At 46.7% G+C, this 115,343-nt stretch carries 79 protein-coding genes and 1 tRNA gene (2 of these 80 cut by a window edge); 47 read left to right on the top strand and 33 right to left on the bottom strand.

Annotated features, from left to right (window positions below):
• The 5 genes in view from EK374_RS18800 to EK374_RS18780 are tightly spaced (at most 32 nt apart) and all read right to left on the bottom strand, a layout consistent with a single transcriptional unit that may run on beyond the window.
• Positions 1-267, bottom strand: partial view of a transglycosylase SLT domain-containing protein gene (locus EK374_RS18800; RefSeq protein WP_127026066.1) — the start only. 909 nt of this gene lie to the left of the window's left edge; 267 of the gene's 1,176 nt are visible here — the first part of the coding sequence; the start codon lies at positions 265-267; the stop codon falls past the left edge of the window.
• A complete protein-coding gene (locus EK374_RS18795; protein WP_127026065.1) occupies positions 264-839 on the bottom strand; it encodes an LPP20 family lipoprotein in 576 nt (191 codons plus the stop codon). Before EK374_RS18795 ends, EK374_RS18800 begins: the two co-directional genes overlap by 4 nt.
• 11 nt (positions 840-850) lie before the next feature.
• The gene (locus EK374_RS18790; RefSeq protein ID WP_127026064.1) at positions 851-1,885 is read right to left on the bottom strand and encodes a hypothetical protein; all 1,035 of its coding nucleotides are present in this window, start codon (positions 1,883-1,885) and stop codon (positions 851-853) included.
• A gap of 32 nt (positions 1,886-1,917) precedes the next feature.
• Complete coding sequence (locus EK374_RS18785; RefSeq protein ID WP_127026063.1) at positions 1,918-2,844, bottom strand: LPP20 family lipoprotein; 927 nt, start codon at positions 2,842-2,844, stop codon at positions 1,918-1,920.
• Positions 2,844-3,599 carry an ETEC_3214 domain-containing protein gene (locus EK374_RS18780; RefSeq protein ID WP_127026062.1) on the bottom strand — a complete coding sequence of 252 codons (756 nt, stop codon included), beginning with the start codon at positions 3,597-3,599 and terminating at the stop codon, positions 2,844-2,846. The genes EK374_RS18785 and EK374_RS18780 overlap by 1 nt, the downstream gene beginning before the upstream one ends.
• Before the next feature lie 223 nt (positions 3,600-3,822).
• On the opposite strand from EK374_RS18780, the gene EK374_RS18775 reads away from it, so the two are divergent.
• Positions 3,823-4,908: a glycerol-3-phosphate dehydrogenase/oxidase gene (locus EK374_RS18775; RefSeq protein WP_127026061.1), complete on the top strand. Its 1,086-nt coding sequence runs from the start codon at positions 3,823-3,825 to the stop codon at positions 4,906-4,908.
• On the opposite strand, the gene argA is transcribed toward EK374_RS18775, so the two are convergent.
• Both argA and EK374_RS18765 read right to left on the bottom strand, forming a co-directional pair.
• Positions 4,903-6,222 (bottom strand): amino-acid N-acetyltransferase, encoded by a 1,320-nt coding sequence (argA, locus tag EK374_RS18770; protein WP_127026589.1) that lies wholly within the window; start codon positions 6,220-6,222, stop codon positions 4,903-4,905. The genes EK374_RS18775 and argA overlap by 6 nt on opposite strands.
• A gap of 294 nt (positions 6,223-6,516) precedes the next feature.
• Positions 6,517-7,338 (bottom strand): hypothetical protein, encoded by an 822-nt coding sequence (locus EK374_RS18765; RefSeq protein WP_127026060.1) that lies wholly within the window; start codon positions 7,336-7,338, stop codon positions 6,517-6,519.
• Between the two features lie 474 nt (positions 7,339-7,812).
• Here EK374_RS18765 and EK374_RS18760 point away from each other — a divergent pair, with 474 nt between their 5' ends.
• The 6 genes from EK374_RS18760 to EK374_RS18735 all read left to right on the top strand — a co-directional run bounded on the left by EK374_RS18760 (position 7,813) and on the right by EK374_RS18735 (position 35,123).
• Complete coding sequence (locus EK374_RS18760; protein ID WP_127026059.1) at positions 7,813-9,375, top strand: TolC family protein; 1,563 nt, start codon at positions 7,813-7,815, stop codon at positions 9,373-9,375.
• A gap of 7 nt (positions 9,376-9,382) precedes the next feature.
• Positions 9,383-10,099, top strand: coding sequence for an efflux RND transporter periplasmic adaptor subunit (locus tag EK374_RS18755; protein WP_164731914.1), 717 nt, complete (start codon positions 9,383-9,385; stop codon positions 10,097-10,099).
• 84 nt (positions 10,100-10,183) lie between these two features.
• A complete protein-coding gene (locus tag EK374_RS18750) occupies positions 10,184-30,835 on the top strand; it encodes a cadherin domain-containing protein (RefSeq protein ID WP_127026057.1) in 20,652 nt (6,883 codons plus the stop codon).
• Positions 30,836-30,838: 3 nt separating this feature from the next.
• Positions 30,839-32,176, top strand: coding sequence for an HlyD family efflux transporter periplasmic adaptor subunit (locus EK374_RS18745; RefSeq protein ID WP_127026056.1), 1,338 nt, complete (start codon positions 30,839-30,841; stop codon positions 32,174-32,176).
• On the top strand, positions 32,177-34,294 hold the full coding sequence (locus tag EK374_RS18740; protein ID WP_127026055.1) for a site-2 protease family protein: 2,118 nt from the start codon (positions 32,177-32,179) through the stop codon (positions 34,292-34,294).
• A gap of 4 nt (positions 34,295-34,298) precedes the next feature.
• The gene (locus tag EK374_RS18735; RefSeq protein WP_127026054.1) at positions 34,299-35,123 is read left to right on the top strand and encodes a hypothetical protein; all 825 of its coding nucleotides are present in this window, start codon (positions 34,299-34,301) and stop codon (positions 35,121-35,123) included.
• Between the two features lie 35 nt (positions 35,124-35,158).
• On the opposite strand, the gene EK374_RS18730 is transcribed toward EK374_RS18735, so the two are convergent.
• The 3 genes from EK374_RS18730 to EK374_RS18720 are packed head-to-tail and all read right to left on the bottom strand — an operon-like array spanning position 35,159 to position 37,372.
• On the bottom strand, positions 35,159-36,310 hold the full coding sequence (locus tag EK374_RS18730) for a glutathionylspermidine synthase family protein (RefSeq protein ID WP_127026053.1): 1,152 nt from the start codon (positions 36,308-36,310) through the stop codon (positions 35,159-35,161).
• Between the two features lie 6 nt (positions 36,311-36,316).
• The gene (locus EK374_RS18725) at positions 36,317-36,931 is read right to left on the bottom strand and encodes a DUF1190 domain-containing protein (RefSeq protein WP_127026052.1); all 615 of its coding nucleotides are present in this window, start codon (positions 36,929-36,931) and stop codon (positions 36,317-36,319) included.
• Between the two features lie 27 nt (positions 36,932-36,958).
• Positions 36,959-37,372, bottom strand: a complete 414-nt coding sequence (locus tag EK374_RS18720; RefSeq protein WP_127026051.1) for a DUF350 domain-containing protein — start codon at positions 37,370-37,372, stop codon at positions 36,959-36,961.
• A gap of 178 nt (positions 37,373-37,550) precedes the next feature.
• On the opposite strand from EK374_RS18720, the gene EK374_RS18715 reads away from it, so the two are divergent.
• From EK374_RS18715 to EK374_RS18705, 3 genes are all read left to right on the top strand, one after another.
• On the top strand, positions 37,551-39,176 hold the full coding sequence (locus EK374_RS18715) for a methyl-accepting chemotaxis protein (RefSeq protein WP_127026050.1): 1,626 nt from the start codon (positions 37,551-37,553) through the stop codon (positions 39,174-39,176).
• A gap of 146 nt (positions 39,177-39,322) precedes the next feature.
• Positions 39,323-39,730: a hypothetical protein gene (locus tag EK374_RS18710; RefSeq protein ID WP_127026049.1), complete on the top strand. Its 408-nt coding sequence runs from the start codon at positions 39,323-39,325 to the stop codon at positions 39,728-39,730.
• A 6-nt stretch (positions 39,731-39,736) separates the two neighbouring features.
• On the top strand, positions 39,737-40,105 hold the full coding sequence (locus tag EK374_RS18705) for a hypothetical protein (RefSeq protein ID WP_127026048.1): 369 nt from the start codon (positions 39,737-39,739) through the stop codon (positions 40,103-40,105).
• Between the two features lie 88 nt (positions 40,106-40,193).
• Here the strand turns inward: EK374_RS18705 and EK374_RS18700 are convergent, their stop codons facing one another.
• Together EK374_RS18700 and EK374_RS18695 are read right to left on the bottom strand one after the other, a co-directional pair.
• Positions 40,194-41,696 (bottom strand): tryptophan halogenase family protein, encoded by a 1,503-nt coding sequence (locus EK374_RS18700; RefSeq protein WP_127026047.1) that lies wholly within the window; start codon positions 41,694-41,696, stop codon positions 40,194-40,196.
• 76 nt (positions 41,697-41,772) lie between these two features.
• Entirely contained in the window at positions 41,773-44,520 is a 2,748-nt protein-coding gene (locus EK374_RS18695) for a TonB-dependent receptor (RefSeq protein ID WP_127026046.1), read from the bottom strand.
• Positions 44,521-44,959: 439 nt separating this feature from the next.
• On the opposite strand from EK374_RS18695, the gene EK374_RS18690 reads away from it, so the two are divergent.
• Together EK374_RS18690 and EK374_RS18685 are read left to right on the top strand one after the other, a co-directional pair.
• Positions 44,960-47,389 carry a glycoside hydrolase family 31 protein gene (locus EK374_RS18690; protein ID WP_127026045.1) on the top strand — a complete coding sequence of 810 codons (2,430 nt, stop codon included), beginning with the start codon at positions 44,960-44,962 and terminating at the stop codon, positions 47,387-47,389.
• Positions 47,389-49,242 carry a glycoside hydrolase family 13 protein gene (locus EK374_RS18685; protein ID WP_164731913.1) on the top strand — a complete coding sequence of 618 codons (1,854 nt, stop codon included), beginning with the start codon at positions 47,389-47,391 and terminating at the stop codon, positions 49,240-49,242. Before EK374_RS18690 ends, EK374_RS18685 begins: the two co-directional genes overlap by 1 nt.
• On the opposite strand, the gene EK374_RS18680 is transcribed toward EK374_RS18685, so the two are convergent.
• Entirely contained in the window at positions 49,236-49,619 is a 384-nt protein-coding gene (locus EK374_RS18680) for a DCC1-like thiol-disulfide oxidoreductase family protein (RefSeq protein ID WP_127026044.1), read from the bottom strand. The genes EK374_RS18685 and EK374_RS18680 overlap by 7 nt on opposite strands.
• A gap of 155 nt (positions 49,620-49,774) precedes the next feature.
• On the opposite strand from EK374_RS18680, the gene EK374_RS18675 reads away from it, so the two are divergent.
• The 4 genes from EK374_RS18675 to EK374_RS18660 all read left to right on the top strand — a co-directional run bounded on the left by EK374_RS18675 (position 49,775) and on the right by EK374_RS18660 (position 55,258).
• Positions 49,775-50,635 carry a hypothetical protein gene (locus EK374_RS18675; RefSeq protein WP_127026043.1) on the top strand — a complete coding sequence of 287 codons (861 nt, stop codon included), beginning with the start codon at positions 49,775-49,777 and terminating at the stop codon, positions 50,633-50,635.
• A gap of 9 nt (positions 50,636-50,644) precedes the next feature.
• On the top strand, positions 50,645-50,986 hold the full coding sequence (locus tag EK374_RS18670) for a flagellar biosynthesis regulator FlaF (protein WP_127026042.1): 342 nt from the start codon (positions 50,645-50,647) through the stop codon (positions 50,984-50,986).
• Between the two features lie 249 nt (positions 50,987-51,235).
• Positions 51,236-53,305: a M13 family metallopeptidase gene (locus EK374_RS18665; protein WP_127026041.1), complete on the top strand. Its 2,070-nt coding sequence runs from the start codon at positions 51,236-51,238 to the stop codon at positions 53,303-53,305.
• A gap of 441 nt (positions 53,306-53,746) precedes the next feature.
• Positions 53,747-55,258: an MFS transporter gene (locus EK374_RS18660; protein WP_127026040.1), complete on the top strand. Its 1,512-nt coding sequence runs from the start codon at positions 53,747-53,749 to the stop codon at positions 55,256-55,258.
• A gap of 70 nt (positions 55,259-55,328) precedes the next feature.
• On the opposite strand, the gene rlmF is transcribed toward EK374_RS18660, so the two are convergent.
• Both rlmF and EK374_RS18650 read right to left on the bottom strand, forming a co-directional pair.
• The gene (gene rlmF / locus EK374_RS18655) at positions 55,329-56,264 is read right to left on the bottom strand and encodes a 23S rRNA (adenine(1618)-N(6))-methyltransferase RlmF (protein ID WP_127026039.1); all 936 of its coding nucleotides are present in this window, start codon (positions 56,262-56,264) and stop codon (positions 55,329-55,331) included.
• Positions 56,265-56,285: 21 nt separating this feature from the next.
• Positions 56,286-57,326, bottom strand: a complete 1,041-nt coding sequence (locus tag EK374_RS18650; RefSeq protein ID WP_206099239.1) for a LacI family DNA-binding transcriptional regulator — start codon at positions 57,324-57,326, stop codon at positions 56,286-56,288.
• 725 nt (positions 57,327-58,051) lie between these two features.
• On the opposite strand from EK374_RS18650, the gene EK374_RS18645 reads away from it, so the two are divergent.
• The 4 genes from EK374_RS18645 (at position 58,052) to EK374_RS18630 (ending at position 61,389) form a co-directional block, all read left to right on the top strand.
• Positions 58,052-58,933: a MipA/OmpV family protein gene (locus EK374_RS18645; protein WP_127026038.1), complete on the top strand. Its 882-nt coding sequence runs from the start codon at positions 58,052-58,054 to the stop codon at positions 58,931-58,933.
• A gap of 14 nt (positions 58,934-58,947) precedes the next feature.
• Positions 58,948-59,322, top strand: a complete 375-nt coding sequence (locus EK374_RS18640) for a DUF3019 domain-containing protein (RefSeq protein WP_127026037.1) — start codon at positions 58,948-58,950, stop codon at positions 59,320-59,322.
• The gene (locus EK374_RS18635; protein ID WP_127026036.1) at positions 59,322-60,017 is read left to right on the top strand and encodes a response regulator; all 696 of its coding nucleotides are present in this window, start codon (positions 59,322-59,324) and stop codon (positions 60,015-60,017) included. Before EK374_RS18640 ends, EK374_RS18635 begins: the two co-directional genes overlap by 1 nt.
• Before the next feature lie 142 nt (positions 60,018-60,159).
• Positions 60,160-61,389 (top strand): ATP-binding protein, encoded by a 1,230-nt coding sequence (locus EK374_RS18630; RefSeq protein WP_127026035.1) that lies wholly within the window; start codon positions 60,160-60,162, stop codon positions 61,387-61,389.
• Here EK374_RS18630 and EK374_RS18625 read toward each other — a convergent pair.
• Positions 61,386-62,060: a DUF3334 family protein gene (locus tag EK374_RS18625; protein ID WP_127026034.1), complete on the bottom strand. Its 675-nt coding sequence runs from the start codon at positions 62,058-62,060 to the stop codon at positions 61,386-61,388. The genes EK374_RS18630 and EK374_RS18625 overlap by 4 nt on opposite strands.
• 130 nt (positions 62,061-62,190) lie before the next feature.
• Between EK374_RS18625 and EK374_RS18620 the strand changes: the two genes are divergently transcribed.
• Complete coding sequence (locus tag EK374_RS18620) at positions 62,191-62,742, top strand: sugar O-acetyltransferase (RefSeq protein ID WP_127026033.1); 552 nt, start codon at positions 62,191-62,193, stop codon at positions 62,740-62,742.
• Here EK374_RS18620 and EK374_RS18615 read toward each other — a convergent pair.
• On the bottom strand, positions 62,739-63,443 hold the full coding sequence (locus EK374_RS18615) for a substrate-binding periplasmic protein (protein WP_127026032.1): 705 nt from the start codon (positions 63,441-63,443) through the stop codon (positions 62,739-62,741). The genes EK374_RS18620 and EK374_RS18615 overlap by 4 nt on opposite strands.
• 144 nt (positions 63,444-63,587) lie before the next feature.
• Here EK374_RS18615 and EK374_RS18610 point away from each other — a divergent pair, with 144 nt between their 5' ends.
• The gene (locus EK374_RS18610) at positions 63,588-64,772 is read left to right on the top strand and encodes a multidrug effflux MFS transporter (RefSeq protein ID WP_127026031.1); all 1,185 of its coding nucleotides are present in this window, start codon (positions 63,588-63,590) and stop codon (positions 64,770-64,772) included.
• Here the strand turns inward: EK374_RS18610 and EK374_RS18605 are convergent.
• Positions 64,769-66,268 (bottom strand): YifB family Mg chelatase-like AAA ATPase, encoded by a 1,500-nt coding sequence (locus tag EK374_RS18605; protein ID WP_127026030.1) that lies wholly within the window; start codon positions 66,266-66,268, stop codon positions 64,769-64,771. The genes EK374_RS18610 and EK374_RS18605 overlap by 4 nt on opposite strands.
• A gap of 272 nt (positions 66,269-66,540) precedes the next feature.
• Between EK374_RS18605 and EK374_RS18600 the strand changes: the two genes are divergently transcribed.
• The 7 genes from EK374_RS18600 (at position 66,541) to EK374_RS18570 (ending at position 80,946) form a co-directional block, all read left to right on the top strand.
• Positions 66,541-67,893: a hypothetical protein gene (locus tag EK374_RS18600; protein WP_127026029.1), complete on the top strand. Its 1,353-nt coding sequence runs from the start codon at positions 66,541-66,543 to the stop codon at positions 67,891-67,893.
• Positions 67,883-69,043 carry a FecR family protein gene (locus tag EK374_RS18595; RefSeq protein ID WP_127026028.1) on the top strand — a complete coding sequence of 387 codons (1,161 nt, stop codon included), beginning with the start codon at positions 67,883-67,885 and terminating at the stop codon, positions 69,041-69,043. Before EK374_RS18600 ends, EK374_RS18595 begins: the two co-directional genes overlap by 11 nt.
• 23 nt (positions 69,044-69,066) lie before the next feature.
• Positions 69,067-75,405 carry an Ig-like domain-containing protein gene (locus EK374_RS18590; protein WP_164731912.1) on the top strand — a complete coding sequence of 2,113 codons (6,339 nt, stop codon included), beginning with the start codon at positions 69,067-69,069 and terminating at the stop codon, positions 75,403-75,405.
• 9 nt (positions 75,406-75,414) lie between these two features.
• Positions 75,415-76,230: an MBL fold metallo-hydrolase gene (locus tag EK374_RS18585; RefSeq protein ID WP_127026026.1), complete on the top strand. Its 816-nt coding sequence runs from the start codon at positions 75,415-75,417 to the stop codon at positions 76,228-76,230.
• Positions 76,224-78,434: a CHASE2 domain-containing protein gene (locus EK374_RS18580; protein ID WP_233280282.1), complete on the top strand. Its 2,211-nt coding sequence runs from the start codon at positions 76,224-76,226 to the stop codon at positions 78,432-78,434. The genes EK374_RS18585 and EK374_RS18580 overlap by 7 nt, the downstream gene beginning before the upstream one ends.
• Before the next feature lie 15 nt (positions 78,435-78,449).
• Complete coding sequence (locus EK374_RS18575) at positions 78,450-80,078, top strand: HD family phosphohydrolase (protein ID WP_127026024.1); 1,629 nt, start codon at positions 78,450-78,452, stop codon at positions 80,076-80,078.
• A gap of 109 nt (positions 80,079-80,187) precedes the next feature.
• A complete protein-coding gene (locus tag EK374_RS18570; RefSeq protein WP_127026023.1) occupies positions 80,188-80,946 on the top strand; it encodes a TerC family protein in 759 nt (252 codons plus the stop codon).
• Between the two features lie 49 nt (positions 80,947-80,995).
• Here the strand turns inward: EK374_RS18570 and EK374_RS18565 are convergent, their stop codons facing one another.
• The 4 genes from EK374_RS18565 to EK374_RS18550 all read right to left on the bottom strand — a co-directional run bounded on the left by EK374_RS18565 (position 80,996) and on the right by EK374_RS18550 (position 84,290).
• Positions 80,996-82,000 carry a DUF2955 domain-containing protein gene (locus EK374_RS18565; RefSeq protein ID WP_127026022.1) on the bottom strand — a complete coding sequence of 335 codons (1,005 nt, stop codon included), beginning with the start codon at positions 81,998-82,000 and terminating at the stop codon, positions 80,996-80,998.
• 17 nt (positions 82,001-82,017) lie between these two features.
• Positions 82,018-83,082 carry an HlyD family secretion protein gene (locus tag EK374_RS18560; RefSeq protein WP_127026021.1) on the bottom strand — a complete coding sequence of 355 codons (1,065 nt, stop codon included), beginning with the start codon at positions 83,080-83,082 and terminating at the stop codon, positions 82,018-82,020.
• Positions 83,079-83,531, bottom strand: a complete 453-nt coding sequence (locus tag EK374_RS18555) for a MarR family winged helix-turn-helix transcriptional regulator (protein ID WP_127026020.1) — start codon at positions 83,529-83,531, stop codon at positions 83,079-83,081. The genes EK374_RS18560 and EK374_RS18555 overlap by 4 nt, the downstream gene beginning before the upstream one ends.
• Before the next feature lie 132 nt (positions 83,532-83,663).
• A complete protein-coding gene (locus tag EK374_RS18550; RefSeq protein ID WP_127026019.1) occupies positions 83,664-84,290 on the bottom strand; it encodes a trimeric intracellular cation channel family protein in 627 nt (208 codons plus the stop codon).
• A gap of 131 nt (positions 84,291-84,421) precedes the next feature.
• On the opposite strand from EK374_RS18550, the gene EK374_RS18545 reads away from it, so the two are divergent.
• Positions 84,422-85,387, top strand: a complete 966-nt coding sequence (locus EK374_RS18545) for a hypothetical protein (protein ID WP_127026018.1) — start codon at positions 84,422-84,424, stop codon at positions 85,385-85,387.
• Between the two features lie 129 nt (positions 85,388-85,516).
• On the opposite strand, the gene EK374_RS18540 is transcribed toward EK374_RS18545, so the two are convergent.
• The 5 genes from EK374_RS18540 to leuA all read right to left on the bottom strand — a co-directional run bounded on the left by EK374_RS18540 (position 85,517) and on the right by leuA (position 90,873).
• Positions 85,517-85,888: a DUF3718 domain-containing protein gene (locus EK374_RS18540; protein WP_127026017.1), complete on the bottom strand. Its 372-nt coding sequence runs from the start codon at positions 85,886-85,888 to the stop codon at positions 85,517-85,519.
• 304 nt (positions 85,889-86,192) lie between these two features.
• A complete protein-coding gene (gene leuD / locus EK374_RS18535; RefSeq protein WP_127026016.1) occupies positions 86,193-86,795 on the bottom strand; it encodes a 3-isopropylmalate dehydratase small subunit in 603 nt (200 codons plus the stop codon).
• A complete protein-coding gene (gene leuC / locus EK374_RS18530; RefSeq protein ID WP_127026015.1) occupies positions 86,795-88,213 on the bottom strand; it encodes a 3-isopropylmalate dehydratase large subunit in 1,419 nt (472 codons plus the stop codon). The genes leuD and leuC overlap by 1 nt, the downstream gene beginning before the upstream one ends.
• A gap of 2 nt (positions 88,214-88,215) precedes the next feature.
• Positions 88,216-89,298, bottom strand: coding sequence for a 3-isopropylmalate dehydrogenase (gene leuB / locus EK374_RS18525; protein WP_127026014.1), 1,083 nt, complete (start codon positions 89,296-89,298; stop codon positions 88,216-88,218).
• 3 nt (positions 89,299-89,301) lie between these two features.
• Complete coding sequence (gene leuA / locus EK374_RS18520) at positions 89,302-90,873, bottom strand: 2-isopropylmalate synthase (protein ID WP_127026013.1); 1,572 nt, start codon at positions 90,871-90,873, stop codon at positions 89,302-89,304.
• 577 nt (positions 90,874-91,450) lie between these two features.
• On the opposite strand from leuA, the gene EK374_RS18515 reads away from it, so the two are divergent.
• The 4 genes from EK374_RS18515 (at position 91,451) to EK374_RS18500 (ending at position 97,424) form a co-directional block, all read left to right on the top strand.
• A complete protein-coding gene (locus EK374_RS18515) occupies positions 91,451-92,491 on the top strand; it encodes an IS630 family transposase (RefSeq protein WP_127026012.1) in 1,041 nt (346 codons plus the stop codon).
• A 466-nt stretch (positions 92,492-92,957) separates the two neighbouring features.
• Positions 92,958-94,883: a carbamoyltransferase C-terminal domain-containing protein gene (locus EK374_RS18510; RefSeq protein ID WP_127026011.1), complete on the top strand. Its 1,926-nt coding sequence runs from the start codon at positions 92,958-92,960 to the stop codon at positions 94,881-94,883.
• Positions 94,884-95,064: 181 nt separating this feature from the next.
• The gene (locus EK374_RS18505) at positions 95,065-96,390 is read left to right on the top strand and encodes an MBOAT family O-acyltransferase (RefSeq protein ID WP_127026010.1); all 1,326 of its coding nucleotides are present in this window, start codon (positions 95,065-95,067) and stop codon (positions 96,388-96,390) included.
• 5 nt (positions 96,391-96,395) lie between these two features.
• Complete coding sequence (locus EK374_RS18500) at positions 96,396-97,424, top strand: SGNH/GDSL hydrolase family protein (protein ID WP_127026009.1); 1,029 nt, start codon at positions 96,396-96,398, stop codon at positions 97,422-97,424.
• Positions 97,425-97,493: 69 nt separating this feature from the next.
• On the opposite strand, the gene EK374_RS18495 is transcribed toward EK374_RS18500, so the two are convergent.
• Positions 97,494-98,780, bottom strand: coding sequence for a cytochrome P450 (locus EK374_RS18495; RefSeq protein ID WP_127026008.1), 1,287 nt, complete (start codon positions 98,778-98,780; stop codon positions 97,494-97,496).
• Entirely contained in the window at positions 98,777-99,925 is a 1,149-nt protein-coding gene (locus EK374_RS18490) for a hypothetical protein (RefSeq protein WP_127026007.1), read from the bottom strand. Before EK374_RS18490 ends, EK374_RS18495 begins: the two co-directional genes overlap by 4 nt.
• A gap of 521 nt (positions 99,926-100,446) precedes the next feature.
• Here EK374_RS18490 and EK374_RS18485 point away from each other — a divergent pair.
• The 8 genes from EK374_RS18485 to EK374_RS18450 all read left to right on the top strand — a co-directional run bounded on the left by EK374_RS18485 (position 100,447) and on the right by EK374_RS18450 (position 107,239).
• Positions 100,447-100,533, top strand: a tRNA-Leu gene (locus EK374_RS18485).
• Positions 100,534-100,635: 102 nt separating this feature from the next.
• Positions 100,636-101,865, top strand: coding sequence for an adenosine deaminase family protein (locus EK374_RS18480; RefSeq protein ID WP_127026006.1), 1,230 nt, complete (start codon positions 100,636-100,638; stop codon positions 101,863-101,865).
• A gap of 482 nt (positions 101,866-102,347) precedes the next feature.
• A complete protein-coding gene (locus tag EK374_RS18475; RefSeq protein ID WP_127026005.1) occupies positions 102,348-102,548 on the top strand; it encodes a hypothetical protein in 201 nt (66 codons plus the stop codon).
• A gap of 210 nt (positions 102,549-102,758) precedes the next feature.
• On the top strand, positions 102,759-104,177 hold the full coding sequence (locus EK374_RS18470; protein ID WP_127026004.1) for a sensor histidine kinase: 1,419 nt from the start codon (positions 102,759-102,761) through the stop codon (positions 104,175-104,177).
• Positions 104,174-104,749 (top strand): hypothetical protein, encoded by a 576-nt coding sequence (locus tag EK374_RS18465; protein ID WP_127026003.1) that lies wholly within the window; start codon positions 104,174-104,176, stop codon positions 104,747-104,749. Before EK374_RS18470 ends, EK374_RS18465 begins: the two co-directional genes overlap by 4 nt.
• 2 nt (positions 104,750-104,751) lie before the next feature.
• Entirely contained in the window at positions 104,752-106,101 is a 1,350-nt protein-coding gene (locus EK374_RS18460) for a sigma 54-interacting transcriptional regulator (protein ID WP_127026002.1), read from the top strand.
• 36 nt (positions 106,102-106,137) lie between these two features.
• Positions 106,138-106,464: a DUF2288 domain-containing protein gene (locus EK374_RS18455; RefSeq protein WP_127026001.1), complete on the top strand. Its 327-nt coding sequence runs from the start codon at positions 106,138-106,140 to the stop codon at positions 106,462-106,464.
• 19 nt (positions 106,465-106,483) lie between these two features.
• Positions 106,484-107,239 carry an arylamine N-acetyltransferase family protein gene (locus EK374_RS18450; protein WP_127026000.1) on the top strand — a complete coding sequence of 252 codons (756 nt, stop codon included), beginning with the start codon at positions 106,484-106,486 and terminating at the stop codon, positions 107,237-107,239.
• A gap of 114 nt (positions 107,240-107,353) precedes the next feature.
• Here EK374_RS18450 and ggt read toward each other — a convergent pair whose 3' ends face one another.
• Entirely contained in the window at positions 107,354-109,066 is a 1,713-nt protein-coding gene (ggt, locus tag EK374_RS18445) for a gamma-glutamyltransferase (protein ID WP_127025999.1), read from the bottom strand.
• 84 nt (positions 109,067-109,150) lie between these two features.
• On the bottom strand, positions 109,151-109,549 hold the full coding sequence (locus tag EK374_RS18440; protein ID WP_127025998.1) for an acyl-CoA thioesterase: 399 nt from the start codon (positions 109,547-109,549) through the stop codon (positions 109,151-109,153).
• A gap of 18 nt (positions 109,550-109,567) precedes the next feature.
• Here EK374_RS18440 and EK374_RS18435 point away from each other — a divergent pair, with 18 nt between their 5' ends.
• Positions 109,568-110,269 carry a 2OG-Fe(II) oxygenase gene (locus EK374_RS18435; RefSeq protein ID WP_127025997.1) on the top strand — a complete coding sequence of 234 codons (702 nt, stop codon included), beginning with the start codon at positions 109,568-109,570 and terminating at the stop codon, positions 110,267-110,269.
• 3 nt (positions 110,270-110,272) lie between these two features.
• Here the strand turns inward: EK374_RS18435 and EK374_RS18430 are convergent, their stop codons facing one another.
• Positions 110,273-110,740, bottom strand: coding sequence for a GNAT family N-acetyltransferase (locus tag EK374_RS18430; protein WP_127025996.1), 468 nt, complete (start codon positions 110,738-110,740; stop codon positions 110,273-110,275).
• Positions 110,741-110,909: 169 nt separating this feature from the next.
• Between EK374_RS18430 and EK374_RS18425 the strand changes: the two genes are divergently transcribed.
• Complete coding sequence (locus EK374_RS18425; protein ID WP_127025995.1) at positions 110,910-112,718, top strand: EAL domain-containing protein; 1,809 nt, start codon at positions 110,910-110,912, stop codon at positions 112,716-112,718.
• A 9-nt stretch (positions 112,719-112,727) separates the two neighbouring features.
• On the opposite strand, the gene EK374_RS18420 is transcribed toward EK374_RS18425, so the two are convergent.
• Entirely contained in the window at positions 112,728-113,642 is a 915-nt protein-coding gene (locus EK374_RS18420; protein ID WP_127025994.1) for a 1-aminocyclopropane-1-carboxylate deaminase/D-cysteine desulfhydrase, read from the bottom strand.
• Between the two features lie 104 nt (positions 113,643-113,746).
• Here EK374_RS18420 and EK374_RS18415 point away from each other — a divergent pair, with 104 nt between their 5' ends.
• The 3 genes in view from EK374_RS18415 to EK374_RS18405 are tightly spaced (each overlapping or abutting the next) and all read left to right on the top strand, a layout consistent with a single transcriptional unit that may run on beyond the window.
• Positions 113,747-114,709 carry a hypothetical protein gene (locus EK374_RS18415; RefSeq protein WP_127025993.1) on the top strand — a complete coding sequence of 321 codons (963 nt, stop codon included), beginning with the start codon at positions 113,747-113,749 and terminating at the stop codon, positions 114,707-114,709.
• Positions 114,693-115,307, top strand: coding sequence for a PilN domain-containing protein (locus EK374_RS18410; RefSeq protein WP_127025992.1), 615 nt, complete (start codon positions 114,693-114,695; stop codon positions 115,305-115,307). Before EK374_RS18415 ends, EK374_RS18410 begins: the two co-directional genes overlap by 17 nt.
• Positions 115,304-115,343, top strand: the 5' portion of a protein-coding gene (locus tag EK374_RS18405; protein ID WP_127025991.1) for a hypothetical protein. The gene runs 611 nt beyond the window's last position; the window shows 40 of its 651 coding nt (coding positions 1-40); the start codon lies at positions 115,304-115,306; the stop codon falls past the right edge of the window. The genes EK374_RS18410 and EK374_RS18405 overlap by 4 nt, the downstream gene beginning before the upstream one ends.

The following is a 115,343-nucleotide window of genomic DNA, read 5'->3' as shown; positions in this document are numbered from 1 at the left end:
TTGCTTGTCAAAGTCGAGTACAGTCTTTTGATTTAAGTCTTTGGAATAGCTGACAAAGCTGCTATTACTGGATAACTCAGGCTCCTCTCCCCATTTTGGGGCCAAACGTTTTTTAAACTCCCTGTATCTATTCTGGTAGTCTTGGCTAAAGCTCTTGTATCGTTGCAGATGTTGATGCTTCCAAGCTTCATAGTCGGTTTGGGCTGTTGCTGAACAACAACCCATTATCAAAAATACATAGAAGACTAAGCTACAGGCGTGTTTCATTTGAGCTTCTCCGCAGCTTTATCCAGAGCAGCTTCTGCCTCCTGTAATAAGAACTTGCGATATAACTCAGGATTCTCTGTATCAACCGACTGATTGAGCAACTTATTGATATTTTGCTCATAAGCTTTAGCGTCAATACCTATCAATACATACATATTTCCTGAAGGGCTGTATTGTGTACGGTAAATTTTTGAGTTCACTATTTCCATTGCCGATACGTTTTTCTGGATCCGTTCTATCGTATCTGTGGAAGCAGACTGGGGACCTGCCAGTTTTTCGGATGTTACACGGGTCAATTTTGACGCTACATCTGTACTGAACGACGTAGCCAATTGATTACGTGCTTCCGCTGCGGCGATATCTTTCATCATTCCCGGGCCAGATGCTAGCTTGGCAGAGTAGCCCACAGCCTGCATATATAGTCCTTCGACAGGTTGATCACAGATCCATCCTGGTGCAGACTTTTTTGGTGCATCAGGGAACATACAATGGTCGTAATTGATTTTTTCGGTAGTAGACGCACAACCCGAAAACAAGGTCGATAAAACAAGGGTACATAATTTAAGTTTCATTGTTTTGTTCCTTAAAACATATTCAGATTTTTATGGCAACTACCTAAAAACCAATAAAAACCATCAGGACAGCGGTCGTGTTCCATCTTTACGACGTCACCAAGTTGTAGCTTGTTGATGGCAGCCTCATCTTTCACCAGCGCATAGGAGCCGTTGCTGTCTATGTCTTTGGTGATGGTGCCTTCAGTGATCAGTATTTCCTCTACGGTTTGCTCGTTAGTTAACGGGTTTATTTTCAGTTCACGTCGAAAGAAGTTTACTTTAGCACCAGCTTTAGCCCCTTTGGAATTACTGATGGTAGTGCGGAACAGGGCTTCGTTTTTCTTACCCGGTGCTTGTCGGCGCTCTATCACAAAAAAAGGCGGCACAAGCGTATTTAGCAGTTTGTATTGGTGCTCACGAACAGCCACAACGCTGGCATTCTTGAGCAGTGAGTTTACTTCTGCGTCTGATATAGGGCAGCGGCTGTTACTGGTCTCGGTGTTACTGCTACTGCGGCCATCAAACTCAAAAGTTGCAATCTGAGCCATTTCCGGTAACCGATAGACTCTGATATGCAAAGCTACATTACCTTCGAACTTACAACTTGCCGGAGTTACATGTGTTTTTCCATCATCATCCCGCCACGAATCCCGTTCAGAAAAAGAGCTGCTGTACCCACCTTTAACTACTTTTGCCATAACCGCAATGTCAGCAGCTTGCAGTCCTGACGTTCTGTATTTACCTGTTTTTTCCGCGACTAAAAGCTCTTCGCGCATTTTTGCCGCAATATCACGCTCGATAATGGTGTTACCAGAACTCATCAGTGCTTGTTCGAGATTGGTATAACTTGTGAAAGCTATCGAAGCGTGATGTTGTTCTGCATACTCAAACGGTAGCATAACAATTTTGCGTTCAGCTTTTAGATCGTCAGGGGTTGGAGCCATTGCCGCTTTGGGAATGTTGACCGACTGGGTTTCATTCAATGCGGGACCACCGTTTGAAACGCATCCTGCTAATACACTGATAGCCAGCGGCACTATTAAGAATGCTCTTGGATTGATCATAGTTACATCTCCTTTGTTTATCGCTTTTAGGGTTATAATTCGAGTCCTACCACTTCAAATAGGCCGCGATTCTGCAGGTCTTTTACTAGCGCTGAGACAGAACCTTCATCAGCGGAGCTATGACTGGATACAGATGTCACTTGTACGCTTTTTTCTGACGTCGCTATGAGGCTTTGACGTTCATACACTTCATAAATAACCTTCAGGCTACTTAAATATTCGCCAAACATCAGATCGTGAGTTGTGCTGTCCTGATAGCTAATGGTCAAGTTGCAGTTTGAACTGCAACTGACGAATCCACTTTGCTTAAATTGCTGCAGCAAAGCTCTGTTTAATTGCGGTATTGAACCTTTCAGTGCGACCTTCATCGGGTGTTTTTTTAGCAACTGTTCTATCGCGTAATGGAAGTCAGGTCCTGGTTGGGTACCATTCAGTGCAAACAACCTTATGCTCAGGTTTCTACTTTGTTCAGCAAATGCTAAAGACTTTTTAAGTTCAGCCCATTGCTGATAATCGGTAATGGTCTTTGTCTGCAGCAGAGACGATAACTTGTTGGTCGCTTCACTAATCTGGTTGCTCCATAAGCTCGCCAGTTTTGTCCTGTCTAATTGCACCAAGGCTATCGTTTGCGTTTTCTCTGTCCTGTTTTTTACTAATTGAAACTGGCTCAGTTCAATGTCCTTAAGTTCACTGCGGATTTGACGACGGACTGAGTCGTTGTAGGCGATACCTGTATCCTGCGTGACTCGATCAAGAGACGCTGAGATACTGGTGCTGAGTTTTCCTGATATATCTGCCAGTGCCTGTTGTTGCGCTTCCGCCAGAGTATTGCCCTGGCCAAGCCCATAAAGATACTGCTCATTGTCCGCAGGTGGTTCTTGCCACCAGTGCGATGCCTGAACTTGAGTTGTAATGAAAAGACCAAATAGTAAAAAAGGTATAACGCGCTGAATATGCATTACTGAGGTTTCCCGTGCGCAAAATAGGCATGAAACTCATAACGGGTCAACAGCATATCTGCCGCTTGTTCCAGAGATAGCTCGCCAATAGAGTAGACATTAGGTATCAGCTTAGCTCGTAACTTTTCGACTATAGGTAACAGTTTTTCATTATCGCCTGCTAGCAGCAATTGCTCGTTTATTTGCTCCAGTTCCGCATAAGTCTGAGAGCCGGAGCCGTACTCAATGAAACCAAGCTGCTGTTCAAAAAACATACCTTCCCGGCCTAAAGTGGCTTGCTCCAGATAATATCTGAGGTTGACTGTGTCAGTTGAAAAGGTGCCATCAAATTTCTGAATGTTCTGCAGCGCTTCAGAGTTCAAAAGGTTCTTTGAAAAACCGATAGAAGGCTGAAAACCTTCCTGCAGGCTGATGATCTGGTATGCACTTACACGCCCATTCTCGACTGCTAAAGCCAGTAGAAACTTGTCGTTGTCGTAATATCTGTACTGGGATTTTTTTTCACTATCTTTCACTTTAATCAGCTTGGCCGGACCGAACAAAGTTTCAAGGAAGGAAAGGTTGGCGCCAACTCTGACGTGAGAAAGCTGTTTCAATTCCACTTTGTCGGTGAAGTGAGTAATAAAACCTTCGTAGGTTGAGGTAACAACATCACGGAAATCTGCCCATTGACCTATAGCTAAAACAAGCGCAGCTAAAGTAAAGGCGACAGATCGTATTTTTTGAAAAAAAAGGTGACCGACTGAAAGTGACAAAATGAATCCCTGCAAAAATAGTTAAGCGTCCATCGGAATTGTTTTTAGCATATCTAAATTCTAATGCAAGAAAAAATATCGGGACAAAATGCGAAAGTTATATTGCCGAGTTTGACCGAGTAGAGCTGAACAACGACAAACTCAATAGTCACAGATTTTGGTTCCACGTCGACAAAGTAGTCTGGTTCTGCTTTTATAGATCAAAGACTTAATGGATTAGCATATGAAAATAGCTGTAATAGGTGGTGGTATTAACGGTTTGTCATCGGCCTGGCAATTGGCTTTGGCTGGTCATCAGGTGGAGTTGTTTGAACGAGATGAGCTGATGCAGGCGACCAGTAAATCCTCCTCCAAATTACTGCATGGAGGCTTACGTTATCTGGAGCAGGGCGAATTTCGGCTGGTGCATGAAGCATTGCAGGAAAGACGTTGGTGGCTAAAGAAAGCACCACACTTAACTAAAAGATTGCCGCTTTTGTATCCCATTTATCAGAACGGCCAAAGACCCCGCTGGCAAATCAAAATTGGTTTGTGGCTTTATGACGTACTGAGCGGGAAAAAAGGCATAGGCCGGCATCGCTGGCTTACAGCGGAGCAGGCAAAACGTTGCTCGCCTGAACTAAAAACTGATGGTTTAACAGGGGCTTATTTATTTTTTGATGGCCAGATGGATGACAGAAAACTCGGGCTTTGGGTGGCGGAGCAAGCCATCAAAGCTGGGGTACAAATCCATCAACATTGTCCTGTCAGTCAAATCACAGCAACAGGTGGGGTCTTTGCCGGGAACAGCTCTGATTGGCAAGTCTTTGACCTGGTAGTGAATGTAGCAGGTCCCTGGAGTAATCAGCTATTGGAGCAATCTGAGTTGCCGTTGCAACAAGCTTTAGACTTGGTGAGGGGCAGTCATTTATTGCTGCCTGCAATCAGTCGTTATGGTCATATGCTGGAAGTGCCGGGTGAGCGCCGTATTGTCTTTGTATTGCCTTATCAGGGGCAAACCTTACTGGGCACTACAGAAGTACGGCAAAGTCTGGCAGAGCCTATAGAGTGCAGTGATGAAGAGCAGAGCTATTTGCTTAAGCTGTATAACCATTATTTTGACAGCCAATTGTCTGCAGCTGATGTAGAGAGTAAATTTGCCGGCGTCAGGCCTTTATTGGGAGGCAGCGACAGTGCCAGCACTGCTAGCCGGGAGTATGCATTAAATTGGCAACAGCAGTTGTTAACGGTATCCGGAGGCAAGTGGACCACAGCCAGGGCTTTGGCCCGGACTGTGGTTGAACAAGTACAGCAGAAAAAAACCTTATAAATCCAGCGCCAGAATTTTAGAGCGGCGTTGGTAGTTATACAGCTGTTGTTTTTTCTCTGGTAAATCCTGCACTGTCACCAGTTCAAAGCCATGTTCCTGGAACCAGTGAATACTGCGGGTGGTCAGCGCAAATAAACGGTAATACTTGCGTTGGCGAGCTAGCTGAATAATGTTTTTCAGCAAGGCACTGCCACGGTCGGCATCACGGTAGTGTTCATGCACAGCTAAGCAGGCAAATTCACCAACGTTTTCTTCCGGGAAAGGATAAAGCGCGGCACAGCCAATAATTAAGCCATCCCTTTCGATCACCACAAACTGGTCTATTTCCATTTCCAGCTGTTCACGGGAGCGACGCACTAATAAACCTTGTTGCTCCAGAGGACGGATCAAATCCAGAATACCGCCAATATCGGTAATGCTGGCAGCACGTAAGCGTTCAGCCGCTTCGGTTACTATCTGCGTACCAATACCGTCACGGGAAAATAATTCCTGCAGCATAGCGCCATTGTCGCCATAGCTGACTAAGTGACAACGCGAAACACCAGAACGACAGGCCGTAATGGCCGCGTGTAAAAAGGCTATAGTGGCGGTACAGGCATCTTCTTTTTTTTCCATCTGCCACATCACATGTTCGGCATAATTAGGCATCAATTCAGCGGTAATGTCGCCATCATCGCCGACAATGCCGCCGACTTCGTTAAAGCCAATAATTTTTTCCGCTTTGAGTTTTATTGCGACTTGGGTGGCAATTTCTTCCGCCGTCAGATTAAAGCTTTCGCCTGTGACAGAAGCCGCTATAGGCCCCATCAGCACTATGCCATTGTTATCTAACTGACGGCGAATACCTTGCACATCGATACGACGCACCCGGCCACTGTGTAAGTAGTCAACGCCATCATCAACACCCAAAGGTTGAGCTATGACAAAATTACCACTGACCACGTTGATTTGAGCATTGTGCATTGGCGTATTGCTCAAACTCATGGATAAACGGGCGGTAATATCCAGCTGCAAAGCGCCTGCGACTTGTTTGATCACATGAAAGGAATCATCGTCTGTGACCCGGATCCTGTTGTGGTAATCGCAATTTAAACCGGCGTTTTCCAGCGCCTTATTAATTTGTGGCCTGGCGCCATACACCAGCACTATTTTAATGCCAAGCGTATTTAGCAACGCTATATCATTAATAATGCTGCGAAAGCCAGGCTGATCTATGGCTTCACCACCGAGCATTACCACAAAGGTTTTACCGCGGTGAGAGTTCACATAAGGGGCGGACTGACGAAAGCCATCAACAAGTTCTGTAGTGCGCACTATGGTTTTGTTTCCTTCTGGCAAAAACAAAATAAGATTAAGGCTGGCCTGTGACAAAAATGCGACCACTGCTTAAGCATAGCAAAACAATGCAAAAGCCAGCGGCAATGCAGCTTGAGGGCAGCAAATTAGCGCGCACTTTAAACAATTTTGGATAAATAACCAACAGTTAATTTGTGTTCAAAAAGTGTTTTTGCAAAAACCTATTTATATCAGTGTTTTATGTGTTGGTTTTTATGGTTTTCGATAAGCTATTGTGGTTTTTTATATTCATTTGTTGCATGAATATACCATTTAAAAGGGGCATGCCGGATTGTGCTGCAAGGTAGCGGCGGCGACTTGCCGTAACAGCCGTTGCTGAGGTTCAGGCAATGCAACTTTAGGTTGAAATGGCAGTAGTTCTGCATTATTGCCGGTAATACTTTGATAAAACACTAAAGCCGTCAGGAAGGAGCCCGCCAAAGCCGCATGATTGCCATCGGCTTCATGTAGCACCATTTGAGGATCCTGTTGACTCAGGTTATCCCATGCTAATCCAACAGGGGCAACGCAACCAGGCTCCAAAGCAACAATTGACTGATGCAGCGAGTGCACACGGCTCCCTTCGGTTGTATTGCCCCTCTGACCATGTTCAGGAAATAAAATGGGTGTTGCGTTGCGTGCCTTTGCTGCTCTGAGCCAAATGATACTGGCATCGATCGGGTAGGTATAAAGACCAGTCGTCGAATACTTCTGGCCCTGCAGGATCACGTGAGTCCAGCCGCCGGATTGCAGCAAATGCAAGTCAGTGCTTTTGACTAAGCGTTCATCCAGGTAACTACTTCCATTGGCTATGGTCTGTTGCACTTTTACCTCGGGTCGGCCAGCAATGATCAGATCATGCAGCAAACCGGTCAGGTTGTGAGAATGGACGTGACTATTACCAAATACCAGAATTTTATAGGTATCGACATATCTGTTGTCCGGTACTTCTGCGCCTGCCGGAAAGTTAATGTCAATGCCTTTAACTGGTACTGGCGGGCCTTCATTGTTGCTACTACTTCCACCGCAAGATGCTAATAATAGGCTGCTACATATCATGATGGCTGACAGGAAAGAGTGGAGTGAGTTGTTCATAGCAAAGCTCTGTCTGTTGACTGTTCAACTATTTGAGCCCGCAGCATGCGAGATGGCTGGTAAAAAAGCCTTACCTTTACATGAATAAAACAGGATAAATAAATGACAACAGGCACAGCTTTTTTCGCACTAAAAAGGTTCAGGATCTTGCGTCGGAGTAGTATTGTGCTCCCATTAACTAGTTGATATCATCGACTTATCAAATTTATCAATTGTACGCTCAGCGCTCATCGATTCAAAGTCGCATGACGAGTTAATGTCGGAATCTTCTTCCGGAATTAACTGGAGTTGAACTCTGCTTCATCTATGTTCAGACAAAGCATGTGCGACAGGTAATTTTTTTGCGTTTTGTACCTATATTGTCACGGCCAGAGGAGGGCAGCTGTTTCCTCCTGTTATTGTTCTTTCAGGTCAAAAAGCCTTTGGTGTTTGACTAGCTCAATTACATTTTATAGTTTTCAAAGGGGTTGATTTATGTATGCTCGATACTTGTTTTCCCGTACGACTTTAGCTGTGTTTATTGCGGCAGCATTGGCTGGTTGTTCGGTAACCCCGGAACAATTGTCTGATAAGGATGTGATGGCTAATGCAGCCGAAAACGCATCTACCCTGGCTCAAGACGTGGCGGCTGTGACTGGTCCTATTGATTTGCACCAGGCTTTTGCCCGTACGATCAAATACAACAGAGACGCAAGATTAAAAGCTTTTGAGGCTGTCATGTCTCAGGGCCAGTTAGCTGTTGATCAATTTGACATGTTACCCGATTTCGCTGCTCAGGCTGGATATAACAGACGGAACAATTACGCGGCCTCAGCATCAGTTGCCTTTATTGGTGATAAACCCGGCCCTATTAGTGATAATCCAAGTTATTCAGTGTCGTCGGACAAAAGTACGGTAAACGCCAGTATAGGCGCAACCTGGGATGTGCTTGATTTTGGTTTATCTTATTATCGCGCTAAGCAACAAGCCGACCGGTTTTTGATTTCCAAAGAACGTGAACGCAAAGTGATCCAAATGATCATGGCCCAATCGCGAAGCGCCTATTATCGAGCCGTATCAGCAGAGCGCTTGTTAGCGAAAATCGATCCGTTGATTATGAAATCCCGGGCAGCTTTGGATGATTCAGCCCGCTTGGAGCAACTGCGCGCACAGTCGCCAATTGACGCTTTAACTTACCAGCGTGATTTGTTGGAGACCTTACGTACCCTGCAAGACATTCGCAAAGAGTTAATGCCAGCTAAAGCTGAACTTGCCACCCTGATGGGATTAAACCCTGCAACCGATTTTGAATTACTCGACGTGAAAAATCCGGATTTCACCCTGCCGAATTTGACGTTAGATATCAACACTATGGAGCGAACAGCTTTGGTTCGTCGTCCTGAATTACTTGAAGCGCAATATCAGGAACGTATTACCCAAGACGAAGTGCATTCGGCATTTCTGAAGTTATTTCCAAGCTTAAGTTTAAATGCCGGCGTGAATTACAACGATACTGATTATCTGCGTAACAATAACTGGACTACTGCTGGTTTAGGCGTGAATTGGAATTTAATGAATGTGTTTCGACACGGCAAAACCGATGAGTTGAATAACTTAAAGATTGCGGCTAGCAAGCAACAGGCACTTGCCACCTCTATGGCTGTTATTTCTCAGGTTCATATTGCAGATATTCAATTCAAAGAATCGAACGACACCTACCAGTTAGCTACACAATATTTCGATGTAGCCCAACGTATAAAAACCCAGGTGGATTCAAACCGAGCGGCTCAAAGCATTGGTGAGTTGACAGTGATCCGGGAAGACTTAAACGCCTTGTTGGCTGAGTTACGTCGTGACGTTGCTTATGCTGAAGTACAAAACAACTACGGCAAAGTATTGGTATCCATGGGGTTGGACCCTTTGCCTGAAGGCTTTGGCGCTATGGATCTTGAGCAATTATCTGCAGCCTTTCAGGCGCTGACCAGCAAATGGCAACAAGGTGACTTGGGTATTGTTAATACAACTCCTGAGCCTGCCGTGCAGCATGCGTCGGAGTGATACAACAGTGAAGTTGATCTATATAGGCACAATACTGCTGTTTGTGCTGCAAACCTCAGCTCATGCCGAAGAACAGCGTGCTCGCGGCATGTTAGTGGCTTCCAGTAAGGCCACTTTATCCAGCGAGCTTGCGGCTAAAGTGATAGCTGTCCCAAAAAAAGTCGGAGAATCCTTTAAAAAAGGTGACCCGCTGATCAGGCTTGATTGTCGCTTATTTAAAGCGCAGCGAGACAAAGTACAGTCTGAAGTGTTGGTCGCTCAGTTAAAGTTAGAAAATGCACAACAACTCAGCAAGTTGAACTCTATAGGAACTCTTGACGTTGCAATAGCCCAGGCCGAGACTGAAAAGATAGAGGCAGAACGGATTATGGCGCAACTAAACGTAGAGCGTTGTGACATAAAAGCGCCATTTCAAGGTGTGGTTGAACAAGTTGACGTACATACCCATGAAATAGTGCAACAGCAACAAGCCTTGATGAAAATAGTCAGCCTTAACAGCTTAGAGGCTGAAATCATTGTGTCTGCTCATTGGATGAGCTGGCTTGAAGTAGGTAAAGCCATAGTGTTGCATGTCGAAGAATCACAACAGCAATTAGAGGCTGTAATAAGCCATATTGGGCCCAGTGTGGACCCAACAAGCCAAACCATACAGATCCGTGCCGAAATTAAAAAAGTACCTGCCAAAGTATTGCCGGGTATGAGTGTTGTTGCCATTTTCAATTAAACCCTGGCAACAAAAGAAAGAATAAAAGCGTTTTATTAACCAACATAACATCGGTTGTAAAAAAATCCCCCTGAGGTGGTTATTATGAAAAAGCATTACTCCAACAAAAAACTAGCACGTAAACCTTTGATTACGGCCTTAGAGCCACGTTTGTTGTTGGATGGTGCTGCGGTAGCCACAGCTGTTGATGTCATCACTGATGCACAGTTGCAACAGGATGCAGTGTACAAGGCTGTAGGGGAGGATCTTGGTCAGTCGGATCTGTCCACAGGGATTGCACCTACGGAACTTCGCCCACTGGACCCGGGCAGAAACTCTGGCAAAAAAGAAGTGGTGTTTATCGACAGCAATGTAACGGATTACCAGACATTGCTAAACGGTATGAAAGAGGGCGTTGAGGTCGTATTGCTGGATGGCAGCAAAGACGGTCTTGCACAAATGGCCGACTGGGCACAGGGCAAGTCGGATTATGACGCTATTCATATTCTGAGTCATGGCGCTGAAGGGCAGGTCAGTTTAGGTGGTTTTAGTTTAAATGTTAGTACCGTTCATACCCGTTCAGCTGATTTAGCCCAACTGGGCGCGGCGTTGAATGAAAGTGGCGATTTACTGCTTTATGGTTGTGAAGTTGCGAGCGGTGAAGGGCAAGAATTTATTACTGCTTTAGCCCAAGCCACCCAAGCGGATGTGGCGGCGTCGGATGACCTAACAGGTGCAGCCAATCTTGGCGGGGATTGGGAGTTGGAGGCTAGCGGCGGCAGGCTGGAAACTGCGTCGCTAGATTTGGCTTTCTTTGAAGGAATTCTTGGTTTTTATAATGGGGGTGCTAATAACGTAACGGTTGAATCCATTACTGCTGAAGGTAACGCCTTTTATAGGGCGATTGGTACAAGTGATGAAAGCTTTGACCCTGACGATCAAGGGTATCTTGAGATCGATTTTTTTGACAACGGATTCACAATTACAAATGTGGATAATTTTGGTAATTACCCCACCGAAGACCTGTGGCCGATTCAACTCAAATTTTACACTAATTACACACCGGGGGGGGAATACCAGTCAGGCTCCGGCACAGCCTTCAGCAATTTCGGGTCGACTATGCCGACCGAATCCGGTGATCAGGCGATGATGAACGCTTTTAGCGTGTCAATATCCGGCAATGTTATCACCCTGTCCTACGAGGGAGGCACTTACGCCTACGGTAATACCGTCACCTACACATTCGCTGCTGCTGACACCACAGCTCCCACATTGGATAGTGCCAATTCTACCCCTGCCGATAATGCCTCCAACGTCGCTGTCGGCGATAACATAGTCGTAGACTTTAGTGAAGATATTCAATTCGGTGCCAGTGGTACCATTACCCTGCGTAATGTGACTCAAGGCCAAAACGCCGAAACCTTTAATGTCACTAACATTTCCAGTGGCACAGTGACTGGTTCGAACGGCTCGACGTTGACCATAAGTGGCGACAAGCTGACGCTCAACCCTAATGGTAATTTACTGGCAGGTACCCAATATAGCCTGCGGTTTGACGCTGGTAGTATTGAAGACACTGCAAGCAATGACCTGGCCGCGATAAGCGACGATAGCACCTTTAACTTCACCACTGCGGCGCCAGCCAACACAGCCCCTGTTATCAACAATCTGGATGGTGATACACGCGAATGGCCAAATGGCACTTACACTTATCTCGATAATTTTAGTGGTTTAACAGGTATTGCTGCAGTCACAGATGCGGAAGGCAACTGGAACGGTGGTTCGCTGGTTATACAACGTACTGCAACGGGCGGCACAGTAGATGGTGCCTGGGCCGGCGACAAATTCGACTTTAATAGTATTTATGTCGAAGCCACAGCAACAGATGCAACCAGTGGTACGCTGAAGTTTTACAGTCAAGCTGCAGGGCAGAGCTTTGCCAGCTACACCAATGTGAATGGTGTGCTGACTATCACCTTTAACGCCAATGCCACCTCAGAAATGGTGGGCTGGATTTTCAGTGGTATCAGCTATCAAAACGACACCCCAGCGGGTGATGTAAGTATTGGTTTCACTCTGACGGATGGCGCAGGTAGTAGCACTACGGCGACGACAACAGTCACCAGCGATACTATCTACGTGACCAATACCACTGACACCGCAACTATTGATGTGTCTGATGGCATTAGCTTCAGCGAAGCTGTGGCTATAGCAGCAGCCGACACTACAGGTACACAGACACTGGTGTTAAGCAGCGCGTTTAGTGGTACCACACTGGCGGGTGATTTAGCGATTAATGAAAGCTTAATCATTGACGCTAATGCAACCAGCAGCGTCAATATCTCGGGCAGCACCATAACGTTGGCAGCAGATACAACCCTGACGTTAACGAACGGCAGCAGCGATAACGCTACGATTTCCAGTGTGCTCGCTGGCGAGGGTGGTTTGACTAAAACTGCAGACGGCAGGCTTACGTTATCGGGTGACAACTCCTATGAGGGTAAGACCACAGTGACGGGTGGTACCTTGTCCATTTCCAGTGATAACAATCTGGGGACAGGCGACGTTATCCTGAGTGGCGGTGCCACTTTTGCCACAGCGGCTAATACACTCACCGTTGATAATAGTTTTGCAATTGAAACTGGTGGTGCCACTTTTAACCAGACTGGCAGTGGGCATCTGACGCTTTCCGGCTCAGTTGCGGGTAGTGCGCTATTAACTAAAACTGGCGCAGGTAGCATGACGTTTTCTGCCACCAACGGAGATTTCGATGGTGGTGTAACGATCAATAACGGTACGGTCAATGCGGCATCTGCAAATGAGAGCCTTGGCTTTGCTGGGACAGTTACTCTGAATGGCGGCTCGTTAGTCATCAGTAACGATGCAACCTTTGATAACGATATCGTGGTGAATGCAGATTCAACGATATCTAATAGCACGAATGTCACCTTATCTGGCATGGTGTCTGGTACTGGTACGTTAACTAAATCTGCCAACGGCACCCTGACTCTCAGCAACAGCAGCAACTCAGGTGCGACAGGTGGCTTGACTGTAAGCGCTGGCGTAGTAAATGTAGCTACCGACGGCATGTTGCTGGGCGGCACGGTAACATTGAGCGGCGGTAAACTTCAGGTGACTGGTAACCAGACATACGACAACAACATTGTTCTGGTTGGGACCGCTGAGATTACGACGCTTAGCGGAAGTGGCGGCGTAGAAGCATTTTTAACTGGTATCATCAGTGGAACTGGTAATCTGATAAAAAGCGGTAGTACCACATTAGTGCTATCAGGTGATAACACCTACAGCGGAACGACAACAATAGCCCAAGGCGGCCTTCAAGCGAATCATGCCAATGCTCTTGGCAGCACCGTGGGTGGCACAGTGGTGAGTAGCGGCGCATCTTTGGCTCTTTCTGATGTATCTATTGCTGAGGATGTAAGTATTATCGGGACTGGAGTTGGTAGCCTTGGAGCCTTACTGAGCGTAGGGACTAGCAGCAGCAGCGGTACTGTCACACTTGCAGGCAATTCGTCGATCGGCGTACTGTCTGGCAGTTTAACTATCAGCGGAACTATAAGTGACGGCTCTTCCAGTTTCAGCTTAACCAAGGTTCGAGCAGGTTCTTTAGTACTGAGTGGCGACAACAGCTATGACGGTGGCACTGTGGTATCGGGTGGTGAATTATCCGTTACCGGTGATTCGAATCTTGGGTCAGGTGCGCTGACATTAAATTCAGGTACGTTATTTGTAACGGGCGATGGCGCGAATATTGATAATGCCATTTCTTTATTGTCTAGCGGAGGTGTTGTCAAGGTTGATACTGGCGTCACCGCTACTTTGTCAGGTGTTGTTTCAGGTACGGGAGCTTTGGCGAAAGCAGGCGCAGGCGTTTTAACTCTGGGTGCAACCAACACCTATACCGGAGCAACCAGCGTTACGGATGGCACGTTAAAAACGAATACCACGGGTATTAATGCAACCTCAGGCTTGACGTTGAATGGTGGAACGCTATCAACACTCAGTAATATTGGTATAAGCAAAGAGTTCGCAGTCAGTATTGGTAGTAATGGTGGAACACTGGATCTCAGTAATGGCTCAATGGCTTTATCTGGCGTGATAAGTGGCACTGGTAATTTAGCCGTTCGCAGTACCAGTGCGGGTAACGCGTTAACGTTGTCCGGAGCGAATACTTATTCAGGAGGCACGACGCTGAGCGGCGGTATTCTGAGCTTAGAATCGAATACCGCTGTGGGTACTGGCACACTGACTATTGATGGTGGCAAGGTTCGTAGTACGGGAGCCGCCCGAACTCTTGACAATGATCTAGTGGTTAATACGACCTTTACTATGGCAGGTAGCTATGGATTAACCTTTACCGGAGACGTCGATTTAGGGGGCGGTACTCGAATCTTCAGTAACGGATTGGGTGTGGGCAAGGATTTAAACTTATCTGGTGTTATCAGTAACGGCAACTTAACTGTGGCCTCTTCCGGTCTGGGGCAGGTTATTTTATCCGGAAACAATGCATATGGAGCTACCAGTATTACGTCGGGAACTTTAAGCATAACCGGTGATAGCAATCTGGGTTCAGATACGGTAACGCTGAATGGCGGCACTCTGTCGGTGACAGGTAGTGGTGTGACTATTGACAATGCGTTCGCCATTGGCAGCAACGGAGGTACAGTTAACTTTGCCAATGCCGCCACTTTATCTGGAGTTTTTTCTGGAACAGGTGAGTTAAACAAAACCGGTGCAGGTGTACTTACCTTATCAGGTAATAATGCTAATTATTCCGGTAATATTGCCCTGAATCAGGGTGTCATTATTGCAGCTCACAATAATGCCTTGGGTAACACCACAGGTTCTACAACAGTCGCTAGTGGTACTACTTTGCGCTTGATGGACGGCGTAACTATTGCCGAGAATCTTACTATTAGTGGTGTAGGTATCAATTCTGCCTATGGTGCTTTAAAAATCAATGAAGGGACTGGTTCAGCCACTGTGACCGGTGATATTACCCTGGCCGCTGACAGTCTGATCGGTGCATTTAACGCAGGTGATAGTCTGACGTTGAGTGGCGTCATCAGCGGTGATTTTGACTTAACCAAAGTAGGCAGCGGAACACTTACCTTGTCCGGGGCTAATACCCACAGCGGAGCCGTCACGGTGTCGCAAGGTACACTGGCGCTGTCAGGTGGCAGTTCCATTGGCGATAGCAGTGCTGTGACTGTAAGTAGCGGTGCGACGCTGAGTTTGACCGGAGGCAATGAAACTATTGGCTCGCTGGCTGGAGCTGGAGCTGTTTCCCTAAGTTATGGCCTGACCCTAGGTAATGCCAGCAATACAGTTTTCTCTGGTGTGATTTCTTCAACGAACAGCAGCGGTATCAACAAAGTAGGTTCAGGCACACTGGCCCTGAGCGGTGCCAATACCTACACGGGTAGCACAACTGTCTCTGCGGGTAAGCTCTTATTGCAAGGTGGTTCAGCACTTGCTGATAGCAATGCAGTAACTATTAATGCCGGAGCTGAATTAGAGCTGCGCGATAGCGAAACTATCGGTAGCCTGGCTGGTGCTGGTAGCCTGACACTGAATGGCGGCAGCCTGACGACGGGTAGCGATAACAGCAGTACCATATTCTCTGGCGCTATTCGGGATGGTGGCAATGGTGGCGGCTTGACCAAGGTTGGTGCTGGTACCTTAACGCTGACGTCTGGCGATGGCAGCAACACTTACAGCGGCGGAACTACTGTCGCAGCAGGTACATTGGCTATTTCCAGAAATTCTCACTTAGGTACTGGCACCATCACTTTGGATGGCGGTACGCTGCAAATGTTAAGCGGAGGCAATTTTTCTTTCTCCAATCCTATGACAAATGCTCTGGTATTGGCCAGTGACAGCACTATAGCTACCGCGTCCGGTGTATATGCTAAATGGTCTAACGTGATCAGTGGTAGCGGGTCTCTGACCAAAACCGGCGCTGGTAGCCTGGGTGTGGCAGCGGTCAATACCTACACTGGTGATACAACCTTAAGCGAAGGTGCCATTGTTATCGATAGTGCTACCGCAACCTTAGGTGGTGCGGACGCAGGCAATGGCAATGCGTATGGCACACTGACTATTCATTCTGGTGCACATCTTGATTTTAACTACGGTGCTACCATAGCGAACGACCTGGTTATAGGCGGAGTTGGTGTTGGTTATGGTGCAATACAAGCCGGTTTTTCCGGAACTGATGTCACCTTCACGGGGGCCGTTACATTAAGTAGCGATACTCTGGTCGACCCTGGCAATATTACTCTGGAATTCTCCGGTGGTATCAGCGATGGTGGAAATGATTATACGCTTACCAATGCGTGGAGCGGAACTATCAAGTTGTCAGGCACAGCCACTAACTGGACTGGCGGTATTGCTACAGTAGCTAACCATACTGGCAAGTTCTCTATTACGGATTCCAGTAATATAGGTACGGGCCAAATTAACCTCAATGGTGGTGGTCTGGTTATCACAGGCGCAGCAACGCTAGAAAACGCTGTTGTTATAGGCAGCGGCGGAGCCAGTGTTGATGCAAGTAATGCAGTCACTCTGTCAGGCGTGCTCTCTGGTACCGGGGCGTTCACCAAAGCAGGTGCCGGTACTTTAACCTTGTCAGGTACTAATACCCACAGCGGTGCTGCCACAGTTTCAGCCGGAACTCTGGCGCTGTCAGGGGGCAGCGCTATCGGCGATAACAGCGTTGTGACTGTAGATAGCGGAGCGACCTTGAGTCTGACAGACGGCGCTGAGACCATAGGTTCATTGTCCGGAGCAGGTAATGTAGCGTTGGGCAGTAACGGGCTGACATTAGGCGGCGACGGCAGCAACAGTCTATTCTCTGGTTCTATTTCAGGTATTGGCGGCGGTGTCACAAAAGTGGGCTCAGGTAGTCTGACCCTGGGTGGGACTAATACGTATACAGGTGCAACCACAATTTCAGCAGGCACTCTTTATCTGGAAAATGGTTCAGCTATTGCAAATAGTAGTGCCGTAACTATTGATACAGGGGCTGAATTAGAATTACGTAACAGCAATGAAACCATAGGTAGTCTGTCAGGGGCTGGTACACTGACATTGAATGGCGGCAGCCTGACTACAGGGGGCGACAATAGTAGTACCACATTCTCAGGTGTTATTCAGGACGGAGATGGTAGCAACGGAGGTCTGACGAAATCAGGCTCAGGTACCTTTACATTAACAGGCAGCAACACCTATACAGGAGCTACGCAGGTATCAGCCGGAACGCTGGTTGCCGGCAGCGATACTGCATTGGGTGCGACAACGGCAGGTACTACTGTCAGTAGCGGAGGCAAGCTAAGTCTTGGCGATGGCGTGAATGTCGCGGAAGCGCTGTCTATTGCGGGGATTGGTGGTTTAACGCTGACCAGTGGTAGTGCGACCTTGTCGGGAAATCTTACGCTGACTGCCGATGCGCGAGTAACTGTTGATGGTAGTGCTACCTTGACGAGCAGTGGTACCTGGAGCGGTGCTTATACAGCTTACAAGATGGGGACAGGCAGCCTGGTATTAAGTGGAACCAACAGCGGGGCTACTACAACCAACTTGTCTGCCTCTTCGGGTACGCTCTCTATAACAGATGCGAGCAATCTGGTTGGCGGCACTTTGACCCTGAACACTGGGGTGGGCGGTAGCCTGACAGTAACAGGCAGCGATGTGACTATCAGCAAGAATATCGTCTTAGGCAACAGTGGTGGACGGATAGTCAATGCGAATGCTTTGACAATGTCGGGCGTGGTTTCAGGTTCTGGTGCGCTGAGCAAGGCTGGTGACGGCGCGCTGACGCTTAGCGGCAGCTCTACCTATACAGGCGCTACTACAGTGTCAGCCGGTACTTTATTGGTGAATGGTTCGTTAGGTGCAACGTCAAGCCTTACAGTAGCGTCAGGCGCAACGCTGGGAGGGACGGGCAGTATTTTTGCAATCAACTCCAGTAATACCTTAACCGTAGCCAATGGTGCTACCTTGTCCCCAGGTGTGGCTGGCAGCAACAATGCTGCAGGTACCTTGACGGTAAATGGCAACCTTTTAATGGCTTCAGGTTCTACGTTTGCTGCAGACATTGCAGGGAGCACAGCTGGTAGCGATTATGACCAGGTGATTGTAAACGGAACTGTGTCACTTAATGGTGCCAATCTTTCGACAGCTTTGACCTACAGTCCAACCAATGGTGATGTATTCCGCTTTATCAGTAATGACGGTTCAGACGCGAATACTGGCACTTTTGCCACACTTGCAGAGGGAGAAAAACTAACACCGACAGGTAATACGGGCTTCGCATTAACAGCCTATTACTCCGCCAGTGATGCTGGAGCCGCTTCAGGTGGTAATGATTTTATGCTGGCCTTTGTCAATGCCGCTCCAACATTGACGGTGGGGTCGACCGTCAGCCTTACGGATGCTGCCAATGGTCTGACAGCGCCGGGTAGCACTGTTGTTACAGACGCTGAGGGCAACTGGACAAATGGCACCCTAACCATAGAGCGTGTGACCTCGGGCGGCACTGCTGATGGTAATGCGAACGATCTGTTTAGTTTCCTGTCAGGATTAACTGTTACTGGCGGACCTATTGTGAAGGGCGCGGATAGCTCGGGCACACTGTCAGATGGAACTACAGTATTTGCCAGTTGGGCTTATTCATCAGCAACAGGTAAGCTGGTGATCACCTTTGACAGTGTAGCAACGACAGCGCAAGTACAGACTCTGGTGCAGAATATTGGCTACAGCAATGCGACCCCTTATGGCGATGCGAATATTCGTCTTACTTTAACGGATGACCTATCGGGCAACGTGGCGATGGGCACCATCACTGTGACCAGTAACCTGATTTATGTGGATACGAACAGCGACGATGGCGATGGTGATGCGGCTGACGGTTTCAGTTTGCGTGAAGCGCTTGCTAAAGGTGCAAGCCAGTCGGGTTCAGACACTATTAAAGTGGTGTTGAGTGATAACTCAACCATTACACTGGGAAGCGCGGTGACGGCCGGAGCGGGCGATGTACTGGAATTAGATACAGCCAATGGGCTGACTATTACTGGCAGCAGTATTAACATCGATTCCGGCAATACACTGACCATCAGTAACAGCACGGGCGACACGGCTACGATCGGTAGCGTGATTGCAGGTTCAGGCAATCTAGCCAAGGCAGGCGACGGCAAGTTGACACTGTCGGCCAGCAACACTCTGACAGGAGCCCTGAGTGTGACGGGCGGTACGCTGGCTGTTAGCAGCAATGCCATCAGCAGCAGCTCCGGGTTAACACTTGACGGTGGTACGCTGGCCAGTACGGCAAGCTTAAGCTACTCCAAGGGTATGACTCTGGGCAGCGGCGGCGGTACTGTTAATATCTCCGCGGGTTCAGCAACTCTATCGGGTGTAATGGGTGGCGCCGGCAGCCTGACCATTGTCAGCACAGTTGGTGGAAACGCTCTGAACTTGTCGGGAGCAAACACCTATAGCGGTGGTACCACGCTTAGCAGCGGTATTCTGACTATTGGAAACAACAATGCAGTAGGTTCCGGCACTCTGACCATCAATGGTGGTAAGGTTCGGAGCATGACAAGTCCTTACACCCTCAGTAATGATCTGGTTTTAGGTGGTACGCTGACAATCTCAGGCGCCTACGGATTAACCTTCAGTGGTAACGTGGATTTAGGTGGTGCGACCCGTACTATCGATAACGGTCTCAGCAGTAACCTCCTTTTCTCAGGTGTGATTAGTAATGGTAGCCTGGCGGTGGCGTCTAATGGCTCTGGCAAGGTGATCCTGTCTGGCAGCAATACCATGACTGCGGCGGCGGTCACCAAGGGCACACTGAGTGTCAGCGACGACACCAATCTGGGGGCCGGCACTGTCACCGTGAATGGCGGTACTCTGGAAGTGACCGGCTCTTCGGTGACTATTGACAATACTATTGCGGTTGGTAGCAGTGGTGGTACGTTGAGCAATGCTAATGCCGTCACTTTATCTGGTGTGATGTCCGGCACAGGCACGTTAACTAAGTCCGGAGCTGGTACGCTGAATCTATCGGGCGCCAACACCCATAGCGGTAACCTCACCATAGCTGCAGGTACACTGGAACTGTCAGGTGGTAGCGCTATCGGCGATAACAGCGCTGTGACTGTAGATAGCGGCGCTACGCTCAGTCTGGCAGGAAGTGATGAAACTATCGGCTCGCTGGCTGGAGCTGGCGAGGTGTCATTAAGTTACACACTGACTGTAGGTGGTTCCACCAATACTATTTTCTCAGGTGTTATTTCTTCAACCAACGCCAGCGGTATCACCAAAGTAGGTTCAGGCACACTGACCTTATCAGGAGCAAATACCTATACTGGCGCGACTACAGTCTCTGCGGGTAAGCTCTTATTGCAAGGTGGTTCAGCTATTGCTGATAGCAGTGCCGTAACTATTAATGCCGGAGCTGAATTAGAGCTGCGCGATAGCGAGACTGTCGGCAGTCTGGCTGGTGCAGGTAGCCTGACACTGAATGGCGGCAGCCTGACGACGGGCGGCAATAATAGCAGCACCACATTCTCTGGTGTGATCCAGGATGGTGGCGGGTTAATAAAGACAGGTTCAGGCGACTTTACTCTGTCGGGTAGCAATAGCTACGCAGGGGACACTGCAGTCTTTGGCGGGTCATTGTCAGTCAGTTCCGATTCGAATTTGGGTGCAGGTGCTTTGACGCTAAATGGCGGAACCCTGAACTTGATTGCAGATGGCGTTCATATTGATAACGCTATCTCAGTATTCTCCAACAATGGGCAGATCAATGTTGGCGCTAATGTGACGGCAACATTGTCGGGAGTGGTGTCAGGTAGTGGTTCATTGACGAAAGTCGGTGATGGTACTTTGGCATTAAGCGGAACTCAGACTGGCACGGGTGAGATGAGTATTCTCGACGGTACGCTGTCGGTTGCGGGAGACGCTAACCTGTTGGCTGGTGCATTGACGCTCAATGGCGGCGCGTTGTCAGTGACGGGTGCCAGTACCATTGATAATGCGATCGCACTTGGCAGTTTAGGTGGTCGTGTCATCAATACGGACGCTGTGACTTTATCTGGAGTGCTGTCGGGCACTGGCTCACTGAGCAAGGATGGGGCCGGTACTCTTACTTTATCCAGTACTCAGACCGGCACGGGTGAGATGAGTATTCTCGACGGTACGCTGTCGGTTGCGGGAGACGCGAACCTACTGGCTGGTGCATTGACGCTGAATGGTGGCGACCTCACTGTAACGGGGACTGATGTTACCATCGACAATAGCATTACTTTGGGCAGCAACGGTGGCGGCGTCAGCAATGCCAACTCAGTGACCTTGTCAGGTAATATTACTGGCTCGGGCGATTTTTCAAAGTTTGGCCTCGGGGTTCTGACCTTGTCGGGTACCAATACTTATACCGGATTAACCACTGTTTCCGCCGGTACCCTGGTGGCAGGCAGCACTACGGCTTTGGGTGCCAGCGGAAGTGGTTCCGGTACCAGGGTTGAGAGCGGAGCGACTCTGCGTCTTGGCAGTGTTCTTAGCATCGCTGAGGACATTAGCCTGTCGGGGAGCGGCGTTTCGTCAGCAGGTGCGCTGGCCTATACGGCTAGCAGTGGTACTGCAACCTTATCTGGATCAATCACTCTTGCCGATGACGCTGTTATCCACAGCAATTCGGGCACTGCTGTGCTGGCGATCAGTGGAGTGATCGGTGGCAGCGGCAGCCTGACTAAAACCGGCAATGGTATTCTGGAGTTATCGGGCAACAATACTTACACAGGTGCCACTACCGTATCGGCGGGCTACCTGCGTGCCTACCATAGTAATGCGCTTGGTAGTACGATCGCTGGAACTACGGTTAGCAATGGTGCCAGCCTGAGGCTCAGTGATGGCGTGACTTTGGCCGAGAACTTAATTCTCAGTGGGGCTGGAAGCTCTAGCAACGGCGCCCTTCAGTTTACCTCGGGTAGTTCGACTATCACTGGCAATGTCACCCTGGATGCGGATACGAGATTCTCTTTGACTGGCGGCAACCTGATGCTCTCTGGCGTTGTTAGTGGTGTGGGTAGCTTGATTAAGGCAGGTGGTGGCACTCTGGCGCTGAGCGGTGCTCAGACTGGCACGGGCGGGATAACGATTTCTGCTGGTACGCTTTCAGTGGCGGGAGATGGCAACTTGCTGGAGGGTACCGTCACTTTGGCTGGTGGTACTCTCTCTGTCACAGGAGCGACAACCATAGACAACTCAATTGATTTGTCTGCGGCTGGTACTATCAACAACATTGACGCGGTGACCTTGTCAGGAGTTATCTCTGGAACCGGAGCCTTGACTAAAGCGGGTGAGGGTGCACTGACGTTAAGTGGTACTCAGACAGGTTCGGGAGGCATGAGCATTATTGCAGGCACTCTGTCGGTTGCCGGAGACGCTAACCTGCTGGCTGGTGCATTGACGCTGAATGGAGGTGCTTTGTCTGTAACGGGTGCCAGTACCATTGATAATGCGATTGCACTTGGCAGTTTAGGTGGTCGTGTCATAAATACGGATGCTGTGACTTTATCTGGAGTGTTGTCAGGCACTGGTTCGCTAAATAAGAGTGGCTCTGGTGTGCTGACCTTGTCTGGTACTCAGACAGGTTCGGGTGGCATAAGCATTATTGCAGGCACTCTGTCGGTTGCGGGCGATGCTAATCTGCTGGCTGGCGCATTGACTCTGAATGGCGGCGCGTTGTCTGTAACGGGTGCCAGTACCATTGATAATGCGATTGCACTTGGCAGTTTAGGTGGTCGTGTAATAAATACTGACGCTGTGACTTTATCTGGAGTGCTGTCAGGCACTGGTTCGCTGAGCAAGGATGGGGTTGGTACTCTGACTTTATCAGGAACTCAAACTGGCACGGGTGAGATGGGTATTCTCGACGGTACGCTGTCGGTTGCCGGAGACGCTAACCTGCTGGCTGGTGCATTGACGCTGAATGGCGGCGCGTTGTCAGTGACGGGTGCCACGACCATCGATAATGCAATAGAGTTATCCTCTGCAGGCAGTATCACCAACCTTGATATGGTTAGCCTGTCTGGCACTATCTCCGGCACTGGCGACCTGAACAAGTTTGGAGCTGGTACCCTGATCCTGTCAGGCACTCAAACCGGCACGGGTTCTATGACGGTGTCCGCTGGCTCACTGGCGGTTGCAGGTGATGCTAACTTGCTGGCGGGTAGTTTGATACTCAATGGCGGTGCCTTATCCATCACTGGGACTAGCACCATAGACAATAGTGTGACGCTTGGTGCCAATGGTGGTGTTGTGAATTCGACTGCAACAGCCACTTTGTCAGGTGCGGTTTCGGGTTCTGGTTCATTGACTAAAACAGGAAATGGAACCCTGACCCTGAGTGGCAACAATACCTATACTGGTACTACAACAATCTCAGAAGGTAGTTTAGCCGTCGCTGGTGGTAATGGAATCAGCGATAACAGCGCAGTGATAGTTCAGTCTGGCGCGACACTGCATGTTGAACTTACTGACGAGACCATAGGTTCGCTTGCAGGTGCTGGCACTGTGACTTTGAATGCTGGCACTCTTACTGTGGGTTCTGACAATAGCTCTACTAACTTCTCGGGTCAGATCCTGGATCAGGAAAGTGGCTCATTAGTTAAAACAGGTTCAGGCACTCTAACTTTATCAGGATCCAGCAGCTATACAGGTTCTACTACAGTAAGTGAAGGTAGCCTAAATATAGCAGGTGCTTTAACTGCAACATCAGGGATTTCTGTGCTGTCTGGCGCCACTTTAAGCGGAACAGGCTCTGTTTTCACTTCAGGTTCAAATAGCGCTTTAACCATAAATCAAGGGGCTTTCCTAGCTCCAGGTGCTTCAGCAGCAGGCTCATTGACTGTCAATGGCAATCTGACACTGAATGGCCGGTTAAAAGCTAACATCAACGGCACAGCAGCAGGAACTCAATACGATCAAGTCGTGGTGACGGGGGCTGTGACTCTTGGGGCTGATAGTTCCTTTGAGATTAACTACTCAGGTTCAGACGCAGCTTATTCATATGTTTTAATTGATAATGATGCCAGCGATTCAGTCACTGGAACCTTGAATGGTGTGGCGGATTATGGCCTTCTGCCAGCTCACGATTCTGACTTCCAAATCAGATATCAAGGTGGCACAGGCAATGATGTGACTCTGACTCTGAATTCACACCCGGTTATCAGCTCTGGGGCAACGGGCAGTGTCGATGAGAATGCAGCGGACAGCACTGTGATTTATACAGTGACTGCAACGGACGTAGATAACGATACCCTGAGCTACAGCCTGAGCGGTGCAGATGCAGACTTGCTGACTATTAATGCGACGACAGGTGAAGTGCGCCTGAAAAACGCTGCGGATTACGAAACCAAAGCCAGCTACAGCTTCAGCGTAGTCGTGACCGACAGCCGTAACCTGAGCAGTAGCAAGGATGTGGTGGTCAGTGTACTGGATGTGAACGAAGCCCCGGTGGTGACGTCAGGCGCAACAGGCAGTGTGAATGAAAACGCTGACGCAGCGACTACAGTGATTTACACAGTGACTGCAACGGACGTAGATAACAACACCCTGAGCTACAGCCTGAGCGGTGCAGATGCTGACTTGCTGACCATTAATGCGACGACAGGTGAAGTGCGCCTGAAAAACGCTGCGGATTATGAAAGCAAAGCCAGCTACAGCTTCACTGTCGTAGCCAGCGATGGCACGCTGAGCAGCAACCAGGATGTGGTGGTGAGTGTCATTGACTTAAATGACAATACAGCCGTCATCAGCTCTGGCGCGACCGGCAGCGTGAATGAAAACTCAGCAACAGACACAGTGATTTACACCGCAGCCGCGACCGATGCGGATGGCACTTCAGCCCACAACACGCTGACGTATAGCCTGACGGGTGCAGATGCTGACTTGCTGACCATTAATGCGACGACAGGTGAAGTGCGCCTGAAAAACGCTGCAGATTACGAGACCAAAGCCAGCTACAGCTTCACGGTGGTAGCCAGCGATGGCACGCTGAGCAGCAGCCAGGATGTGGTGGTGAGTGTCATTGACTTAAATGACAACACAGCCGTCATCAGCTCTGGCGCGACCGGCACTGTGAATGAAAACGCCGATACGACGACAGTGATTTACACCGCAGCCGCAACCGATGCAGATGGCACTTCAGCTCACAATACTTTGAGCTACAGCCTGACGGGTGCAGATGCTGACTTGCTGACCATTAATGCGACGACAGGTGAAGTGCGCCTGAAAAACGCTGCGGACTATGAAAGCAAAGCCAGCTACAGCTTCACGGTGGTGGCGAGCGATGGCACGCTGAGCAGCAACCAGGATGTGGTGGTGAGTGTCATTGACTTAAACGACAACACAGCCGTCATCAGCTCTGGCGCGACCGGCAGCGTGAATGAAAACGCAGCAACAGACACAGTGATTTACACCGCAGCCGCAACCGATGCAGATGGCACCAGTGCTCACAATACCCTGAGCTACAGCCTGAGCGGTGCAGATGCCGACTTGCTGACCATTAATGCGACGACAGGTGAAGTGCGCCTGAAAAACGCTGCAGATTACGAGACCAAAGGCAGCTACAGCTTCACGGTGGTGGCGAGCGATGGCACGCTGAGCAGCAACCAGAATGTGGTGGTGAGTGTCATTGACTTAAATGACAACACAGCCGTCATCAGCTCTGGCGCGACCGGCAGCGTGAATGAAAACGCAGCAACAGACACAGTGATTTACACCGCAGCCGCAACCGATGCAGATGGCACCAGTGCTCACAATACCCTGAGCTACAGCCTGAGCGGTGCAGATGCCGACTTGCTGACCATTAATGCGACGACAGGTGAAGTGCGCCTGAAAAACGCTGCGGACTATGAAAGCAAAGCCAGCTACAGCTTCACTGTCGTAGCCAGCGATGGCACGCTGAGCAGCAACCAGGATGTGGTGGTGAGTGTCATTGACTTAAATGACAATACAGCCGTCATCAGCTCTGGCGCGACCGGCAGCGTGAATGAAAACGCAGCAACAGACACAGTGATTTACACCGCAGCCGCAACCGATGCAGATGGCACCAGTGCTCACAATACCCTGAGCTACAGCCTGAGCGGTGCAGATGCCGACTTGCTGACCATTAATGCGACGACAGGTGAAGTGCGCCTGAAAAACGCTGCAGATTACGAGACCAAAGGCAGCTACAGCTTCACGGTGGTGGCGAGCGATGGCACGCTGAGCAGCAACCAGAATGTGGTGGTGAGTGTCATTGACTTAAATGACAACACAGCCGTCATCAGCTCTGGCGCGACCGGCAGCGTGAATGAAAACGCAGCAACAGACACAGTGATTTACACCGCAGCCGCAACCGATGCAGATGGCACCAGTGCTCACAATACCCTGAGCTACAGCCTGAGCGGTGCAGATGCCGACTTGCTGACCATTAATGCGACGACAGGTGAAGTGCGCCTGAAAAACGCTGCGGATTATGAAAGCAAAGCCAGCTACAGCTTCACTGTCGTAGCCAGCGATGGCACGCTGAGCAGCAACCAGGATGTGGTGGTGAGTGTCATTGACTTAAATGACAACACAGCCGTCATCAGCTCTGGCGCGACCGGCAGCGTGAATGAAAACGCAGCAACAGACACAGTGATTTACACCGCAGCCGCAACCGATGCAGATGGCACCAGTGCTCACAATACCCTGAGCTACAGCCTGAGCGGTGCAGATGCCGACTTGCTGACCATTAATGCGACGACAGGTGAAGTGCGCCTGAAAAACGCTGCGGACTATGAAAGCAAAGCCAGCTACAGCTTCACTGTCGTAGCCAGCGATGGCACGCTGAGCAGCAACCAGGATGTGGTGGTGAGTGTCATTGACTTAAATGACAATACAGCCGTCATCAGCTCTGGCGCGACCGGCAGCGTGAATGAAAACGCAGCAACAGACACAGTGATTTACACCGCAGCCGCAACCGATGCAGATGGCACCAGTGCTCACAATACCCTGAGCTACAGCCTGAGCGGTGCAGATGCCGACTTGCTGACCATTAATGCGACGACAGGTGAAGTGCGCCTGAAAAACGCTGCGGATTATGAAAGCAAAGCCAGCTACAGCTTCACTGTCGTAGCCAGCGATGGCACGCTGAGCAGCAACCAGGATGTGGTGGTGAGTGTCATTGACTTAAATGACAATACAGCCGTCATCAGCTCTGGCGCGACCGGCAGCGTGAATGAAAACGCAGCAACAGACACAGTGATTTACACCGCAGCCGCAACCGATGCGGATGGCACTTCAGCCCACAACACCCTGAGCTACAGCCTGAGCGGTGCAGATGCCAACTTGCTGACTATTAATGCGACGACAGGTGAAGTGCGCCTGAAAAACGCTGCGGATTATGAAAGCAAAGCCAGCTACAGCTTCACTGTCGTAGCCAGCGATGGCACGCTGAGCAGCAGCCAGGATGTGGTGGTGAGTGTCATTGACTTAAACGACAACACAGCCGTCATCAGCTCTGGCGCGACCGGCAGCGTGAATGAAAACGCAGCAACAGACACAGTGATTTACACCGCAGCCGCAACCGATGCAGATGGCACCAGTGCTCACAATACCCTGAGCTACAGCCTGAGCGGTGCAGATGCCGACTTGCTGACTATTAATGCGACGACCGGTGAAGTGCGCCTGAAAAACGCTGCGGATTATGAAAGCAAAGCCAGCTACAGCTTCACTGTCGTAGCCAGCGATGGCACGCTGAGCAGCAGCCAGGATGTGGTGGTGAGTGTCATTGACTTAAACGACAACACAGCCGTCATCAGCTCTGGCGCGACCGGCAGCGTGAATGAAAACGCAGCAACAGACACAGTGATTTACACCGCAGCCGCAACCGATGCAGATGGCACCAGTGCTCACAATACCCTGAGCTACAGCCTGAGCGGTGCAGATGCTGACTTGCTGACCATTAATGCGACGACAGGTGAAGTGCGCCTGAAAAACGCTGCGGATTATGAAAGCAAAGCCAGCTACAGCTTCACTGTCGTAGCCAGCGATGGCACGCTGAGCAGCAACCAGGATGTGGTGGTGAGTGTCATTGACTTAAATGACAATACAGCCGTCATCAGCTCTGGCGCGACCGGCAGCGTGAATGAAAACGCAGCAACAGACACAGTGATTTACACCGCAGCCGCGACCGATGCGGATGGCACTTCAGCCCACAACACGCTGACGTATAGCCTGACGGGTGCAGATGCCGACTTGCTGACTATTAATGCGACGACAGGTGAAGTGCGCCTGAAAAACGCTGCGGATTATGAAAGCAAAGCCAGCTACAGCTTCACGGTGGTGGCGAGCGATGGCACGCTGAGCAGCAACCAGGATGTGGTGGTGAGTGTCATTGACTTAAATGACAATACGGCCGTCATCAGCTCTGGCACAACAGGCACTGTGAATGAAAACGCCGATACGACGACAGTGATTTACACCGCAGCCGCAACCGATGCAGATGGCACTTCAGCCCACAACACCCTGAGCTACAGCCTGAGCGGTGCAGATGCTGACTTGCTGACTATTAATGCGACGACAGGTGAAGTGCGCCTGAAAAACGCTGCGGATTATGAAAGCAAAGCCAGCTACAGCTTCACGGTGGTGGCGAGCGATGGCACGCTGAGCAGCAACCAGGATGTGGTGGTGAGTGTCATTGACTTAAATGACAATACAGCCGTCATCAGCTCTGGCGCGACCGGCAGCGTGAATGAAAACGCAGCAACAGACACAGTGATTTACACCGCAGCCGCAACCGATGCAGATGGCACCAGTGCTCACAATACCCTGAGCTACAGCCTGAGCGGTGCAGATGCTGACTTGCTGACCATTAATGCGACGACAGGTGAAGTGCGCCTGAAAAACGCTGCGGATTATGAAAGCAAAGCCAGCTACAGCTTCACGGTGGTGGCGAGCGATGGCACGCTGAGCAGCAACCAGAATGTGGTGGTGAGTGTCATTGACTTAAATGACAATACAGCCGTCATCAGCTCTGGCGCGACCGGCAGCGTGAATGAAAACGCAGCAACAGACACAGTGATTTACACCGCAGCCGCAACCGATGCGGATGGCACTTCAGCCCACAACACCCTGAGCTACAGCCTGAGCGGTGCAGATGCTGACTTGCTGACCATTAATGCGACGACCGGCGAAGTGCGCCTGAAAAACGCTGCAGATTACGAGACTAAAGCGAGCTACAGCTTCACTGTCGTAGCCAGCGATGGCACGCTGAGCAGCAACCAGGATGTGCTGGTCAGTGTAGTGGACTTAAACGACAATCCCCCAACACTGACTGCAGGCGGTGCCAGCAATGCTTTGGTTGAAGCGGGTGGGGTCAACAACGCAACCACAGGCATTAATAGCGCCACAATAAGCTTCAGCAAAGGGGATCTGGATACTGTCGGAACCGTAAGTTATGACACTGGCTTCTTGATTGAAACAGGCTGGGTCAGCACAGATGGTGGCCTAACTTTCTCAAAAGCAGGTTCGTTTGGAACCGCGACTTTTTCGTTAGCCAGTGGTGTCGTGACCTATTTGTTGGATAATAGTGATGGCGATACTCAGGCACTAACTGCGGGTCAGCTAGCTAGTGATATCTTTACCATCCGTGTTACCGATGGCATTGCCACTCAAGCGAGAGATGCAATCTTTGTGATCAATGGTAGCAATGATGCACCTACTGCAGTTGGTAGTGTTCCGGCAATGACTGGAACTCTGGGTCAGGTCTTTGCCCCTGTCACAGTAGCGGGTAATTTGTTTGCAGACATTGATGGTTCTGAAACCGGACAGTTGCTGTTAAGTGTGGAGAATTTACCTGAAGGTTTGGTATTTGACCCGTTAACCCGCACTATTTCAGGTCTCCTGTCAGGAAATGTAACAGGGGTACTGACTCTGCAATTGGTTGCTACCGATCCGAATGGTGGTCAAGTTCGAATCCCTGTGACCTTAACGATAGAACCAGCTCCTATTATAGCTCCTGAGGTTGTTGTACCTGCACCTGCCCCAGCGCCTGTTGCGCCAGTAGTGGAACCTCAGGCGATTGAGATTGCTCCTATTAGTTTAAGCAGCTTACCGCAAGGCACTGTTGATTCTGCAGGGACCTCAAGTGGGTTTGCTGTTCAGGTGCCAGTTGGAACCAGTAGCTTTAGCTCTATTAACACACCTGCACCTGCATCAACCTCGGCAGTAGTAGTAAACGTGGGAGCTGACGGTCAGGTACAAATTACTCAGCCAGTCGGTGACTCTCTTAATAGCAGCTTAACTGTGGCTAATATGATCATCCAAACAGGTCAAATTTCGATCGTGTTAGCTGACACAGTAGGAGCTGCCAGTTTCAGTGCAACCTTAGCTGATGGTACAGAGCTGCCGGATTGGGTCAAAGTAAACCCAGTGACAGGTGAGGTCACTATGACACCACCGCCAGGACAAGGCAAAGTTACACTGCGTATTAATGCTGTTGATGCCAATGGTGTAATTCGGGTGCTGGAAATTGAAGTCGATCTGGAAAATCTGCCTGAATCAACAGCGCCAGCCGCTGAACCTTTGGGCTTTGTAGGGGCAGAAAATGTGACCGCCTTTATGTCGCTTGATCAGCAATTATCGGTAGCAGCAGGACAAGCTGATGGCTATGGCAGCAGTGTAATGAAATTATTGGCGTCTTAATTTATGTCTGAACAAGCCGTTGCACAATTATTACAGATAGAGCAACAGGTCCGGCGTTGTGAAACTTTTACAGAACTCTGTTTTGTAATGGTGAACACGACGCGCAGTCTGGTGTCCTATGAACAAGCGGCCTATTTGAGCGGCAATGAACTTGAGCGGTTAACCCTTGCCGCTTTGAGTGATCTTTCGCTGATAGACCGCACAACGCCCTTTTGTGCCTGGGTAGAACAAGTCGCCAGACTGATAAATGAGTCAAATTCTGCTGCTAAAACTCATCTCCTCGAGCCAGCTGCATGGCCAATTGAATTGCTGAATGATCTATCAGAATTCTCTCCGCCTTATATGCTGTGGTTGCCGCTTTTTATTCCAGCTAAACCAAATCAACGAGTTGGTGTGTTGCTGTTAGCTAAATCTACAGCCTGGACAGAAAAAGAAATAGGATTGTTGCAGCATCTTGCCTCAAGTTACGCGCATGCCTTGCATTTTTTTGCATCTAAATCAGGTTGGCGTTATTGGTTAAAGCAGCTGTTGTCGAAGCGTGTGCAACTAGTCACTGCCGTAACTTTGTTGTTAGCCAGTTTTATCCCTGTGAGGTTAACTGTGTTAGCTCCTGCAGAGATTATTGCAAAAGAGCCATTTATGATTACGTCTGCTATTGCCGGAGCTGTTAGTGAAGTACTGGTCAAGCCGGGAGATATTGTTCATAAGGGCCAGCCCGTTGTGCTGATGGATAAGACGGAGTTCAAAGGACATTATGATGTAGCTCAACGAGAGCTGGAAAGAGCTCAGGCCGAATTGCGCACAGCTGAACAAGCAGGTTATGTTGATAGTAGGAAAAAATCGGAACTGGCAGAGCTGGAATCACAAGTTCAGTTGAAAAGTATTGAACTGAGTTATTTAAAAACGAAGTTAGCCCAGACAGACATCATTGCCGATCAGGCCGGTATTGCTGTACTTGATGATCCTGAGCAATGGAAAGGCCGCCCTGTTGTGGTGGGAGAGCGTATCTTATCTGTGGCTGATCCAAGCAAGATCCAATTAGAGGTCCGGCTACCGGTTAAAGACGCTATTTCTTTAAGTCGTGGTAATCAGGTAACTTTCTACCTTGACACCGATCCACTGAACCCTATCCCTTTTGTCGTGGATTATTCCTCATTTGAACCCAGTTTAACGCCGGATCAGATAGTGGCTTATCGTATTGTTGCAGACAGCACAGTGGATACCACAGCGCCCCGCATTGGTTTGCGTGGAACTGCCAAGTTGTACGGAGAAAAGGTTTCGCTGGCTTATTATCTATTCCGCAGGCCCATCACCTTTGTGCGCCAAAGTTTAGGCTTTTAAATGTCATCTCAAGTAGTTGAACCAGCCTCTTTACCCAGGTTACGTCAAAATTTACGTCTGTTGGCCGCTTCTCCGGATGAGGATGGCGAGCCGCGCTGGCAAATATTTGATCCTCTCGCCAATAAGTTTTTTTTCTTGTCCAGAACCGCCTTTTATTTGTTTAAAGAGTGGAGTAAGGCAAAAAATGAGGCAGAACTGCTAGCTCAGGTTCAGCAATGGGACATTGATATAGAGGAAGGTGAACTGGCATTTTTCATTCGGTTTTTGGAGTTAAATCATTTATTTGAAAGCAATACGAATAAAGATCTAGCAAGGTTGCAGGCGGAGCAGGTGAAGCATAAAAAACACCTCTTTACCTGGCTTGTGCACAATTATTTGTTTATCAAAGTTCCATTGATACGCCCTGATTTACTGTTAAACCGCTATTTTTCACGATTAAAATTTTTATTCACTTTACCTCTGCATTGGGTCGCTTTGTTGCTAGGGCTATTGGGTTTAGTCATGGTATTGCGGCAATGGGATAACTTTACTCATACCCTGCAAAACTTCTTTAATCTGTCGTCAATATTTTATTATATAGGCGCTCTCGTGCTGGTAAAAACAGCTCATGAACTAGGCCATGCATTAGTTGCTAAACGTTACGGTTGCAGGGTGAGCTCTATGGGCGTCGCATTTTTGCTACTGACCCCCATTTTGTATACAGACACCACAGACGCATGGCGTTTGCGTTCCAGGTTTCAGCGGCTGGATATTGTCACCGCAGGCATTCGGGTTGAAATCTATATTGCTTGTGTCGCCACTTTTTTATGGGGCATAGTACCTGAGGGGAGTTTTCGTAATGTATTGTTTTTTGTAGCAACTACCAGCTGGATATCCTCCTTACTGATTAATATCAGTCCTTTTATGCGTTTTGATGGTTATTACGCCTTGTCCGATTTTTTGGGTATGGAGAATCTACAACCACGCTCCTTTTTAATCGGTAAGTGGTATTTACGTGAGCTGTTATTTGGTTTTGGTTTTGCACCGCCTGAGCCACTCAACAGAAAAAAATGTGCACTTATGGTTACTTATGCCTGGAGCACCTGGTTGTACCGCTTAGTTTTGTTTATAGGTATTGCCCTTTTAGTTTATTTTTTTGCCTTTAAATTGTTAGGTATAGCGTTGTTTTTAGTGGAAATAATATGGTTTGTATTGGTTCCCGTTGTCACAGAGATAGCTGTTTGGATTAGTCTAAGGAAACACATGACACTAAATAAAGCCAGTCGCATAACCTTGTCGCTTTGCCTGCTTGTGGCTGTGGTGTTGGTGTTTCCCTGGCAAAACGAAATCAGCGCGCCAGCTGTAGCTACTTTTGAGCGTCATCAAAACTTCTATCCCGGCGAATCCAGTCAAATCATCTCCTGGAATATTACACCGGATAAAAAGGTCAAACAGGGGGAATTACTCGTTCTGCTTGAATCCGCCGAACTAGAGCAGCAGATCCGCTTAACTCAGGTCAGGTTAGAAGCGCTACATACACAATGGCAACGCGCCAGCTCAGGAGCCATGCTACGAGATACACAACTGACATTACAAACCCAAATGTCACGGGAGAATTCCCGCTTGGCATCTTTGTTAGAACGCAGGGAAAAGCTGGCTATTCGAGCACCATACGAAGGCTACATAGGCCAGTGGATGCCAATGAGTCAAGGTGACTATGTTAACGAAAACGCGCCGCTGGCTACTTTGTACGACGACAAAAGTGGCGTAGTGAAGGCTTATGTCAGTGGTCGTGTTGTAAGCCAGCTAAAAATTGGCAGTGAAGCTCTATTTATCGGCGATGATGGCGAGTTACTTCAGACTAAGCTTGTGGTTGAAAAAGTTATTCCCGCCGCGATAAAGCATCTGAACTACGCCGGGTTGGCCTCTGAGTATGGCGGGCCTATAGCAGCCAAAAAAATGGAAAAATTGCTTATTCCGGATGAGGCAACCTACGAAGTTTATCTGAGGTTTCAGGATGAAAACCTCCTTACCCGCCAGCAGTATGGCAGTGTAAATTTACCTGTTGAAGCCTCTAGCTTACTGGTAGATGGATTACGTTACATCTATGGTGTTTTATTAAGAGAATCAGGTTTTTAGAACGATGAGTGATAAAGCTGAAACGAAACCAGACTGGGATGCTGATCAGGTAAACGCTATAGTGGCTGACTTAGCCTATTTACGTTTAACTGTGGATCTGGAGTTAGTCCCTAAATACCCCTACATCGGCAGCAAAATATACCCTTTGGGGCGTTGCAGAGAAATTCGCGATGCGGTTTTTACGCTGTTAGAAAAAAAATTACCGACCGCAACTGAGCCTGGATTGGTATTAATCCGCGAACGCCTGGTGCAAGGGGAGGTACTACGAAAAATATGGGGCGCTCTTCGGGGGGTCTACTTTCAAAACGCTATAGCTATCGGTGATTGGTATCTGGATGTATCCAACGACACTGTTAATCCAAATAAGCCACGTATTGAAGTTTTACCTTTAGCCAAATCTGGTTTGGAGCAAATCACCAGCTTTGAACAGTTTGTCCCTGTAGCCCGAAGCTATTGGGAGGTAACAGTGTATCGCAATGAGGTGTGTCCGGCGCTGGCCCCTTATTTACCTTTGTTTTTTATTTCAAAAAGCGGTATTAGCTGGATAGGTGACGCGTCGGACGATATGTTAGCAGTAGCAACCCAAAGCCAGTTTGTAGCTTCAGAGCGCATTCTTGCCAGTTTACCGCCACCACCTGCAGAGGCTGGAACCAAATGGCGTGAGGCTTTATCCGCTGTGCAGCAGAATGATTTTTTGCACCAACAAGGCGATGCGTTGCAGTTCTGCCAACTGTATAGAAACAAAGGCTATCACCAGGACAGTTCTCGCCGTGATAGTGCGGTGCTGGCGTATTTGACGCTGCCAAAGGGTGTTTCACTGGTACCTTAATAGCTCTGGCTACTAAAGCAACCAGAGCATTATTCTCAATCCAATATAATGTGCGGCAAAAACCTGGAGCTGTCTTTGGTGATCAAGGAGTTATCTTCACGAATACCAATACCAGCGGCGCTGTTGCCTACGACCCAACTGCCAATCATGGTGTAACTGTCGCCAAATTTTGGTAACGGCTGGAATTTTTGGCGGATAAAAGGCGAATCGGCGTATGGGCCTGGTTCGCTGACTTTTTCGCCGTTTGGAGTCACTAATTCAACATTCGCGCCTTCGCGGGAAAACAGCGGTTTACGCACCCAGCCTGCGCCAAAACTTTGGTCTGCTTGTTCAAAATGGCTTTCCAGCAAGTTGGGGTGGCCCTGATGTTTTTGCCACAGCAAAGGCAATATGCCTTTGTTCGACAATAGCATTTTCCATCCCGGTTCCAGCCATTGGGTCTGACTGCTTAAGATGACGGACGCAAAATCTTCCTGCACCATAAATTCCCACGGATACAGTTTAAACAAGCCGCCTATGGCGTAACCGTCCAAATCAACCAGTTGACCACTGGCTTCACCTAACTGTTCCAGTTCGATAAACCGGCTGTCGACACCTGCTTGTCTGGCAATATCCATCAGATACATCACTGTACCCTTGTCTTCGATGCTGTTGGCAACAGAAGCGAAATACAAAGGATTCGCTAAAGGCAGGTTGGCAAAGGCGGCCTCTAACTGGTCTTGCAGGGAGTTAAACTGATCGGCGCCTTGTGGCACCTTGCCACGCATAATCTGATCTTCAAGCCATACCCACTGGAAAAAACCTGTTTCAAATAAAGAGGTTGGCGTGTCGTAATTCAGTTCCAGCAATTTAGCCGGGCCTGTGCCGTCGTAGACTAAATCCAGTCGGCCGTATAAAGACGGGGCTTTGTTGCGCCAGGAGTCTGCGACAAAATCCCAGAACTTTTCCGGTATAGCTAACTGGCGCAGCTTTTCTTCATCGCGAATAACGTCGTCAACTAAACCCAACGCCATTTGATGCAGCTCTTCGGTCGGTTCTTCTAAATCCTGTTCGATTTGACGCAGGTTAAACTGGTAATACCCTGTTTCATCCCAATAAGGTTCACCATCAAAGGTATGAAACTCAAAACCTACAGATTCAGCATAAGAGCGCCAGCCAGGGCGCTCGTCACAAGCTACTTTTTTCATCGGCTTTTAACCACCAAAACTGCTGGCTGAGCTGGAGCGTTTGGCCGCCTGAGCACCAAAACCACCTCTGTTGACTACACCTGCTGCTTTAGGTTGTACAGAAGACGGTTTGATATAGGCAGGACCTACACCTTTAGCGACTGGTGTATTGGTTGCAGTGCGGAAGGTACTGCGGTCATCTCTTGATTTATACAATGGCTGCGCCTGCACAGGTTGCTTTAACTGCGAACCTGAGCGGTTCAGCATTTGACCTGCTAAAAAGCCCATCATCATTGGCATAAAAAAGCCGCCGCTGGAGGCCTGAGCCTGCTGGGCTGGCTGCTCTGTGCCTGCCGCAGCTGCGGCCTGAGCAGGAGTTTCACATTGGCCAACGCCAAAGTCAGTTTCGCAGGCTGCTTTATCTGTGTATTTAGGCGCGACCTGGGTATGCATTGCTAATGCCTGACCTAAGTCTGCTTTACATTGTTCCGGGTTGTAATAAGCGGCACATTGGTCGACAGTTTCAAAAGCAGCAGTTTGCACAGCTTCTTCCTGACCACAGCCTGCCATTAAAAAAGTTGCAGTAGGCACCATTAACACTAAAGCGGCTTTTTTACTGCGTTTCAGCACTTTTTGTTTCATCAGTGACTCCTTGGTTTATTGTGCAGGTTAATAGGTCATGCTGGCGGAGTTAATTAAACCTATAGCGATAGAGCAACCAGCGGAAAACACACCAGCAGCCACTTCACCTTTATTAATGCGTTCCGGCAGTTGTTTTAAAGCAAAACGGACCACAGCAAAGGTCAGCACCTGAACAACCAGAGCGATAGCGCCCCAGATAGCGCAGTCTGCTAACGACAGTGAATGAGTAATAGCGCTGGATAAGGGCAAAGCAAAACCAATTAAAGCACCGGCAAAAGCAATGGCTGCAGCACTGTTGTTTTCTTTGATCAGCGCGAGCTCGTCCTGCGGCGTGATCCAGGTATAAAAGCGGCAAAACAACGCCACTAACAAAATGGCCAGAAAAAAGAAGCTGATAAATTCAGGAAAACCAGCCACAGAGGCCAATAAAGTATCACTCATTATAAAATCCTTTCATTTTGATTGAGGGGCTTTGCCGATGATCCAGAAAAGCCGGGCAAAAGGCAACAACTGAATCCAGACAGATTTTGACTTTAGTTCTTGAACCCGCTGGTTTTAGGCTATGCTCAATGAGCAAGTTGAGTTGCTAAGTTGCTGATCTGTTAAGGAGTTCATCCTCATGTTAAATCAAATGTCGGTAAAAATCCGCTTGTTGTTGTTGGTTTGTGTGCCATTGCTGGTGTTAATTGCCATTAGTTTGATTTCGGTCAGGGAAATGGGTCATTTAAGTGACGGAGCCACCAGTATTTACGAAGACCGGGTTGTACCACTGAAGCAAATTAAGCAAGTGGCGGATGCCTATGCCGTGACTTCTGTGGATTTATTGCATAAGTACCGTGGCGAGCTGATAAGCGCCTCTGATGCTGCGCAGCAGTTGCAGCAGCAAGGTCAGTTGGCTGATCAGGTTTGGCAGGCTTATCTGGCAACGACTTTAACTACAGAAGAAGCTGGATTGGCTGAAAAAGCCAAACAACAAATGTCAGTGTTTCGGCAAAAACTGCAAGAGTATCAAGGGAAAATAAGCGATGGCAGCTTAGTGCAGCGCAGCGCTAAAGATTTTAATACAGAGCTGTATCAACTGGCTGATCCACTCAGTGCATCTTTGGCTGCCTTAATTGATGTGCAGTTAGTGGAGGCTGAGAAATTTAAGGTTGCAGCGGCAGAGCAATATCAGTTTTTTTTGCAGTTGTTTGTCATTGCTTTACTGCTGGTTTTTGTATGTTTAGGAATTTTATCCTGGCTGATTTACCGCTCCATTCATAACCCGCTGAATCAGTTGCAGCAGGCTATTTCTGTGGTTGGAGATAAATCTGATTTACGTGTTAGAGCTCAAATTACCGGTACTGACGAAATTGCTATTACCGCCATCGCTTTTAACCAGACCATCAGCCGTGTACATCAGTTCTTTACCGAGTTAGGTGATGCAGTGTCACAACTGGCTGCGGCTTCAGAAGAAATGAGTCAAATTAGCCAGCAGGTTAGTGGCACAGCTTTTGAGCAGGAACAGCAGGCTAATTTAATTGCTACAGCTGTGAATCAAATGTCGGCCGCTATTCAGGAAGTGGCGAACAGCGCTTTGGCCACGTCAGAACAAGCCAATGATGTCGATCAGAAAACTCAACAGGGCTATCAAAAAGTTATCCAGAATGTCAGTTCTATTGAGCAATTATCCAAAGTTGTGAACGGCGCCAGTCTGGTGATAGAACAACTCAATGGCGAGTCTGAGAAAATAACTGCGGTACTGGCAGTGATCCAAACGATCGCGGGCCAAACCAACTTACTGGCGTTAAACGCGGCTATTGAAGCGGCCCGGGCCGGTGAAGCAGGCCGCGGTTTTGCTGTGGTTGCCGATGAAGTCCGTACTTTAGCCACCAATACTCAAAAAGCCACAGAGTCTATCCGCACTATGATTGATACCCTGCAAGCTTCAGCTCGTGAGGCCGTGCAAGCAATGGCACAATCAGGTCAATACGCCAGCGCCAGTGTGACTAATGCACAGGAAGCAGGTGTAGTGCTTGAGGATATAAAATCTGCCGTTGGCACTATAGTGGATATGAACGTACAAATTTCGGCCGCGACTGAAGAGCAAACCATAGTGGCTGAAGACATTAATAAAAATATCAGTGAGTTTAGTGTCAGCATAGGCGAAATGACCCGCAGTGCAACACACAGTGCCGATGCCAGCAGTTCGCTGGCTCAGTTAGCTGCACGTTTACAGCAACAGGCTGCTTCGTATCGGGTGTAGTGTTGATGGCAATGACGGATCCCTGATTGACTTTCCTGGTAAAAGGTTCGTATCTTGTTGATGTACATCAAGTAACTTCTTTTTGCCAGGAAACAATATCAAATTCAGAGGGATCTTCAGATATGCCAGACTATGGCCTTTAACCTATGATGTTTTTAACAGCATTACTTTTATCAACTGAGCTCTATAATTTTAATCTGCAGCAATGCAATACCCCTGACGCATTGCTTAATACAGCAAAAATACTCGAAAGTACTTATAGAGAACCTATTTCTCAGGCAGGGATCCCGGTTGACCGCAGGATTGATGCATTCCGGGAATTTAACAAGAAATGCATTTTTCATCATACTATCCAGTATAGAAATCGCACGGAAAGCAATGACAGACAGCTGATGTTGAATGCTGTGGAGAAATCATTTTTCTATTCCAGAAGCCAGATGTTGTTGGAGCATTATCAGCAACATTTGGATCAGCAGGCAGATTATCAGCCAGGCCGTACTTTTATTCATACTTTAAACGAAATTAAAAATCCAAAGGAAAGGGCTGGGGAATAGCTACTTTTGAATTCAGATTCGATCTTTGTCAATTTTGACAAATCAAATACTGTTGTCATTGTAGGTTCTCCTTATTGTCAATTTTCGGTTGCGTTAAAAGCATGGCTGGAATCAAGGAAAGGACGCATTGATCCAACTTTAGTATGGGTAACGAAAGCGCCGGTTGGCGTCTCTGCACAGCGGTTTTTTTCGGATAAAAGCAGGGGGGACTTTTTGCTGGTTTCTGATTTTGAATATTGGACTTCCATCAAAAATTGGGCAACACCTGCGATCTATCAATTTAAAGACGGAGAGCTGGTGAGCTACACCGAAGGCTTTTCTGAAGAAACAAAAAAATTCTTTTTACAGCTTGAGTTGGCTAAGAAACATCAATGAAAGTGCCGTCAGGTACAGTACGACAAACGCCCGACCAGATGTATCGGGCGTTTTAGCTTAACCTGAGTTCAGGTTCACTGAAAAAGCTTCAGCCTGTTTGAACCCCCAACTGATCAAGCGTGTCTTTATGGCTTGGCAACTTGTCAGTAATGTCTGTCACTATCAGTTTTAAATCCTGCATAAACTGCTGTAGTTTTTCAGACGAAACCTGATTAGCCAAAGGGTGGTATTGCTGCGGTATCAGGTTTTGTCCCAGCATCACTTGTTGCCAGGCCACTTCACTGAACAGATCATCCTGCTCACGTTGCACTACTGCACTTTGGCGAAACAGTTCCATTTTTTGGGTCAGGCTATCAGGGACGCTCATAGTGCGGCAATAGCGCCAGAACTCACTGTCATTTCTTTGAGTCTGGTGGTAGTGCAGAATAATAAAATCCCGAATTTGCTCAAATTCAGTGACAGACTGCCGGTTGTATTGTTCACGCTGGCTGGCATAATCGGTTGTTGCCGGAAACAGCTTGGCTAGCCGGATAATGCCTGATTGAATTAAATGCAAACTGGTGGACTCCAGCGGCTCAAGAAAACCGCTGGCAAGACCTAACGAAATACAGTTTTTATGCCACTGCATTTTGCGTCGCCCTGTGGTAAAACGAATTAGACGTGGCTCGGCCAGAGCATCACCTTCTAAATTACTCAGTAAATGCTGTTGTGCTGACTCATCATCCATAAAGTCGCTGCAATACACCACACCATTACCTGTGCGGTGCTGTAGTGGAATACGCCATTGCCAGCCTGCCTGATGTGCTATAGCTCTGGTATAAGGGACTGCAGCGCTGCGGTTTGCGCTTGGCACCGCCAATGCTCTGTTACATGGTAGCCAGCGGGACCAGTCTTCATACCCTGTTCTGAGAGTTTGCTCTGCCAACAGCGCCCGGAATCCTGAACAATCAATAAATAAATCGCCCAGAATGACTTGTCCGTTTTCCATCACCAATGTCTGGATATCGCCGCTGGTTTGATCCTGGGTGACAGAGGCAATTTTTCCTTCAATACGTTTAACACCCTGCTGTTCGCTCAGTTTTCTTAAGGTTGCAGCATAAAGCGAAGCATCAAAATGGTAGGCGTAACTTAGCTGTTTAAATGGCGTGCCGGGGAGTTGGTGTAGTGGTGCAAATTTGTTGCGGCTTGCTGCCTGATAACAAGGGGAATAATCCCAGTAACTATCAGTGAAGCCTTGGTGTTGTGCCCTTAGCCAGAAATGATGAAAGCTGGTCAGCCCTAAGTCTTTGCCAATATCACCAAAGGCATGCATATATTTGTCACCCTGCTGACCCCAGTTTTCAAATTGGATTCCGAGTTTAAAGGTGCCTTTAGTGGACTGGATAAAATCGGCTTCTTTAATGCCTAAAGCCTGATTAAATAATAAGATCGGCGGTATTGTGGCTTCGCCCACACCAACAATACCAATATCTTCAGATTCAACCAGCGTGATTTGCAAATGATGGGGAAAAAGTTTGGACAGCATAGCTGCAGTCATCCAGCCGGCCGCTCCTCCTCCGGCTATAACCAGATGTCGTATTGGTGTAGGCATATATATCTCCACATATAAAAAAGGCCCCTGAGCCAAGATACAGCAGCAGGGGCCTCTTCGGCAGTTTTGTTAATGCTTACAGCTTATAGCTGATGCCTAACATAAAGTTACGACCGTAGTTTTGGAAGTCACGTACCTGACGACTATCGCCATTCTGGTAGGTCACGAAAGGTTCGTTGTTCAGGTTACTCACCTGGAACAACACAGATAAACCTTCCAAACTCTCAATATTGGATTCTGAGAAATCATAGCCGATTTGAGCGTCGATCACAGTTTCAGCTTGTACGCTTACCGTCTGACGAGTCAGACTGATACCCGTCACTTCGCCCAGGAAATCTGAACGGTAGCGGGCGCTGGTGCGGACCTCAAAGCCTGAATTCTCATAGTACAGCGTCGCATTCACAACTTTTTCCGATAAGCCCGGTAAAGCAGTTGGTGCGCTGCTGGCATTCTCTTTTACTTCGCTGTCCGTGTATGAGCCGCTCAAAATAGCGCCAAAACCTGTCAGAGATTGATGCAGCATTTGGCCCGTCAATGACAAGGTTAATTCCAGCCCCTGAACATGGCCACCGTTGCCATTTTTAGGTGTGCTGATATAACCCTGACGTAAGTTCGGCTCAGCCCCTGTCACAGGTAAACCTGTGAAGTCATAGAGCTGCTGTTCATTAAAGATGTAGTTTTCCAGATCTTTGTAGAAGACAGCTGCAGCAAAGTAACCATCATCACCAAAATAAGTTTCGTAACTCAGATCGTACTGGCGAGCCATCCATGGACGTAAAGCCGGGTTGCTACCGCTTGCACTCCAGGGGGAGGCATTGATATCAGTATTTTGCGCTCGGGTGATGTCGTAGTTGTAACCGTTACTTGCATTCATACGGTCCATGCGTGCGCGAGCCAGGGTGCGTGCTGCTGCGACACGAACAACCTGCTCATCTGCTACCTCAAAACCAAAGTTAAAGCTAGGTAGCATTTCCCAGTATTTATCGCCACCACTTACCGGTGTGGCTACGACATAACCGGCGCTATTTTTTGTAGTGGCAAAACCATTAGAGGACTGGTCAGTGTGCACTGCCTGCAGACCAAAGTTACCTTTAACAGGGATTCCTCTTACTTCGCTTTCAACATTGGCTTTTGCATAAGGTGTTAAAACTTTTTCTGTGATATCCCAGTTGTTTTGCACCCGGCCAGTATCATTTAATGCATCATTGGTTTCGTTATAGAAACCGTCACGATATAAAGCCAGTGAGTTGTATGCCAGCATGTTACCCATGCCGATAAAGTCCAGCGACACATCAGGTAAACGGTAGTTCGCAGGTACAGCAACGTCTGCCGGGTAATCTTTAAGAGTCAGATATAAACCTGTATCACGTTTTGATTTCTCACGGGTGCTGCTGTTGATACCAAATTCAACAGAACTGATAGAGCCTTGCTCAAATACCCTTTTTGCTGTCAAACGCACAGCGGACAGTTCATCTTCAACATGAGGTGTGTTGATAAAGCCATCCTGTGCATTACCTGCCACAGTCAAGCCGTTACCCCAGCTTAAAGGGCCGCCTAATTTCATAATGTCTGTGTCTGAGTAATCCAATGTAGGGGTAAAACGCATTGAACCATCAGCAGTATATTCAAAGGCAATGTTGTCTGTAACACCGTTTTGATAGCCGCGACCACTGCCGCTGTAGCTTTCTAAACCAAAATCTGTGCGATCTGCTTTTGAGTAGCTCAGGTCCGTCTCAACAGACCACAGGTCTGTTAACTGCGCTTCAGTATTCCAGCCAATAGCAATAGTGTCCGCATCACGCATGTTGACATCGTTACGCATCACGACTTCAACGTCGTTATAAACGCCTTTGGTCACTAACCCATTATCGCTGGTGTAACCAGGTTGTAAGGTATTGCCCTGAGGACCCCAAATGAAAGGTAATTCAATACCACGCAACAACTGAGTGTCATTGAATTTCGAGTAGTAAACATCGACCATGGTGGTGACTGCTTCGTTTGGTTTGTATTCGACAATACCTAACCAACCATCCCGCTCCAGTTCGCTTGAACGTACGAAGGGTTTTGCACCGCCTATAGAAATATTATCATCACCGGAATCTGTGTAACCCCAAGCATTCCAACGTTCTTCCTGGTTTGGAGATACCATTTTGGCATAACCAAAGGCTACACCTACAGTGTCATCTAAAAACTGGTCAATGTAAGAGAAGCTGCCGCGGTAGCCATTTTCTTTACCATCCGGGTTTAATGAACCCAATGAGTTACGCTCCCCACGCAAGTTCACTACCATCGTCTGCTCACCATGAGCTAAAGGACGAATGGTTTGCATGTCGATGGTGCCACCAATGGCTTGCGCCATCACTGAAGCATCTGGAGTTTTATAAACTACAACGTTGCTCATCATTTCTGATGGATATTGGTCAAACTCAACACCACGGTTGTCACCTACAGTCACCTGCTCACGGCCATTTAAAGTTGCTGTGGTGAAATCCGGAGCTAAACCACGAACCGATACAACGTTGGCGCGACCGTCAAGGCGCTGTGCGGCCAGACCAGGTAAACGAGCCAGGGACTCGGCGATACTCATATCAGGCAATTTACCGATCTCTTCGGCGGATACAGCTTCAACAATGGATGTTGATTCCATTTTCAAAGCCTGAGATTGTTGCAAGCTGCGGCGAATACCACGAACTTCGATCACTTCGACTTGCTTCTGGATTTGATCTTGCGCTTCTGTAGACTGAGTTTCTTGTGCAACAGCAAGTGAACTTGCTCCTGCGGTTGCCAACGCTATGGTCAGCATGTTGAGTTTGAAGTTCTTCATTCCTTATCCCCGGTGTGTTGTTTTTTATGTGCTTTTTAAGTTCTGGTTTGACCCGCACTTTTCGCACGATAGTGTTAACCCATGCTTTTATTAAACTTGTTCGGTCAACATCTCAACATGAATACGTATTCATTTTTTCTAAAGTGCACGAGCATGGCGCAAATTGTGTTTTTTCGCCCCAAACTGGTGCATTTCCTGCTTTTGCAGAATGTGAGTAAAAATACCAACTACTGCAAACATATTTATAAATGCAGCGCAGAAGCATAGCCAGAAGGGAGAGTGTGCATACGTATGCATCTACTCTGGCATATGCTCCACTGATTTTTTGCACTAAGTTGTAGCACCTTATTGTCGTAACTTCAGTGTAGCAGTTACTTTTAACCCATCCCGAAAGTGATGTGTTGTTTGGTTTAACTACTAAAAATGAGTAGAGAATTCTATGAAGATGAATCAGAAACTTTGCGTTTTCTGGATTGGACTATTGGCTTTAGCCGGGACTTTAGTTCCTGCGGAAGCTGCAAGCTATAAGCGACACGAACTGGCTAATGATCAACTTCAGATCACAACCGAAGAGTACAAAGTGCAGCTTAGTTTTAGAAGCAGTGGCGCTGTAGAAATAGAGTATCAGCGTGATGGCGAAAAGCAGTTACCTTCTTTTGCTTTAGCCGATTTGAAACAAAAAGTGCCTGGACAGCTAAGTGTTACTGATGATTTTTTAGAGTTCAAAACCCGACAACTGACAGTCAAAATACAAAAGTCGCCTTTTCAGTTGAGTTATTATCGGGACGGTGAATTCATTCTGGCAGAAGAAAAAGGCTTTTTTGCCCATGAAACCTTACGTGGTTTTCGCTTTGCACTGCAGGATGATGAAAAGCTGTTAGGCACAGGTGAGCGGGTTGTGGGCATGGACAGACGTGGTCAGCGTTTGCCCTTGTACAACAAAGCTAGTTATGGCTACAGCACCGAAGCGCAGCAAATGTATTTTGGTTTGCCTGCTGTGATGTCGAGCAAAAAATATCTGCTGCTGTTTGATAACAGCGCCAGTGGTTTTGTCGACTTAGGTAAAACAGAAAAAGATGTACTGCAATTCGAAGCAGTGGCAGGCCGCACTTCTTACATAGTGATGGCGGCAGCGACTTATCCAGCGTTAATAGAGCAATATGTCACAGTCACAGGCAAACAACCGCTGCCACCGCGTTGGGCTTTTGGTAATTTTGCCTCACGTTTTGGTTATCACACTGAAGCTGAAACCCGCGCCATAGTGGATAAATTTGCCGCTGAAGACTTTCCGCTGGACGCTGTAGTGCTGGATTTATACTGGTTTGGGCCAGATATTCAGGGCCATATGGGCAACTTAGCCTGGGATAAAAAAGCCTTTCCAAACCCTAAAGGCATGATCAGCGACTTTAAAGCCAAAGGCGTCAACACTGTCTTAATCACAGAGCCTTTTGTATTAAGCACGTCCAGTCGTTGGGATGAAGCGGTCAATGCCAAAGCCTTAGCTAAAGATTTAGCAGGTAAGCCTAAAACCTTTGATTTTTATTTTGGTAACACGGGTCTGGTGGATGTGTTTTCAAAAGAAGGATCAGCCTGGTTTGAAGGTATTTACAACGAGCTGGCCGACTATGGTGTGGCAGGCTGGTGGGGCGATTTAGGTGAGCCTGAAGTGCATCCTGCGGATGCGATCCATAGTATAGGCACTGCAGATGAAATCCATAATGCCTATGGCCATCGTTGGGCTGAACTGGTGTATCAGAATCGCTTAAAACAGCAACCAGCGCAGCGCCCTATGATTATGATGCGTTCTGGTTTTGCCGGGTCACAGCGTTTTGGCATGATCCCCTGGACTGGGGATGTCAGTCGCAGCTGGGATGGTTTAAAACCTCAGGTCGAACTGTCGCTACAAATGGGCTTGTTAGGCATGGCCTATACCCACTCAGATTTAGGTGGTTTTGCCGGTGGTGAAGTGTTTGATAAAGAAATGTACATCCGCTGGTTGCAGTATGGTGTATTCCAGCCTGTCTATCGCCCTCATGCCCAGGAGCAAATAGCGCCGGAACCTGTGCTGCACGACAAAGAAACCAGAGATATTCTGCGTGACTATGTGAAATTACGTTACCGCTTGTTCCCTTACAACTACAGTCTGGCTTATCAAAACAGCACTACAGGTATGCCATTAATGCGCCCGCTGTTTTTTGAAAATGAAGCGGACACCAGCTTAATTGCCAACAAAGACAGCTACTTGTGGGGCGATGCTTTTTTAGTAACTCCTGTCACAGCTGCTGGTGTGAAGTCTGTCGCAGTGCAATTGCCTCAAGGCGTCTGGCTGGATTACTGGACAGAGAAAGCGTATCAGGGTGGCCAAACTATTCAGCAACCAACAGATTTAACCACACTGCCTGTGCTGGTGCGTGCTGGCTCCTTTGTGCCTATGGTAAGCGCAGTGCAAAGTTTAAAAGATTACAGTAGCCGCCAGTTGGAGCTGCATTATTACCATGATCAGTCCGTAACCACGGCCAAAGGCCAGTTATATGAGGATGACGGTGTATCACCCAATTCGTTAACAAGCGGCCAGTATGAGCTGCTGACCTTTAATGCTAAGGCAAATAGTGCGAAGGCAAAGAGCAGCCTGACACTGGAGCTAAACCGCACTGGTTTAGGTTATGCCGGTATGCCAAAACAGCGTGAAGTGACCCTGGTTGTGCATCAATTGGCGAAGCCTGCGGAAGTGGCAGTGGATGGCAAAACCTTGAAATGGGTTGGCTCTGAAGCAGAGCTGACAGCAGGAACTGCCTGGTTTGATCAAACGAAGCAGCAAGTAAGGCTGAAATTAAACTGGGATCAGGCCAAAGTGACGGTGGTGCTGTAATGACAACTATTCGTCAGATAAAGGCAGTGCTGCTGGGGCTGGTAGTAGTGGCTCCTGCGGCTTATGCCAGTGAAATCGAACACCTGGAGCCTGCCTTTTGGTGGGCAGGTATGAAAGAACCCAAGCTGCAACTGATGGTGCATGCGAAGGATATTCAGCAGGCTAAAGTGCAGTTGAATTATCCAGGCGTCAAACTCACTGGGCTACAAAAGGTCAAAAACCCCAACTATCTGTTTGTGGATTTGGAGCTCAGCCCGGATGTGAAACCTGGCAGTTTTGAGCTGGTGTTTACACAAGATGGCAAAACGGTAGCCCGGCATAACTACAACTTATTAGCACGTCAGCTTGGCTCTGCGCAGCGGCAGGGGTTTAGCCAAAAAGATTTGATTTACCTTATAACGCCGGACCGTTTTGTTAATGGCGACAGCTCGAATGATGTAGTCAAAGGCTTAAGCGAAGGACTGAACAGAAGCAATCCTGGCGGCCGCCACGGCGGCGATATTGCCGGTATGCAGCAGGCCTTACCTTATCTGCAACAATTGGGTGTAACGCAAATTTGGCCTCAGCCATTAACTGAAAATAACAGCCCGGCTTATTCCTACCATGGTTATGCCGCTACCGATTTGTACAAAATAGATCCACGTTTTGGTAGCAACACTGACTATAAACACTTTGTATCAGAAGCGAAGAAACTTGGGATAGGTGTGATTCAGGACATAGTGGTCAATCACATTGGTTCGAACCATTGGTGGCTTAAGGACTTACCCGAAAAAAGCTGGCTGAACTACAACGCCAGTTTCCACCCGACCAACCATGCCCGTACTACGGTGCAGGATCCTTACGCCGCCAAAATTGACGCCAAAGCTTTTGTTGATGGCTGGTTTGTTGACAGCATGCCGGATTTAAATCAACGCCATCCGTTATTGGCGACTTATCTGATCCAGAATTCTGTTTGGTGGGTGGAGTACGCAAATTTATCTGGCATTCGGGAAGATACTTATTCTTATGCGGACAAAGACTTTTTAACGGCCTGGTCAAAACGCCTGATGAGCGAATACCCGAATTTTAATATTGTCGGCGAAGAGTGGAGTGCCAATCCAGTGGTGGTGTCCTATTGGCAAAAAGGTAAATCCAATTCAGACGGTTATCAGTCCTTTACTCCCAGCATGATGGATTTTCCGCTGTATTACGCCTTACTGGCTGCTTTGACCGAAGAAGAGGCCTGGGACAAAGGCTGGGTGAAACTTTATGAAGCCTTGGGCAATGATGTGATTTATCCGGATCCAACCAATTTAGTCTTGTTTGAAGGTAATCACGACACGGCGCGGCTGTTTTCTTTGTTAAATGAAGACAGAGATTTGTATCAGATGGCGATGATTTACCTGCTGACATCGCCCCGAATTCCGCAGCTGTATTATGGCACTGAAATTCTGAAACAGAGCCCAAAACAGCGTGATGATGGTTTGGTCCGCAGTGATTTCCCTGGTGGTTGGGCGGGGGATGCAGTGAATGCCTTTACAGGCAAAGGGTTAAGTCAGGCGCAGCTGCAGGCTCAGCAACTGGTGAAAACACTGGCTAACTATCGCAAAAACAACACTGTGCTGCAGCAAGGGCAGATGAAACATTTCAGCCCGGCAGATGGCGTTTACAGTTATGTCCGTTATCAGGATAAGAAACAGCTGTGGGTGTTTTTTAATAAAAATGCTGAAGCCAAAACTGTAGATTTAAATCGCTACTCTGAGTTGATGCCAGCCAATGCCCGTTTTACTGATGTGTTGACAGGCAAAACCATCACCAGCAAAGGCAAGCTGGAATTGCCTGGGCGTGGCAGTCTGATGCTGCAACTTCAATAAGGCAAAGGCGGAATTTTTAGCAATTTTAGCAACAAATTACGGCCGGCCCGCAGTAACGGATAACTGTAGCGGGCGCGGCCGGCAGACTGAAACCACCATAACCAGAGTCTGTTGCGCCAATTGCGTTCATTAACTGAGGCCAGTAACTGCAAAACCTCTGCACCTTTTAACCAGCGCCCGTCCACCCGCAGTAACATGCTTTGATTAACAATCAAGTTCTGGTGCTGTAACTCAGCCAGCAAAAGCGGAACTCGTTCTGCTAAGTTCCGTGCGTCGAGCAGCGTCAGTTCACCAAAGTGTTGCTGCAAACGTTGCGCGGCCACAAAATTCTTGCACAAAGGGCAATCGCCGTCGTAAATCAGTAATAGCTGCTGCATAAAATGCCTTGTGATCAAAACAGCCACTTTAACGGAAAATTCGATGCTCCGGTTCTCTGACGATAAAATAGCCAAATTTCACTGGCGAAAAAGCACCATAAGGTTAAACTAGTAAGTAGTTTAATTTCTGGTCGCCAGATCAGATGGAGTTTGTGATGATTACCAATGTCAGCCAGGGTTTTATTCCGTCAACGCCAACAGTAAATCCTGCGGCTACACCCAGTTCAGGTTCAACTTCTGGCAGCACCAGTACTTCAGCATCTGCCAGCAAAAAAGCAGAACTGGAATTTAGTCCAGGTCGTAATTCGGCGAAAGATTACTCAGCTGTGCAGCAAAGTTTAGCCAAAGGCAAGGGCGCGGTGGAAAGTGCTCAGGCGGCCACTAAAGATATAAAAGACTCTTTGGTGAAGGTGCGGGAGGTTGCTACCAAACTGGCTGACGATTCGTTAGCAGCACCACAACGCGAAAAATTACAAAAAGAGTATTCAGAGCTACGCAGTGGCATCGAAAAATCACTGGAAGGTGCCAGCTATAAAGGCGGCGATGGTGGCAAAGGCGTTAATTTACTGACGGATAAAGACAGCACCAAAGTGACTACTAATAGTTATGGCAGTCAGTCTGCACTTGGCAGCAGTCAACTGGATAAACGTCTTGGTTTACCTGAAAAAATTGGTTCAGCAGCGGAAGCCCGCGAGCTGCTTAATGGTAAAGAGGGTAAAACCAGCGCTCTTGCGGCTGCTGAAAAATCAGTCAATGAAAGCTCAGAACGTTTAGCCAAAGAAGATAAAAAACTTAAAGCGCAGTTAGAAACTGCCACTGCTGTCAGTAAAGCTGCAGCTAGTCTGGAGTCTGAGCGTACAGGGGGGCGTAACTCAGCCCGAGCTGCGCCAGATGAAGAAAGTAGAGCAGCTTTACTCAAGCAGGCTGAGGAAACCCGCCAGCAATTAAAACAGCAAACCATGGGCATAGGCAACAAAGAACAAGGTGCCCGCTCTCTGCTGAGTCTGTTCAGTTAAGCCGGTCTGATGCGCAGTCCACTGGATCTGTATCGAACTACCCGTCTTTTAGCGTCGAACACCAAAGCCCTTGAAGCCCAGGTGTTCCGTCGTGTTTTGTATCAACTTGATATAGCCGCGCAAGATTCTGAGCTGGAACAGGCCAAAGCACTGGCCGATCTGCGGCTACTTTGGCTGACAGTTTTAGGTTTAGTGACAGACCCGGATAACCATTTATCCTTATCTCTGCAGCAAAGCTTAGAGCAGCTGGCTTATGCTGTGATTGCAGAATTAGATCTCGCTGCAGCTGAGCAGGACAGAGCATGGTTGATTCAGGTGACCAGTCAAATTGCCGAAGGCTTAGAAAGCTGACATTTATCTGGTTTGCTTTGCCGCTAGTCGCAGTGAAAATCTTAAGACTGGACAATACCTTCCTTTTCTCTACACTGGTTTTGCGTAAAAACCAAATAACTATACCCAAAGTAATTGGAGTTGCAGGGCGGCGACAAGAGCGTGAGACCCCAGAAGCATAGTCGTCCTATGTGACTGTGGATAGAGCGCGCAGTCAACAAAGCTGCAGCTTCAAGTACGAAGGGAATAAAATCAATTCCAGGAAGAACCATGTTAAATAAAACTACTCTGGCCCTTGCCGTGCTTTTAGCACTGGCGGGTTGTGACAAAGCTCAAACTCCAACTCAATCCACTGAAACTCCGGTTGCTGCTGCAGCTGAAGTGAAAACCTTAACCTCAGGTGTTGAGCTGTCCAATATGGACACCAGTGTGAAACCTCAACAGGACTTTTTCCGTTATGTAAACGGTAATTGGCTGGCAAAAACTGAAATTCCGGCGGATAAAGGCCGTTGGGGTAGTTTTGACGAATTGCGGGAAAATGCAGATAAACAAGTGTTGGCGATAGTGCAGGAGCTGGCAGGTAAGACCGCTGAACCTGGTTCTGATGTTCAGAAAATTGCTGATCTTTATCGCTCATATATGGATACAGCTACCCTGGATACTTTGGGTTTAGAACCACTTAAAGCTGATTTTGCCAAAGTGGATGCGGTCACTTCTCATGCAGAATTAGCCAAACTATGGGGCGAATTGCAGGCTGAACGTACCGGTACTCCAGTGGTGTTATTTGTTGGTCAGGATCAAAAGGCCTCCGATCAGTACATCACATTAGCAAGCCAGTCAGGTTTAGGTATGCCAGACCGTGATTACTATCTGAACAGCGATGAAAAATCGAAAGAAATTCAGCAGAAGTATCAGGCCTATATCACTAAAGTCGCAGAACTGGCGCTTTGGACTGATCCGGCGAAAGTGGCAGCCACAGTGTACGCTATAGAAACAAAACTGGCTGAAGCACAATGGAGCCGGATACAGAACCGTGATCGTAATGCCACCTATAACAAGTTAAGTTTGGCGCAACTGGCTGAAACAGCTCCGGGTTTTGATTGGGCCGCTTTATTGGGAGCCGCTAAACTTGCTGATGTAAATGAAATCGTTGTGCGTCAGCCAACCTATCTGACGGCTTTCGCCAAACTACAAAGTGAAATTCCGGTCGCAGACTGGCAAACTTACTTAAAATTCCATCTGGTTCGTGCGAACAGCCAATTGCTGGCTAGCAGCTTTGACCAGGCCAGTTTTGAGTTTTATGGCAAAACGCTATCAGGCTTAGAAGCGCAGCGTGACCGTGAAAAACGAGCTGTATCCGCGTTGGAAGACACTTTAGGTTTTATGCTGGGCAAAATTTATGTCGAGCGTCACTTCAAACCTGAAGCTAAAGAGCGGATGGACCAGTTGATCAAAAACATGAGGGTTGCGTTTAAGGAAGCTATTGATGGTCTGGAGTGGATGAGCCCTGAAACCAAAAAAGCAGCTCAGGAAAAACTGACCAAATTTAATGCCAAAATTGGCTACCCTGATGTATGGCGTGACTATAGCTGTCTGGACGTGAAGGCGGGCGACTTAGTTGGCAATATGCGTCGCAGCAGCCAGTGTGAATTCGACCGTATGGTGGCTAAATTAGGCAAGCCGGTGGATCGTACTGAATGGGGCATGACTCCTCAAACGGTTAATGCGTACTACAGCTCAACGATGAATGAAATTGTCTTCCCTGCTGCAATTTTACAACCACCGTTTTTTAACGTAGATGCGGATGATGCAGTGAACTATGGCGCCATTGGTGGTGTAATTGGCCACGAAATTACCCATGGTTTTGACGATCAGGGCCGCCGCTCAGATGGCAACGGTAATTTAACCGATTGGTGGCAACCTACAGATGCAGAGCAGTTCCAGAAACGAGCTCAGTTAATGATTGACCAGTACAGCGCCTTTAACCCTATTGATGATTTAAAATTGCAGGGTGCTTTAGGTTTAGGTGAAAACATTGCTGACTTAGGTGGTTTAACTGTTGCATTTAAAGCCTACCAAACCTCATTACAAGGCAAACCTGCTGCTGTGATTGATGGCTTTAGCGGTGATCAGCGTTTCTTTATGGGCTGGTCTCAGGTATGGCGAATCAAGTTCCGTGATGCCTCCTTACGCCAGCAAGTGATCACCGGACCTCATTCTCCAGGTATGTACCGGGTGCTGGGTGTACTGTCGAATATGCCTGAGTTTTATCAGACCTTTGATGTAAAACCAGGTGATGGCATGTACCGTGACGACGCTGTACGGGTCAAAATCTGGTAACTACCAGACTTAGATAAAAGGACGCTTTTTAGCGTCCTTTTTTTGCCTTCATACTTGACGCCGCAGCGTTGTTGACTGCGCGCACGAGCCCAAGTCACATAGTTACCTATGCTCTTGGGTCTCGTTCACTGGTCGCCTAGCTGCAACAACAATTACTTTGGCAAAGTGGTGTAGGGCATAGTAGATTTGGGCTGATGTGAAAAGTGGAAGCTGACTTGAATACGTATTCATCTTGTTGTGCAGCATGTATCGCTGTTCTAATCGGACACCCTACAAAACGATGTGCAGCGTTATAAAAGACTGACACACAGACTCGGGATAAAGGTCAGCAGACCAAAAGCCAAAGTGCTTCACCTGAGATCGAACCCGTATTTTATTCAAGAGTGGCTGATTGCTGGATGTATTCCTCAATAAAGCTGCCGGACGCAACAGGACAACGATATGCAACAAAAGCCCAATCTCAGTTTTTGGCAAATCTGGAATATGTGTTTTGGATTCCTCGGGATCCAGTTTGGTTTTGCTCTGCAAAACGGTAATGTCAGCCGTATTTTTCAGACGCTGGGAGCCAGTATTGATGAAATCCCTATTCTATGGATTGCAGCTCCGTTAACAGGTCTGTTAGTGCAACCTTTGATTGGTCACTTTAGCGATAAAACCTGGACTAAGTTAGGCCGTCGCCGTCCATTTTTCCTCTATGGTGCCATAGTCACCACCTTAGCTTTGTTTTTTATGCCCAACTCGCCAGGCTTATGGATAGCAGCCGGTATGTTGTGGATTTTAGATGCTGCTATTAATGTCACTATGGAGCCATTCCGCGCTTTTGTGGGTGACAACTTAAATGCGAAACAACGCCCTATGGGCTTTTCGATGCAAAGCTTCTTTATTGGTGTAGGCGCTGTTATCGCTTCTGCTTTACCCTGGATCCTGACCAACTGGTTTGAAGTTGCCAACACAGCACCTGAAGGTCAAATCCCTGACTCAGTAAAATATTCTTTTTATGTTGGTGGCGCTGTATTGCTGCTGGCGGTACTTTGGACTGTGATCCGCAGCAAAGAATACAGCCCGGCAGAACTGGCAGAGTATGAGAAAGCTGAATTGGCCGAGCCAAATCATCAGGCACCTGCTATGCAACCTGCAGGTTCAGGTAAAACCTATTTCCACCGTGGCTGGGCTTTTGTGTTGGTCGGTATTATCTGCCTGACTGTTGTATACAACTGGGATATGGACAAACAGCTGTATATTCTTGGCGGCGGTTTAGCTGCTTTTGGTTTATTGCAGTGGCTGACCAGTTGGTACAAGACCAAAGAAAACTACACTATGTTGGTGCAAATCATCGACGATTTGTACAGTATGCCTATTAGTATGCGCCGCTTAGCTGTAGTGCAATTTTTCTCCTGGTTTGCATTGTTTTCATTATGGATTTATACCACAGCCGCTGTCACTGCCACTCATTATGGCAGCAGCGATACCACCTCAGCCGCTTATAACGAAGGCGCAGACTGGGTAGGCATTTTGTTTGCAATTTACAATGGTTTTGCCGCTATTGCAGCCTTGTTAATCCCTATTATGGTGCGCAAGTCCAGTATTCAACTGACGCATAGTTTTAACCTGGTTTGTGGTGCCTTTGGTTTATTCGGTTTTATGTGGATAGAAGATCCGCTGATGCTGTGGATCCCAATGATCGGCGTAGGTATGGCGTGGGCATCGATTTTATCTTTACCTTACGCTTTATTAGCCGACAGCCTGCCAGCCAATAAAATGGGTGTGTATATGGGCATCTTTAATATCTTTATCGTGCTGCCACAGTTACTGGCCGCCAGTATTTTAGGTTCACTGGTGAATCACTTGTTTGATAAACAAGCCATTTATGCACTGGTTATAGGTGGGATTAGTTGGATCATTGCTGCTTTGTATGTGTTGCGTGTGAAAACCCGCCGATTGGCTTCTAAATAACGGCTCTCCTGCTTTTGACCTGTTTATGCGATGGACAGGTCAAAAGCACCTTAAAGTCTTGCTACTGACGTTACTTCTTTTGCCACCTGAATTGAGCCCATAACAGTTGTTGTTTTTCAGGCATAAAACTCCAGGCAAGGATCCGGCTTTGTTTGTTGCCTTGTTGCATTGCAATAAGCTGTTGCTGAGCGCCAAGTTTCTTCAACTGTTGTTGTAAAGCCGGCACGTTTTCCTGCTTCGATACCAGACTGCTAAACCAAAGCACTTGTTGCGCATAACTCTGGCTTTCATCGATCATCCGCCGGATAAAAGCGGCCTCACCGCCATCACACCAAAGCTCGTGACAACGCCCTGCAAAGTTGAGTGTTGTATTGTGATGTCCAAGGTTTTTAGCCTTACGTTCACTGCCTGCCAAAGCCTGCTCGGCCGACGTATGAAAAGGCGGGTTGCATAAGGTCAGATCAAACAAATCGTTGGGCTGGATAATGCCCTGAAAAATATGATCTGAGTTATGTTGCTGTTTCAGAGTAATTTTTTGTTGCAGCTGATTTTGTTCAATTAATTGCTGAGCAGCATTGACCGCTTGTGGATCCAATTCTGAAGCTGTTACTTTCCAGCCATATTCAGCCTGAGCCAACAAAGGATAAATCAGGTTAGCGCCACAGCCTGTATCCAGCAGTTGTACTTTTGCTCCTGTAGGAATTTTGTTTTTATTCAGTACAGCAAGCAGATCGGCCAAATAATGCAAATAGTCGACGCGGCCGGGCACTGCCGGACATAAAAAACCATCAGGCAGCTGCCAGTGCTCTATCGAATACTGCTGCTTTAACAGCGCCTGATTGAGAGTTTTTACTGCGTCAGGGTTGGCAAAGTCGATTGAAAGCAGGCCATAACCATTGTCCCGTACAAAAGCTGTTAATGCCGGTACAGCTGCGCAGAGGGCCGTAAAATCATATGCTTGTTGGTGTTTGTTGCGCGAATGCAAACCTTTACTGGATATATTCATCAGAGGAACCCGGGCTGCAGCTTAACGCTCTGCAGCACCACAAGATTGACGGACTATGATTTTTGGCTGAATTTCTGTTAGTTCTACGGCTTGATGATTAATCAGTTTTAGTAAGTTAACCACCAGCATTTCACCGGCCAAAGAAGTGTTTTGTTGAATAGTGGTTAACGCCGGCGATGAAAAGGAGGCAACCGGAATATCATCAAAACCTACCACTGCGACATCTTCAGGTACTTTCAGGCCTTTTTTCTGCAAAGCGCGAATTGCGCCTACGGCAATCAAATCACTGGCACAAAACAGTGCGTCAAAACTTTTACCCTGTTCATGAAGTTGATTAATGGCATTAAAACCTGCCTGCTCTGTTGAAATAGCATCCAGTTGCGCCACTGTACTTTGCGCAATGCCTGCTTGTTCTAAGGCGTGCACCATTCCCTGATAACGAGCCAGAAATTCAGGACTGTTGTCGGATGCATTGCCGATAAAAGCGAAACGTTTTCGTCCTTGCTGCAGCAGATGCTGTCCAGCCAGTTTGCCTCCTTGCAAATTATTGCTGCGGATGGTGAATTCTGGATGGCCATGCACTTCAGCGCCCCAACAAACAAAGTGGGTTTGCTGTGCTAACAGGGTGTTTAGTTTTTCTTCGTAGTCTTTGTAGTCACCATAACCTAGCAGAATAATGCCATCAGCTTTTTTACTGTCTTCGTAATCGGCATGCCAGTCATTACTCAACTGCTGGAACGAGACTAATAAATCATGACCACGCTGACTGCAGGCTCGGGTGATACTGCCGAGCATCGCAAGAAAAAATGGATTAATTTGTGACTCATCCACAGTCGGGTCTTCAAACAGCAATAGTGCCAGAGTGCCGGTGGTTTGTTTTCGTAAATTACTGGCGTTTTTATCTACCTTGTAGTTCAGCTGTTTGGCAATGGCAAAGATTTTGTCTTTGGTTTCCTGATTAACAGCAGGGCTGTCACGCAATGCACGGGATACAGTGGATTGTGATACGCCGGCAAGATAGGCGATGTCAAAGGAAGTTGCTTTTCCTTTCATCGGTGTCATCGGGGCTATTCCTGGCTGATTTGTTGACTTCATATACCCTTCTTTCTTGAAGCTGCAGCTGCGTTGACTGCGCTCTATCACCCCAATCACATAGGACAACTATGTTCATGGGGACTCTATCTCTTGTCGCCTTGCTGCAACTCCAATTAATTTGGGTAACACCCTTCTTTCTTGAAGCTGCAGCTGCGTTGACTGCGCTCTTTTACAATAAAGATCTTCGGCCCAATCACATAGGGCAACTATGTTCATGGGGACTCTATCTCTTGTCGCCTTGCTGCAACTCCAATTAATGTGGGTAACACCCTTCTTTCTTGAAGCTGGAGCTGCGTTGACTGCGCTCTTTTACAATAAAGATCTTCGACCCAATCACATAGGACAACTATGTGATTGGGGACTCGTTCTTTTATCGCTCTAACATCGCTTTATCTGCGAGACGGACTGGGATAAAACCCGCCGTTACATTTATTTTCAGAAAGCTCTTTGTTACTACTGCAATCACTGGCTGGTTTGCTCTTTTTTATAATGGGCATCATAGCATTAAATTCACCTGTTTGATCCTTTTCACCAGTGGTGGGAAAAGGTCTTCAGAACATTTAGTTAGCTTGGTACAAGCCCATCAGATTTTGTCCGTTTGACCGTTCTGCCATTGTGACTTCATACGACAATTTGTGTGAAGTTGTTAACTTTACTTAAGCTGTTTTGTATTAACTGCTAAAGTACGCGACATGAATAGTATGGGTGATGTGTCGATGAAATCAGTGGTCTGGCTTTTTTTCATCTGCTTTTTTTGCAGCGGTGCCGCTTTGGCATGCGCTACAGATCAAGACGGTTGTGTAGAGTCTGAACAATTTCAGTTATCTGTCGCACTGGGGGCAGGGCAACGTAGCAACCCTTTGTATGACGGTGACAGTTTTCCTATGCTGGTTTTACCGGATTTTAGCTACTATGCAGATTCCTGGTTTATCGACAATGGCACCTTGGGTTATAGCCTGCAACAAAATGATCGCTTTGCCGTGAGTCTGGTGATGCGGCTAAATTCAGAAAAAGGTTACTTTCAGCGCTGGTTTGCTGGCAATGTGATTACCTTTAACAGCTCCGGAGCTTTATTACCTCCAGAAGTGGAAACTGGCACTGAGAAAGCGATGAGTACAGTTTCTATTGAACATGTTAAAAAGAGACCAACAGCAGTAGATGCCGGATTGCAGCTCAACTGGTTTGGCGAACAATGGCAAAGCCGACTGAACCTGTGGCAGAACCTGAACTCGAAGTACAGCGGTCAGAATGCCAGTTTGAGTTGGTCACGGTTTTGGCCACTGGCGGGCGGACAATTTGATCTGAGTGGCACCTTGTATTGGAAAAGTGCCAAACTGATCGATACCTATTATGGTGTGGGTAACGATGAGTTGTATTACCTGCAGCGATATCAAGGACGTGCCAGTTGGCAACCTGAGTTACGTCTGGGCTGGCAAAAAGCGTTGAATTCTCGTTGGTCAGTACTGACTTTTTATAGATATCTGCATTTGGATAGTGCTATGACGGATAGCCCGTTAGTGCAGAAAGATTCGGTGCAGACTTGGTTTGTGGGTATGAGTTATCGCTTTTATTAACGCAAGGATAGGGAATGTTAGGGCTGTTTTTAGCCGGTAATATGCTGCTGGTAACTGCCCAAAACCCTGAATGCAGGGCTGAATTATGCTGGTCTGTAAGTCCGGCTTTTTGTGTTTCTGCAACAGTAGAACAAAACTGTGAAGCGCAACTTACAGTCAGTTGGAGCAGTTCCAGAGCCGAAGATCTGTGTCTGTATTTTGCGCAACAGCAAATACGGTGCTGGCAGCAGGCACGGCAAGGGCAGTGGCAACAGCTATTGAGCTGGCCGGGTAAAACCGAAGTCAGATTGCAGCGTGACAACAGTGTTGTGCTGCGCAAAGAGTTAATTGTATTAAGCCGTCAGCCGGAAAAAAGAAGACGTCTGGTGGCGCCCTGGAGTGTGTTTTAATGCAAAAAATCTTATTGGTTGAAGATGATGCCCGTTTGGCCGCTTTGGTGCAGAGCTTTTTGCAACAGCATGGTTTTGAAGTGCGGCTGGAGAGCCGGGGCGATACAGTGCCCGCCATTTGTCAGACCTGGCAACCCGATTTGGTGATTCTGGACTTGATGTTGCCCGGTATGGATGGCTTTACCATCTGCCGCACTATACGCCCCTGGTTTACTGCCCCTATTCTGATGTTAACAGCTAAACAAGGCGATATAGATCAGGTGCTTGGTTTGGAGCTGGGCGCTGATGATTATGTGATTAAACCAGTGGAGCCCCGTGTGTTGCTGGCCAGGGTACATGCGTTATTAAGGCGTGGTAGTCCTGCCATTAAAAGTGAAAATCAGGAGCTTAGCTTTGGGCAGTTGAGTCTGAATAACAGTGCCCGTGAAGCTCATTTTGCCGGACAACTGGTGGAACTAACCAGCTATGAGTTTGATTTGTTGTGGATGCTTGCTAAACATGCAGGTCAAACGGTTAAACGTGAAGCTATACACAAACAAATTATTGGTCGTGAATATGATGGTCTGGATCGGACCGTCGATGTTCGGGTATCGCACTTGCGGCGTAAACTGAACGACAATGCTGAAACACCTTTCCGGATTAAAACGGTTTGGGGGAAAGGGTATTTATTTGTCGCTGATGCCTGGAACAATTAAACCCTTCTCACTTGAGACTGCAGCTTTGTTGACTACATGCTGTGATGGTAAAGAGTCTCGCCCCGATCACATAGCGCATCTATGTTGTTGCGGTTTGATGCGCTTGTCGCGCTGCAACTTCAATTGCTTTGGGTTTTAGATAGTGTCCAGACTATTTCTGCATTTTTATCTGTTTATTTCACTGGTACTGGTGGGCGTAGGCTGGACTGTAGAGAGGATCTGGCAGGAAACCCAAAGCCAGGTGCCCCCCTGGGTACTTTTGGTGGCAGACAATCTGGCTGCACAACTCAGTACTCAGCCTGTCTCTCAGGCTAAGTTCTCTTCCGCCTTGCCTGCTAATGTACTGCCTGCAGGCAGTATCCTCTGGTCAGAAACCGAACTGGCGGCATTGGAGGCTGGCCAGGTTGTGCCTCTGTTTACGAAAGATCAGGTGTTTTTTTATGCCATGCAGCAAGGTGAGTTATGGCAACTGGGACCGGCAGACCTGACAGATAGTGCAGTACCTTCTTACTGGTTTAGCTTACTGTTTTTGGGTTTGTTAGCTGTAGCTGTCTGGTTATGGCTTTGGCCTGTCGCGCGTGATATTCAGCAGCTCCGACAACAAATCAGTGCCCCTTCAGGTGTTGCTACTGTGCCTGTCCGATCTTTTATTGCCCCTATTGCACTGAGTTTTGAACAAATGCGCCAACAAATTCAGCGCCTGCTTGGGTTGCAACGTGAAATGACTCAGGCGGTTTCCCATGAATTGCGGACACCTTTGGCCCGTTTAAGTTTTGCACTGGAACTGTCCGCTTTGCCGCAAAACGAAAAACAACTGATGATTAACGATGTAAAAGAGCTTGAGCAACTTGTGGATGAGATGCTGGACTATGCCCGTCTTGAATCGACACAACCTCAGTTGAAAATGCAACAAGTGGATTTGTCGGAGTTGTTGCAGAACTTAGTCGAAAAACTATCACCTTTACCTGGAACTGCGATTGAATTGGACATCATCAGCCGTTGTGTTTATGTCTGCGATGGCCATTATCTGGAAAGAGCAGTACAAAATTTACTGGTGAATGCCAAGCGATTTGCTCAGAAAAAGGTGGCGCTCAGATTGCGAGCCGGGACTAATGCTATTGAGATTATGGTCGAAGATGATGGGCCTGGAATAGCGCCTGAACAAAGGGCTGAAATTCTGAAGCCTTTTGTCAGATTAGACCCCAGCCGGCAAAAAGGTTTTGGTGGTTTTGGTTTAGGGCTTGCTATTGTCTGTCGTGTGCTTGAATGGCATAAGGCCAGTATTGAAGTCGGGGAAAGCAGATGGGGAGGTGCCAGTTTTCTGATTAAACTGCCATCGGAACAAAGCCCTGATGGCAGAATACAGCATTAAAGCCCTAGATTTTTCAGGAAGTCATCATCCACTTCAGAAGTCATCACCTCATTTGATTCTGCTTCGGCTGCGTTGGTATTGGCAATAATATCATCCGGGTTTTCATCCTGTGGAGGGATGAAATCGTGCAACTGAATAAATTCAGTTTTGTCCATCGACAGCTCCATGTAAAAAATTGCATGGTTTGGTGTGCTGAAGGTGACACGGCGAGCCTGAGGTTGATCCAACTGGGTGTTGATCATAATCTGCACCTGTTTATTAATCGCCATCATTTTAGGCTGGCTTTGATTAATTGAGGTTTGCAGTTCCATCCTTACTCTGTTGGTGAAATCGCCAACGATTTGGTTCATCAGCTCCCCCATTACATTGCCCACTTCGTCTGAGGTATGGAAATTAGCTAATTCAGATTCAGGCATGCCCATACTCATCATATACTTACGATAAATTTCCATGGCCGCTTGAGATGTAAAGTTGATAATCACTAAACCAGAAAAGCCACCATCAAATAATACAAAGCAACCAAGATCTGGGCGCAGGCAGGTTTTATGGATTTTCTGTACCATAGGTGAATAAGCAACCTTATCGTTGCCAGCGGCAGCTAACACCTGAGTAACGGACTGACAGAGAGTGAGCAATATTTCTTCAGTAGTGACAACTTTGGTTTTTTTCATCTGATAAACCCAGCTAAACAACGACATTAGCCTTAGTATATCCCTAATCCAACGCATAACACTATAAAAAGCCTGAAGCTTTGTGTTATCAGCATCAGCCTAATGATAAGTGAGACAAGGGCAGAGATTGATGACTGAGCAGGAAAAAATGGCTGCGGGTTTGTGGTTTAATCCGGCTGACAAAGTGTTAGCAAAACAACGGCAGCATGCCAAAGCGCTTTGTGCCCAGCTTAATCAACAAGGACCTTTGCGTTTTAAAGCTCATCAACAGCTAGCTGCACAGTTGTTTGGCAAATTGGGCAGTTGTTACATTGAACCGAACTTTTATTGCGACTACGGCAACAATATTGAACTGGGCCAGAATTTTTATGCCAACCACAATTGCGTTATTTTAGATGCGGCCAAAGTCAGTATTGGCGATGACGTATTATTGGGCCCGGCTGTGCAAATTTATACTGTGGCTCATCCGCTGGATGCCGTACAAAGAAAAACCGGACTGGAACAAGGTAAAGCCGTCACTATAGGCAATTCGGTTTGGGTGGGTGGGGGCGCTATTATTTTACCTGGTGTCACTATAGGCGAAGGGGCTGTGATTGCTGCTGGTGCAGTTGTTACCAAAGACGTGCCTGCTTATGCAGTGGTAGCTGGCAATCCGGCGAAAATAATCAAGACGGTGAGTTAAAGCCGGGGCTTAGCGTGGATTTTATCCAACTCACCTGATTCTTTCAGATGCAGCAGGCCAGAGTTAAACTTTGCCTGCAATTCTACTTTCCAGAATGCAGCCGGATAATCAACAGATGGGAAGATCCTGTGCGTTTGTATACTGCCGCGGCCATAGTTTTTGTTGGCGTAATAGGTCAGCACTTTACTGTCTCCAACCATCAACTGCACTCTGTCCTTCATCAATAACTCAAACTGCTTTTCCCGGTCGGCTTCTTCCAGATAATGCGCTTGCTTTGTGATAGCTGCGAAGTCTGGCCCCAGTACTTCTTGTGCTTGCTGATAACCGACAATAGTTTTACCTTTGAGGTCTTGCAGGCTATTAATTTTGATGGGATTACTGCTTTTATGTACCACCACGTCCAACACGGTAAAATAAGGTTGGCTATAAAAAGCACCCGGATAAGGCACGGCAACAGGACTGGCTATATCCAGTTTTTGCTCGGAAAAGAGTTTTAACAAGCGGCTGTAACTATAAAGTTCGAATTCTGCTTCAATGCCTTCACGCTGCAAAATAGTTTTTACTATTTCATAGTCCAGCCCGGTGATTTCTCCCTGAGCATTGCGGTAGGCCCAGGGCGCTGAATCGTGTAAACCTACTTTGATCGGAGTGGCTTGCGCCAGAGTGCAGAAAAGGCCAAGTAACAAAATAAGTTGTTTCATAAAAACTCCGACTCACCCATAGGCAGCAGACCTGCAGTGGTTTTAACACAGTTCAGGACCAGTGTCGCAATATTTACGATGACAGCTCCAATTATTTTGGTCTGGATCAGGTATTATTCAATATCTACCTGCCAGGATTTCATCATGAGCAAAACAGTCTCTTTTGGTTTATTGTTGCTGCTAGCCAGCATTGTTGCTATTACGCCTTTGGCTATTGATATGTATTTGCCAGCTATGCCACTGATGGCGAGTGAACTGGGTACTGATATTGGGCTTATCCAGCAATCTCTGAGTATTTATCTGGCGGCTTATGGGGTTGGTATGCTGGTCTTCGGCCCGCTCGCTGACGCTATAGGTCGTCGTCCGCTGGCATTGGTTGGTCTGTTATTTTTTAGCCTGGCCAGTTTTGCTCTGGTGTTTTGCCAGGACGCGCAATGGTTGCTCGGCTTACGTGCATTACAGGCTTTTGCCGGTAGTGCTGCAACCGTTGTGGTGCCAGGTATTATCCGCGCTTTGTATCAGGAAAATACTGCCAAGGGCATGTCTTATGTTTCGATGATTATGATGATGGCTCCTTTAATTGCGCCAGCTATCGGCAGCGCTGTACTTTGGGTTGGCCATTGGCAGGATATTTTTCTGGTATTAGCCTTGTATTCGTCCGTGATCCTACTGCTGACCTGGCGCTTTTTACCTGATCCTGTCGCTGTGACAAAAGGCCGTAAACTGGAGTTTCTGGCGGGTTATCGTTTTGTTTTCGCTCATGCAGTGGCCCGGCCACAAATCGCAACTTCTATGTTTGCTTCATTTGCATTTTTCTGTTTTTTAACTGCGGTGCCTTTTGTTTATATTGAATATTACGGTGTCAACGAGCAGCTGTTCAGTCTGTTGTTTGCGCTGAATGTGGGTATGTTGATGATGGCTAATTTTTGCAATAGCAGATTTGTTGGTCGTTATGGTCCGCAGCGAATGCTGAATAGTGGGTTGGTGTTGGCTTTGTTCAGCGCCAGTGTGCTTTGCCTGGCCAACTGGTTTGAATTAGGTTTAGTCTTTACTGTGCTGAGTATAGCGCCGCTGATGGCGAGTTTAGGTTTGATTGCAACCAATGCCGATGCGATGATTTTAATGCGTTTTCCAGAACACAGTGGCACAGCCACAGCTGTGATCGGTACCTTGCGTTTTGGCAGTGGAGCTTTGGCCGGACCTTTACTCGCCTTGGCATACACTGGCACAGCATTGCCGTTTTCCATACTGATGTTTTGCGGTGTATTGGCTATTACTGTCTGTCAGTTTTTGGGTATACATCAAACTAAAGCAGGTCAAAGTAATTAAGACTGTAAATAGTTAAGTAAGCGGTCAAAAGAGCGGTAGCTTAAGGCTTCCTGCAAATCACAGCGTTCTATATGTGGCCGCTGTGCTAAATCAGCTAGCGTACGGGCCACTTTGAGCAGTTTGTGATAACTGCGGGCTGAAAATTTCAGCTGAGTCAGGCAGTTTTCGAAATAGTCAGCGTCAGCCGGGTTTAACTGACAATACTGTTCCAGTTCACTCAGCGTGAGGCGGGCATTGGCTTTGTGTTGTCGTTGCCACTGAATGGCACGGGCTGCATCGACCCGCTGTTTGATGATACTGCTTGATTCTTCGGGTTTTTGTTGGCTTAAACTGCCTTTAGGTAACAAAGGTACTTCGACTTGTAGTTCAATTCTGTCGAGAAAAGGGCCGGATAAACGGCTTAAATACCGTCTGATTTGTTCAGGGCTGCTGCGACCATCTTTATGATGGCCTGAAGGGCTTGGGTTCAGGGCAACTACCAACTGAAAGCTGGCTGGAAATTCGGCTTGTCGTGCTGCCCTTGATATAAAAACCTTACCACTTTCAAGAGGTTGTCTCATTGATTCCAGCACAGTGCGAGGGAATTCCGGGACTTCATCCAAAAATAAAATTCCGCGATGAGCTAAAGAAATCTCTCCGGGTCTGGGGATCGAGCCTCCTCCCACCAAAGCTACAGCTGAACAGGTATGATGCGGTTGTCTGAATGGCCGCTGGTGCCACTGCTGCACAGTTCTGGGTTGTGCTGCCACTGAATAAATTGCTGCAGTTTCTAATGCTTCCTGATCGTTTAAGCTTGGGAGTATGCCAGGTAAGCGTTGCGCGAGCATCGATTTGCCTGTTCCTGCCGGGCCAAACATCAGCAGATTATGTTCGCCGGCAGCTGCAATTTCCAGCACTCTTTTCGCTTGAGCCTGGCCGCGAACTTCAGCCAGATCCGGATACAACTCTGCTTTACTATCAGGAATAACCGGAATAGCAGGCAGAGCCTGATGGTGTACTAAAAATGCATGCAGCTGCAACAAATGTTCTGCGCCACACAGCTGAAGATCAGGAACTTGTTGAGCTTGTACTGCATTTTGTAATGGAAATACCGCGATGTTTCCGGCCATTTTGCAGGCCAAAGCTAAGGGGATTTCTCCCACTATGCTGCGAATTTCTCCCGACAAGGCCAACTCACCAAAAAACTCATAAGCGGATAAGTCAGCTTGCAACTGACCACTGGCATGCAGTATTCCCAGAGCAATTGCTAAATCAAAACGCCCGCCTTCTTTAGGTAAATCTGCAGGGGCAAGATTGACAGTGATTTTATGATCTGGAAACTCAAAACCACTATTAATTAGCGCACTGCGTACTCTGTCTTTGGCTTCTTTGACTGAGGTCTCCGGCAAGCCAACCAATTGAAAACCAGGCAAGCCCCGGCTTAAATGCACCTCCACTGTCACAAGCGGTGCTTGCAAGCCAGAGCGTGCTCTGCTGTGGACTAAGGCCAGTGCCATGATTCGTTCTCAGATAATTTGTTTACTTAATTTTAACCTTGTAATGTTAATTCGCCAGTATTGATAGTGAATTGACAAAAGTGCTGATATAAGATCAGAAATTAATGGCATAAATCTCTGTTTACGCAGACTATTTATTTTTATTTTCTGCAGTGAAATCCTTGGGCATTGCTTTCCTTTTTTATATTTCCTGCTATTTCTCTAACAGCAGAATAATAAAAGTATCGTGACACCCGTATCTGTCCGGCCATAAAAACATAAATGAGGTTGCTGTGAGAAAAGTCGGGGGACAAAAAGCTAAAATCAGGGCAGCGCTTTGGCTGCGCCTTTTTATACTGAACTTAATGGGCGGTGTGGTTTTTTCGCTTCATGCTGAAACACTCACTCTGGAACAACAAAAAGCAGAATTTATCCGGCTGGTGCAATCCGGCCAGCTGGAGCAGGCTTATCTGCTGGCCGCCTCATTAGAAAATCAACTGGCTGGAGAGCCTGATTTTGATATGGCGTATGGCCGTATCGCGCTGCGGGTTGAGCAAAATGACAGTGCCGTATTTGCGCTTGAACGGGTTGTAGCTGATAAGCCCCAATGGCAACAAGCCCGTTTTACCTTAGCTCAGGCCTATTACAAAACTAAAAATTATCCTGCCGCACTAAGGCAGCTTACTTGGATTGAACAAAAGCCTGCGGCTGATTTAGTCGAGCCCGTTGCTAAATTGCGTAGTGCAGTGGAATGGGAACAAGCTAAGTTAAAGGGCTATCAACGGCACAAGATCAGATATGGCTTTGGTCATGACGACAATGTGAATAGTGGTACTGCCGAAGACCGAATCTTTATTCCATCGTTGGGCGAAATTGATGTATTTCCTCTTAGTAAGGCAAGCAGTGATTATTTTCATCAGCTTGGATACAGTTTTGATGGCCGATGGCAGCAGAACCAGCGCTATGCCTGGTTGGCTGATCTACAGGTTGGGGCAACACAGTTTAATCAGTTGTCTGATTTTGATAGGGAAACTTTGGCTGCGCGTTTGGGCTATGAAGCAAATTATCAGCACTACAGCTACAGCCTGCGTGCATACAGCAGACCGTTGCGTTTAGCCGGGGAGTTGTACCGAAACGACTGGGGTGGGCAAATCAGTGGCAAGTATCAGCTGAACGCATTGAACTCTGTTGGTATGCAATGGGTATCTGGCCGTTCAGACAACAGGCTGGATGACAGATTAAATCTGACAGTCCATGCCATCTCAGCGTCCTGGGAGCGCAAAGGTAATCGCTGGATTAATCAGGCCAATGTTAGTATTTCCAACGAACGCAGTCGCCTTGATAGTGCGGTTTACAACAGCAGGGATGTCAGTTCATTAAGTTACAGCACTACATGGCTGGCCAGCGCCTCGCATATTCTTATTGCCAGAGCAGAGTTACAAAGCATTAGCTATAAAGCGCCTCATCCCCTATTTCGGGTAAAACGCAATGAATCCTTATTTTCCCTCACGGGCAGCTGGATTTGGCAGTTCTCGTCCTCTGTCAGCTCTGAACTGAGATGTAGCTACACTGATAAAAACAGTCCTGTTACTTTGTATGAATACGACCGCACAGAATGTGTGGTAGGAGCCAGCTATGCGTTCTAACTTTATGCTTTATGTCAGCCCTGTAGTTGCTCTGTTTAGTCTGGCATTGTCTGCACAGGAGCAGGCCAGTAACGCTGGACTGACGTTGATGGCCAGAGGGAACGTAACGGCAACAGCTACAGATACGCAACAAAGCCGCAATTTGAATCGTAAAGCACCGGTATTTAATATTGATCAGGTCAGTACAGGGGCGCAAAGCCAGGCTCAGTTCAGAATGCTCGATGGTGCGTTGTTGGCATTGCAAAGCGACACCGAACTGTTGATATCAGAATATAAAGCAGGTTCAGCCACAGAGCAGGGATCTGTGGTGATGGAATTGGTCAAAGGCGGTTTACGCACAGTCACTGGTTCGATAAAAGGGGACGCTGGTAATTACCAGCTAAAAACGCCTGTGGGTAGTATTGGTATTCGTGGTACCACATTTCAGTTGTCTTATATCAACGAAATCATGCTGGTGGGGGTTTGGGATGGCCAGATTGAGTTACAAATTACCCGTTCAGACGGCACTGTTGAGAATGTCACCTTTGGTGGCGGCCAGAGTGCTTCATTTGCCCAGATCACTGTAGCAGGTCAGGTGACGCCTTTGCTGTCACCTCCTGCGGAATTTGCCGGAGAAGCAGCTGGCGATGAAGCCAATACAGATCAAGGCAGTAGCTCAGGCGCTGCTTCCAATACCGCCTTTACTGATGCCACCAATTTGCCGTCAGCTCAAGGTTCTGAAGATACGTCGTTTATTGCGGAGCAAGCCTATCAGGGCAGCAGCAATCAAACTCCGGTTGCTGAACTCATTGCTGCACGCTCTGGCTCATATCAATACGGTACTCTGGAGCAATTTAGTGTGCAAAGCACAGAAGGTGCAGTGACTGATTTTCAGGTCAGTATGACGATAGATTTTGATAATGGCACAGTGCCTCAAGGCGAGATGTCTTTTAATGACGCGGGTGGGGAATGGTTTGCCGCTTTTAACGGGGTGGTGAATGTTGATCAACTGGAGCTTGGTGTTAATTTTGCCAGCCATGGCAATGAACGAGCTCAGGGCCAGATAGATACCCTGTTTGTTGATGGTATTGATCAGATCCTTGGGCAGTTTGTCTTAAGTGAAACTGAGAACCCCGCGACCACAGCCGGCGGCATCTTTTTGATCAAATAGCGCGGCCATAAAGGATGAATGCTATGCGTGTAGTTTTGCTTCGGGAGATTTTTGCTGTAGCACTTTGTGCGCTGCTCGCAGCTTGTGGTGGTTCAGGTGGTGATGCTGCAGTAGACACCCCTGTGGTTGAGCAGCCGCCAGTCACCCCACCTGTGTCTCCACCTCCAACAGGCGGAACGCCGGTTGAAATGGGGTTGATGGTAGCTTTCGGTTATAACTCATTAGCTGCCGGAGCGCCTTTACGTGCGGACAGGGTGCAAAATCTGGCGGTGGGAAATGGTACTGCAAACTATAGGTTTCCGCGTTCTGGTGAAAGTATCAGCGGTAATCTGACCATAGCTGTGGACGTTGCTGACCCGGATGGCATAGCCAGAGTACTGGTTGGCTTTAATGGCAGTGAGCAGGCTTTAGTGTTGTGTGATGCGAGCTGCGGTACATCATTTTCGCAAACCGTCACTGGCGTGAATCCGCGTAATTTTGGCTTAACACCAGGGTCTTTGCGGTTAGAACTATGGCTGGAAGATCTGCTTGGTAACCGTATTCTGTTTGATGCTCGGGATATTGAATGGTTGCCTCAAGCTGTCACCGGTGTAAATACCACTCTTAGCGCGACTGCACTTCAAGTGAGCTGGATTGCCAATAGCAGTGCCCGCCGTTATAACCTTTACATTGCCGAGCAGCCAGGAATCACTCCAGAAAATATTCTGAGCAAAGCCGGAGGAAGGCAATTTTTGGCATTGTCGCAACCTACGCTTTCCATTACAAATTTGGATGTCAGCAAGAGGCACTTTCTGTTAATTACAGGTATTGATTCGTCAGGTGAAAGTTTATTTTCGCAAGAGCATCTGGTGCAGGCATTCGGTACTCCAGAGTTTTCTCAGCCCATAGCTGTGCCTGATCAATTTACTCTGAATGAAGATATTCCTTTCAGCGACTTTTTGCTGAGTAATGACAGTCACCCTGATGGCAGTAACTTTAAGCTTGACACTGTGGCTGTGCGTCCGCCTGATAACGGAGTTCTTGAGCTAAATGAAAATGGCAGTTTTACCTATCAGCCGACACCAAATTTTGTCGGAAATGATAGTTTCATCTACCAAATTACAGATAGTCAGGGCCTGACTGCTCAGGCCTTGGTTTCTCTGACTGTATTGGCAGTGAATGATTCGCCGACAGTTCTGAATGATAGCTACAGTACTAACAAAAATACCTTGCTGAGTGTTAATGCCCCTGGTGTTTTGGCTAATGATCTGGATGTTGATGGTGACAGCCTGGTTGTTGCTATTGAGCCGATTATTGCACCTTCTCATGGTGCTCTGCAGCTAAATCCTGATGGCGCATTCAGTTACACTCCTGTGTTTAATTATGCTGGAGATGATTTTTTCGTATATCAGGTGTCTGATGGTAAAGGGGCTATAGCTCAAGCTCGGGTGGATCTGCGCATTGAGATGACCAATGCAGCTCCAATAGCTAAAAATGACAGCTATCAACTAGCGGAAGATGAGCGATTGCTGGTTGCTGTGGCTAATGGAGTGCTGGCGAATGACTCAGACCCAGATGGCGACGCGATCAGTCTGGTGACTGAATTGCTATCTGTTCCTAAAAGCGGACAGGTGTTGCTCTCTGCCGATGGTAGCTTTCAGTATATTCCGCGACAAGATTTTTTTGGTACGGATAACTTTAGCTATCAAATTAAAGACCCGGCAGGTTTAGTTAGTTCTGCAACAGTCGAACTTGTTGTCATGGCAAAAAATGATGCCCCTGTGGTTCAGGGATCATCTTATTCGGTGAATCAAAATACTCAGTTAACTGTTGCAGCTCCCGGTTTATTAGCTCATGTTTCAGATGTCGATGATCAGCGTCTGAGTATAGTAACAGTGCCTTTTTCGAACGCGACAAAAGGCAGTCTGACCCTGCAAGCTAATGGATCCTTTAGTTACCAGCCCAAGCCTTCTGCGACGGGAACAGACAGTTTTGTTTTTCAGGTTACAGACGCTGCTGGCGCAGTCAGCACAGGCACTGTTGTGATCACTATTATTGCATCCCAGACTCCACCGGTTATAGCTGAACTTAGCGCAGAGGTATGGGATAACGCATCTCAAGGGGAAGTCATTGGTGAACTGGTAGCTGAGAGTTTAGAGCCTGGACAAATTGTTAGTTTTAGTATTTTGAGTGGTAATTCTCAGGGCGTTTTTGGTTTAACTCAGTCCGGTGTGCTGAGTATTGCAAATCCAGCATCTCTGTTGCAGTTAGCTGGCAGCACTGTCATCTTGACTGTAAAGGCTCAGGATAATGCTGGTCTTTCGGCCCAGATCAATGTTTCAGTCAAAGTCCTCAGTACAGCGGTTACAGCTCTTAATGATAACTATAGTGTGGCTGAGGATGTTGTACTGGTTTCGTCAAACAGTGTATTAAACAATGACACTGAACTGAGGGGATCAGCTTTAACGGCCAGCCTGGTTACTCAACCCTCTCATGGATCACTACAATTCAGTTCAAACGGTCTTTTTACCTATAGCCCAGTTGCTAACTTCTTTGGTCAGGACAGCTTTGTCTATAGCGCCAGTAATGGTGTCAGAACAGCTCAGGCGACTGTGACTATTACGGTGTCTCCAGTTAATGATGTTCCAGTATTAACCGCAACAACCTTGACCTTTTCAGAAAGTGCAGCTCAGGGCGCAGTGGTCGGGCAATTGGTCTGGCAAGATGTCGATGCCAACCAAAGCTATAGCTTCAGCATTCTCAGTGGTGATGATACCCAGGCGTTTACTATCACAAATCAGGGGCAGCTTGTTGTCGCTAATGCAACAGCGTTAAGAGCTCGCGGCGGAGCCAGTGGTAGCTTAGTTGTGCAAATTACTGACAGTGCAGGTGGCACAAGCACAGCGTTGATTGGCTTGCAATTGCAGCAGGCTTTTCCGGTGATTAATGCTGACACCTACGTTGTCAATCAGGACGCTGTATTGCAAGTCAATGCAGCGACAGGCGTACTGGCCAACGATAGTGATCCATCCGGACTAAGTTTGACGACCTTGGCTGTGAGCTCAGGCCCCTTATATGGGCAACTGAATATGAATTCTGATGGCAGTTTTAGCTATCAGCCTAATGCAAACTTCTATGGCCAGGACGTTTTTGTTTATCAGGCCAGTAATGGCATCAGAACCAGCAGTGCTGTGGTTACCATTAGTGTTGTTCAGGTGCTGCCAGCCCTACTGGCCAGCTTTGATGCATATACTTTGGCTGAAGATACACTGTTGACTGTAAGTAGCGCTCAATCATTACTGCAGAATGATATCTTTGATGCAAATCAGCCTGTGGTCGTAAGTCTGGTGCAGGCCCCTCCTTATGGCTCCCTGGTTTTAAATACAGACGGCACTTTTAGTTACCAACCTGCAACAGAATCCTATGGTGCCTATTATTTTACTTATCGATTAACTCAGGGCGACTTAACTTCTGATGCCCAGGTTGAGCTCAATATCACTCCGGTGAACGACCCACCTTCTTTGCAGGATGCCACTGTCACTATTTCAGATGATTATGTCAATTCGCAGCATGTGCTGACGATGACTCAATTCGATGCTGACCCTGGCAGTTACAGCTATCAAATCTTATCCGGGAATTCAGCAGGAGTTTTTGCGATCAGCGCTGGCGGAGTTATTCAAGTGGCTGATGCGTCTTTGCTGGATGCGGCAACGACAGCCTCTTATAGCCTGGTCGTGCAAGTGACAGAAAATGGTGATCCTGCTCTGGTTGATACTGCCACAGTAGTTATTATTGTCACTGCGGCTCAGAGCTACGAAACCTCTGTTCTTCCTGATACCAGCTTTGCCGGAGGAAGCCATCTGTCTTTGGAAATGATGCTGAGTGGCGAAGACAACGATCCGGCGCAAATTATTCCTTTAAGTGATGGCCGCAGCCTGGTGATTGGCTCGGTCAGTAATTCTTACCAGCATCAGGTTTTTGTGATGCGGCTGAACCCGGATGGCTCAGTGGACTCCAGTTATGCCAGCAAAGGCTTGTTTCGAAACTCATTCTTCTATAACTTCACAGAGCAAGCTGTGGCTGGGGTATTGACCAGCAATAATGAGCTTGTACTGCTAGTTAACTACACAGAAACTAATGCTTCAGGTTTTTATTTAATGAAGCTTGATGAAAATGGACTGCTGGATTACGGTTTTGGCCCTGGTTCACAAGGCTATCTGCTCTGTGAATACTCTCCCTGTGACAGCGGTGATATGCAAGCGACGGATCTGCTTCTGAACCATAATGGACATTATGTAGTATCTGGTGTGAAAAATGGCAGTCAGGCCTTTTTGTTTGAATTTGCAGATTCAGGCTATCAGGGCGGTTGGCTCAGTATGCTTAGCACTGTTAAACAATTTGATTTGGTACGTCAGGACAGCAATCACAATTACTATGGCATAGGTCAGTCGTCCGCCAATCGTATAGTAATAGCCCGCTTTTCACCTTCTTTTGTATTAGACAGCAGTACCTTTGGCTGTACTCCAGACTGCGCTGGTTTCAGGGAATATGATTTTTCTTTACATTCTTCTAAAGCTTATGACGCTGTGTTGTACAACGATGCGTTGTATGTGGTGGGCAGCGTGACAGAGTCTTCCGCTCTGACAAGTCCCGACGGATTGTTTTTTAAACTGAACCCAGACGGTAGTCTGAATTCTGGTTTTGGCAATGCTGCCGGATTTATTCAGGTCAGTGGCAAGGCCGGTTATTCACTGCATTACCAGTCTCTTGCAGTAGATCAGAGCGGATTTTATGTTCTGACAAGCACAGCGGAGGCCGACGGTGACATGGTCTCGCTCAGCCAATACAATCTGATAGGGGACTTTATGTCCGATCAGCCTCTTGCTGTGGATGGACAATTAAAAGCCGTGGATCTGCAAAGTGATGATGCAGGCTTGTGGTTGCTCAATCATTTCAGTCATCCAAATTACGGTGCTGCTGGCAGTGTCGACTTTAACTGGATCGGCAAATATCAGCACAATACTTTGGCTGCGGACACAGCATTTTCTGCTGATGGACAACGTTGGTTTAATGCAGGGTTTAGTGACGACATTTTGCTTGGCAGTCAAAGATTGCTGCTGGGGAGTCAGGTTAATAAAACTCTGTTTTATGGACGTAGTTATTCTTATCTCAATGGCGGTTATCAGCAGTTTTTTGTCGGCAGACTAACAGCCAGTGGTGCTTTAGATCAGAGTTTTGGTAATCATGGTCTGGTGCTGCTCGCAACTGATCAACTCGAGAGCATGAGCATTAGTACCATAAAGGAGGCGAGTTCGAATCAGGCCTATGTTGCTGGTTATGGTATGGAGACTAATGGTGATCAGGTGGGTTATGTAGTACGGCTCAATCAGGATGGATCTCTGGACTCAGGTTTTGCCAACGGAGTTCTTGCTTTAGCTCCGGCAGCTGCGGGCAATTACGACGAGTCGGTGGCAAGGCAACTGCAAATCAGAGCTGATGGCCGCTTGCTGGTGGGCGCCGAATACCATAGCTACGCCAATTACAGTACAGATGTAGTGCTGTTGCAGCTTAATACGGATGGCAGCATAGATACCGGCAATTTTGGCAGCTCGCTGCCGGGTTATACAGTCTTCAGCGAAATCGATCCCAATGCAGTGGTTGTAGAGGAGCTGAGTCAGATGAAACTGGATCCTGTGGATGGCAGTCTGGTGATCGCAGGACAGTACAAGCTGAGTACTGATCCTCAACTCTATATTGCACGCTTTAGTGATACTGGTGTGCTGATGAATACCAGCAACAGTCCTTCTGATACCTTTGGTCAGTCTGGCCAAGGCTATAGTCTGATCAATCTGATCGATAACTCTAACAACCCGACCTCACAATTCGAGTACCTTAATTTGCTGGATTTTGATGCCGGGCGTAATCTGGTGGTAGCTCTGGCGAGCTATTCCGAAGGTGTTGACCAGCATTATTTGTATCGTTTGCAGCAAAATGGGGGAATTGATACTTCATTTAACTACGGTAGTCCCAGACTGTATAACAGTTTCAGCAATTCGATACCTGCTCATCTGAAGATTAATCAGCTCCATGTAGATGCTTCTGGCCGGTTGCTGTTGGCTGGCACTTCAGGTGCATTTGCCTGGGTTGGGCGAGTGTTGCTGGATGGCAGTGGCGCTGATGTAGGCCGTTGGGATCCGGCTTTTGAAGCAAACTCTGCGACCTATGGGGCTTATCTATTTAGTGATATTACCATCTCCTACGATTTGTTTATGGAGTTGACCAGCAGTAAGGTCACGCTGGGATGGAGTAACTATGACTCAAGTGGGTATAGCGCAACACTGCGGCAGTATCAATTCTATGAGTTTCAGAATAATTCTGATTAGTGAGTCATTATGCAGATTAAATTTTATGGCGTGCGTGGCTCCATTCCGACACCCGGCGTCGATACACAGCGTTATGGCGGCAATACGCCTTGTGTGTTGCTAACCAGTCAAAATGGTCAAAGATTGATTTTGGATTCAGGTACGGGGATCCGGTTATTAGGGCAGGAATTATTGGCGGATACTGCAGACCTGGTGTTATTGCTTAGCCATAACCATTGGGATCATATTCAGGGCTTTCCATTTTTTGCCCCTGCTTATCAGGCGGAGCGATCTATTCGTATTATTCCCGGCAACACTCTGAATGGACAACACCAAGCGATTTTACAGCAAATGAGTGGTGAGTTTTTTCCTGTTGCACCAGAGCAACTGGCTGCCACTATTCGTATTACTCCTGTAATAGAGGATCAATGGCAACTGGGAGACTTTCAAATCCAGCGTTGCCGGCTCAATCATCCGGGTTCTGGCAGTGCCTACCGCATTACTGCGGATGGACAGACCCTTGCTTATGTCACAGATAATGAACTTTTTCCGCCAGAACAGGAGTTGACATCAAGGGGGCAGTGGCTGGAGTTTGTCGAAGGAGTGGATGTATTGATCCACGATGGCCAGTATTTGGAAGCAGATATGCCCACTAAGTTGGGCTGGGGTCATTCGTTAGTCAGTCAGGCTGTGGTATTAGCCAAAGAAGCTCAGGTAAAAAAACTGGTCATTTTCAGCCATGATCCAGATCGAAGCGATCAGCAGCTGGACCAGCTAGCGCTGCAGTTCAGTGGTCAGCAACCTGAAGTTCTGATGGCTCGGGAAGGAATGGAGCTGTGGTGCTGAAGTATTGGCGTCGTCATCAATGGATACTGCTCTGTAGCCTGTTGTTTAGCCTGGTGCTGGTGTTGGCTCAGTTAGGCGCCGTGTATTCAGAACAATCAGCGTTAAAGCGCTTGGATGGCTTATTGTATGACAGTAGATTAAAGCTGACGCTGCCTTTCAGAGCCGCAACCGATCTGCCAGTTGTCATTGTGGATATAGACGAAAAAAGTTTGCAGCAGGTCGGGCGTTGGCCCTGGAGTCGACAGTTGGTTGCGCAAATGCTGGAACAGTTAACTGCAGCTGGGGCTTCAGTGGTGGCTTTTGATGTGATTTTTTCCGAGCCTGAACGTAATCCGGTGCAACAAGTTTTACAGCTGTCCAATCAGCAGCTGTTGTCGGCTGAAATGACCAAAGAATTACAACAACTGGTACCTGCCTTAGATGCGGATCAGCATTTTGCTGAAAGCCTGGAAAATAAAGATGTAGTACTGGGTTTTTTATTTCAGCAAGAGCAGCTTGCTGTAGGGCAACTGCCCGAAACTTATGTGTTGATGGACTCTCAGGCCAGTCAAAGTTCGGTCAGTCATTTCGAAGGTTATGTTGCTAATACCCCGGTATTGCAACAACAAAGTGCAGGTACGGGTTTTATTAACTCATCTCCGGATCCGGATGGGTTTATCCGTCAGGCGGCCTTACTGATCCGCTATCAGGATAAAGTCTATCCTTCGCTGGCACTGGAAGCCGCGCGTTTATATGCACTGGCGAGTGAACTTCCAGTAGAAACCGCTCCTTTGGAACAGATTAATACTATTGTGGGTGTCACTGTAGGTAACACCCGGATCAATACAGATTTATATGGCAGAGTGCTTATCCCGTATCGCGGACCGGCCCGCAGTTTCCCTTATATTTCTGCTGTTGATGTGTTGCATGGTGCAGTTGATAAAACCTTGCTAAAAGACGCAGTAGTTTTTGTTGGCACCTCTGCTGTGGGCCATGCGGACTTGCGTTCGACCCCGGTAGGAGTTCAATACCCAGGGGTCGAAGTGCATGCCAATGTGTTTGAAGGTTTAATTTATCCAGAACTTATTCATTCCCACCCGGACTGGGCAGAAGCTCTGGTGTTTTTATTTTTAGTGGTGCTGGGCATGGTGATGAGTCTGTTGTTTCCGGCTTTGGGCCCTGTCAGCTTAGCCTTAACCGGGGGCGGACTGTTGTTGCTCACGCTGGCAGGTAACTTGTATTGCTGGCAAGTGTTAAAGCTGGATTTACCGCTGACCTCCAGTCTGTTGTTAATTTTCGGTCTGACGTTGTTGAATTTAATTTATGGTTTTTTTGGCGCTTCACGGCAAAAAGCGCGGATTAAATCTATTTTTGACCAGTATGTGCCTCCTGCTCATATCGACGAAATGCTGAATCACCCTGAAAGTGTCAGCCTGGATGGAAAACGAAAAGAAATGTCGGTGTTATTTTCTGATATCCGGGGTTTTACGACCTTATCGGAAAAGTTGACGGCCACTGAACTGAAAACGCTATTAAACCGCTATTTCTCACCCATCACTAAAACTATTTTTGAACATCAGGGCACCATAGATAAATATGTCGGTGATATGGTGATGGCATTCTGGAATGCGCCGCTGGATGTAAAAGCTCATGCAGAGCTGGCCGTGAAAGCAGGTTTTTCGATGTTAAAAATAACAGACGAACTCAGTAAAAGCTTTGTCGCTGATGGTCTGCCAGCCATTGATATTGGTGTTGGCGTAAACACAGGTGAGATGAATGTAGGTGATATGGGATCACAATACCGCAGAGCTTATACAGTGTTGGGGGATGCGGTGAATTTAGGTTCGCGGCTGGAAAGTCTGACCAAATATTATGGCGTTCGGTTTTTGGTCAGTCAGGGAACAGTGCAGCAATGCCAGTCCTTAACCTTTCGTAGCGTAGATAAAGTCAAAGTGAAAGGGAAAACTGAAGCTGTGATTATTTATGAACCTGTGGATCCCGACTTGTTGACTGACCCTGAGCTTGCTACTTTATTGCTAAGGCATGAGCAGGCGCTGGTGCTTTATTTCCAGCAAAACTGGTCTGATGCTGAAGCACTCTGGGTTGAACTGCAGCAACAGTCCAATCACAAGTTGTATAGTTTGTATTTAGAGCGAATTCATTATTACCGTCAGCAACCACCAGGCACCGATTGGGATGGGGTTTATACCCATACAGAAAAATAAGGGCAGTGAAGACAAATGGCAGAACCTTCAGTATTAAAGCATCTGATTGAAATTGGTATTTCATTGTCGGTGGAGCGGGATACTACCCGTTTGCTGGAGCGTATTTTAACCAGTGCTCAAACGTTAACCCAGGCCGACGGCGGTACTATTTATTCGATCACCGCAGATAAAAGTCTGAAATTTGAAACCCTGATCAACAACTCTCTGAAGATGTATATGGGGGGAAGTTCAGGCCAGCCTATTCCTTTTCCTTCTATTCCTATTTACAAAGATGGTCAGGTGAATCAACACGCAATAGTGGCCATAGCAGCTGCTGAAGGTGAGATGATCCATATTCCTGATGCCTATGCCTGTCAGGAATATGATTTAAGTGCAGCCCGTAGCATGGATCAACGTACAGGCTACCATACCCAGTCCGTCTTGACTGTACCTATGAAAAATCATGAGGGCGAACTCAATGGGGTGTTGCAGCTTATTAACGCCACTGTGGATGGGCAGGTCAGTTCTTTTTCCAGCCAGCAAATGGAGTTAGTGCGTTCATTGGCCTCTTTAGCCGCAGTGGCTTTAACCAATAAGCAACTGATTGAGAACATGGAAGCATTGTTTCAAGGCATAGCGCGACTCATTGCAAAAGCTATAGATGAAAAATCACCTTACACCGGTGGGCATTGTAAGCGGGTACCTGAGTTAACCATGATGCTGGCGGACGCTGTTCATAACCACAATTATGGCCCTTTGGCTGACTTTAGTTTGACTGACGCGGACCGCCACGAGTTAAGCGTTGCAGGCTGGTTACATGACTGTGGCAAAATCGCTACGCCAGAATATGTAATGGATAAAGCCAGTAAGTTACAAACTATTTTTGACCGGATTGAGCTGGTCGATGCCAAAATTGAAATCGCAAAACGGGATTTAGAGCTGAGTCTGGCTGGCCCGTTGTATCTGGCGTCACACCAACAGGATCAAGCCAGAGTTACAGCGTTGCAACAACAGCTTGCACAGGGTCTGGCCGCTTTAGATGAGCAGCGTGAATTTTTACGCAAGGCCAATATTGGTGGCGAGTTTATGGATAAAAATGATCAGCAGCGTGTTGCTGATTTTGGTCAGCGGCAGCAAATTCAGATTGCAGGGCAACAGCAGAACCTGTTGTCTGCCAACGAGATTTACAACCTGAGTATAGCCCGCGGGACCCTGACCCCCGAAGAGCGGCAGATCATTAACCGGCATATGGATATTACAGTTGATATGCTGGAGTCTTTGCCTTTTCCTAAGCACTTACAAAGGGTGCCTGAGTTTGCTTGCGGGCATCATGAGAAAATGGACGGCACGGGTTATCCCAAAGGTCTGAAGAAAGAACAAATGTCTGTGCCGGCCCGTATGATGGCAATAGCTGATATTTTTGAAGCCTTAACGGCTTCAGACAGGCCTTATAAAGACGGTAAACCTTTAAGCGAATGTCTGGCTATTATGGGCCGAATGAGAGAAAACCAGCATATAGACCCGGATCTGTTTGATATTTTTATCGATCAGAAAGTGTATTTGCAGTATGCGAAGCAATTTTTAAAACCCGGTCAGTTAGACCACATCGACCACAACTGTATTCCTGGTTATTTGCCGCCAGAGCAACGCCAGAATGCTACATAGTTCAGGTTAAATCTATGGAACCATTACCAATATCCAAAAGGTTACAGCTGAAATTCGCCAATAAAGCCGCTACACTAGCCGCAGTTAACTAAAATCATGGGAATTTTATATGTTTGAATGGATCGCAAGTCCGGAGGCCTGGATTGCGTTGGGTACTCTTGCTGCACTGGAAATCGTGTTAGGCATAGATAATATTATCTTCTTATCTATTTTGGTCGGGCGTTTGCCTGAACATCAGCGTGCCTTTGCCCGCCGCATGGGATTAGGCTTAGCGATGTTTGCCCGTCTGGCGTTGTTATTCTCTATTTCCTGGGTGATGGGGTTAACCGAAACCTGGTTTACTGTGCTTGGTAATGATATTTCAGGGCGTGATGTGATCTTAATAGGAGGCGGTTTATTCCTGCTCGCGAAGTCGACTCAGGAAATTCACCATAGCCTTGAAGGTATGGAAGAAGAAAGTGCCGGCCCTAAAGTGGTAGCGAACAACCTGTTTATGGTGCTGATCCAAATTGCTATTTTAGATATCGTCTTCTCTTTAGATTCAGTGATCACTGCTGTGGGTCTGGTTAATCAAATTGAAATCATGGCGATTGCCATCATAGCCGCAGTGTTGGTCATGATGTTTGCTGCTAAGTCTATTGGTGATTTTGTCGACGCACATCCATCCATTAAAGTACTGGCTTTATCTTTCCTGATTTTGGTTGGTGTGACCTTAATGATCGAAGGTTTTGATGTGCATGTACCAAAAGGTTATATCTATTTTGCTATGGCATTCTCTGTGGCTGTTGAAATGATCAATATCCGCATGCGTAAAGGCCGTAATGTAGTGAAACTACATAAAGCTATATCGGACGAAAAAGCTGATTAAGTGAAAAAAGTAAAAAGGCCCCGTTGGTCACTGACGAACGGGGCCTTTTTTATTGGCGTTTGTTCAGGTTGTGGCGGTTAAGCTGCAAATAAAATATAGTCACCAGCACCAGAGTCATCACCACCGCAATACTTACTGAGCTGATGCGGTAAAGCGCGCTGTACATCAAATCCTGATCCGGCTTTAAATACTGGCCAAAAATAATGGCCATAGTAGTCATGCCGCCAAAAGCCACACCAGACCCAGGACCTTCCAATTGCTGGGCTCTGGCAAAGATTAACATACCAAAAAAGAATGCCAGTATAGTTAAAGCTAAATGCTGGTAGTTGTCGTACAGCAGCAACTGAATGGCTATTGCATAGGCTGACCCTAACAAGACACCTGAAGCTCGTTTGATACCTGCCTGCACTATGCCGGTAAAACTCATGGGTAACAGGATCAGAATAGTGCTGGCCTGAGCGGACAGAGAATCCTGTAAATCCAGCAGCTGAAAGGCAATAAAAGATAAGGTAGCCAAAGCGGCTGCAACCAGACTTTGTTGCTGCTGTTCAAGCTCTGTTTTAGCAGGAGGCATTTGCATCGGCTGGTCTGGCACAGGGAAAAGCTGAATCAGAGCCCCACTAATCACCAACGCTAACACTACCGCCAATAAAGCATTACCAAGCATCAGGCCCGGATCCATGCTGGGATAGCTGGCAAAATGCAAAAAGATACTGCCATTTATAATAGCGATAGCGGCAAACACAAAAAGTGCCCCTTTTGCCATCAGGCGGAATAACCAAAGAAAATACACAAATACCAGCAGGGTCATTACAACACTTATAGAGCCGAGCCAGCTGTACAGCAGTACCATAGCGCCTGCCAACAGGTTAGCACTCGCGTATTGCAACACCACAAAAGGCGTCAGTCTGGGAATTAAACCCAATAACAGTACTGGGCTGATGGTGAAAAATACTCCCCACTGATCAGAGTTGGTTAGTTTGGCCAGCAGTAAGCCCAGACTGGCACCAAAGGCCAGTCGCAGTACTTTATTAAAGGGAGTGGGTGCAAACATTTTAGTAAACCGCTATTTTAGTAAACATAGTGCAACATGCTAATCAGCTGAATTTGGCCTTTTGCCAAAGTGGCCAGCACAGTGTTGTCTTTAGGAACCAGTTGTACTGTGGCGCGTGAACCTACCACTAAAGCTGTTGGCATTTGCTGTTGCATCGCCAGATTCACTTTTAAACGCTGTGCATCACGCACCCAACGGCTGCTGCTGTCAGCAGTGGCTAAACGTCCATCTGGTGTGCTTTGCCCATTGGCAACACCTGCATCTATATCCCGCACTGACGCACTGAACACTTCACCAGGTAAGGCATCAAAAGTAATTAATGCTTCTGTGCCTTGTTGCACATGCAGTAAACTTTTTTCACGAAACAAAGCACTGACCCAGCTTTGTTGGGTAGAAACCAAAGCGACCGTGGCTTGATGGCTTGCCAGATTGGTGCCTACTTCCAATTGTAAGTCTGTGACTACGCCATCGACATCGGCATAGACTTTGGTTCTGTCCAGCTCCAGTTGGGCTAGTGCCAACTGATTCCGCGCCTGTTTAATTTGCACCAGCTCCTGAGTAGGAATTGCCAATTCAGCCTCACGCTCATTTAACGCTGCAATACTGGCTTGCAGTTCAGCTTTGGCTTTAAGCACTGCGGTTTGGCTTTGATCCAGTTGCTGCCGTGGTATGAGCTTCTGGTTATACAACTGCTGATAACGTTGATCTTCACGTTGTGTTTCCTGCCAGGCAAAACGCGCCTGATCAACACGGGCTGACGCACTTTGCAAAGCTGCACTCAACTGACGGTTTTTCTGTTGGCTTTGTTCCAACTGTAATTGTGCCAGTTCCAGCTTGAGCTGGTAGTCTGCCGGGTCCAGTTCAAATAACAAATCGCCCTTTTTTACCTGCTGATTATTCTGTACAGCAACCGAAACCACACGACCTGATACTTGTGGTGCAACCTGCACTACATAACGTTGCACCAGACTGTCAGTTGTCACGGGCATATACAAATCGGCCGCCAGGTAGTAACCAAACACCAGTCCAAACAGTACTAAGGTCCATTTGATCCAACGGTTAAATAGTTGTTCGGCACTCATGACAAATCTCCGGTTTTTTGATCTTGCAACAGTACTGCGGCTTGTTGCAGTACCAGATCCAGTACATGTGGTAATTCCAATTGCTGTTGCGGGCTTAAGTTGGCCAGTAATTGTTGCTGTAAAACGCGACGTTGCTGATTGATGGCAGCCACTAAATCTGTTGCTGCCGGCAGCAAATACAAAGCCTTCAGGCGCCGGTCCTGTTGTGAAGGGCGGCGTTCAATCAAGCCTTGTTTTTCCAGCTGATCCAGAACTGGCACCAGAGAAGGGGTTTCTACTGCTAATAAGCGGGCCAGCTCAGTTTGGCTAACCCCTTGATTTTCAGCGATATAAGCCAGCGCTATGCCTGAGCTTTGGGTAAGCCCCTGGCAGGCCATTTGTTTATCTAATAAACAACGCCATTGACGCGATAGCAGGTGGATTTGCAGACCTAAACTTTGGTAGCTCATAATTTGCTCGTTAATAGTTAGAAAGCTAACTATATTTTAATTAGCTTCCTAATTAATTTCAAGCCGCAGCAATAAAAGCTGTATTCTTAGTGTAAATAAAAGAGTACAAACGACTCTGCATGCTGTAGAGATTCAACGTAAATCGTCAGCTTTCTTTCCAAAGACAGGAATGGTCAGATGCCAGCGAATAGCTGCTAAGCGTAGAATAAGTAGAGCCGTCATTCCTGAAAGCATGGCAGGCATTTGTTCCACGCCAAAACTCAACAGTTGCACGTAGACCAGACCACCAAAAATACAAGTGATTGCATACAGCTCACCACGAAATACCATCGGAATTTCACGGCACAATACATCGCGGATCATGCCACCACAAACTCCGCTCATAGTGCCCATCATAATAGCGACAAAACCTGAAGTGCCGTGATCCAATGCCTTTTGCGTGCCCATAATGACAAAAAATGCCAAGCCAATAGCGTCGGCAATTTGTAAGGTATTGTTTGGGATCACCAGTCGGTTCCTAACCAGTAGAATAGTTAAACCTGCGGCTGCAAAAATCGCTAAGAAGTAGCTGTTGTTAGTTAACCAGATCACCGGGGAGTCAAGGATCAAATCCCTTAAAGTACCACCGCCTATGGCAGTCACAGTGGCGAGAACTATCACGCCAAATCCGTCCATTTGTTTACGCCATGCCGCCAAAGTGCCGGAAATGGCAAACACGGCAATACCCAATAAATCAAACCAGTGGAAATAGAGCTCCATACCACACCAAAAAAAGAGATCAATTAGGCTAAATTAACAGGCTTTTAGATTGAATCACAGGTTGGGGCAGGTGTTTTATTTTCTGCTCATGCTAGTATGACGCCGTTAGTTTTGTTGGAGGATAAGGGAATATGAATAAAAAAATTTGGCTGGGTGCTGTGTTAATCCTGACGACCAGTGCTGTTGCTGGTTTGTTCTATGCTAACCATCATGCGGAACAGCTGATGGCAGGACATATAGAGCGTAGTAACCAGCAGTACCTGCAATTGGCTGAACAAGGCGATATGCCGCCTATTCATATGAGTTATAGCAAACTGTCCGCCAACGTGATTACGTCGAGTTATAAAATTCAGGACTTGCATATTGGTCTTGCCGGTATGGGAGATTTAGTGACTGTAGGTCAGGTTGAGCTGATTGGTTTGCAGCGTGATGGTTTACCTGAAGATGGGGCTGCCCGTTTAAAGGATTTAAAACTTGCACCAAAAGCACTGGCTTCTGTGCCTCCTGATTTAGCGGCCTATCTGTCAACTTTATTGATGGAATTAAATTATCAGTACAAGTATAAAGCGAAAACCGGTGAACTGACTTTTCAGCAGGAATTGCGGGTTAATCACCACTTTAGTCTGAACTACCGTTTTGCCTTAACTGGCGTCACTGAGTTATGGCAATTTGCCGAAACTATTAAGAATATGACGCCTGAGCAACAGCAACTGCAATCTGAGCAACCCAATTATCTACCTGACTTGATGAAAAAAGTTGGTGTGATAGGGATAGCCAGTGGTTCGTTGGAAATCGAAAACAAAGCCTTCTTACAGCAATTGTTTGATCAATTGGCTGTGGCAGGACTTAGCGCAGATTTTGCCACCAGCCAACAGCAATTGAGCGCCGCTTTACAACAAAACCCACAAATTCCTGATGTGATCCGTGAGCCTGTGCTGAGCTTTTTACAACAGCCTGAACGTTTGAAAATCAGCTTCCAGTTTCAACGACCTCCTACATTTTTCCAGATGCAGGATGGTTCAGCTATGGCAGGAATTGAGACGGCAGAGGACTTTATCAGTTTCGCCAGTTTAACGCTGAAGGCTAACTCGAATTAAGTTGCTGCTTCTTTACGTGTGAACACCAATAAAAAATGGCTCCCTGATGGGAGCCATTTCATTTTGTTCTATGTCACTGCTGCGAAACGCAAAGACAACAAAGCTACAGCTTTAAGTACAAAGGCTATATTAATCCTGACCAATACGGGCTTTGATATCGTTGATCAGCGGAGATGCAGCAAAACCATTGGCTGCAGCCCATGCTTCCAGATCTTCAGCGACCAGGGATTTAGCTGGCATCTGTTTAACAAAAAACGAACCAGTTTCATAAGCATCACTGCGCATAGCAAATTTAATCAGCGAATCGCCATTGCACTGAATCGCATCATAAATTTTACGAACGTTTACTTTGTTGTCAGATAAAACTTTGCGAACGCGGTTTTTATCGTCAGCTTTAGTGTATTCACACAAAGAGGTTGCCCATTGATCCTGAGCTAAAACTGCTGGCGCTGCAGCGAAATAAGCACTTGCTACTACTGCTAATGTAACGAGCTTTTTCATAAAATACCCCTTAGAGGTTAATTGGTGAACTGGTAAATTTGATAATAATGAAACTATATACTGTCAGGTACTACTTTGCCAAGTATTACCCGCTTTTTCTGATACGCAAGTAGTTCAGTAAAATCAATAATTTACGGCTAGATGGCTGGATGGGCTCGTAGGTGCTTGTAGGGGAGGGGCTTGTCCCCTCCCGTTTCAAATTCCAATCTGGTGGTAGTTGGGCTTGTATTTCCCTATAAACATCGTGGTGCACAGAGACAGGCCGGGACAAGCCGCGGCATCTACGGTCTGCACGAAAGTTTAGTTAACCTAACCAAGGCTGCTGACTGGCACGCTGTTGTTCATAGCTGCTGATTTGTGGGGAAAATTGTTCGCTAACACCAATAAAATCCAGGCCACTTAGTAAACGCTGTTTAATATCAGGGTCTATCTGAAAACCCACTGCGGCGTTATTACCCAGAATAATTTGCTGGCCAGCTAAATCAATTTTCCATTCTTGCGTGCCTTGCTGGCAGCGGCTGAATAAAAACTCAATATTGGACGTACTTAAACTGATCAGCAACATGCCGTTGTTAATGCTGTTATTAAAGAAAATATCGGCAAAACTTTCGGCTATGACCACATTAAAACCATACTGCTGAATAGCCCATGGCGCATGTTCACGGCTGGAGCCGCACCCAAAGTTCGCCCGCGTTAGCAGTATAGAAGCCCCTTTATACTCCGGAGCGTTTAACACGAAATCAGGATTAGGGACCCCGTCTGCCAGATAACGCCAGTCGTAAAACAAGGCTTCGGCAAAACCATCACGGCTGACAGAGGTTAAAAACTGTTTTGGAATAATCTGGTCGGTATCGACATTGTTTTTATCTAAAGGGCATACCAGTCCCTGGGCAAATATCTGGCTCATTAGTAAGTTCCTCCAGCGACTTCAACAAACGAAATATCAACAAAACGACCGGCAATAGCTGCAGCTGCTGCCATGGCAGGGCTGACCAAATGCGTGCGGGCACCACGGCCCTGACGACCTTCAAAGTTGCGGTTTGAAGTGGAGGCACAACGCTGACCAGCTTCTACGCGATCATCGTTCATGCCTAAACACATAGAGCAACCTGGTTCACGCCATTCAAAACCAGAAGCTTTAAAAATATCAGCTAAGCCTTCGGCTTCGGCCTGACGTTTGACCTGGCCAGAACCCGGCACGATCAAAGCACGAACACCGGAGGCCACTTGTTTACCTTGCACTACAGCGGCGGCCTGACGTAAATCTTCAATACGGCTGTTGGTACAGGAACCAATAAACACCACGTCGACTGTCAGATCGGTTAACTTCTGGCCCGCTTCAATGCCCATATAAGTTAAAGCACGGCGCGCAGCATCAGCTTTAATTAAATCGCTAAATGACTCAGGTGCTGGCACAGGTTGATCCACTGCAATCACCTGCTCAGGGTTGGTGCCCCAGGTCACCTGAGGTCTGATGTTTTCTGCGGCAATAGTTAATGTCTTGTCAAACACAGCATCTGCATCTGAATACAAGGTTTTCCAATAGTTTACCGCCGCATCCCAGTGTTCGGCCTGTGGCGCATGAGGTCGGCCTTTCATATAAGCGAAGGTCACTTCATCCGGTGCTACTAAACCTGCTTTGGCGCCCATTTCTATACTCATGTTACACAGCGTCATCCGGCCTTCCATGCTCAGACCACGAATAGCGTCGCCGCAGAATTCAGCGACATAACCAGTACCACCTGCCGTACCTAATTGACCTATCACCGCCATAATCACGTCTTTTGGCGTAACAAAAGGGGATAAGGTGCCTGTGACTTCCACTTTTAAGGTTTTCGCCACTTGCTGCTGCAAGGTTTGGGTGGCTAGTACGTGTTCGACTTCTGAGGTGCCAATACCAAAGGCCATAGCACCAAAAGCACCGTGGGTCGAGGTATGGGAATCACCACAAACAATAATCATACCAGGCTGGGTTAAACCCAATTCAGGGCCAATCACATGGACTATGCCTTGATCAGGGTGCATCAAATCCATTAAAGGCACGCCAAATTCTGCGCAGTTGGTCGCCAGAGCTTCCAATTGTTTACGCGAGGTTTCGCCTGCCGCATCCATACTGCGCAGTTGGGTGGAAACGTTATGATCCATGGTAGCTGAGGTTAAGTCCGGACGACGTACAGGACGACCGGCCTGACGCAAACCAGCAAAGGCCTGAGGACTGGTTACCTCATGGATAAAATGCCTGTCGACAAACAATAAATCGGTGCTGCCGTTGACTGGAGCCACGACATGGCTCTGATAAATTTTCTGATATAAAGTCTTTGCCATGATTAATTTCTCTCTGTTGGTATAGCCTGCAACGCAGCCATCACAGCAGAGCCCACCTCTGCAGTGCCATAGCCGGAAGCCGGATTAATATCCCGTGTCACAATGCCTTGCTCTAAGGTGCTGGCAACAGCCTGCTCGATAGCGCGGGCTGCGGCTTCTTCAGCAAAGCTGTAGCGCAGCATTAAAGCCGCACTTAATATCTGAGCTATAGGGTTGGCAATGCCTTTGCCGGCGATATCCGGTGCTGTACCACCAGCTGGTTCATACAAACCAAACTGAGAGCCATTTAAACTGGCCGAAGGCAATAAGCCTAAAGATCCGGCAATAGCAGCAATTTCGTCCGACAAAATATCGCCAAACAGGTTGTCGCATAACATCACGTCAAAATGTTGCGGTGCCCGAATAAGTTGCATGGCGGCATTGTCGATATACATATGTTCCAGCTGTACTTGTGGATAGTCTTTAGCGACACGTTCTACCACTTCACGCCACAACACACTGGTCGCCAGCACGTTGGCTTTGTCGATGGAGGTTACTTTATTCCGGCGTTTAGTGGCCGCTTCAAAAGCCACACGGCTGATGCGTTCAATTTCTGCCACGCTGTATTTTTGTGTATCAAAAGCGGCGTCTTCAGTGCGGCCTTTTTCACCAAAATAAATGCCACCTGTCAGCTCACGTACACATAAAATATCCATGCCCTGACTACTAATTTTTGGGTGCAATGGCGATAACTCGGCAAAAGCCGGGTAAATCTGGCCTGGGCGTAAGTTACAGAATAAATCGAAGGTTTTACGCAGTGGCAATAAGGATGCGCGTTCTGGTTGCTGTGCCGGTGGCAGGCTGGTCCACTTTGGCCCACCGACAGAGCCAAACAAAATAGCATCACTGTTTTTACACAGCTCCAGCGTAGCTTCAGGCAAGGCGACGCCAGTAGCATCAATAGCCGCGCCACCTATTAAGGCGGCTGTGCGCTCTATGCTGAAATTAAATTTTTCAGATACGGCGTCCAGTACTTTTAACGCCTGATCCATTACTTCAGGGCCAATACCGTCTCCTGCCAATACCGCAATTTTATAAGTTTTCATTTGTTACTTCTCTGCCTGTGATTCGGATAAACGGCGGGCCTGTTTGGCGGCGTCTACCTGTTTGCTGCGTTCAATTAAATTTAATACGTGCACATAAGCCAATACTGAAGATCGCACTATGTCGGTGGCTAAACCTGCACCGTGGTAACGGCGGCCCTGATGCTCGGCAATAATATCCACCTGGCCCAACGCATCTTCGCCGCTGCCTTTGGCCTGTAAGTTAAAGTCGACCATTTTCACGTCAGTGCCGACAATACGCTGGATCGCCTGAAACGACGCTTCCACCGGACCATTACCTGTCGCTGCTTCAGTACGGGTTTCACCATTAATGCTGATGCCCACAGTGGCGCTGGCAACATGACCGGTATGAGTGGAGGAACTTAAAAACTCCAGCTTGTACGGCTCGTTGGTATCCTGCAAATTCTGGAAAAACACCAGCGCTTCTAAATCGTAATCAAAAACCCGGCCCTTCTGGTCGGCCAGGGTCACAAAGGCTTTATAAATGTCATCCAGGTTGTAATCTTCCTGGGTGTAACCCATCTCGCTTAAGCGATGCTGGATCACGGCGCGGCCAGAACGTGACGTCAGGTTTAATTCGTTCTGACGGATGCCTACTTGTTCTGGCGACATAATTTCGTAGGTGTTTTGTGCTTTTAACACGCCATCCTGATGTATACCTGAAGAATGCGCAAAAGCGTTCTCGCCGACAATAGCTTTATTGGGCTGAATTGGCATATGGCAAATTTGGCTAACTAAATGACTGGATCGGTAAATTTCTGTGCTCTTAATGTCGGTATAAAACGGCAGAACGTCGGGGCGGGTTTTGATAATCATCGCCACTTCCTCTAACGAACAGTTACCAGCACGTTCGCCAATGCCGTTGACTGTGCATTCGATCTGACGGGCACCTGCCTGAACTGCACTGATACTATTGGCCACAGCCAATCCCAAATCGTTATGGCAGTGCACACTTAAAATGGCCTGATCAATATTTGGTACCTTGTGACGCAGGTCGGTGATGATGCGGGCAAATTCATTCGGAATGGTGTAGCCGACAGTGTCCGGAATATTAATAGTGCGGGCGCCGGCTTTAATAGCGGCCTCGACAATACGGCATAAATCATCAATAGGGGTGCGGCCGGCATCTTCACAGGAGAACTCGACATCGTCGGTATAACGACGCGCCAGCTGAATAGCAGCAACAGCCTGTTCAGTGGCTTGTTCTAAAGTACGACGTAATTTGTATTGTAAATGCAATGGTGAGGTCGCAATAAATGTGTGAATACGGCGACGTTCAGCGTTCGCCAGTGCCTGACCACAGGCTTCAATGTCAGCACTGACAGCCCGGGCTAAACCACAAATAATAGGGCCTTTGACTTGTGTTGCTATGCTTTGTACTGATTCAAAGTCACCTGGAGATGACACAGGAAAACCCACTTCCATCACATCTACATTTAAGCGGGCAATCGCATGTGCCAGCTGAATTTTTTGCTTATGGCTTAAACTGGCACGCAACGCCTGTTCGCCGTCTCTTAAGGTAGTATCAAAAATCCAGATTTTATCCTGACCGCTCATCACATTTTCCTCATTTCATTTATGAAAACCCGTTCTGATGGCCTTGGTTAAAACAAAAAACCCCGGCCTGTGGCACGGGGTTTTTGGTTTACTGGTACAGTCGTTTTACCAATGCACAAAGCCCCGTGGCCTGTTGAGGAGCACGAGGAGAGTGAGCAGGTTAGCGAAACGCTGGTTTAAATTCATTGTTGTCTGAGTCTTCATTGGGTTTAATTTATACAACTGCTATTAGTAATATCACGGGACTTTTGGCTTTGCAACAGTATAGACGGCTAAATATCTAAGTATTTTTTCGCATTGTATGCCGAGCTGAAGCTATAAATACGAGTTTCAGACAAAGATAGGAGTTTGGCTGAAATGCATTAAGCTGCCTGAGCAATTAATGTATCGACAGTTAGGCAAAACAACCAACCGATTTATTTCGTGCCTGAGATCGTTTTTTAAGTGCGAGTATGCAAAACGCGTGAACACCATTCTAAATAGCTGTTCCAATTAGTAGATCACTTGTACGGAACTCAATACGGTTTGAGCGATCTGATCAGTCGCCAAACCAAACAAATCACTAACCGCATTGAGTATGGACAAAATAGCATTTTTCCATTGCGCTGAAATCCGTCGTTTGAAGAAAGTCATTCATAAAACCAGAGATAAAGACCTATGCCGCAGAGCCAATGCGGTCCTGCTGGTGTTACAAGGGACCTCAAAATCTGAAGTCGCCCGTGTGCTTCAGGCGGGGCGTTCCTCCCTGAAGCGCTGGCTCGCCTGGTACGAAGTGGTCGGTGTTGATAGCTTGAAAACAAAAGGAGTTGGCAGGCCAGTTCGCCAGCCTAAAGCCTTTATCTGCAAGGTATTAATACTGTTGTTGGAGCAAACGCCACGAACCTTGTGCTTTCAGCGCTCACGCTGGAGTACAGAGTTTTTCGCGTTGCTGCTCAGAAAGCTCTGCAGCATCAAGGTGCATAGTTCCACCATCAGGCGTTGGTTGCCAAAGCTGAATGTGGTCTGGCGTCGGGCCTCACCGACGCTGTACATCAAAGATCCGGACAAAGAAGCGAAACTGGCCGCGATGAATGAAGCCCTGGACAACAGCAGTACCGACTATCCGGTGTTCTATGAAGATGAAGTGGATATCCACCTGAACCCGAAGATTGGAGCAGAGTGGGGCCTCAAAGGCCAGCAGCATGAAGTGGCGACATCAGGGCAAAACAAGAAACACTACTTAGCAGGAGCACTACACAGCCAAACTGGACAAATCAGCTATGTCGGTGGACAGCGAAAAACAAGCGACCTGTTTATCGAGTTACTGAAGAAGGTCAAAGGTCAGTACAGGCGGGCGAAAAGCATGACCTTTATTGTGGATAATTACATCATTCACAAGAGTAAGAAAACGCAAAAGTGGCTGACAGAAAACCCAAAGTTCAAACTGCTGTTTTTACCGGTCTACAGCCCATGGCATAACAAAATAGAAAAGCTCTGGCATGCGCTGCATGAAACGATTACCCGCAACCATCGCTATAAAACGATGGATGAACTACTGGAGCAGGTAGACCATTTTATGGAAACGGCAGCCTCGTTTCTTGGCGGTAAACATGGCCTGAAAACGGCGTATCACAATTAGGATCAGTTATTTAGATAATTGCATCACTAATAAAGTACAAACATTTCGGACTTAAAACCTTAAGCTCTAGCAACCCCGTCCCCTGACCTTAAGCATGGGGTGTGTACCATTCGGGCTGTTGTACAGCAGAAAAACCAAGTTCGACAATATCTATGAATGTGCAGCATCAATTGTATAAATTATTGTTTTTTTATGGATTAATTTTTTGGTGGAGGGACTGAGCTTGCAAGCTGTCGAGTTGACGAAGTATGCTGTTACAATGAGTAAAAGTTCAAAATACGCTAAGGCAATTATTTTTATGTAGAATGATATCGAGCTCCATTAGGCTTAGCCACTCGTATGTGTCTTCTAAGATTTGAGCTACTGGCAGGATAGTCCGAATTTGTCAATCAGCAGCAGATTCTTTGTATATAACTGCACGTAAATTGGCGTGTAATATTTTTCTCAAAATGAAAATTAATAACTTATGACGATTACAAAGTATTTTCTGTCTGTTTACACCCATATCGGTCAATTAGAGTGGGCATATAAGTTAACCCGAAGACATGATCAATCAATGGCTTTGTGGGAGCTGTCAGGAAACAATTTAACTCTTCAGAGGTATTGGGAGTTTGAGCGAATATCTAGGGTAAAAGGTCATGGAATCTCATTTGCGTCAGCAATTGAAGCAAAGAAATTTATAAATGAATTGTTGGCTGATGAGGACCTGACTCTTGATGACATGCAAGTTGTAATAGGTACAGAAAGTTTATCTCAAGATAAGACGGATTATTCCTACAAAAAAATTGAACCACATTTTAGCTACCACAGCCTCTGCCATATTTATTCTGGTGTATTTGTCGACTCTTCACATTTTTACAATGACCAAATATTGTGTCTGGCGCTTGATGCTGGCCCGGATCATGTTCTTGATCCGTTGGTATGGGATAAATTTCATTATTTAGCAGCATATGTAAATAACGGCAGAATGCAGTGTTTCCCTATTCCTTCTCCAGCCATTTTTTGGGCATTGTTGCGAGAGAAGCTTGGCATGGCCGAAGGGACTCTTATGGCGTTGGGTAGCGCTTCGCGCTGTAAGCTGAGTATTGCTGTTCCAGCTTGCCCTAGAATCATGTCACTTAAAGACAGGTATTTGGCCATCCAGTGGGTTGACCAAGTGATTTCAACAGTCCGTTCTGTAAAACCAGAGGATTGTGACCTAAAGTTCACAGGCATGGATGATCGCTTCAGTTTTGAAGATAACCAAATAAGTATGATCGTTAAAGTTATCCATGAGAATTCTCTCGCTGTTGTCGCTGAGACTATTGAGCAAGCGCTAAAACGGTTTGACGTAGAGCCTGCATCCTTGTTTCTCTCAATGACTGGAGGTTTTGCTCTAAATTGTCCAATTAACTCTCTTCTGATGAAAAAGTTTGGGTTTAAGGGTTTCTTGGCCCCTCCAGTTGTCAATGATTCAGGAATGGCGTTAGGTATGGGTCTTCACTACGCAGATCATAATTATCCAGGCTTCAGCTTTCGCCTTGGCACTGCTTATTATGGTAAATTTGCGGAACTCAATGATACGATTCTTGATAAATACAGGGCTATTATCCGAAGTGTTGAAAGCTGGAATATTGATACCGCAATAAAAGACCTGCTGAACGGACCTATAACATGGTTTGATGGGGCTGCGGAAATAGGCCCTAGAGCACTCGGGCACCGCAGTCTATTAGCAGATCCAAGAGAAGAGAGGTCAAAGACCAGGCTTAATGAAATAAAACAAAGAGAATGGTGGCGGCCTGTTGCGCCCATAGTAGATTCAAGAATGGTTAACGAGTGCTTTGATATCGGCGGCGATTCGCCTTATATGTTGCAAGCTGTTCCAGTGCGGGACAAGTGGCTTGCTAAGATTCCAGCAGTTTGCCATTTGGATGGAACAGCCCGGGTTCAGACATTAAAAGAAACGGATAGTCCCCGCCTTGCCGCTCTTATCCAGGCTTTCTATCAACACACTGATGTTCCCATGTTGTGTAATACATCTCTGAATGATAAAGATGAGCCTATTATCGATAGTATAGAAAGATGCATTGTTTTTTCACATCAAAAAAGAATTAATGTTGCATATATTAATGGTGTAAGAGTCGAATTAAATTTTGAGCCATCTGAAAATTACACTTTTGAAATTCAGCGAGAAAAAATATGTAATTTTTTCTCTTCGGCATCTTTTGAAGATTTGGAAAAGATAAATCCTTATGCTTTGACTCGAGAGGAGTTAGCTATTTATTGTTCAGACCCTAGATTGCAGAAATTCAGCTTAACCAACAGAGGTGATGTGGACAAGTTAAGGAAAATATTTAGGTTAAATCAACGCTCGAAAGGTGAATCAGCAAAAGTGATGAATTGGGAATCGTGATGCCGCGATACATAAGCACGCATTTTTTTGAATTTAAATCATCGAGTGTGTAATGCAATTTCATAGTATTGATTATTTGTTCTTTTTGCCTTGTGTCGTAATGTTATATTTTCTATTTCCAGAGAGGCTTAGATGGGCAGTACTTCTATCCGCGAGCTATCTGTTTTATGCGGCCTGGCGCGTGGAATTTATTTTTCTAATATTCCTTTCTACGGTGGTAGACTTTACTGCAGCGTTAAGGCTCGAACATGAGAGAAATGAAAAGCTAAGAAAAGCAATTTTAGCTGTCAGCGTTATATTTAATTTGGGTTTGTTATTTTATTTTAAATATATTCCATCTGTTTTTGATGGCATCAGATGGGGAAGTGCTCATCTATTTGGTGGAGATGCGCTCAATATACCTCATCTTGATATTATTCTTCCTCTGGGTATTTCTTTTTATACATTTCAGACTATGAGTTATACTATTGACGTTTATCGTCGACGTATACCGGCTGAACGTCATTTAGGGTATTTTGCTCTCTATGTTACTTTCTTCCCTCAGCTTTTAGCTGGCCCGATCGAGCGAGCGTCTCACCTTATAGCTCAATTAAGAGAAAAAAAATCCTTTCAATGGTCCTGGTGTGGTAGTGCTTTTTTTCTAATCGTCTTAGGGCTAGCGAAAAAGACAGTTATTGCTGACCGTCTCAGTCAGCTTTTTAATCCGGTAGTTTTGCATCCTGAGGGTTATAACGCCTCAACTTTGCTATTGACGCCAATTGCCACGGTTTACCAGTATTACTGCGATCTTTCTGGGTATGCAGATATCGCGATAGGTTCAGCCATGCTATTTGGCATTCAGCTCAGTAAAAATTTTGATCGCCCTTTTGCTGCAACATCGACTATTCGCTTCTGGTATCGTTGGCATATAACCGTTACTAGTTGGTTCAGGGATTATCTGATGCGGTTGTTTACTGGAGCTGGCTCTGTAGCGCGAGCCAGGCCAGTTGCATTGATTGTTACCGGCCTTGTGATTGGGCTTTGGCATTCACCATCTCTTGGGTGGCTTATTGCGGGCATCTCCGTAAGCATGCTGGCTATTCCTGAGATCGCTTGGACTCACTGGCGGATCCGGCGCCGCATACGTCCAAGAAATACGATTGAACGCATTGTATGGAATTTTGGTGCCCGGCTTTATGTTTGGGTCGTAATTTTCTACCTGATAGGAGTGCCATTAACTTGGGGAACACTATCTGAATTAACTATTGTTTTTAATAAAATATTTACAGTGACTTCTAGTGACTTTTTTAATTTGCCTGAAGTTGCCTCCCTAAAATTATTGTATGTACTACTTGTTTTTATAACAATGTTAGAAGTTTGGCAGTGGCTAGAATCTAAGGGCTATGACAAATCTATAGTCAATGCATTGCCTTTGGAGTTAAAGTGGTTTTCAGTCACTTTATTAATTGTCGTCACTATGATCTTCGCAAATATAACTAATAGTGGTTTTCTTTATTTTGGGTATTAAATGACATGGATCTACCTCATAAAATTTATCCATTGTGGCGATATGGGGTTGCCATATGCGGTATTCTTGCATTCATAATATTTTTGAATTGGGTCAGTCAGGACTATGATTCCAGGCAACCTGATAAGTTTATTTTTTCTAAATTTCTGCCAAATTCGCTAAATGTAATAACTTCGACTCAAGCTACAGCGATAACCTTAGGTGGGTCAATTGGCTTTAGTTTGGATTTGGCGACTGCCGGTCTGAAAGGTGGCGTCAATCTTTCTTTTAGCGGGCAAGATTTTATTGAGAATGAAGCCGTTGTTGATGTCGTCACTTCGCTAAACCCAAATAGCATCAAATACGTTTTTCTTGCTGTACAACCTGCTGGAATATTACGCGATAATTCTTGGTCGGGTCCAATGACCAGACGTGTTTTTTATAATGGAATCCGACCTTACCGAGGATTGACCTTGGTTGGCAATGATTGGCGCAATCAGCTGCAATCCATTTTATTCCCTTTTGTTCGTGCTGATTTTTTTTCTGGTCCAATAAGATATTGGCTTGGAGAGTTAGCTGGAATTTATATGCCAAGCCCAAAGGTTCAGGATATCTCACACTCAATGGATAACGCTAAGGTTAGAGAGAGGTCGATAGCGTTACTTGAAGACCTATTGCAACAAATGAAACAGGGATTGTATTACCATCGTGAGTCTATTGAAAAGCCCAAAGACGCTTTGGTTAGGATGTGTGAGAAACTTGCACGTAAAAACATTCAATTGATTCTCTATGTGACACCCGTTACAGCAGAATATCAACGCCTGACCTCGGAGTTTTTTCGTCAAGACACCATTGGCGGTGAACTTTGGGAAGAAGCAGAGCAGAGTTGTAAGAAACAGAATGCTGTTGTCTTGCGTTTTGATACCGAACCGGCATTTCTGCATAGTTACGACATGTTTGAAGATACATTTCATCTTAATGACAAAGGCTCTGTATTTTTTTCATTGATGATGAAAGGGGAATTAAATAAATTAAATAAGGGAGCAGGGAATTGAAAAACATTAGTTTGGATATTCCAATCTTACTACATTGAATAAATCTGTCTGCAACCCTTATATAAAAAGCTATCTTGATGAGACTGTAATCAGTAGTTTGTCATTGGGCCTTAACGTGTAGCGTGCAAGAGGCATTACAGTAGAAGCTGGGCTAATTGTATAGTCTTTTAAAACGCTCGCCAGTGTATACATAGCTTCCACCCAGGCCAATCGTGCTCCTAGGCAACTGTGGCGCCCCCCCGAAAACGGCATAAATGCACTATTTTTGCTGGACACCACTTTAGTGTTGAAGCGTTCTGGAATAAATTCATCAGGCTTATCCCAGTGCGCCCTGTGCCTATGCATACCATAAAAACTGATGGCGATTTGGGTTCCCGCAGCAACATCGAGATAATCAATTTTTGTGTCCTCAACAGCTTCGCGGTTAATTACAATGCCGGCAGGATACAAGCGCATTGTCTCGTTAAGAAGATGATCTAATCGGGTCATTTTATTTAAGGACTCCATTGTAATTTCACCGTTGTGTAGAACTTTGGCTATTTCTTCTGCAATAAGATCTTGTTCAGAGGGAGCATTTGCCAGGATGTAAAAGGCCCAACTGATGGTGAGCGCGGTACTTTCGTGTCCAGCTGTAATTAAAAACTGAGCATTATCCGATATTTCCTGAGTTGTTAAAGCTATACCGGCTGGGGGATTCAACGCAAATGGACTCAAAGGAGCCAGTGGCTGAGTGGGGCGCAATTTCATGCTGATTTCTCGAGCATATTGAACTGCTTTTGCCGTTGTTATTAAATTTCCAGATAATCCTGCTTCGTATAATGTGTCTGCCAATACCTCAACTATTTCAGGCGGGGTTTCCACGCTTGCATGGCCAAACATAATTTGCCATATAACACCAAAGGTTGCGTGTACGCTTAGTCGACCAAGATCGTATGGTTGCCCATAGACTGAATTATCAGCCAGAGGTTGAAGGACCTTATCAATAGTCTTTTGGATAAATGGGAAGTATTCAGTAATAGATTGCGGTTTGAACAATGGTGCTAAACTCCGGCGGTGAACCTGGCTTCTGCTGCCGCTGTCAACAATGACATTCTCATGCCCTGTGCCGTGGCCAGCAAAACGTTGCTGCAGCTTGGAGCGAGGAAGCGTGCCATCATTGCGGTTCAATACTTCTTTAACTAATTGCGGATCGGTCAAAAATAATAAAGGGGCAGTAGTGGTTTCTAACAGAACAAAAGGTTGTTCCAGTATTTCACTTGGCCAATAGCGCTCGGCGTCTAAAATTGCTCTTAATGCTGACGCTGCCTTTATTTCACTTTGTGGTTTGAGCTTTAATGTCGGAGGAGTCCAACTCATTGCAAAATTACCTTTCTGGCAGCTTTGATAATAGAGCTACGATCTAGCTTGGAGGTAAAAGCCTTCGGGTCGGTTTCAGGGCGAAGAAATATTCGGCCAATAGTTAAGATTATATCTAACCAATCTAAGAAACCTTCCAGCGAGTCAATTTGCTCTGGTAGTGGCAAAAAATGGCTCGACATGCCTCCGGAATATAGGCGGCATTCATTGCAGTCAATAGCTGCGGTACAGCACTTGATTGGTTTTGATGCTAAATCCATGCCGTAATACTTAAACTGGCCGCCAATTCTCGAACCACAGTTTTCAGCAACATTACCAGAATCTAGTTTGTATAATGGGCCTGGAGTTGTCGACCATTTATTGTAGGCATGTGAGTATATTACTGTATCTGGATAATCTTCAATTAGTTGTCCTATCGTATCCTGGACCTGTAGCAGATCATCATTTGAAAAGCGAAGAGAGGTATCTGGCGTACTTATACGGAAAAAGTTATTGTCATTTCCTGTGTAGTTGTTCAATTTCTCTATCAATTTTTTTGTCGGAGACCATAAATTGAATGTTACAGGCAATCCGTGATCTTGGCATAGATGAGCAATATCTTTTGCCTGAGCTATGTTCTGACTGTTTATAGTATAAAGTACTATAGCCCTTGGATCGCCCTGATATAATTTTAACGCCTGAAGGAGCGCTGACTTGCCTCTGAGCCTAATATCGTCAGATTCTGAAGCTGACCAAGCCGATATGCTTATTCTGAATTTTATCTCCGGGTTGAGAAATATGGAACCATTTGTACCTATATTTCCTCTGTTAAAATGATTGCTGGCTACAATTAAGCGATGTTGTTCCAAAGCTGGTTCTGCACCCAAAAAATAGGGCATAGTAACGCCCTTAATGACTTCATTACCGAGAAAATTGTTCCATTGTGCATCGTAATCTCGTCTAACTGATAGGTTTGGCTGAAATGTATCAGCATCGAAATAATAGCAACCTTCACATTTTAAGTTGCATCTGTCGCTGACCTCATAAAATGCAGGTAAACGAAACGAATTAATAATGTATTTTGCGGTATCGTAATAATTTTCCAGGCATGGATGGTCTTTAAGATGCTTTCGCAATAAGCGCATGCTTGCTAGTTGATGGTTCATCAATATTAAACCTCAGGGGGAGAGCTTCGGAATTTGAACACTATATTTTAAAATTGATAGAACTGAAACTAAAAAATAGGAGAACGTGGCTTAATTATTGTTGAGGGTCTCTGGATAGACTTGTCTGCTAAATGCTCCGCAAGTGGGAATTCGAATGCATTAGAATGTTGCTCAGTTATGTTTAGAATCACGGTATATGGCATCTATGCCAAGTTAGCGACAGATTTTGTAACCAATTTGTTTCAATAAACTTTTAGATTGACCACTTTAGGGATTACAGGAGTATGCAACTGAGTAAAACATATCAATTTTGTCGTCGCATGCTGACATCTTAATGAGGGATTTGCTATTAATCCTGGTGATTTTTACAGCGAATTTGGGTAAATACAGTTGTTTTTGCTGAAAAATTAGGCGGTTGATGCATTTTTTCAGTTTTTTTATGAAAAACACATGACGAATGCCTGTTATTCAGCATAAAATGCGCCCCGTTCTGCCAGTGTTATCAAACACGCTCTGCTCATGCCCGGGTGGTGAAATCGGTAGACACAAGGGATTTAAAATCCCTCGCTCGAAAGGGCGTGCCGGTTCAAGTCCGGCCCCGGGCACCATTTATCTTCTGCTTTGCCTTACTGATTACCTTTTTAATTCCTGTTCTGAATCTAAACTGCTATAACTAAAACACTTTGCTTATTTTGCAGGTTTATTCTGTTATGCATTTTTACTCTCTTGATTTTATTAAAGAAATGCCAAAGTCTGATCTGCATTTGCATTTAGATGGCAGCTTGCGTTTAGACAGCCTGATTGAAATGGCAGCTAAAGCTGGTGTGAAACTGCCGAGTCAGACGGTGGAAGGCTTAAAAGAGCTGGTTTTTAAAGATAGCTATCAGAATCTGGGCGAATACCTGCATTGTTTCCAATATACCTGTGCAGTGCTGCGCGATATGGATAATCTGGAGCGCGCAGCTTACGAGCTTGCTATCGATAACCAGCTTGAAGGTGTGAACTACATCGAAGTGCGTTTTGCTCCTCAGCTGTTAATCGACCTGCCAACAGGCATTGATTTTGACCGGGTTATGCACGCAGTCAACAATGGTCTGAAAAAAGCTCAGCTGGAATACAATAGCCAGGCTGTGGTTCTCAATGGCGACAAACCGCCTTTTGCCTACGGCATTATCAACTGCGCCATGCGGATGTTTGGCGACAAAGGTTTTTCACCTTATTACACTAATTTATTCCAGTTGATGCGGGATTTTAGTCCTATTGAAGTCATTAAGTTGGCGGCGATGGAATTAGTGCGTGCCAGTGTGCGGTTGCGGGATGAAGCTGGTATTCCAATAGTGGCTTTGGACTTAGCAGGGCAGGAGTCTGGTTATCCGGCCAGCAAATTTAAAGAAGTCTATGAGTTTGCTCATCAGCACTTTTTACTGAAAACCCTGCATGCCGGTGAAGCTTATGGTGCTGAAAGTGTGTTCGAAGCTATTACTGAATGCTATGCCGACCGCATAGGACATGGTTATTCGCTGTTTGTGCCGGAGATGATCCAGGATCCTTCGATCAAGGATAAACAAAAGTACATTCGTGAACTGGCTTCTTATATAGCCGACAAACGTATTGCTATTGAAGTCTGTTTAACCAGTAATCTGCAAACCAACCCAGGTATCAGCGACATTAAGGCGCATAAACTGGGTGATATGTTGGATCACCGTATTGTCACTGTGATTTGCACTGACAACAGATTGGTGTCGAATACTACCGTCAGCCGTGAATACAAACTGGCGTTGGATAACTTTGATATTCCGCTGAAGCGCTTAAAAGATATGGTGGCCTACGGTTTTAAGAAAAGCTTTTTTCCGGGTAGCTATGTAGAGAAGCGCCAGTACGCTAAGCAATGTTTAGAGTACTTTGATAAAGTCGCGCAAAAATACGGCTTTATTAACTAACCTGCGTATTTCAGGTCAGAGTAAAATTAAACCCCACATTTTATTTTACTCTGACCTGAATTAGACACTACGCGCATTTGCCCTCCTTTTTTGCTCTAAAATCCTCATTTTTTATTTTATGTAAGCTTTTGAAATTTAATGAAATTATTGCTTCCTAATAAATGCTGATAAAAGTGTCGCAAAAAGCATACAGTCTAAGTTGTTGAAATTTATAACTATTATTTTAAGCTCTATTTTGCTGTTGCTAATTAGCGACAGATCTTTTGGAGTTTCTGTTCAGTTTCAACCGAAAATGAAATTTACTTGTCGTAAGTTATTGATGTTTAACGTTTAAATGATGAATTTAAAACTTGGCACGAACTCTGCATTTATAAGTTCGTAACGGTAAATTAGGTAAGAGGTACGCAGTTGTTACTCTTACCTAATTTACCGGCAGGCTCAGCAAAAAGCTGAAATGAACAGTAGTAAAGACGGGGTGAATTATGGACTTATTTTTAATTGCAGCTATCGCATTTTTCATGGTTAACGCTTTTGTATTCGTAACCTACGTGCGCAAAATTGATTTAAACGGCAATGCAGTTTTAGAGTTAGAGCGTGTTCAGGCTGCAGATGCTTATGCCCGCACTGCTGCTAAAGTACGTAAAGCACGTACTGCAGTTACGCTGGAACAAGCGACTAACTAATTAGTCGCTGTGAATAGATGAAAGCCAGTCTCTGACTGGCTTTTTTTATGCTCTTCAATCCATGGCGCTCACCCACATTGGATTGGAATGTGAGACGGGCGGGGACAAGCCCGCGCCCCTACGGGTTAAAAATCGTTCCAGACGATTTTTTTACGTCCCTGCGTAAATCCGTTATGATAAGCGCCTGATTTTTCGTGGAACCCTGTCCTGATGCGAATGCCTGTTCAGCCTGCTTCCTTGCGGCAGTTTGTTTTACTCAGCTTTTTTATGGCGTTAATCCCGCTTGGGGTTTTGTTGTGGCAAAGTCATAGTGCTTTATCTGATGTCAGCCGTTATGCCATAGCTGAAGCCGAAAGCTCAGTGGCTAATGTGCGTCGCGCTGAAAATATGCAAAAGCTGGTGAACGACATTGAACGCTCCGTATTGCAGTTTAGCATTCTGAAAACTGATGCCTTATCGCAACTGGCGGCCACCCATTTAAATAACTACCAGCAGAACCTGGGGTCTGTTTGTCTTAATCTGGAGCAGCCTGTACTTTGTGCACAGCAGCAGCAGCAACTTGAATTGTTGTTCAACAGCTATCTGCATGAAAGTAACGAAGAACTGAGTCCTATTCTGCAAAAAATCCGCCAGCAGCAGGTGCAACTGACCCAAGTGATCTGGGCTTTGCTGGAGCAAAGATTACAACAACAGCAAGTCTATGCCGAAGAAGCACAAAGTCATCTGGCCTGGCAAACGGTGGCTTTAGTGGTGTTGACCTTATTGATGGTGCTGTGGGCATCAGCCCGTATTACAGCGCCGGTGAAAATGCTGGATACCATGATCCGCTCTATAGGGCAGGCCAGTCATCATTTCCCGCATGACAAAGTCGATGGTCCACGTGAACTGACTGAACTTGGTGAGCAGTTACGCTGGCTGGCATCACGTTTACAGCAACTGGAAGCCTTGCGACTGATTTTATTACGTCATGCATCCCATGAATTAAAAACACCTTTATCCAGTATCCGTGAAGGCTGCGCTCTGTTAAGCGAACAGTTGGTTGGGCCTTTAAATCCGCAGCAAATGGAAGTGGTGAGTTTACTCAATGGCAGTGCTGACCGTTTAAGTGTACTGACGGAACAGCTGCTGGATTACAACAAATTATTGCAACAAGCCAAGCCCGAGTTTGACTGGCATGACAGCGAAACTCTGCTACAAAACTGCTTTAATGACCATGCGTTATCCTTGCAGCAGCGCGAGCAGAAAATTGTGCTGAATTGTCAGTTGCCGCGTATCTATACCGACTCTATGTTGTTCAGACGTATTCTGGATAACCTGATTAATAACGCACAGGCGTATGGGGCTGAGGGCAGTAATGTTTGGGTCAATTTACGTCAGCATGATAAATTTATGTTGTTGGATGTAGCAAATAACGGCACCCCTATTCCTGCTGAATTGCGGGCTAAATTGTTTGAACCTTTCCAGCGTGGTAAAGCCCCACGCTTTGACGCAGTGCAAGGTTCAGGTTTAGGTTTATCTATTGTCGCCGACTGCGCCCGTTTATTAGGTGGTCTGGCAGAAATTATCGATGTCAGTTACGCCGATGTGTGTATTCAGGTGCGTTTACCTTTAGTTGAGGATGCGGTATGAAAGTTTGGTTAAGTCTTGGCCTTTGTTTGGCGTTAACAGCCTGTCAGGGTGTAAAACCTGTAGTGCCTGTGGTGAGTAAAACTTTACCAAAAGTAGAACCTGCACAAACCCAGCTGGTGGAGCCTCCTAAACCTGTCAAAGCTGAATTGGCCATAGCTGATGATGCTTTAACCTTACAAGCCTGGCGGGATTTCCGTGCCCAGTTGTTGCTGATGCCTGTGGCTGAGCGGGATTTATTATTACGAAGCTTCAGAACTAACCCTGTCACCACCTTACAAACCTTATTAATTAAGCTGCATCCTGAGAGCCCTTATGCAGTGCGTTTTGCTGCTCAGACTCAGTTAAATGACAAACTGACTACTTTACCTAAAGGCTTAGCCGATTTATTGCGCTGGGATTTAGCCTACAACCAGAAGTTGCTGGAAAGCGAGTCTGCAGTCACTGCCTTATCGCGTTTAAATGCACAACAGCAAGAACAATTAGACAGGCTGCGCCGGCAGAGCAAAGACTTGCAGAAGAAAATTGACGCGCTGACGCAAATTGAAGCCAAATTAAACCAGACAGGAAATTAATCATGAGCAATGGCGCCCGGTTATTGCTGGTGGATGATGATCCCAGCTTATTACGTTTACTAACGCTGCGTCTGGAAGGTGAAGGTTATCAAGTGATCAGTGCGGATTGCGCTGAAACAGCGCTAGTGCTGCTGGGTAAAAATAAAGTCGATGTAGTGCTGAGTGATTTGCGTATGCCGGGTTTAGACGGCATGGCTTTGTTTGATGAAATCGCCAAGCGCCATGCTGGTTTACCTGTAGTCTTGATGACAGCGCACGGTTCTATTCCTGAAGCCGTGGCTGCCACTCAGCGTGGTGTCTTTGGTTTTCTAACTAAGCCTTTGAATAATAACGATTTGCGCGACATTTTGGCTCAGGCTGTGCATCAGTCCCATGTGCCAAGCAAAGATGAGTGGCGCACTGATATTATTACCCGCAGCAAAGTGATGGAGCAGGTGCTGGATCAGGCCTACAGAGTAGCGCAGCGGGATGTCAGCGTATTAATCACTGGTGCCAGCGGTACAGGTAAAGAAATGCTGGCCAAAGCCATTCATAAAGCCAGTCCAAGGGCTAAAGGCCATTTTGTCGCTATTAACTGTGGTGCTTTACCTGAGCATTTGTTGGAATCTGAGCTTTTTGGTCACACCAAAGGGGCTTTTACCGGCGCAGTGACAGAGCACTTGGGTTTATTCCGCGAAGCCGACGGCGGCACTTTGTTCCTCGATGAAATTGGTGATATGCCGATGCCATTGCAGGTGAAGTTATTGCGGGCTTTGCAGGAGCGGCAAATCCGCCCTGTGGGTAGCACTAAGACTATTGCCATAGATGTGCGGGTGTTGTCGGCAACACACCGTGATTTAAAACAGGCGATGCAGGAACAGAGCTTCCGCGAAGATTTGTATTACCGCTTAAACGTGGTGAATTTGCAGTTGCCAACCTTAAGAGAAAGAGCGGAAGATATTCCGCTATTGGCCCGTCACGTCTTGCAGCTAAATGCGGAGCGCCATGGTGTGCAGGTGAACCGCTTTTCTGAAGACGCGATGCAGGCACTGGTGACAGCGCAGTGGCCAGGCAACGTGCGTCAATTGGTCAACGTGGTAGAGCAATGTGTGGCCTTAACCCAAAGCCCTGTGCTGAGTGTGGCTTTGGTCGAACAGGCGCTTTCACAAAACCGTAGTTTCTGGCCGACTTTAAGTGAAGCCCGTGATCAGTTTGAACGCCAGTATTTAATCTGGGTGTTAAAAATGGCTGAAGGTAATGTCACCCGGGCTGCTGAACTTGCCGGGCGCAACAGAACAGACTTTCATAAACTACTGAAAAAACATGAACTCAGCGCAGCTCAGGTGTCAGAGCAAAGCGATGAATTAGAATAGCAAAGCGACGAGTTAGAACAGTGAAGAGATAAATCGATGCACGAGAATTTTGAAGTAGAACCCGATGTACTCAAAGCCAAAATCATCAGCGAAACAGCCCGTATTAACTGGCTGGAGCTGCAAAAGTTTTATGCTGCAGGTTCCGTGATTCAGGTCTCCGCTGAACTGGATTTAGTGGAGGTGGCTTTTGCTTTTAGTCAGGATGACAAAACTGCAGTGCAGAGCTGGCTACAGGCTGGTTTAGTCGACAGAGTAGGCGATAGTCAGGCCCAGCTGTGGGTTGAGCAAAAGGCCGAACTTTGGGCCGTAGTGATTTCTCCCTGGATTTTAGTGCAGGACAAAGCCGGTTCATCCACTCATTAATTACGCAGGTCAATGCTTTATGTACGCAGAAAATTTCCAGTTAGCCTCTTACCTGAAACGTATTGGTTATACAGGCTCTTTAGATCGCAATGCTGAAACCTTAACCAAGCTGATGCGAGCTCAGCTCTTTAGTGTTGCCTTTGAAAACCTGGATGTGCAGGCCGGCAAGATAGTTTCGTTAGTGCTGGAACAGATAGTAGATAAAATCATTGGACAAGGCCGCGGCGGTTATTGTTATGAGGTCAATGGCCTCTTTGCCATGGCTTTGCAGGCTTTAGGTTTCAGCTATAAGTTTGTTGCCTGTCGTCCTATGTTTTACCCGGTGCGCCGGCCTAAAACTCATATGGTATTGCTGGTGGAAGCCGATGGAGAAGACTGGATTTGTGACTTAGGTTTTGGCAGCTACGGTATTCGGGCTCCTATCGCTTTATCGTCATTAGAACAAGTGCAGCAACAAGACTTTGATCAGTTCCGTTTAACCACAGAACAAAGTGGTGCTTATGTGGTGCAAGCCTGGGTCGATGGTCAGTGGTTAAGTCAGTTTGGTTTTGAGCCTTATGCCAGTGAGTGGGTGGATTTTATGCCAGCCAACTACCTCAATAGCACTCATCCGGATACCATTTTTGTGCAGAAGTTATTGGTGATTAAACATCACGAACAAGGCCGCGATATCCTGCTGGGAGACCAGCTAAAACAAATACGTGCTGATGGCACCCAAGTGCAGCAGTTAAGTGCACAACAGCGGGAAGAAACACTAAATCAGTTGTTGCAGTAAAATTGGAGTTGCAACGAGGCGGCAACGTAGGGACGGGTATTGTAGGGGCTGGGACAAGCCCAGCCCCTACAATACCCGTCCGTCTTATAATACCGCTAAGCTCAATTTAAAAAGCTAATACCCTGCGGCCTGGCCGTCTTTACGGGATTCAGAAGCACCGTAATAAACGCCGGTTTTAGGGTCTTTCATAATGGCCTGATAGCCACCAAACTCACCCAAAGCGTAACGCACATCATGGCCTTTTTTCATCAGCTCACGGGCTGTTTCATAAGGCACACCTTTTTCCAACTGAACATAACCACCATTGGTTAAATAAGTAGCCTGTGGATCGGTAGGCTCAGTGCTGCCCAGATGTTGCCAGCGCGCTGCATCTCCTGCTTCCTGCAGGTTCATGCCGTAATCCACCATATTGACGACAATCTGCACATGGCCCTGAGGCTGCATAGCACCGCCCATCACACCAAAGCTGGTCAAAGGTTTGCCGTCTTTACTGATAAAGGCTGGAATAATAGTCTGGAATGGGCGTTTGCCAGGCTCGTAAGCATTGGCGTGTTTTTGATCCATAGAAAACATCTGGCCTCTGTCCTGGAAACCAAAACCAGTACCGGGCGCTACCACACCTGAACCCATGCCACGGTAGTTACTTTGGATCAGTGACACCATAGTGCCGTCGTTGTCGGCTGTGGTCATATAAATGGTATCGCCTTCATAGGCTGCTGGATTGCCTGCATCCACACGCTGAGCGGCATTAGCTCCAATTAATTTAGCGCGCTCTTTACCATAAGCCTCAGAAATCAGGCCTTTGATGGGCAGCTTGTTAAAATCGGTGTCGGCATAAAACTTGGCTCTGTCTTCAAAGGCTAGTTTTTTTGCTTCCACTAAGGTGTGAATACTTTCAACACTGTTGTAACCCATAGCTTTTAAGTCGAAGTTTTTCAGAATTTGCAGCATCTGCAAAGCTGCTATGCCCTGACCATTTGGCGGTAATTCCCAGACATCATAACCACGGTAGTTTACGGATACAGGTTCTACCCAATCCGATTTATGGCTGGCAAAATCTTCATAACGCAGATAACCGCCATTGGCTTTCATAAAGCCATCGATACTTTTGGCAATGTCGCCTTTGTAAAAAGCATCACGACCGCCCGTAGCTATGGCTTTATATGTGGCAGCTAAGTCTGGGTTTTTAAACATCTCGCCTTTAGCTGGTGCTTTGCCATTGATGGTAAAAGTACCGACAAAATCACCCGGCTGATCTTTGAGCTTGGGTACTGATCTATCCCAGTAGTAAGCGATCAGCTCGCTGACTGGAAAACCTTGTTCGGCATAAGTAATGGCAGGTTGCAGAATTTGCGTCATAGGCAATTTGCCAAACTTCTGGTGCATCTCAAACCAGCCATCTACTGCGCCAGGTACGCTGATGGGGAGCATGCCATAAGGTGGCAAGTCTTCACGGCCGAGCTTTTTCAGCTCTTTGGCCAGTTGTTTATGAGTTAAGCCTTTAGGTGAGCGGCCTGAAGCATTGAGGCCATAAATTTTATTGGTTTTACCGTCCCAGATAATGGCGTACAAATCACCACCTATACCGTTGCCTGTGGGTTCCATCAGGCCTAAAGCAGCATTGGCAGCAATAGCAGCATCTACTGCTGTGCCACCTTGTTTCATAATATCCAAAGCAATTTGAGTGGCTAATGGCTGGCTGGTAGCGGCCATGGCATGCGGCGCTATCACTTCGGAGCGGCTGGCAAAATCAGCGCCTGTGATACGGTCATACGCCATCAGTTGAGGGGATAACGCTATAAAGCTGCAGAGTAAGATTTTTTTCATTCTGGTTGTGCCTCTGAAATACAGGAGTCATCAAACTAATCAGTGCCTGCTGAAATTACCAGTGGCAAGCGACCAAAGCCCGAATTAGCTGGCTGAAACCAGATGTTCGGTTAAGGCTGCTTTTTGTTCTGTGTTCAGCAACAGTTTTTGTTTAGCGACAAAGTCGTATTGCACTAACACAGCTTTACCCAAAGCGCAGCACTGATCCTTTTGCCAGGCCTCTTGATGCACTTCAAACGAACTGTTACCAACCATGCTGATCCCGGTACGTAATTCAACCGGCACGCCATAAAACAGTTCGGCTTTAAATTGCACCTGGATACTGGCGAGTATTAATCGCCACTGTCTGGTGTCGAGATCAGGTGTAAATAATTTGAATATAGGATCCCTTGCCCCTTCAAACCACTGCGTCAGCACTGTATTGTTGATATGACCTAAAGCGTCTGTCTCGTTAAAACGAGGCTGAATAATTTCTTTAAACATAACAATAACCTAAAAACTATGAATGATTTTATTGAAGTTTATGATGATGTATTACCGGCGGAGTTTTGTCAGCAACTGATCAGGCTATTTGAGCAGAGCCCTCATACGACAGCAGGGCGCACTGGCGGTGGAGTTGATACCAGTAAAAAATTAAGCACTGACTTGTATTTAAATCAGTATCAGGACTATCACCCAGCTCTGAGTGAGATTATTAAGTACACCACCAGTTATGTGGCGCAGTATTTTAGGAAGTACCATTTTGCGCTGATTGGCCCTGTCAGCATGACAGTGCCGCACCCTTCTGAAAACCGAATGGTGACGGTCACTGCGGATAATTATCAGCAACTGGGAGCACCGCAGGCGGACAACTTTATGCGTACCTTATACCGGCTTGGGCCTATTCAGATGCAAAAATACCAGCAAGGCAAAGGCAATTATGGCTACTGGCACTCAGAGGTGTACCCGCAGTTGCCGAACAATGAGCCATTGCATCGTACTTTGCTGTTTATGTTTTATTTAAATGATGTGGCAGAAGGTGGCCAGACTGAGTTTTATTACCAGAATAAAGCGATTCAACCTAAAGCCGGACGCATGGTGATAGCTCCGGCTTACTTTACTCATACCCACAGAGGTTGTGTGCCAATATCATCTGACAAATACATACTAACCAGTTGGGTGCTGTTTAACAGAGCTGAACAGCTATACAGCACCAAGGCGTAAGCCTTATGCACTTAAAGGTGCAACGGGACGAGCCATTTCCAGATGCGGAATATCGTCTTCCAGATAAGGTTCACTGCAGGCGATAAAACCAAAAGATTCGTAAAAGCGTTGCAGGTAACACTGAGCGGAAATACGGATCTCCATATCAGGCCAACAACTGCCCGCGACATCCAGAGCTTTATCTACTAACCCCCGACCTAAGGCGAGTCGACGTGCAGTTTGAGATACACAAATACGGCCTAAAGCCGGGCTGTTTTCATAACTGACACCTGGTGCCAGCACACGGGCGTAAGCGAGAATTTTGTCGCCTTTCTTCAGCAGAATATGCCGGGTTTGTGGGTGTAAATCTTTGTTGTCCAACTCCGGATAAGGACAGTTTTGTTCAACTACAAATACGTCTACCCGCAATTGCAGCATGGCATACACGGTGTACGAATCCAGTTGATTAAAGCCTGCTACTTGCCATTCCATCCGTCAGTCCTGTTCATTTTTTTAGTGATTTTGGTTTTACTATATCAAAATCACAGTCGTTTTGTCTGGTCGTAACTGGTGAGTGAAAAGCACAACAAAAAAATAGGCATAGTGGCTAAACTTGACTCACACTTATCGGATAGGTTTGAACGGGACAACAGGAGTTGTAATGTGGTTAAGCCAGATAGTTAAAAAGAAACGCCATTGGCAGCAGTTGCTTAGTGTGTTGGTATTATTGTTGGTCAATACCAGCTTTTATAGTATTGGACAGTTACAACTACAGCAGCGCCAGCAGCAATGGCAGCAATGGCTTGTTTTGCAACCGCTGCAACAACAGTCCTGGCTTGTCAGTGAACAAGGTCAGCTAAAGCTTTTATCCAACCCGCCTGCAACAGCTGCGGATTTTGTCGCTTTGGATGGCTCTAATCCGGTGTTACACATCTCTCCAGATTTGGTGCAAAGCTGGAGTGCACTCTCTTATCTGATGTTAAACCTGCCATTTGTGATCTGGCTGGCGTGGTTGCTATGGATCCGTTCTTATCAGCAGCAATTCAGGCAGGAACTACAGCAGTTGGAACAGCAAACTCAATTGCTCCTTACTCACTTAGAGTTGCCCTTTCATCGCGAAACCAACCCTGCAACTCAGTTGCAGCGGGTTTTATTAAAGCTGCAAAACTGGCAAAAACGCGATAGCGAAATTCGTCAATTGGTGCGGGTACAGGGCTTGGTCGATCACGAGCTGGCGATAGGCAACAGAGTGTTTTTTGAAAGTCGCTTAAATCATTATTTAACTGAAAGCACAGAAGTAGCGAGTGGCGCTGTGTTTTTAGTTCAGTTATCGCACCCTGAACCCCATCTTACTAATCTGATTAAGTTGCAGCGTTTAAGAGGTTGCGTTGAGCTTATTGCTGAATTGGCATCAGGTTGGTCCGATGCGGTTATGGCAAGGCTGGCAGATAACGACCTGGTTTTATTGATCCCTGGTTTAACCGGAAAAGAGGCTGAACAATTGGGTGACCGTATGGCGCAAGTATTGAGCCAGGCCAACTTTTTTGAGGACTGCCAGGATTTTGATCTAGTCCATATAGGTTTTGTGTTGTACCAGCAAGGGCAAAGTTCCTACCAGTTAATGGCAGAAGCCGATATGGCATTAAAAACGGCTCAGTTGCAGGGACCTAATGCTGCTTATGGCTTTAATGATCCACAAAAGCCAAAAATTAAAGGTTCAGTCTGGTGGCGCACTGAATTACACAACGCTTTGAAAGAAAATCGATTTTTACTGAGTTTTCAACCGGTGTTTTCCTGGCAGGATAATGATGTATTGCAACATGAAGTATTGGTGCGCCTTGCCAGCAGCGATGGTGACAAATTGGCTGCTGCATTGTTTTTGCCCATGGCTGCAAACTGCGGTCTGGTGAGCGCCATTGATCAATATGTATTGATCAAAGTGGCCAAACTCAGTGAAACCGAAGCACTGGAGCATTGCCGTTGCAGTGTGAACTTAAACACTCAATCTTTGCTGGATGAAGGCTGGTGGCATTGGCTGCAGCAACAGGTTGGCAATGGAACTATAGTGGCTAAGGATCTGGCTTTGGAATTTCATGAACATCACTTAATTAAACAGTACAAGAGCCTGAAACCTAAACTGCAGCAACTGCATCAGTGGGGCTTCGAGTTGATCGTAGATCATGTTGGATTGAGTCTGGATGCCACACCTTATACTGATGAATTGCCTATACGAATGTTAAAAATTCACCCTGCTGTAGTACGGGGTATTGATCATCAACTGGAGCAACAACTATTTATTCGTGGCTTATTGGCTTCGTGTGTTGGCAAAGACATTAAAGTCATTGCGACCGGGGTAGAGCAAGACCCTGAATGGCAGTGCCTGAAAAAATTGGGTGTTGTAGGCGCACAGGGCTATTATTTCAGCCAGCCGCTGGCCCGTCTTATTGCTCAAAACCAGTTGTCGGACTAGCACTTTTAATTACTTAAGATCCGCGGTCTGAATCAGGCCTCTGTAAGCCAGTCCTTTTAATCCTTGTAGTCCGCCTGTATGGAAAAAGCTCAGGCGGCTGCCTTTAGGGATCTCACCCGCTTTAATTAACTCAAATACAGAGTACAGAGCTTTGCCTGTGTAGACAGGTTCTAGTTGTACACCTTGTTCAGCAAAAGACTGGCAAAATTGCCACAACTGTTGATCAAACCGACCATAACGAGGTTGATGCAAAGCTTGTCGTAATTGCCACTGTGGCCAGTTGCGGTCAGCAGGCAAAAACTGTTTGATCTTATCCGGCAAACTTTGATCTTTAACTACGGCAATACCCAGCACAGCAGTCGCTTCAGAGCCCCGGATCAAACCTGCTATAGTGCCACCACTACCAACAGCACAGATTAACAAAGAGGCAGGGCCATTAGGGGTATTACGCATATCCAGTTCACTGACTCCACGCACAGCAGCCTCACAGGTACCTCCTTCAGGAATGTGCAGGTAACCTGGAAATTCTGTACTGAGTTGCTGCAGCACTTGTGGCAAGTGACGGCCCTGATAATAACTTCTGCTGACCCGAAGTAGTTGCATGCCATAAGACTGACATAAAGCCAGAGTAGGATTGTTCAAATCTGCATCTTCGCCCCGCACTATGCCCACACTTTTCAGGTTGTTTTCGCTGGCTGCAGCTGCAGTTGCGACCAAATGATTGGAAAATGCCCCACCAAAGGTTAGCAAGCCAGGATATTTTTGTTGCAGCGCCTGTTTCAGCTGGTATTTTAGTTTCAACAATTTATTTCCGGATATGTCCGGATTGTTACTGGGCGCGTAACGCAGCCAAAGTTCCGTCTGATTGTCAGTCAGAACAGGATGTTGCAAGTTTTGCCACTGTAAATAAGAGCTTAGTTTCATTATCTGTTGTAAATCTGGAATAAAATTTTTATCATTTTTATCGTTTTTTGTGGTAGTTTAGAGTTACAATAATTTAGAAATAATAGTAGGTAGTGTTTGCCGTTATGTTAACAAAGCTATTGGCGCAATTAAAATTCACCAAGAACTCCAGCAATGTATTTGCTGGAATTCATTTGTCTGCCAATAGTTTAAAGGTTGTTGTGGTCACTCAGCAATCTGCAACAGAGCATAGGGTCGACCAAATGTTCTTGGAGCAGTTTGGTTCTGCGGCACAATTATCAGCAGCTTTTAAGACAATAGCCGCAAAATTACCGCCTGATTGTCAGTGCACTTTAGTGATCCCGCCTGAACGTTATATGGTATTGCAAATTGATAAACCCGCTGTACCTGATGAAGAAATCTCACTAGCATTACCCTGGACCATCAAAGACTTAGTTACATTGCCTGATGATGACATGGTACTGGACTATCTGGATTTACCATTGCAAAACCAGTTACATGGCATCAAAGTGAATGTTGTGGTCAGTTCCAAAAGCTGGTTAGCTGATATTGTGGCTTTGTTTACACAAAATAAACTACAACTGCAGGGCATTCAGCCGGAAGAATGGTTAGCACGAAATTTATTACCCGCTAAGAGTCAGGCATTGATGCTGGTGTCGCACCAGAGTGGTCAGGAGCTTGCCGTACAGATATTGCAACAAGGCAATCTGTGTTTCTCCCGTCGTTTGCGTGGGTTTAATCGTCTGGATCAATACAGTCTGGATGAAATGCAGCAAGGCGTATTTGATAATTTATTGTTGGAGCTGCAGCGATCCATTGATTATTTCGAAGGACAGCTCAAACAAGCTCCGGTGAAAGAAATTGCGTTGTTGTTAGCAAATTCAAATCAGAGTGGTGTGGTGCAATTGTTTGTGCAAAATGGATTTTCTCAGGTGTTTGCAATATCAGCAAAAGACGCTGGTGTGCAGATGTCAGCTGAGCAGTTTAGTCTGTATTGGCTGGCATTGGCCGGTGCTATTGAACCTCTGTGCGCGCAACGGGAGGTGAACCTTGAAGCTGCGGGTTAACCTTTATGTACAGGCGCTGCAACCTGTTAAAGAAAAAATCAGTTTAAAGCTTTTGGTCAGCAGCACCTTTGGACTTTGTGCTGTATTGATGGCTATGGGTTTGATCATGAATACACAAGCCGATTCGAAACAAGCTGAGTTAGCTGTATTACAGCAGCAGGTCAAAGCTCAGGAACAACAGTTAGCTCAGTTGCAGGCCACAGTCGGCAATCGTCAGCCTTCAGCTGAATTGGTCAGACAGCACACGGATTTAAGTCAGATCATCAGGCAAAAGCAAAAGTTGCTGCAATTTGTGCAAGGTGAGCAGTTAAAAACTTCTGTAAAGTATTCTCCGGTATTTAAGTACCTTGCGAGCATAGATCCAGAAGGATTTTGGTTGGATGGCTTTAGTTTAAATGCCAGCTCCAGCCAATTCAGTGGTTATGTTACTGAACCTGAACTTTTGCCAAAATGGTTGAATCAGTTAAGTGGTACTGCATTTTTCACCGGCCATACCTTTTCTCAGTTTGAAATTAAACAAGTGGAAAATACCGAAGCGTTGGCTTTTAAAGTTACATCTTCTGCCGCTGGTGCTGCGTCTGCGGAGGCTAAACCATGAGTGCCTGGCAGCAGATGTCTGATCGCTTCAGTGCGC

Source organism: Rheinheimera mangrovi, assembly GCF_003990335.1.
GTDB classification, from domain to species: Bacteria; Pseudomonadota; Gammaproteobacteria; order Enterobacterales; family Alteromonadaceae; genus Pararheinheimera; species Pararheinheimera mangrovi.
The sequence above is the reverse complement of the archived record's forward strand: the minus strand, read 5'-3'. Positions and strand labels throughout refer to the sequence as shown.

What these genes read in the sequence shown, in the direction of transcription:
- EK374_RS18435 (WP_127025997.1), top strand. Translation starts at nt 109,568, where the DNA reads ATGAATGATTTTATTGAAGTTTATGATGATGTATTACCGGCGGAGTTT.
- EK374_RS18545 (WP_127026018.1), top strand. Translation starts at nt 84,422, where the DNA reads ATGAATAAAAAAATTTGGCTGGGTGCTGTGTTAATCCTGACGACCAGT.
- EK374_RS18735 (WP_127026054.1), top strand. Translation starts at nt 34,299, where the DNA reads ATGAGTGATAAAGCTGAAACGAAACCAGACTGGGATGCTGATCAGGTA.
- EK374_RS18440 (WP_127025998.1), bottom strand. Translation starts at nt 109,549, where the DNA reads ATGTTTAAAGAAATTATTCAGCCTCGTTTTAACGAGACAGACGCTTTA.
- EK374_RS18420 (WP_127025994.1), bottom strand. Translation starts at nt 113,642, where the DNA reads ATGAAACTAAGCTCTTATTTACAGTGGCAAAACTTGCAACATCCTGTT.
- EK374_RS18430 (WP_127025996.1), bottom strand. Translation starts at nt 110,740, where the DNA reads ATGGAATGGCAAGTAGCAGGCTTTAATCAACTGGATTCGTACACCGTG.
- EK374_RS18675 (WP_127026043.1), top strand. Translation starts at nt 49,775, where the DNA reads ATGATTACCAATGTCAGCCAGGGTTTTATTCCGTCAACGCCAACAGTA.
- EK374_RS18550 (WP_127026019.1), bottom strand. Translation starts at nt 84,290, where the DNA reads ATGGAGCTCTATTTCCACTGGTTTGATTTATTGGGTATTGCCGTGTTT.
- rlmF (WP_127026039.1), bottom strand. Translation starts at nt 56,264, where the DNA reads ATGAATATATCCAGTAAAGGTTTGCATTCGCGCAACAAACACCAACAA.
- leuB (WP_127026014.1), bottom strand. Translation starts at nt 89,298, where the DNA reads ATGAAAACTTATAAAATTGCGGTATTGGCAGGAGACGGTATTGGCCCT.
- EK374_RS18790 (WP_127026064.1), bottom strand. Translation starts at nt 1,885, where the DNA reads ATGATCAATCCAAGAGCATTCTTAATAGTGCCGCTGGCTATCAGTGTA.
- EK374_RS18610 (WP_127026031.1), top strand. Translation starts at nt 63,588, where the DNA reads ATGAGCAAAACAGTCTCTTTTGGTTTATTGTTGCTGCTAGCCAGCATT.
- leuA (WP_127026013.1), bottom strand. Translation starts at nt 90,873, where the DNA reads ATGAGCGGTCAGGATAAAATCTGGATTTTTGATACTACCTTAAGAGAC.
- EK374_RS18665 (WP_127026041.1), top strand. Translation starts at nt 51,236, where the DNA reads ATGTTAAATAAAACTACTCTGGCCCTTGCCGTGCTTTTAGCACTGGCG.
- EK374_RS18625 (WP_127026034.1), bottom strand. Translation starts at nt 62,060, where the DNA reads ATGAAAAAAACCAAAGTTGTCACTACTGAAGAAATATTGCTCACTCTC.
- EK374_RS18570 (WP_127026023.1), top strand. Translation starts at nt 80,188, where the DNA reads ATGTTTGAATGGATCGCAAGTCCGGAGGCCTGGATTGCGTTGGGTACT.
- EK374_RS18615 (WP_127026032.1), bottom strand. Translation starts at nt 63,443, where the DNA reads ATGAAACAACTTATTTTGTTACTTGGCCTTTTCTGCACTCTGGCGCAA.
- EK374_RS18750 (WP_127026057.1), top strand. Translation starts at nt 10,184, where the DNA reads ATGAAAAAGCATTACTCCAACAAAAAACTAGCACGTAAACCTTTGATT.
- EK374_RS18650 (WP_206099239.1), bottom strand. Translation starts at nt 57,326, where the DNA reads ATGACACCGATGAAAGGAAAAGCAACTTCCTTTGACATCGCCTATCTT.
- EK374_RS18605 (WP_127026030.1), bottom strand. Translation starts at nt 66,268, where the DNA reads ATGGCACTGGCCTTAGTCCACAGCAGAGCACGCTCTGGCTTGCAAGCA.
- EK374_RS18565 (WP_127026022.1), bottom strand. Translation starts at nt 82,000, where the DNA reads ATGTTTGCACCCACTCCCTTTAATAAAGTACTGCGACTGGCCTTTGGT.
- leuC (WP_127026015.1), bottom strand. Translation starts at nt 88,213, where the DNA reads ATGGCAAAGACTTTATATCAGAAAATTTATCAGAGCCATGTCGTGGCT.
- EK374_RS18425 (WP_127025995.1), top strand. Translation starts at nt 110,910, where the DNA reads ATGTGGTTAAGCCAGATAGTTAAAAAGAAACGCCATTGGCAGCAGTTG.
- EK374_RS18680 (WP_127026044.1), bottom strand. Translation starts at nt 49,619, where the DNA reads ATGCAGCAGCTATTACTGATTTACGACGGCGATTGCCCTTTGTGCAAG.
- EK374_RS18775 (WP_127026061.1), top strand. Translation starts at nt 3,823, where the DNA reads ATGAAAATAGCTGTAATAGGTGGTGGTATTAACGGTTTGTCATCGGCC.
- EK374_RS18500 (WP_127026009.1), top strand. Translation starts at nt 96,396, where the DNA reads ATGGATCTACCTCATAAAATTTATCCATTGTGGCGATATGGGGTTGCC.
- EK374_RS18585 (WP_127026026.1), top strand. Translation starts at nt 75,415, where the DNA reads ATGCAGATTAAATTTTATGGCGTGCGTGGCTCCATTCCGACACCCGGC.
- EK374_RS18690 (WP_127026045.1), top strand. Translation starts at nt 44,960, where the DNA reads ATGAAGATGAATCAGAAACTTTGCGTTTTCTGGATTGGACTATTGGCT.
- EK374_RS18720 (WP_127026051.1), bottom strand. Translation starts at nt 37,372, where the DNA reads ATGAGTGATACTTTATTGGCCTCTGTGGCTGGTTTTCCTGAATTTATC.
- EK374_RS18455 (WP_127026001.1), top strand. Translation starts at nt 106,138, where the DNA reads ATGCACGAGAATTTTGAAGTAGAACCCGATGTACTCAAAGCCAAAATC.
- EK374_RS18515 (WP_127026012.1), top strand. Translation starts at nt 91,451, where the DNA reads ATGGACAAAATAGCATTTTTCCATTGCGCTGAAATCCGTCGTTTGAAG.
- EK374_RS18700 (WP_127026047.1), bottom strand. Translation starts at nt 41,696, where the DNA reads ATGCCTACACCAATACGACATCTGGTTATAGCCGGAGGAGGAGCGGCC.
- ggt (WP_127025999.1), bottom strand. Translation starts at nt 109,066, where the DNA reads ATGAAAAAAATCTTACTCTGCAGCTTTATAGCGTTATCCCCTCAACTG.
- EK374_RS18710 (WP_127026049.1), top strand. Translation starts at nt 39,323, where the DNA reads ATGATGTTTTTAACAGCATTACTTTTATCAACTGAGCTCTATAATTTT.
- EK374_RS18510 (WP_127026011.1), top strand. Translation starts at nt 92,958, where the DNA reads ATGACGATTACAAAGTATTTTCTGTCTGTTTACACCCATATCGGTCAA.
- EK374_RS18470 (WP_127026004.1), top strand. Translation starts at nt 102,759, where the DNA reads ATGCGAATGCCTGTTCAGCCTGCTTCCTTGCGGCAGTTTGTTTTACTC.
- EK374_RS18620 (WP_127026033.1), top strand. Translation starts at nt 62,191, where the DNA reads ATGACTGAGCAGGAAAAAATGGCTGCGGGTTTGTGGTTTAATCCGGCT.
- EK374_RS18660 (WP_127026040.1), top strand. Translation starts at nt 53,747, where the DNA reads ATGCAACAAAAGCCCAATCTCAGTTTTTGGCAAATCTGGAATATGTGT.
- EK374_RS18695 (WP_127026046.1), bottom strand. Translation starts at nt 44,520, where the DNA reads ATGAAGAACTTCAAACTCAACATGCTGACCATAGCGTTGGCAACCGCA.
- EK374_RS18645 (WP_127026038.1), top strand. Translation starts at nt 58,052, where the DNA reads ATGAATAGTATGGGTGATGTGTCGATGAAATCAGTGGTCTGGCTTTTT.
- EK374_RS18595 (WP_127026028.1), top strand. Translation starts at nt 67,883, where the DNA reads ATGCGTTCTAACTTTATGCTTTATGTCAGCCCTGTAGTTGCTCTGTTT.
- EK374_RS18490 (WP_127026007.1), bottom strand. Translation starts at nt 99,925, where the DNA reads ATGAACCATCAACTAGCAAGCATGCGCTTATTGCGAAAGCATCTTAAA.
- EK374_RS18795 (WP_127026065.1), bottom strand. Translation starts at nt 839, where the DNA reads ATGAAACTTAAATTATGTACCCTTGTTTTATCGACCTTGTTTTCGGGT.
- EK374_RS18760 (WP_127026059.1), top strand. Translation starts at nt 7,813, where the DNA reads ATGTATGCTCGATACTTGTTTTCCCGTACGACTTTAGCTGTGTTTATT.
- EK374_RS18540 (WP_127026017.1), bottom strand. Translation starts at nt 85,888, where the DNA reads ATGAAAAAGCTCGTTACATTAGCAGTAGTAGCAAGTGCTTATTTCGCT.
- EK374_RS18450 (WP_127026000.1), top strand. Translation starts at nt 106,484, where the DNA reads ATGTACGCAGAAAATTTCCAGTTAGCCTCTTACCTGAAACGTATTGGT.
- EK374_RS18555 (WP_127026020.1), bottom strand. Translation starts at nt 83,531, where the DNA reads ATGAGCTACCAAAGTTTAGGTCTGCAAATCCACCTGCTATCGCGTCAA.
- EK374_RS18740 (WP_127026055.1), top strand. Translation starts at nt 32,177, where the DNA reads ATGTCATCTCAAGTAGTTGAACCAGCCTCTTTACCCAGGTTACGTCAA.
- EK374_RS18560 (WP_127026021.1), bottom strand. Translation starts at nt 83,082, where the DNA reads ATGAGTGCCGAACAACTATTTAACCGTTGGATCAAATGGACCTTAGTA.
- EK374_RS18640 (WP_127026037.1), top strand. Translation starts at nt 58,948, where the DNA reads ATGTTAGGGCTGTTTTTAGCCGGTAATATGCTGCTGGTAACTGCCCAA.
- EK374_RS18725 (WP_127026052.1), bottom strand. Translation starts at nt 36,931, where the DNA reads ATGAAACAAAAAGTGCTGAAACGCAGTAAAAAAGCCGCTTTAGTGTTA.
- EK374_RS18745 (WP_127026056.1), top strand. Translation starts at nt 30,839, where the DNA reads ATGTCTGAACAAGCCGTTGCACAATTATTACAGATAGAGCAACAGGTC.
- EK374_RS18730 (WP_127026053.1), bottom strand. Translation starts at nt 36,310, where the DNA reads ATGAAAAAAGTAGCTTGTGACGAGCGCCCTGGCTGGCGCTCTTATGCT.
- EK374_RS18765 (WP_127026060.1), bottom strand. Translation starts at nt 7,338, where the DNA reads ATGAACAACTCACTCCACTCTTTCCTGTCAGCCATCATGATATGTAGC.
- EK374_RS18635 (WP_127026036.1), top strand. Translation starts at nt 59,322, where the DNA reads ATGCAAAAAATCTTATTGGTTGAAGATGATGCCCGTTTGGCCGCTTTG.
- EK374_RS18475 (WP_127026005.1), top strand. Translation starts at nt 102,348, where the DNA reads ATGGACTTATTTTTAATTGCAGCTATCGCATTTTTCATGGTTAACGCT.
- EK374_RS18495 (WP_127026008.1), bottom strand. Translation starts at nt 98,780, where the DNA reads ATGAGTTGGACTCCTCCGACATTAAAGCTCAAACCACAAAGTGAAATA.
- EK374_RS18715 (WP_127026050.1), top strand. Translation starts at nt 37,551, where the DNA reads ATGTTAAATCAAATGTCGGTAAAAATCCGCTTGTTGTTGTTGGTTTGT.
- EK374_RS18415 (WP_127025993.1), top strand. Translation starts at nt 113,747, where the DNA reads ATGTTAACAAAGCTATTGGCGCAATTAAAATTCACCAAGAACTCCAGC.
- EK374_RS18465 (WP_127026003.1), top strand. Translation starts at nt 104,174, where the DNA reads ATGAAAGTTTGGTTAAGTCTTGGCCTTTGTTTGGCGTTAACAGCCTGT.
- EK374_RS18575 (WP_127026024.1), top strand. Translation starts at nt 78,450, where the DNA reads ATGGCAGAACCTTCAGTATTAAAGCATCTGATTGAAATTGGTATTTCA.
- leuD (WP_127026016.1), bottom strand. Translation starts at nt 86,795, where the DNA reads ATGAGCCAGATATTTGCCCAGGGACTGGTATGCCCTTTAGATAAAAAC.
- EK374_RS18785 (WP_127026063.1), bottom strand. Translation starts at nt 2,844, where the DNA reads ATGCATATTCAGCGCGTTATACCTTTTTTACTATTTGGTCTTTTCATT.
- EK374_RS18460 (WP_127026002.1), top strand. Translation starts at nt 104,752, where the DNA reads ATGAGCAATGGCGCCCGGTTATTGCTGGTGGATGATGATCCCAGCTTA.
- EK374_RS18480 (WP_127026006.1), top strand. Translation starts at nt 100,636, where the DNA reads ATGCATTTTTACTCTCTTGATTTTATTAAAGAAATGCCAAAGTCTGAT.
- EK374_RS18670 (WP_127026042.1), top strand. Translation starts at nt 50,645, where the DNA reads ATGCGCAGTCCACTGGATCTGTATCGAACTACCCGTCTTTTAGCGTCG.
- EK374_RS18590 (WP_164731912.1), top strand. Translation starts at nt 69,067, where the DNA reads ATGCGTGTAGTTTTGCTTCGGGAGATTTTTGCTGTAGCACTTTGTGCG.
- EK374_RS18685 (WP_164731913.1), top strand. Translation starts at nt 47,389, where the DNA reads ATGACAACTATTCGTCAGATAAAGGCAGTGCTGCTGGGGCTGGTAGTA.